The sequence below is a fragment of the Vibrio sp. R12-SW3-ISO1 genome (assembly GCF_059834005.1).
In genome coordinates, this window is the sequence record NZ_JCBDGK010000006.1 from 55,131 (window position 1) to 170,473 (window position 115,343).

Sequence of the window (115,343 nt, forward strand, 5' to 3'; positions counted from 1 at the left end):
CTACTTCTTTGCGAGTTTGCGTCACTAACTTGGCCAGAGCGCCCTCTACCTGTTCAATATCGTTCGCTTTGGCGATCACATTGGCGACGACAGTAACGGGTTGTTCAGTCATTTTGATGCCTTACAACGTGGTGATTACATCGTCTAGCGCCAAGCGCGCTTTAGGCAAGCCGTGGTTATAGTCTTCACCGTCTAGGTGGTAACCCATCGCAAGTGCGACCTCTACCACGTGACCGTCGAGCTCTTGTTTAAACTCTTCACCAATCAATGCCGGGTCCACTCCTTCCATTGGCGTAGAATCAATGCCAAGGCGAGCTAAGGTGTGAAGAATATTGCCCAGGGCTAGGTAGATTTGGGCTTTGGTCCAGTGACCATTGAAGCCGGTCTCATCGGTGTTCATGTCAGCAAACGCATAGGCACCCATAAACGCATCGTACATGTCAGCAGGTAGGTGGCCTGAGGTGACTTCAGCGTCAACACGTTTGGCGAACTTCTCCTTGGTGAACTTAGGATCGTAAGCAAACAAGATGGTGTGTGAGGCCGCGGTCGCATGCGGTTGGTTAAATTGGTGCATGTTCGCGAACGTATTATGAAAACGCTGCTTCGCTTCGTCAGACTCAACAACGATGAACTTCCAAGGTTGAGAGTTGATTGACGAGGCCGATAAACGCAATGCTTCTTTGATCACCGCCATATCTTCTGCCGAGATACGTTTGCTCGGGTCGTATTTTTTCGCGGTATAACGAGAGTTCAAATCTTGAATGATTGGGTGAGTCATGTTGGCTCCTAAATTGTCTATGTTGTACTGATGACTAGGGCTGATGTTCACAATGGTCAACCATCACTTGGCCCGCTTATCAAAAGGTTTTCTGCGCTGCGTTGAGGCAGCGAAGCGATGGCGTTACTATAAGCGCGGTCTATGAATGGAAAAAGTGTCATCCTGTCCAATCACTTTGGACGCAATCGTCCATAATCTTTCTAGGACACTGAAAAAATAAGGAAAAATGACTGATGTCTATCAAAGGGTTCCACCATGTCGCCATTATCTGCTCTGACTATTCGACGTCGAAAGCGTTCTACACACAGGTGTTAGGATTTGAAGTGATCGCGGAAAACTATCGAGCGGAAAGAGCCTCCTACAAACTGGATTTGGCTTTGCCTGGTGGTGGTCAAATTGAGCTCTTTTCCTTTCCGTCACCGCCTGAAAGACCAACCCGACCTGAAGCGCGTGGATTGCGTCATTTAGCCTTTGTCGTGGATGACGTTGAGGCGTATGGGCAATATTTAACAGAGCAAGGGGTAGAGGTGGAACCCATCCGAGTGGATGAGTTCACAGGTAAAGCCTTCACATTCTTTCAAGATCCCGATGGTTTACCGCTGGAAATCTATCAAGCTTAGTGGTGCTCATCGAGGAGCAGGGCATCAAAGCGTGGGTTGCCATGTAGCCCCTCCAAATCCGGCTCCGTATTGATCAATTCTCGAATCGAAGGACTTGATTCAATCGCCAATTCCAGATCCAGAATTGCCTGCTCTTCAATCCCCAAACGAGAGTAGGCACAAGCACGCTGATAGAGTGCAGGGCCATTATTGTTGTCGAGGTTAAGGACACGATTACACAGACTCAACGCCCAGTGGTACTCGCGAATTTCCATCGCTGCATCTGCCTTGTAGGTCAGCGCTTCAAGATCGCCCGGTCGCATGGTCAAGATCTCATCATACACATCAATTCGCTGCTCGGCGGTCGGCATACTTTGCGCCCTTAGCCATAAGTTGTGGATTTCATTAATCTTTTCAATCTCTTTGTTGTTTTCACTGATCACGCGCGTCTTACGTTTTAGATCGCGTTCCAATGCACTGAATTTCTTCTCGTACTCTTTGGCAATCGCATCGAGTCGTTTATCGGCCATGTCTTTGGTGTTGTGCTTGAACTCTCGCAGAGATTGCCAACCAACAAAGGCAATCAACGACGCGACACCGGCGATGATGTAGAAAAAGTAGGTCACGGTGACGTTGGCGTAGTTGAGGGATTTGTCGGCCACTTCGAGTTCTCGGTCGGTAATTTGAACCACCAAGCGGCGCTCTAAATCTTGTTGATCTTGGCGCAGAGCTTTGAGCTCATCGAGGATATAGCGCTCCATTAGCGGGCGATCGAGCATCTCGGAGTCGGAGTATTTTTCTTGCTCCGCGAGGGTAGGGAAACTCAGTGAGAGGAGCATGAGAAAACTAATTAGGGTTCGAATCATCGGGGGTTCCAATCGAGTCACTTAGGATAAATATAAGCATAGTTAATCATAGACGCGCGCGACATGATACTCTGAATGAAATAATTTAGTGCACTAACCATTGTTAAACTTTATGTGCAATTGTTAATTGTGTGACCTTTATCACAAAAATGCGGTTGATTCGGCGTCAGATTTGATTTTTGGTGGCGGATTTTGCTCATAATGATGGCGAATTTAATTAGAGTTCAAAGGAAATGTATCTGCACATGATTACGTCAGCGCCCTGGGTTATGTATCCGGAAATTACACAACCCCAACGCCCAACGTGGCGGTTTAGAGAGCCGAGTGATACCGATGGCGACCAGATTTTCCAACTCATCAAAGATTGTCCGCCACTGGATGTTAACTCTTCGTACTGTAACTTTCTTCAGTCTACCCACTTTGCGGACACCTGCATTTTGGTTGAGATTGATGATGAGGTGGCTGGATTTATCTCTGCCTACCGCAAGCCACAACAGCCAGATGTGCTGTTTGTTTGGCAAGTGGCGGTATCGAGCGATCACCGAGGTAAAGGCATCGCTTCGAAAATGTTAGACCGCCTGCTCGCTCGTGACACCTTGTCCGACATCAACGCGATAGAAACGACGATAACAAAGAACAATACGGCGTCGTGGATGTTGTTCGAAAAGCTGGACAAACGTCATGGCAAGCGCGGTGAGGTTTCGGTTTTCTTGGACCAAAACACCCATTTTAAAGGGGAGCACGATACTGAGTATTTGTATCGCATCCCACTTTCTCGTGCTCACGCACACTCGTCCCAATAAATAATTGAGGAACCCAAACGGTCTTATTATGGATATTTTTAATAAGCAAGAATCAAAAGTACGTTCATATTCAAACAACTTTCCGGTGGTATTCACCAAAGCCAAAGGTTGCTGGCTAGAAACTGAAGGGGGCGAGCGCTATCTCGATTTCTTAGCCGGTGCGGGCTCATTGAACTATGGCCACAACAACCCGGTACTAAAAATGGCCTTGTTGGAGTACATCGAATCTGATGGCATCACGCATGGTTTAGACATGCACTCCACCGCCAAAGCGGCGTTTCTTGACGCGTTTAATCGCATCATCCTTGCGCCGCGTGAACTCAACTATAAGCTGCAGTTTACTGGCCCAACGGGCACAAACGCGGTAGAAGCCGCGCTTAAATTGGCGCGTAAAGTGACAGGACGTAGCTCGATTGTCGCCTTTACCAATGGTTTTCATGGCTGTACTGCTGGCGCACTAGCTGCAACGGGTAACCAGCATCACCGCCAAGAAATGGGCCAAATGCAGAGCCAAGTGACGCGTATTCCGTTTGATGGTTATGCCGATATTGATGGCTTAAAACTGTTTGAAACCATGCTGCAAGATAACTCAAGCGGTATGGACAAACCTGCCGCTGTACTGCTTGAAACCGTACAGGGTGAAGGGGGGTTGAATGTGGCCTCTAACGCTTGGCTACAAAAACTCGACGCACTGTGTAAAGCCAACGGCATTCTCTTGATTGTTGATGATATTCAAGCGGGCTGTGGCCGTACGGGCACCTTCTTTAGTTTCGAACCTGCGGGGATCACCCCAGATATCGTGACGCTCTCGAAGTCGATTGGTGGTTACGGCTTACCGATGGCCGTCGTGTTGCTGCGTCCGGAACTGGATATTTGGAAGCCTGGTGAGCACAACGGTACGTTTAGAGGTAACAACCATGCCTTCGTCACCGCAGCGAAAGCGCTTGAGACCTACTGGGCCGATCCACAGTTTGAAGCCCACGTGAAAAACTGCGCCGACAAAGTGACGCAAGTGACTACTCGCAGCTTGAAGCGTCACCCTAACTTGTTTGAGCAAGTGAAAGGTCGCGGCATGATGCAGGGTATTGAGTGTGTCAACGGCGACATTGCCAGCGACATTGCGAAGCACTGTTTTGAGCTTGGCATGGTGATCGAGACAGCAGGGCCTGACGATGAAGTGGTGAAGTTTTTCTGCCCGCTGACCATCACAGAAGAAGAACTAGAACAAGGTCTACGCATCTTTGAAGAGGCGGTTCAACGAGTCGCGGTCAAGCAGTTTAAGCAAGCGTCTTAAGCTCAAAACAACGTCGTACCGACCCCATTCGGTTGGCAGAAAAAGAAAATGAAAAGGAACAGAGAATGATAGTCAGAACCTTAGACGAATGTCGTGATAGTGAACGTCGTATCGCGACGGATAATTGGGAAAGCGTGCGTATGTTGCTCAAAGACGACAACATGGGCTTTTCTTTCCACATCACGACGATTTACGAAGACAGCGAAACGCACATCCACTACAAAAATCATCTAGAGTCTGTCTACTGCATGAGCGGTAAAGGTGAAATTGAAGTCGTCGGTGGTAAGACATACCACATTGAGCCGGGTACATTGTACATCCTCGATAAGCACGATGAGCATTACCTGCGCGCCTACAAAGGGGCCGACATGGTGATGGCCTGTGTCTTCAACCCGCCACTGACAGGCGCAGAAGTGCACGATGAAAAAGGGGTCTATCCCATCGCAGATTAGGGGCAATGAGCAGGAACAACGCACCTAATCCTAACCATTAAATCGAACGAAAGGCGATATTATGACTTATACCGTAGAGAAAATCGGCGGTACCTCAATGACGGCATTTGATGCCGTGCTAGAAAACATTATCCTGCGTCCCAACCGGGACAACCTCTATAATCGAGTGTTTGTGGTGTCCGCGTATGGCGGCATCACGGATGCGCTGCTGGAGTGTAAAAAGACCAGCAAACCTGGGGTGTATCAGCTGATCGCGAAACGCGATGACAGCTGGAGCGATGCACTGGCAGAGGTTGAGCAGCGCATGCTGCTGACCAACGAGCATATGTTTGCCGACCCAATGAACCGAATGCGCGCGGACAAGTTCATCCGCTCGCGTATTTCTGAGGCGCGCAACTGCATCTCAAATATTCTGGAAACGTGCCAATACGGCCAGTTCACTTTGCGCCACTACTTGCCTCAAGTACGTGAATTTTTGGCGTCAATAGGTGAAGCGCACAGTGCATTTAACACGGCGTTAAAACTGAAAAATATGGGCATTGAAGCGCGTTTTGTTGACCTCTCAGGCTGGAGCTCTGACAAAGTCGAGAGCTTGGATGAGAATATCCTCAACGCCTTTAAAGAGATTGATGTCAGCCAAGAGCTCCCCATCGTAACGGGTTATGCGTCATGTAAAGACGGCCTGATGTCGACCTTTGATCGTGGCTACAGCGAGATGACGTTTAGCCGCATCGCCACACTGACCAATGCGGATCTCGCCATTATCCACAAAGAGTATCACCTTAGCTCGGCGGACCCTCGCGTCGTTGGTCCTGAGAAAGTGTTGCCCATTGGGCACACTAACTATGACGTGGCGGATCAGTTGGCAAGTCTCGGGATGGAAGCCATTCACCCGAACGCTGCGGCAGGGCTGCGTGAAAGTGGTATCGAGCTGCAAATAAAGAACACGTTTGAGCCCGAGCATCGTGGCACTCTGATTTCTAACCAGTTCCAGCCAACGGCGGACAAAGTGGAAATTATCGCCGGTAAGCAGAAGGTCTTTGCGCTGCATCTCTTTGACCAATCCATGGTCGGCGAAGCGGACAACTTCAGCTACGAGCTGATGGAGATCATTTCGGATGCCCATGTCAGCTTGATTGGTAAAGAGATGAACGCCAACTCTATTACCTATTATTTGGGCGGCAACAGCGACAGCCTGAACAAGGTGTTGTACAAAGCGGAAAAACGCTATCCGAATTCAGAAATCAAAGGCCGCATGGTGGCGCTGATTTCGGTGATTGGTTCGCAAATCGATACCAACAAAGCGTTAGCGAAAGGGGTGAGCGCCCTCATGAACGCTGACATTACGCCTTATGCTTTGCACTCATCGATGCGCAACGTAAACGTGCAGTTTGTCGTCAGTGACAAGGAGTACAAAGCGGCGATTTGTGCCTTGCACGAAGAGTTTTTCGACAACCAGCTACAAGGTATGGCTCCCCGCGACACGAAAGTGGCGTAATCTAAGTCTCACCTTCCCCTATCGAGCAGGCATCGCCTGCTCTTTTTGTATCTTAACCCTCTCTTAACCCCACCTTGTTTACTCTTACCGTTATCAGATGGGAGAGATGTAAGCATGACCTTTCGAGCAACCTTAATCAGCCTTGTCGTGGTGAGCCTTCTGGGCTGCAGCTCAGGCAATCGCACCGATTACGTAGACCAAGCGCAAATCAGCAATGAGCTGGCCATTGAACAGCTAGTCAGCAAGTTGGTGGATGAACAGTCACCAAGTGATGAGCCTTTGCAGGCGATCACCGATTTGGTGAACATTCCAGCGCTAGCGCCCTATTTAGCGGCGGCGATGGAGAATAATCCCAGCCTTCAACAAAGTATTGTCGCCCTGAAAATGGCGTATGCGCAGCACGGTATCACCGCGGCGGACCAATGGCCGACACTGAGTGCTGGGTTGTCTGGTGAGCAAACAGAAGGCAGTGATGAGAGCTACACGGGTGAGCTTAATGTCAGTTGGGAGCTGGATATCTGGCGTCAATTGGCGGATAGCAGCGCCGCCGCGCAGAAAGACATCGCCGCCACACAGGCGAGCTTGCAGGCGGCAAAAGATCTGCTTGCGGCCAACGTGATGCGGGGCTGGCTTGAAATCAGCGTCAATAAACAACTGTTGGATATAGAGCAGCGACGCTTGGACATTCTCGAAAACAACGAAGTGCTGGTGCTAGAGCGCTACAAAGTTGGGCTAGGCAGTCTAGAAGAGCTCGACAGTGCAAAAACCAACTCCTCTTCCACGCGCGCGACCGTGGCGGAATATCGAGAGAACCTGGCCCAAAGTCAGCGCAACTTAGCACTGCTCACTGGGCTGCGTGCCCCTCAATTGAGCGGGGACGAAGTGCCGGCGGTATTTGCGACGGTGCTCAATCCGCTCGACAGTCTGGGTGTACAAAACATGGCTGGTCGACCTGATTTACAGCAAGCCTTTTACAACATTGAAGCGGAAGCACTGCGCACCGATGCCGCTTACAAAGCGATGTTGCCCTCATTTAGTCTTTCAGCCAGTTTGACCGACCTAGCGCAAACCCCGAGTGAGGCGCTACTCACCAACCCTGTGTGGAGCGTGTTGGGGCAGATTTCAGCGCCGCTTTTTCAAGGTGGTAAGTTGAAGTCTCAAGCGGAGTTGGCCGAGCTGACCACCGAGCAAACCTACTGGGTTTACCAACAGACACTCCTTGATGCCGTAAGTGAAGTAGAAACCGCTGTCGGCCAAGAACATGCTTTGGAGAAGCAGCAGCAACATCTCGAGAGCGCGTTACAGAGCGCGCGCCGCAGCGTTGAAAGTTATGAACAAAAGTATCGAGAGGGGCTGGTGGATATTTTTGACCTTCTCACTGTTCAGCAGCAAGCCTACGACATCGAAGCGCAACTCACGAGCGCCACTTACCAGCGATTGTTAAACCGAATTGATTTGGGCCTCGCGCTAGGCCTAGGAGTATCTTGATGAAAAAAAATGCACTGACCCTAGCCGTGACGTTGGTTGCCGCGGGTTCGATTTTTGCCGCTGTTGCCTACAATGGAAGCCAACTGGCGCCGCCCAAAGGCCCTGGAGAGAACCCCGCGCAGGAAGCGCAAAGGGTACAACCAGAGCAAAGCGCATCGGCCAGTCGCGTGCTGTCACAAGTTGCGGTACAGACCACTCAAGCCCACCGCTATCAGGCGCAAATCACCAGCTATGCAGAGGCGCAGCCGAGATACAACCTCAGTTTCACCAGTGAGGTCAATGGCCGCGTGGTGAGCTTGGCTGATGATTTTGAAACGGGGAAAGTGGTGAAAAAAGGTCAGGTCCTTGCCACGCTGGATAATACGCAATACCAGCAAGCGGTCGCGAGCGCAGAAGCGGACGTCGCGGCGGCAAAGCTTGCCTACCTAGAAGAGCAGCGTGAAGGTGAACAAGCCAAGTCAGAGTGGCAACGTTCTGGATTATCCGGTGAACCAAGTTCCACCTTGGTGCTACGTGAACCCCAACTCGAGAGTGCTAAAGCGGCATTGGATAACGCAGAAAAAGCCCTCACGGCTGCGAAAAAAGATCTCGAGGACACCCGCATTCGAGCCCCATTTGATGCGCTGATTGTGGCCCGCTCTATTCAGCCGGGCAGCTATGTCTCGACTGGCGATAGCATTGCGACGCTCTACAGCGTGGATCGTGTTGAAGTCGAGTTAGCCTTGTCGGAGCAACAGTGGTTGACCTTACAAGCAGACCGCCAGAGTGATGTCACACAGTGGCACGTTACGTTGACGGACAGTCAAAGCCAACACCAATGGCAAGCGCGCGTGGATCGCGCTAACCAACATATCACAGAGACCACGCGCCAGCGTTCAGTGATTGCGGTCGTGGAACGTCCTCTTGAGCAGGCGTCTCCTCTGTACCCGGGTACATTTGTCAAAGCTACTTTAACTGGGCCTGAGGTCGATAACCTTTGGCAAATTCCTGCATCTGCGTATTCGCAGCAAGGGGAAGTCTGGATGGTCAACCAACAAGGCAGCTTGGTCAAAGCCGCCGCAACTAAGCGATTTGAGCGCAACAATTTCGTCTATATTGATCCGCTGAGCGAAGAAGCGGCTCAAGTGGTGATGCGTCCGTTGAGCAGTTTTCAAGTCGGCATGAAAGTGTTGGCCAATGAGGAGGGCAAATCATGAGTCAGTCGAATCACTCTACGGGTGTGATTGCGTGGTTTGCTCGCAACCCAGTGGCGGCAAACTTATTGATGATGGGTGTCATCATCGTGGGATTGTTTTCCGTCAGTTCGTTGCGTAAAGAGGCATTCCCTACTCTTGAACCTGATGTGGTCAGTGTTGCTGTCAGCTATGACAGTGGCGATCCGGTTCAGGCGGAAGAAGGGATCGCGATAAAAATTGAAGAAGCGCTGGAAACCGTGCCGGGCATCAAACGCATTACCTCTACGTCGGATTCGACTGGCAGCTATGTGTCGATTGAAAAAGAGAGCAGTTACGATCTGGATACCTTGCTGACGGATGTCAAAAACGAAGTGGATGCCATCAACAACTGGCCAGCGGAAGCGGACAATCCGGTCATCGAAAAAGCACGTCGTCAGGATCATGCTATTTGGGTGCAACTGTATGGCGATGCGGACCGATCGACATTGCAGACCTTGGCTCAAGATCTGAAATCCGATTTGTTGAGTGAGAGTGCGATCAGCGATCTCTCTATCAATGCAGAGCTAGAGCGGATGATTTCGGTGGAGGTGGATGAGCAGGCTTTGCAGGCCTATGGCTTATCACTTACGGATGTCTCGGATGCCATCAACGCAGAAAGCGCGACGGCCATTTCGACCAGCCTGCGCAACAGCGAAAAAACCGTGCGCCTCAAAGCGTCAGAGCAAGCGTATCAAGTGGAAGATTTTCGCCAAATTCCCATCATTACAACTCAGTCAGGCGCACAGATTCTACTTGGTGATATTGCCACGGTCAGCGACACGTTCGAAGAAGATAGCTACTCGTTGTCCCGTTATAACCAGCAAAATGCCATCGGCATCCAGATTTTGATGGATGACAGCAGTGATGTGGTCAACATTGTTGAGCAGGCCAAACAGGTGGTTGAGCAGTGGCGAGCAAGTAACGTATTGCCTGACAATGTCGACATGGAAACTTGGTATGACAAAAGTACCATGATCAAAGAGCGTCTATCACTGCTTGCCACCAACGCGCTCACCGGTATTGCGATGGTGTTTATTGTGTTGGCGCTGTTTCTTAACCTGCGCGTGGCATTTTGGGTCGCAGCTTGTTTGCCCTTTGTCTTCTTTGGCACCTTGTTTTTTATGACCGACTCCTTCGTTGGGCTGACCATCAACGAGATGACCACCTTTGGTTTCATCATGGCGCTCGGCATCGTTGTGGATGATGCGGTGGTCGTGGGCGAGAGCATTTACGCGACCCGCCGAGCTGAGGGGGACACCATAGAGAGCACCATTAAAGGCACGCTCAAAGTGGCGGCGCCGACCGTCTTTGGGGTTTTGACCACCGTGGCTGCCTTTTTGTCGATTGCCGCCATTGATGGCAACATGGGCAAAATTTATGCGCAATTTGCCATCGTGGTGACCATCTGTTTATTGCTCTCATTGGTGGAGTCTAAGTTCATTCTACCGGCGCACCTAGCGCATATTGACACTCACCGGAAAGACAACAAAGGGATTTGGAACCGCATTCAGAGCGGCGCGGAGAAAGGGTTAAACGGCTTCAACCAACGTGTGTATAAGCCGCTGATTAAAATCGCACTGCAATTTCGCTATGCCGTCGTACTCAGCTTTTTGGCGTTATTCATTTTAGTGATTGGTATGCCGCTCACCGGCGCCGTGCGCGTTGCGTTTTTTCCAGACATCGCTGGCGACACCGTCTCGGCTCAAATGTCGATGTACAACGATGTCAGTTTTGGTCAAACCGAAACCAATTTACTGACCCTCGAGCGCCATGCGCTTACGGTGGATGCCCAATTGCGGGGCGAGAGCGACACGTCGGCGATTGCCAGTCTACAGGTGTCGGCCACGGCCGACCGCTCAGGCTCTATCCAAGTGGAACTAGCGCCAGAGGCGCCGTATAACATTGATGAGTTTGCTGATGCATGGCTGGCGATGTCGGGTAACATGGAAGGGGTTAAAAAGCTCAGCATTCGCTCTCACCAGGAGATGGTGGACAACTTTAAAGTCGAACTCAAAGCGAGTAGCGACGAGATTGTGACTGATGCCGGGAACCGAATGAAAGCTGCACTTCAATCGATTGACGGGGTGAGTGGTATTGATGACAACCTCGATTTAGGTGAGCCGCAGTATCGATTCGAACTGACAGAGCAAGGCCGTGCAATGGGCATGGATACCGCCAGCCTGTCTCAGCAAGTCTTACAATCGTTTGGTGGCGACATTGTACAGCGTTTTCAGCGGGGCAAAGACGAAGTCAAAGTCCGGGTCCGTTACCCCGAGGGTGAGCGTCAAACGCTAGCGGACATCGCGCAATCAAGCGTGCGAACCAGCGATGGTACTGTGGTGCCCTTGTCGGCGGTGGCGAAGGTGTACTCGGATTATCAGCCGTCAGAGATCACCCGTATCGACAACTTACGTGCGGTGTATGTCAGTGCCTCGGTGGACAAAGATATCCTCGCCTCGAATGAGTTAGTCGCACAACTTGAAAACACCTTGGTGAAGACACTGAAAGCGGATTATCCGACGCTGAAAATCGATTTTACCGGTGAAGCTGAGCAGCAAAAGGAGTCCACCGACTCAATGGAGTCCACGTTCGTGTTGGCTCTGATCATCATTTTTGCGCTGCTTGCGATTCCACTCAAGTCGTACGTTCAGCCCTTGATCATCATGGTCGCTATTCCGTTTGGGATTGTTGGCGCTATCTTGGGTCACTGGTGGAACGATTTGACCATCAGCATCTTGTCACTGAATGGGGTGTTGGCACTGAGTGGCGTCGTGGTTAACGACAGCTTGCTCCTCGTTTCTCGTTACAATGAGCTGGTCAAAGAGGCCAAACTGTCGGTATCAGAAGCGATTGAACAGGCATGTTCAGGTCGACTGAGAGCGGTGCTGCTCACATCCGTGACCACGTTTGCCGGTCTTGCGCCGCTGTTGAGTGAGACATCGATGCAAGCGCAATTTTTGATCCCTGCTGCCGCAGCGCTGGGTTACGGCATCTTGTTTGCTACTTTGATCACTTTGATCTTAACGCCATCGCTGTTGATGATTGATCAGGATGTCAGAGCGCTCTTGTTGGCACTCAAGCAGCGCATCAGTGGAGCGGGACGTCGAGTTACTCAACAAGTGAACTAGGCTATGATTGTCTAAGCCCTTATTATGTAAAGAATGAACATCGATGGTGGGTGTGGAGGAGAGCATGAAAAGCGACCATTTACAGTGTTTACTGGTGGAAGACGATCTCGATTTGGCCACTGCGGTTATCGACTACCTCGCGCTAGAGGGCATTGAGTGTGACCACGCGGCGAATGGTGTGGCGGGGCTCAGCCTGATACAAAATCAGCGCTACGATGTGGTGATCCTCGATTTAAATTTGCCCAAAATGGATGGCCTAGAAGTGTGCGCGAAACTGCGCGCCAGTGGCCTTGATGTGCCGGTTCTCATGCTGACGGCACGAGACACCTTGGACGACAAACTGGGGGGCTTTTCCGCAGGGGCGGACGACTACCTCATTAAACCGTTTGCGATGGAGGAGTTGATCGTTCGCGCGCAAGTGCTTTCGCGTCGGCGCAGTGGGCAAGTGACGCTACTGAGTGCGGAAGGAGTCGAACTCGATCTCACCACACAAACCGCGACCTGCGATGGGCAGGAGATGAAACTGACACCGATAGGCTACAAACTGCTGGAAACGTTACTGCGCGCCAGTCCAAACAGTGTCTCGAGAGACAAACTGGTGCAGAGCGTCTGGGGGGATGAACAGCCCGACAGCAACAGCTTGAAAGTGCACATGTACCACCTTCGCAAGGCGGTGGATGGCCAAAGTGGAATCAAACGGATACAGACTCTTGTGGGGCGAGGCTTTGCGCTTAAACGTGAGGAGCGAGTATGCGATTAAGGCGCAGTCTACGGCTCTATTTTGTGTTGGCGATGGTGGCGATGGGCAGTAGCGCGATTGTCGGGATGTCAGGCGTTGCGGTGAGCTACTTTTTCTCAGGGATGGATGAGGCCATGCGCGGCTTTGTCCATTCTCAAGCGTTTCATCTCGACGTTGCGCCGGGTCAGGTCACACAGCAAGATGACCTCTTGGTTGCGAAGCGATGGCAAGACTTACCCACCCGTATCACGCAGCATTTTGATCAAGAGGATTTGGCCGATGGCCGCCTACTCAAACACATCGAAGGCATTCCCTTACTCAGTCCGCCGAAGAAAGGCTACTTTGTCATGCAGCTTGAGCACGATGGCGAGCGCCGTTTTGCCGCTATAGAGATAGGCGAGCGTGATCGCACCACGCCGATGAGCCGTGATGAGCTGCCGCCATTTTTCTATATCGTTTTTACCGCGGTTGGTGCGATAGCGCTTTTTTCCGTGGTGTTGCTGATGATTATTCGTAATGTGTCGGCACCTGTTGAACAGTTGGGCGCATGGGCGAAATCGCTGGATGAAGATAAGCTGGATGCGGCGATACCCAATTTTCACTACCGAGAGCTTAATACGCTCGCCGAGATGATTCAGTCGAGCTTGCGCTCGGTACAAGCCAGTGTCGAGCGTGAAAAGCGTTTTCTTGGCTATGCCAGCCATGAGCTACGCACGCCGATTGCGGTTACGCGAACCAATACCGAGCTGCTGGGCAAAATGATCGAGCGTCAGGTTGAGCCCGCCAAGCAGCGTGAAGTATTGGCGCGCATTGAGCGTGCTTCGCTGACCATGACCGATCTCACCGAAACCCTACTGTGGCTCAATCGTCGTGAGGAGAAAGCCTTACCGAGCACCTCGTTCGCCATCGGCCAGTTAGTGATGCAGATCCGTCAGGAGCTCAACTATTTACTGCATGGCAAAGCGGTCACCGTTGCTGAGTCGACCGACGATACTCAGATGACACTGCCCAGTGGCCTGACGCGTATCGTCATCACGAACTTAGTGCGTAATGCCTTCCAACACACGCAGAAAGGCCAAGTGGTCATCTCGCAAACGGGTGACACATTGGTGATTGAAAACCACAATGACACTGACCAGGAGAAAGACAGCGATCTAGGCTTTGGGCTAGGACTGGAACTCACCGATAGGCTGGTTAAGCAGCAAGGTTGGTCTTATTGCAATACCGTCACCGCGAACGGGCGAGTGGTGACGGTACGATTTGGTGGCTAACGCATCGCATACATCTCTTCGTGATAGTGATGCGCGGTATCGAAACGATGGCGTTTAAGATCATTTTTAAGCTGAGCAGACATCGACTCTGGCCCGCAGAAATAGACATCGTAGTGGTCTAAATGCACAAAGCGCTGCGCCAAGCCTTCGATGGTGAGGCGCGGTTGGTATCGCGTATCGACAATCTCCAACGTCACCCCACTGCGTGTCGCAAGTTGATGCAATTCTTGGAGAATGGCCGTATCCACTCCGCGACAACTGAAGAAAAAGAAGACCGGATAGCGTGGTGGCTGCTCGGCATAACCGTGTAAAGCCGCCACAAAGGGTGCCACGCCGACACCGCCAGCGATCCAAATTTGTGGGCTAGATTGATGGAGTGAAAAATGCCCATACGGCCCTTCGACGCGAACCGAATCTCCTAGGTTAACCCGCTGATTTAGCCCAGTAGTGAAATCGCCTAACTCTTTGATAAGAAATCGCACTTTATCCCCTTTGCAGCCAGACACTAGCGTAAACGGATGGGGATCTTCATGGCCAAATTGAAGATAAGCGTACTGTCCACAGCGATGACCGGGCCAAGAGGTGGGCATATGCAGTTCAAGATCTAAAATGCGGCTCAGAGGGTGATATTGAACGCGGCTAATCCGCGCATCATATTGATGGTAACGTCCGATCAACCCCAGCAAACAGTATAACGCTGCCAAGACGCCAATCACGATGAATGCCATGGTGAGAAAGTAAATTGGCGTGCCCCAATAGCTGTGTTTGAGCAGCAGGGCAGAGTGTGCGGCGACCATCAAATAGGCCACAGCCATCAATTTATGTGAGACGCGAAATGGGCGATAGCGGAGGGCGGTCCAGAGCGAGAGCGCAATCAAGGCAATCAACAGATAAAATCCCCACTCACCTAAAGCGAGACCGGTTGAACGAAGTTCAAGAATCCAGCTTGAGAGTAGGTCGTTACCAAGGTGCGCAGGCCCACGGCCAGAAAAGCGTTGCGGCGCAGTGAGAATCCCTGCACTGACCAATTGAATAGGAAGGTGATAGAAGAGCCAATGGATGATAGCCAGTACGCCACCCGCGATCCCCGTCCACTTGTGAAGTCGGTAAGATTTGTCTAACCCTTGCGTGACCTGTTCAACCCAATCTAGGCGCAGTGCCAATACCATGGTGAGAGACATCAACATGATAGCGACAATGCCTGAGTACTGAATCAGTGCCGAGCGCCATTGAAATATAAGCGATGAACCCAATAGTGACGGCTCAGCGAATAGCCATAGCCCCGTCACGAGAGCAGTCATCATTGCGATGCCGACGAGAACCCGTTTCATGACACATCCTCCCTCTATTTGGCTAATTAAAGCGTAGCAAATCGGGTGTCAAGTAAGGTCAAGTCGTGTAAATGTGGGTAAAGGAGAAGAGTAAACGTCATACTGCGCGACGCTTACTCTATCAACGCCGAGGTTAGCTGAGAAGGGTGGCCTTGATCACCTTAAACACCCCTGCCTCTTTATTGCTCGGCGCAAGAAAACGGGCGACCTCTTTCACTTTCGGATGCGCGTTATCCATGGCGTAGGAGTGGTAGCTCACTTTGAGCATTTCTAGGTCATTGAGGTAGTCGCCAAAGCTCATCGTCTGTTCGAAAGAGAAACCGAGTGTTGATTGTAGATGTTCAATCGCCGCCCCCTTAGAGGCACGCTTGTTCATGATGTCGAGCCAGATTTTTGCGCTCACTACCACTTGGTGAGAGTCGCCAAATTGCGAGGATACGCTTGGGTAAACCAGCGCCTCGCTACCACCGAAATGCAAAATGGCGACCTTGATAAAGTCATCGTCAACGTCGAGAAGATCCTCGACGTACTGACAGCGATGATAATACTTTTTGAACTCGTTGAGCGCTTCTTCTGCTTGGGTTTCGATGTATGCCGATTGAGTACCACACAGCACGATGTAGGCGCCGTCTATGCGTCTCGCCTCTCGAATAATATCGGCAATATCTTGCTTGTCGATTTCACAGCGGTAGAGCTCTTGACCTTGATGCATCACCAGCGTGCCGTTTTCGGCAATGAACATCATGCGATCTTTTATTGGGGAGAAGGTTTCCATCAGGCTGTAGTACTGTCTGCCTGAGGCCGCCGCGAAAATGATCTCTTTCGCTTCGAGTTGTGGATAGAGTTCGAAAAATTCCGGATTCAGCTGGCTGTTTTCATCGAGCAGCGTACCGTCCATGTCGGCAGCAATGAATTTGATCGGGTGTTGGGGCATAAGGTTAATCATTGACGAAGTGGATTTTCGGCCATGATAACATTGATTGATCGTCAAAACAGGCGTTAGCCAATGGATTTCTGTTCAAGCTTGGCAAACTTCATTTCGTACATATTGGCATCGGCAATAGAGATGAGTCGGCTCAGTGATGCACCATCATGCGGGTAGTGCGCAGTACCAATACTGGTTGATATGGAGACTTGGGTACCCGCGCGGATAGCAATAGTCTTTCTAAAACAGCTTTCAATCTGCTTCCAGTGATGCTGTGGATGCGTATCCCCAAGGTAGACCAAAGCAAACTCGTCGCCGCCGATTCGATAGCAGTAAGCTTCCAGTTTATTGAGGCGATGGGCAACCGTGGCGAGCACTTCATCGCCCGCTTGGTGACCATGACGATCATTCACTTCTTTAAAGCCGTTTAAGTCTAAAAGGTAGAGGTTGAATGACTGGCCTTGTTCCACCCACTCGGCCATATCGTTGAACATGGCCAAACGATTGGACACCCCGGTGAGAGAATCGGTGAGCGCCAATTGCTTATGGTAAATGGCGTCTTTGTGAATGATGTAGCCAACTATACACGCGCAGACGAACAGCAGTACCATCAAGACAAATTGCGCCTGAGTTAAACTTTGCGCTTGGCTCATTTGTGACAGGTAGAGCGGACTTTTAATTCTAAAATTGGTGTTGACGTACTGAATCATCGACATGTAGAGCGCGTCAATATCATCGCACAGCGCTTTGGCCTGATCCGGTGAGTTGAGCGCTATGAGCTCGGGTTCTAGCTGCTTAAACTGGCGGAACAAGTCACTAAAGAATGAGGCGGCACCGGGAAGGGTAATCAGGTTGTCCGCCTCTTTGCTACTGAGAAGTATGTCGAAACGGCTCCAGGTCAACTCATATTTGAGTAGGGTGCGATCGTAGTACTCTTCACTGTCCGCTGCGAACGGTGTAATCGCTCTGAGTTCAGAAAACTCTTTGTTCAACTGAAACAAAAACCATGTGGCTTGGTTTTGCTGTTCATTGTAGGAGGCCGCTAACTGGCGTGTTGAGGTAAGAAAATAGAGATTAATAATGAACAGGGTTGCCGAAAGCACGATTAACAGTACTTTCGCTTTGGCAAGAATGGCGTGTAAGTGGTCGTCTTTACTCTTTGGACTCATCATCGGCGGTATGCACTAATATCTCATCGATCTGCCACACCATTTGTGAACGAAATGCAGCATTATCTATTTCAGGGAACTGACTTAAGTTAAAGACCAGCCAATAGGGGCCTTTATTTCGCACTTTCATTTTTTCTCCATCTATTTCGTACGCCACGATAGGCTCATACTTAAGAATGTCTTCGATTCTTGAGCTCGCCGCGTAATCATTTAGGGCGACAAAAGAGACGGAGAAGGTATTGGTCGCGCGGTAGTAATCAACTAACGATGAGACTTTGAAGCCGGTGAAGGTTTTTTTGCCGTCGAACCAAGGTAGGGTCGTAGAGAAGGTGGTGGGTTCGAAATTCGCTACGATGTCTTCATGAGAGAGGGTGATAGGATCGCGATCGGTGATGCGAATCACTAAGCTAGAGGCTGAAGCACTAAAAACAGACAACGCAGCGAACAGCGCAAGCACTCTTCTCATGATCTCTCCCCAAAGAGTCGGACAATATTTTTAATATAATTATTGATTATATGATTGTTTTGCAGGTGAGCAAAACGTTTTTATCAATATTGATACTAATTTATTGAGTATAGACAAGGTACAGAAACCGCAAAGCCCCGCTATGAAATCCATAGCGGGGCTTTGCGTCAATCGTCACCAGAGGCGCACATTAGAAGATCAGATGCGCGACACCCGCAATCACAGGTAAGGTGATGAGCGTACGCAAGATAAAGATGGCGAACAGCTCAAAAATATTGACAGGAATGCGGCTCCCAAGCAGCAGTGCACCCACTTCAGACATGTAGATTAGCTGGGTCACAGACATCGCAGCGATGACGAAGCGCGTCATTTCGTTGTCGATAGAAGCTGCAAGGATGGCAGGGATAAACATGTCCGCAAAACCGACCACCATGGTTTGCGACGCCGCTGCGGCTTCTGGGATTTGTAGCAGCTCTAGGAATGGGATGAATGGCTGGCCTAAGAAGGCAAACACCGAGGTGTACTCAGCAATCACAAGTGCAATCGTACCCAGACCCATAACCACTGGCAGTACGCCAAACACCATGTCGACAGCGTTACGCACGCCTTCACCAAACACACCTTTTAATGAGGTCACTTGTGAGGCTTTCTTCAGAGCCAACTCAAGACCCCAAGTGAAGCTGTTATGTCCGGCTGGCAGAGCGTCCGCTTCGGCATCCGGTTTATTACCGTCGATGAAGGTGTCTTTCTTGTAGCTTAGGGGTGGCAGTCTTGGAATGATGATCGCGGCAACCACACCGGCTAAACAGATAGCGCCGTAAAAAGGTAGGAATAGGTGCTCAAGTTCGACTTGGGCCAATACCACCAAACTAAACGTAATGGAGACGGCAGAGAAGGTCGTACCAACGACCGCCGCTTCGCGTTGCGTGTAGAACTTGTTTTCGTACTGCTTACTGGTCAGCAGGATACCGACGGAACCATCGCCTAGCCAAGAAGCCATACAGTCAATCGCACTGCGTCCAGGTAGATTGAACACTGGGCGCATGACTTTGCTGAGCAAGGTGCCAAACAGCTCTAGTAAGCCAAAGTTGAGCAGCAAAGGAAGCAGCAAGCCAGCAAAAATGAACACAGAGAAAAGAGTTGGCAACAAACCTTCCAGCACTAGGCCGCCGGTGTTTTCTTCCCAAATTGCCTCTGGGCCGAGTTGGAAGTAGGTCATCGCAACGGCAAGACCACCGATCACACGCACAGCAAGCCAAAGTGGTGATGGGTTAAACAGGCCGTTTAAGAAGTCGCTGTTGGCAATAAAAGCCGGCGTTTTAATACGACAAAGTAGCGAGGCAACCGCCATGAAGCTAATGATGGACGTCACCATGCCGACCAGAGCGTCACCGAACAGTGCCTGAATCGATTTCGCCAATACGGCCACAGGGATAGTGATGTCACCGTCAAACGTGATCGGCGCCATAAAGACAAACAGACCCAACAAAGACGGAATAAAGAACATCCAGAAGTTCTTCTTCCCTTTTGGCTGATTGATAGATTGAGCGTTTTCTTGCATTACAAATCTCGTGTTACATCTGGTCAATAGTATTGCCGTATCCCTTGGCATACATATTCACTAAACATCCCTATTTAGTCATGGGGCGCAAGATTACTGCCTTTTGTTATGCCGTGCAATACTATTCAATAATTATCCCTAAATATTCAGATGTAAACTCGATATTAGCTTGGCAATGCAGTGGTTTGTTTTGTGAATGTTAAATTGTTTGGGATTGTGTTGCAACTAAGCGGGTTTATTTGGGTGAAATATAGAGGTAGAGCCAATAGCTGAGCGCGAGACACAGGGCAAGGGTAACGGGCGCAAGCAGTGCTGCAATGCTTAGCTGTGCATATAAACCCGCTCCGGCAGTGCCGCCGAGCAAGAACCCGGCGAAGATAAAGGAGAAGAGTTTGGCTTTGCGATAATCGAACTTTTCCCCGCGCAAGCGTGCACCGATCATAATGCCCAAATCAGTGACGATACCCGTCATGTGGGTGGTGCGCACAACCGCGCCGCTGAAGGTGGTTAACATGGCGTTTTGCAGCCCACAAGCAGCAGACGCGAGATATTGACCACTGGTGTGCCCCTCTTTAAGCAGCAGGTAGGCGAGCAAAAGTAGTCCACTTTCAAAGCAGAGTGCCACCCCGTAGCGGCGGCCCAATTTCAGCGCGGTGCTTTCGATAAAGACGCCACTGAGTATCGCGCCGAGCAGAAAGCTGAGTACCACCCATAAGAGGTGCAGCGTCTGTTGATCGAAGAGGTAGAGGCTAGTGCCCAGTAGTGTCACGGTACCCGAGATATGAGACACGGACTGGTGCTGGAAACCCAACAAGCCAATCGCATTGACGGTTCCGGCCAGTAGTGCCAATAAAAATGCGCCGTGCTCTACCCAGCGTGGTAGTTTTGAAATCACCGTGATCCCCCTTTTGTTAAGCAGGACATTATACGCGTCAGCCCAAAAGTTGCAGCTGACTTATGTGGCCTCCTTATCTGGCCTCTTAGCAGAGCGCGCATGGTGATTTCGTGGTGGCACAGAGCCGCAGGCGAAATTAATTGTGGATAGGCGTTTTGCCTCACTGACCCGCCTGTTACTATATGTTTGAAAATACGATGTGTTTGAAAATAATCCCTCTTTGAAAACCTCTGTTGTGAAGTGATCATCATGAAAAAGCGCCGACTTCCCATTCCCCTTATTTTATTGATTCCGATTGTCTTGCTGGTGGTCGTTGCCGCTGCCGGTCTTTACCGCTTCAGTTTGTCTGATGAGGAGATTCGAGCGAAGTTTCCTCAGCCTACACCGACGCAAGATGCTCTCATGCAACAGGTCTTTGGCATTGCGACGCCCAATCCCTGGACGATTAAAGTTCCAGAAACCACCGCCTACAGCTTGCTTACCCGACGTCAAGATGCAAGAGCGATAGGACAATATCAAGACGGTGAAGTACGCGGTGATATTTGGGTCGACACGCATCAATTGATCGAACTGGGAGAGAGCCGCTACGCCGCGCCGCTCATCGTATCCAATCAAGGCAGTGGTCTTTTTTACTATCTAGCCCTGTTTGAATATGACTCCGCCCGCCAGAGAATGATCTCGCGTGATGCAGTGCTGCTGGGTGATCGAATCGTGGTGGAAGCGGTAGAGCGCAATCAGGATGTGATCGCCGTTACACTGCGAACTCGTGAGGAAGATCAACCTATGAGTGAGGAACCCAAAGTAACGCGCACTATAATGATGACTGTGACCGAACAAAATAGTTGGGCAATTCGACCATAATATTAATAGGGTTTTACATTGTTTTTGATGCAAACTGTTGCGCATATTTGTAAGCTAACAAGGATGAGATGGACATTTTAACGTCGTTAACGGAGTAAACTATGATCAACAAACGTTTTTTCAAAACCAAAGATGAAGTCGAAGTCACCTTCGAGTTGGATGCAGCAAACGCTGACCAATCGGTGGCACTCGTCGCAGATTTTCTTGATTGGCAACCGGTCGAAATGAAGAAAGTGGCGAAGTCGAAAAGCTTCAAATTCAAAACCCGACTACCCAAAGACCAACACTTCGAATTTCGTTACTTGGTCGACAACAACAAGTGGGTCAATGATGCCAATGCAGACCAATACAAGCCGAATGGCTTTGGTGATGACAACGGCTTGCTATCGACCTATCAATAGAACGTTTAGGGTTTTAGCGACATCAACTGCAAAAAGGCGCGTAAGCGCCTTTTTCGATCCAATCTTTACATTAGAAAAGATGACTTTTAGTGGATAAATTCGTAATCTTACGGCTTCGTTATTTCTCTCTATAGGTAGCATTGTGCAAGCGAAAAGTCTGACATTACGCTTTAAAGAGCTCTCTAAGCGTAAAAAGATGGCCGTATTAAGTTTACCGATTTTTATCGCTGTGGCTTTGTCGTCTGCCCCGAATTCAGGTCGCTATCATCGCACTATTGAGCTTTCTCTCCCAGAATCCACACTGATGAATGACTGGCTCGCGGAACACGACGAGACGGTGGATATCCCAGATTACGAATACGTGATCCAATCAGGCGATAACCTAAGCACCATTTTTAATCAATTGGGCTTTGGTTATAGCGAGCTGATGCAGATCATGGAGACGGATTTAAACTATCTCGCTCTAGATACACTGCGCCCCGGCAATACCTTGCGTTTTTGGCGTGATGAAAATCGTAAACTGGCGAAGATGGAGCTTGAGTTTAGCTTGGTCGAGCGTGCAGTTTACACGCGGTTGGATGATGGCAACTATGAGTACAGCGACGTCAAAATTCCAGGTGAATGGAAAGCCTTTCCAATGGTGGGCGAAATCAACGGCACCTTCTCGCAATCTGGCTACGCGCTTGGCCTCGGCAGCAGCGAAGTCGACCAGATTGTCAGCTTACTGAAAGATAAGATCAATTTTGCTCGTGACTTGCGAGCGGGCGATCGTTTCGAAGTGGTACAGTCTCGTCAATACGTCGGTGAAACGTTGACGGGTAATCGCGAGATACAAGCGGTTAAGATCCACAATCGTGGTCAAACCCTCTCGGCGTATTTGCACAGTGACGGCCAATACTATGATGCGAAAGGGGACAGCCTACAGCGTGCGTTCCAACGTAAGCCAGTCGGTGGCAACTATCGCTTAAGTTCGCATTTTAACCCTACTCGCCTGCATCCTGTTACCGGACGTGTTGCACCGCACAACGGCACGGACTGGGCAACCCCAACCGGCACACCGATTGTCTCAACGGGTGATGGCGTTGTCGTCATGACACGTGACCACCCTTACGCAGGTAAATACGTGGTGATTGAACACGGCAGCCGCTACAAAACGCGTTATTTGCATCTAAGTAAAATCTTAGTTCGCAAAGGCCAAACGGTAAGTCGTGGGCAGCGAATTGGTTTATCTGGAGCGACGGGGCGGGTAACCGGCCCCCATATCCATTACGAACTCCTTGACCGCGGCCGCGCGGTGAATGCGATGAAAGCCAATATCCCGATGGCCAACTCGGTTCCAAAAGCAGAAATGGCGAGCTTCAAGGCGCGCAAAGCAGAGCTTGATGAGATGCTGCGTCAGCAAGAGATGGAGTGGGCCAGAGAAGGGGAATCTGCGCCAGCGAGTTGATGCGCTGGCGCTGGTTGTTTGTGATTAAGGAGCAGACGCGAGCAGTAATTACTTGGCGGGATAGATGCTAATTTCTACCCGTCGGTTACAGGTTCGCCCTTGTGCGGTGTCATTACTACAAATTGGCGTACTTTCGCCCATTCCAAGGGTTGATAAGCGGTTGGTCGCCACTTTCTGATACATCAAATAGGTTCTCACTGACTCCGCGCGTTTGAGTGAGAGACTTTGGTTGTAGGCTTCACTTCCTGTGCTGTCCGTGTGTCCTGCAATCATCAATACGGTATCTGGATATTCGACCAATATACGCGCGACGCCGTTGAGCGTGTTGTAGATCGATGCGTCCAACTGGTAGGAATCACTGGCGAAACCAATTCCGTTTTCCATCACAAGTTGGATTTGATCTTCTCCCACCCGTTTCACCTGAACCCCTGAATTGAGTAACTCTTCACGCAGCGCCGCTTCTTGCTGGTCAAAGTAATAACCCACTCCAGCACCCACCGCGCCGCCCGCTGCGGCCCCTGCCAGTGCACGTTGTCTGCGTTCTGTTGCGTTATCGCCTGTCGCTAGGCCGACGAGTGCGCCTGATACCGCGCCAATTAGGGCACCTTGAGTGGTTGCATTGGTTTCGGTTTCACCTGTGGTGGCGTTCTGACGCTGTGTGGCTTGGCACCCAGCGAGTAGAGTGCAGAGAGAGAGTAAAGTTAGGGATTTGTTCATCATAATAGCTCGATTCATCCTGTTTCAAGTGTGTGCTTACCTTAAAGGAACAGCGTCATTTTGTAAGTCTGACAAAACGATAACTTACTAAAAATTAACACTTAAGTGACGTATGGTGCTCGGTATCATAACAAAAAGCGCCGCCTTTGAAGGCGGCGCGAGAGGGGCTAGCTAAGTTGACTACGCAGCCAGGGCTACTGGTTTGGTTTAACCGTTCCCAGTTTTAGCCAAGTATCGATCACCGTGTCAGGATTAAGAGAGACGGAGCTGATCCCTTGCTGCATTAGCCACTCGGCAAGGTCATCATGATCTGATGGCCCTTGACCACAGATCCCCACGTACTTGCCCGCTTTGGTTGCCGCGTCGATGGCCATTTTCAGCATGGCTTTGACCGCCGGATTTCGCTCATCAAACAGATGCGCGACATCGCCAGAATCACGGTCTAACCCGAGGGTTAATTGCGTCATGTCGTTTGAGCCAATCGAGAAACCATCAAAGTATTTTAAAAACTCGTCAGCGAGCACTGCGTTTGACGGCAGTTCGCACATCATGATCACTTTCAGCCCTTGATCGCCGCGTCGTAAATCGAACTTGGCGAGAAGATCGATCACCGAAGCAGCTTCGCTTGGTGTGCGAACAAAGGGGATCATGATCTCAACGTTCTTTAATCCCATCTCGTTGCGTACGCGCTTGATGGCTAAGGTTTCCAGCTCAAAACAGTCTTCGAATACTGGAGAGATATAGCGCGAGGCGCCACGGAAACCGAGCATGGGGTTCTCTTCATGAGGCTCATAACTTTGGCCGCCGATGAGGTTGCTGTACTCGTTCGACTTAAAATCCGACATGCGCACAATGACGCGTTTGGGCCAAAACGCTGCCGCTATGGTGGCAATCCCTTCGGTCAGTTTGCTGACGTAAAAGTCGATAGGGTCGTGATAGCCGCGGATACGTTGGCGGATCTGAGTTTTGAGCGCGTCGCTTTGCTGGTCAAAAATGAGCAATGCTTTCGGGTGGATGCCAATCATTTTATTGATGATGAACTCCAATCGCGCAAGACCAACGCCCTCATTGGGGATTTGGGCAAAGTCGAAAGCGCGATCTGGGTTACCGACGTTCATCATCACTTTGGTTGGCAAAAGAGGGAGCTCATCGACCGAAGAGCGTTTGATCTCAAACGTCAGTTCGCCTTCATAGACATAACCTGATTCGCCTTCTGCGCACGAGACGGTGACCGCCTGGCCACTGCAAAGGCGCTCCGTGGCGTCGCCGCAGCCAACGATGGCTGGAATGCCAAGCTCTCTCGCAATGATGGCCGCATGGCAAGTTCGCCCACCACGGTTGGTGACGATGGCTGAGGCTTTTTTCATCACCGGCTCCCAATCGGGGTCGGTCATATCAGTAACCAGCACGTCGCCTTCTTGGACTAAGCTCATTTCATCCAGCGAGTCGACAAGACGCACAGAGCCTTGGCCGATACGTTGCCCAATTGCGCGTCCTTCGACTAGCACGTTTGCTTTGTCGTTAAGCTCATAGCGCTCAATGACGTTTTGTTCATTCTGAGAGCAGACCGTCTCTGGCCTCGCCTGAACGATATAGAGTTTGCCATCAATGCCGTCTTTGGCCCATTCAATGTCCATCGGGCGTTGATAATGACGCTCGATGATCATCGCTTGTTGGGCAAGCTGTTTGATTTCTTCATCGGTCAGAGAAAACTGTTCCCGTTCCTTCTCGTTGGTATCGACAATCTCGACTTGTTTGCCAATCGTGGTGTCATTCGCGTAGATCATCTTGATCAGTTTAGAGCCGAAGGTTTTCTTTACAATCGGTTGGTGACCGGCTTCGAGAAGCGGTTTATGGACGTAGAATTCGTCTGGGTTTACCGCCCCTTGAACCACCATTTCTCCCAGCCCCCACGCAGAGGTGATGAACACCACTTGGTCAAAGCCCGATTCTGTATCTAAGGTAAACATGACGCCGGAGGCCGCTTTGTCGGACCGCACCATGCGCTGGATCCCTGCAGAAAGGGCGATGCCGCGGTGATCAAAGCCTTGGTGCACACGATAAGAGATCGCGCGGTCATTAAAGAGCGAGGCGTAGACGTGCTTGGTCGCTTCGAGTACTCCTTCTACACCGGTGACATTGAGGAAGGTCTCTTGTTGTCCGGCAAAGGAGGCGTCGGGAAGATCTTCGGCAGTGGCAGAAGATCGCACAGCGACGGAAAGCTCGGGGTTACCGTCGACCAATTGCAGATAATGCTCACGAATATCGGCTTCGAGGTCGGCGGGGAATGGCGCATCAAGCACCCATTGTCGTATGGTGGCGCCGGTTTGGCGTAGGGCTTCAACATCGTCGACGTTCAGGTCATCGAGCAGTTGGTGAATTCGGTCATCTAGGCCTTCAAAGTCGAGGAAGCGGTTAAACGCATAAGAGGTGGTGGCAAAGCCGTTGGGGACGCTCACGCCCGCATTGGCTAGGTTGGACACCATCTCTCCGAGGGACGCATTTTTACCGCCGACTTTGTCGACATCATCCATGGATAGACCATTAAACCAGAGGGTGTTCTTTTGCATGTCTTTCTCCAGAAACATTGCAGCTTGTAGGGACTTAAAGCAAACGATTACGTATCAACTTAAAAAAGGCGAACCAATTTAAAAAGCTGTGGGGGACGTAATAGTCAGCAGGGTTTTATTATCGATATTATGAATGTCATCCTACTCAACATTATTTTAGCTATTCAACAAACCATGCAAATTGATAGTCAAAGTCGTGATGTATTCTATGTTTCTGATGGCACGGCACTCACGTGCGAGACATTAGGACATGTCGTTTTGGGGCAGTTCTCTTTTCACGCCAATGAAAAGACCTTTCCATTCGTGGAAAGTGAAGAGAAATTAGCAGCGCTGGTTAAAGAGATTGACGCCTCGTATCGTACCCACGGCGTCAAGCCGCTGGTGTTTTTCTCTATGGTGATTGGTGAACTGAGGGCCAAGCTATTGCAGGCTCCGGCGCATTGCTACGACGTATTGGAAAGCTTGGTGCAAAAAGTCCAAGACGATATTCAGATGGAGGCCAAACCCAAGTTGCAACGTTCGCGCAGTGTCAGTAAAGATTCACATCGCTATTTTGACCGCATTGCCGCCATTGAATACACCCTTGCACATGATGATGGCATTACTCTCAGAGGCTTGGATGAGGCGGACATCATTTTATTGGGCGTGTCGCGCAGCGGTAAAACACCGACCAGTCTCTACATGGCGATGCAGTTTGGTTTGCGGGTCGTGAACTACCCGTTTATCGAGCAAGATATTCAGCGTTTGAGGTTATTGCCGGAGTTTGAAGTGGTGCGACACAAATTGTTCGGCCTCACTATCGATTCTGAGCGCCTAACGCAGATTCGCCAGAACCGACTGGCTGACAGCGATTACGCCAGTAGTCAGCAGTGCCAACAAGAGCTTGAACATGTTGAAGCACTGTTTCGCCGTGAGGCGATTCCCTACATCAACACCACCTCGTTATCCGTGGAAGAAATTTGCGCGCGCGTATTGGAGCGCGCCGGCTTAAGACGGCGTCTGCTCTCCTAAGGTTTACGCAGCGGGCATTACCATGGGGAAGTCCAACGAGGGATGGCGATTGACTAATGCTCGGTAGCCGTAAACCTGCTCGATGAGACTTGGCGTTAACGCTTGCCAAGGTTTGGCGTCACAGGCAATTTTTCCCTGATGCAGAATCACAAGTCGATCGGCGTATTGCGCCGCGAGGTTGAGGTCGTGCAGCACCACGACGACGGCAGTATGGTGTTCATCGGCTAATTGGCGTGCAATTCGCAGTGTGTTGTGCTGATGGGCCAGATCCAGTGCGGAGGTCGGTTCGTCGAGCATGAGGATTTTCTTCTCAGCGGATTGATCGAGTTGGACTAACACTCGCGCGAGATGCACGCGCTGTTTCTCTCCGCCAGACAGGGAGGGGTACAAGCGTTCACTCAGGTGGCTGACATCGGCGAGCGACATGTACTTAGCCGCTACCGCTTGGGTCTGTTTGTGCGCCAAGTTGAGCGGTATCGCCCCAAGCTCCACCACTTCATGGGCAAGAAACGGAAAACTTAGGGTGCTGTGCTGAGGAAGCATGCCTAAGTGTCTGGCCAGTTCATCACTTGGCCATTGGTTTGCTGCGCGGCCAAAATAGCGAATATCGTGACGTGAAGGGATCTCCTGACACAACAATTTCAGCAAGGTACTTTTCCCCGCGCCGTTTGGCCCGAGCAGCGCGGTCACTTCTCCGGCGTGAATATCAAGGTCGATGTTATCCAGTACACAGCGCTGACCAAAGTGCATCGACAGACCTTGAGCGGAGATGGCTGGAGCGTCCATTACAAAATCTTCCCTTTTTGTTGAAACAGCAGATAGATGAAAAATGGTGCGCCAATGATTGCCGTGACGATGCCCACAGGCAGTTCAGCAGGGGCGACCGCAACACGAGAAAACATATCGGCAAAGGTGAGCAGCAGTGCGCCCATCAGTGCAGAGATGGGCAGCAGGCTGCGGTGATCTGGTCCGGTCAACATGCGTCCTAAATGGGGAATCACTAAGCCAATAAAGCCGATCATCCCTGAGACGCTCACCGTGACTCCAACGCCAACGGCGGTCAGTAGAATCAACTGACGTTTGAGACGCTGAACGGCGATGCCAAGATGCGCCGCCTCCGCTTCGCCAAGCAAGAGAGCATTGAGCGCCATCGCCCGTCGATAAAAGCAAGCGCCAAGAATCAGCAAGGTGACGCTACAAAGCGCAAGGCTCGTGAGGTTTGCGCCCGCCAGTGAGCCCATCGACCAGAGCGACAGATCGCGCAACATTTGATCGTCCGCGATGAAATTCATATAGCCAATGCCTGCCCCAGAAAGGGCACTGATCGCTACCCCTGCTAGCAGCATGATGGTGACAGACGTCCCCAGCTTACTGGTGCCCAATTTGTAGACCAGGACCGTGGTTAACGCGCCGCCCAAAAAAGCAAACATGGGCAGTGCGGCGATGTTCATCAAGGTTGGGTATTCGGCGAACACATCGGCAAACATCACAATGGCGATCGCTGCCCCCAAGGAGGCCCCAGCAGAGACACCAATGATCCCCGGTTCGGCCAGTGGGTTGCGAAACAGCCCCTGCATCACCGTGCCGCACAGGGCTAAAATCGCGCCGACTAACATACACAATAGGGTACGCGGAAAGCGAATTTCATGGATCACCAAATGCACGTGCGGTGCCAGTTGCTCCGATTTAAGCAACAAGCTCTGTACACTCTCGATAAATCCAATATTCATTGGCCCAACGGTGATTGAGCTGATCGCTGTGATAAGCAGTAAGACAGCAAAAAGACCGAGCGTAATGGGTAGCGGGATTCTTTTCAAAATCATAGGTTTAATATCATAGCGTTAAAGTCACAATCCAGTCTTGTATGTTGCCAGTCTGGGGCTTGTCGCTTGCGTGGCGGGTTACAGCAGCAACGCGCTGATGCGCTCCGCTTCAGCCAAACTTTTCAGCCCCAATCCACCGACTAAAGCATGACCATCAATTTGGATGAAGGCTTTGTTTTGACCCGCAGGTGTGGCCGCGAGCATCGGCAATTTTTTTAATATCTCATCCGCACCGCCCAAGCTTTGGTAGCTGCGGCCACTGACGAGGATGATGTCGGGTTGCATCTCGACCATCGCCTCACTCGATAGCGGTTTGTAGGAAGAAAGTGTCGAAGCTGCAGGGTTAATGCCGCCCGCAAGTTCAATAATCGCGTTAGGCGTGGTATCTGCCCCAGCGACGTTGGCGGGGCGACCTTCATGTATCAACAAAAACAGCACTTTTTTCGGCGTCGCGATCTGCTGACGGCGCTGTTCTAAATTGGCCAGTTGATGCTCGATATTCTGCTTGAGTTGCGCAGCATGCTCGCTAGAGTCCGTCAGCGCGGCAATCTCATCAATTCGCTCAAGTAGCCCTTCGGCGGTCGGTTTGGTGTTGACAATATCCACCGCGACGCCCGCTGATTTAAGCTGAGCGAGCGCAGACGCGGGGCCCATTTCATCGGAACCAATGAGTCGATTCGGGCCTAAAGCCAATAGCCCTTCTGATGATAGTTGGCGATGATAGCCAATTTTGGGCAGTGTGAGCCCCTCTGGCAGTTCACTGGTGACATCCACCGCAACGAGACTTTGCTGCTGGTCTAGCGCAATCAATAGCTCAGTAACGGCGCTGCCGGCGCTTATGATGCGCTCGCTTGCCATCGCATGGTGAGAGAAGGCGGTGAGCGAGAGCGCACACAGTGACACCGCCGCAGTGAGGCGGCCGATCGTGCGTCCCCATCTTGCTTTTGAGAAAGTTCGTGTAGCACGCGCTGTCTGGCTAGGGTGCTGAGATAACTTAGTACGTTCAGAGAATATAATACGTTGAGTCATAAACAAGGTTTGCCTTAAATTAATTGGGCTGCTCAGTCAGCAGCTGCGTGGCTTGAATGCCGTTTTCTTGTAAGTAGGCCAGCAGTTTGACCAAATGCTGAACGTCGGCGGTTTTCTCTGCGCCGATAACGATCGGTTGCGGGTTCGATTGGTGTTGCTCGAGCAAAGCGAGCGTAAAGTTGTGCCAATCGAGATAGGTTTGGCCGTCTATCGCCCAATGCGGCGCCGCATCGAGAATGTTGATGGTCAGAGAGCGCTTATCCACCGTAGACACCTGATTCGAGTCGGTGGTGGGCAGATCCACTTCCAATGAATCAAGTTTTACCGCCGCGGTCAGCATCAAAAACACCATCACGATGAAGATGATGTCGAGCAGTGGTGTGAGATCCGGTGTCAGCCCAAATCGTGATTCATTGTGGGGTAACTTGATCATGCGTTCACTCGCTTTTCTCGGATGGGGTGAACATGCTCATCAGAGTTTTTGGTCACGGTCATCGGCGGTGTATTGGCTTGCACGCTGACCCCTTCCAACCATAAATTGACGTAATTTAATGTGTGCTCGAGCTTGGCGGTAACGCGGTCGGCCCACAACCCCAGCAACTGCGCGCCAGCGATGGCGGGAAGCGCGATCAAAAGCCCTGCAGCGGTGGTACGCATGGCGAGGCCAAGGCCGTCAGCCAGATCATTGGGCGTGATGTTACCCGAAGAGGCCGCCACGCCTTTAAACATCTCAATCAGCCCAAGCACGGTGCCGAGCAATCCGATCAACGGGCTGATGACGCCAATCAAGGTCAATAGGCGCAACCCAGAATTGAGCTGGTGGCGTTTTTCTTGTAACCACATCCCGGCCACATCTTCTCGAAGTGACTTCGCAAAGGAGTGATGGGCTAACACCATGGCCACACCCTTAAAAAGCAGCGTGCGACGTGGTGACCAACGTTTCGCAAGTTGTTCAATGGCTTGATTGTCCGTCGGGCTCAGTTGGTTGAGTTCTCGTGATACGGCGCGCTTGCCAACACCGGTGCTGACCAGAACTTGGAACAAGCGTTCGAGGATGATCATGACCGTCAGTGCAGAGCAGAAAATCAGGGGCCAAGCCATAAGGCCCAGTTGTTGCTGTATTTGTTCAATGTGTTCCATTATCGATCCAACTTAAAACGAACGGGAATATGCACGCGGTGGGCCATGGAGTGGCCATTCACCGTGTGAGGAGAAAACTGCCACTGCTTAATCGCATCCAACGCGGATTTATCGAGCAAGGTGGCTCCGGATGAGCTGATAAGCACTTGTTTGACTTGATTTCCTTCATCGTCGAGCCAGATTTCATACAAAGCGACGCCTTCCAACCCCCGTTTTCTCGCCAGTCTTGGGTAGTGAGGCGCGGTTGGGCGACTCAAGAAAGAGGGCTTCTCGACCAAGATGGGCTGCGCGCTGGCGCCTTGATTGGCTTTTTGTGGGACCTTTGCGGTGTCCGTTGGGACAGGCTCCGCCGGAGTTGTTTCTGTTGGCTTGGCGTCGGCAGGCGCTGCCTGAGTATTGGTCACCTTGGCGTTTTTTTTCGGCGTAGGCGCCGCCTTTTTTGGGGGCGTTTTCGCCACGACTGGTTTCGTCGTTTCTTGTTTGGCGACCACCTTTTTGATTGGGTCTTTGCTGACCGGCTTTTTCACTGTTGTTTTTTCTGGTCTAACTACAGCTGTGTCCGGTTTCACAATAGCTTTGTCTGCCTTCACCGCAGGTTTATCTGGCGTGGGCATCGGTGTCGGGATCGGCTCGGCAATAGCTGCCGCTTTGATCGGTGCAGGTTCCGGTTTCACGGGCAGGTCGGCCTCTGGCGAGACACTAGGCGCTGGAACTGCCGCTGCTTTAAAGTTAATTGAGACACTTTGAGACTGCGTTCCCGCGGGCATCGCAAATACTTTCGCTTCATGAGCGACGAGTAATATGGCCCCGTGAACCGCTAGTGAGAGCGTTCCTGCGATAGTGTAGCGTTTTACATTCACGGTGATTTCTCTTGTCCGACATCAACAAATTGCCAAGATTATTACTCACAATGCAAATAAGATCAATTATCAATTGCATTATCATTAGCGCGGAATTATGATCTTGTCCAGTTTTTAAGATTTTGGCGCGAAGCAAGAGCTGACAAGCGCTAAGCGAGTAAATAGCATGTTGGATATCCATCAATTTGATGAATCAGTACTCGGTAAAGAAACCTCTGATCCGTTGCATTTTGCCTTCGCGGAGAAAACCTCAAGACTTGGCACAAGCGGCGATCAAGGTTCTACAATTTTATTACCAACCCGCCTCAATGAGCCCTCATCATGTCGGTTCAATCGCTTAGAAATGGAACGTTTATGGATTCAGTAATGACAAAGACCCAACAGCCAGACACGCTTGTTCAGCAAGTCGCAGCGCTATTAGACAGTGACCCAACATTGTTGCCTGCTGCCATCGCAGAGCAGTTAGGAGTCAGTGAGTATGACGTGGTGGCCGCTTTGCCGACGGAGATGGTGACCTTGGTCTCGGGCGACCATGCGCAAGCTATGCTGGAAGCGTTGGTTGACTTTGGGCCAGTAACGACAATCGTGCACTCATTTGGCTCTATTTTTGAAGTCAAAGCTCCGTTTCCAAAAGGGAAAGTGGCCCGCGGCTACTACAACCTAATGGGACGCGAAGGTCAGATGCATGGGCATCTCAAACTCGACAACGTACGTGCGATTGCCTTGGTCAGTAAGCCTTTTATGGGACGTGAGAGCCACTATTTTGGTTTCTTTAGTCAAGAGGGCAACAACATCTTCAAGATCTACTTGGGGCGCGATGAAAAACGTGAACTCATTGCGAGTCAGGTTGAACAGTTTCACCAGTGGCATGCATATTATAAAGGTTTATCAAAGTAACCGCGCACGGCCAGGACTTAACAACAATCATAAAATTGAGAAAGACAATCAGGAGCTCAACATGGAACAACAGGTCAAGCAGGAACGCTTGCAAGGTCGCTTAGGTCCAGAAATCAAAGAATTTCGTCAAGCGCGTAAGACATTGCAGTTGGCGACAGTTGACGAACATGGCAAACCCAACGTCAGTTACGCGCCGTTTGTACAAAATCAAGAGGGATACTTTGTGCTGATTTCTGAGATTGCCCGTCACGCGCGCAATTTGCAGGCGAATCCGACGGTGTCCATCATGTTGATCGAAGATGAAGACAGCTCCAAGCAACTCTTTGCTCGCAAGCGCTTAACCTTTGATGCCACTGCACACGTTGTGGAGCGAGAAACCGAACAATGGCGACAAGTGATCGCGCAGATGCAAGAGCGCTTTGGTGAGATCATTGATGGCTTGAGTCAGTTGCAAGACTTTGTGCTGTTTAATCTCAAAGCAGAGCAGGGCTTGTTCGTTAAGGGATTTGGTCAGGCGTATCAGGTATCTGGTGACGATTTGGTGGATTTTGTCCACCTGCAAGAAGGGCATCGCAAAGCCTCTAACGCGTAATATAGTCAGGTGCTTAAAGTAATCATCTGCTTAAAGCCATCATCCGCTTAAAGAAAGCTGCCGCCTAAATCAATCAGCGATAAACGACAAAAGGGAGTCTGTTAGGGTAATCACAGGCTCCCTTTTAATTGTCTAAGAAGACTCAGTGAGAGGATTGGGCGATGAGGCTTGCCAAATCCTCAATACCTTGCTTCCAATCCGCGGTGGTGGTTAAGTTGGCGCAGCTAAAGCGCATCGAGTGTTGGAATTGCGTGCCGGTGGCAAAGAGTGAGCCGGGGAGAAGGCTTATTCCACGTGGCTTCGCGTGTTGATAGATGGTTTGACTGTCGCAGTGGTCGGGCAAGGTTAGCCAGACTAAAAAAGAGCCTTGCGGTTGGTGTAGTGAATAGCGACCTGAAAGGGTGGGATAGCGCTGCAAGGCGAGATCCAACTGGGTGATAAACAGTTTAGTGTTGTGCTGATAGAGCCGGCGCATTTTCTGCACGTGCGAGCGGTATTTACCGGTGGTGAGAAACTCTGCCACGGCAGACTGCATCAGGTTAAGGCTGCCCATGTTATCGCTCATCAGGTAACGCTCAATCTGCGCTTGGTATTGACCCGCCATAATCCAGCCGATCCGCAACCGTGAATCGAGCATCTTCGAGAGCGAATTGACATAGATGACCCGGTTGTCCTTATCGAGTGTTTTCAGTGGCGTGATGCTTTGGTCGTAGGCCAATGCACCAAACACATCATCTTCAATAATGGGCACCGCGCCTGACACCTCAAGTAATCGACTACGGGCTGCGAGTGGCATGCAGGCTCCCGTTGGGTTGGTAAAGTTGGGTGTGACTAAAATCGCCTCAATATCCCAGCGTTCAAGTGCTTGCTCAAGTGCGTTGGGATCTATGCCATCTCGAGGACAACTCGGCACTTCCACCACTTTAAGGCCCAGCGATTCCATCAGTAGCAGATTGCCAAAGTAACAAGGTGATTCGACCGCGACGATGTCGCCTGGCTGTGTCAGTGCACGCAGGGCGAGGCTGATCGCTTGTTGGGCACCATGGGTGACAGACAAAGACTCGCCGCGCGCATCCACCCCCAAATCATGGCTTATTTTTGCCAGCTGCCGGATCAGCAAATCGTTCCCCGGTGGCAGTTGGTAGTGGCTAGGAATGTGGGCTTGGCGTCGGCTGTGGCGGCCAATTTCGGCGTACAGGCTTTTGATCGCCGGTGTGTCGATAAAAGGGTGTGCAGAGCCGGTTATGAGCCGTTCTTGGCTTGGGGTGTAGGTGAGAATCTCTTTGCAAGCGCTCAGCAAATCGACTTGCGTGGGCCTTTGAGTGGGGACCTGTGGTGTCGTTTTAGCGCTGACTCGGTAGCCCGATCTCTGCTGCGTATAAATCACGCCTTGCGCTTCGAGTTCTTGATAGGCGCGAATGACGGTGTTTTTGCCCACGTCTAACTCCGTGGATAAAGTGCGAATAGAGGGCAATTTGTCATCACTGGCATATCGACCCTCCTCGATACCTTGGCGAATGATCTGCTCTACTTGGCGATACTTGCTGCGACTGTCCATCTTTCTGTACCCATAAAACTAACCTGATCTGTGCCTTTAAAATCAACCTGTACCCACTACAGTAACGTTAAAACAGAATAAAAAGCGAGGAGAATGTGTATGTGGGTGCGATTGATCCCTTTTGTGTTTGTGGTGCTGTGGGCATCGGGGTTTGTTGGAGCAAGGTTTGGTCTTCAGTACGCCGAGCCAGCGACCTTGTTGTCACTGCGAATGATCGCCAACGTCGCGTTATTCCTGCTGTTGATTGTGCTACTTCGTCGTCGCTTGCCGAGAGGTAAAGCGTTACTTCATAGTGGCGTGGTAGGGCTGTTCATTCACGGCTTTTATCTCGGCGGTACGTACTTTGCAATCCATCTTGGTATGCCTGCGGGTCTCAGCTCTCTGTTGGTTGGTCTGCAACCCATTCTTACTGCGTTTTTGTTGGTGGTCTTCACTCAGCACTCGTTTAAACCCTCACAGTGGTTAGGGCTGGTGATTGGGTTTGCGGGTATTAGCCTTGTGCTTATGGGTAAAATGGACTGGCAATCTGAGCAACACAAAACCTTAGCGGTTGCCGTCTGTTTGGTGTCGCTCATCGGCATTACATTGGGCACCCTGTACCAAAAGCGTTTTTGCCAAGGCGTGGATATGGTTGGAGGGGCCACCGTGCAGTATTTTGCCGCGGGACTTCTGTTTGTACCCGTCGCGCTGACCTTTGAAACCAATGTGATTGTTTGGTCTCCTGCCTTTATCATGACCTTGGTGTGGCTGGTGGTCGTGCTCTCTTGCGTTGCGATTCTATTGCTGCTCTATATGGTGGAAAATGGCGTGGCGTCGAGTGTGGCGTCGGTGTTTTATCTTGTTCCACCTGTCACCGCCATCCAAGCGTGGTTGATGTTTGGTGAATCGTTCGATGCGATGGGCGTGATGGGCTTTGTTTTAGCCGCTTTGGCGGTATTCTTGGTCACCAAAGCGCCGACTGTGCCGCGAATCAGAAAGTGGGCACGCGTCTAAAAACATCGCCAATTTGCAGCGCGGCATTGAACGGCTTAAGTCGATGTCGGGTGAGCAAGGACAAAGCCGTTATCAAGAGACTTTAGCCAAATACGAGTGACGGACTACGATGATAGCGGTCTCTAACGTCAGACTGATATCGTCAAGGCGGCGTAATCTCAGCGCGGTCTAGACGGTGTGCTTTTTCACGAAGTAGGGGTTATCAAATTTCTTCGCTTGGCCGAGCTCTGACACCACCAATTTGTTCCACAGTGTTACGTCAAACTTCTCTTTTGGTATCGAGGGATAGAGTGTCTCTAGCTCTTCTAATGCGAAGCGCAAGAACTGTTTTTTCTTAATTTGATTGTATTTTTTCGCCACACGATTGTGCTTAGCGATGAACTCTTGTTTGAACGCCACCAAGGCTGGCGTCGCTTGCTCAAGCGGCACACGAGAGAGGTAAATGCGTTTATACGACACCTTACGGTCCATCATGGTACGCATCGCGGTTTGAATATACTTACCATGCTCGGTGATGGAGATGTCCTGATTATCAAACAGGTTGACGCACCACCCCGCCGGGAAAAAATCAGGTTTACGGTACTGTTTATTACGCGCTTCAATAGCACGGTGAAGCACAATGTCTGATGTCCCGTTGAAGGTCTGCTGCCATTTGCCAATGCGAATTTGAATCGCCGTGGGTAAGCGATAAATATTGGTAAACTTATCTTGGTCCATAAACAATCACACTTTTCTACAGTCAGCCACCTGGGCTGCAACATGCATGGTTTTTGGTTATTACGTCGCTCATTATCACCCAAGCCAACGCGACGTTAAGCGGCGTTTAATGGGTATATTAACGCGATAATGAAAGAAATTTGTTTGATCGGTCGCATTTTAGTGAAAACAGTGCCGAGGTGCTAGTCGTTTTATTGATACGACCAATAATAGCGAATAAAGCGGCTTAGGTGGACGTTGGGTAGGGGGAGGGCATAATTGGGTGATGGGTGATGGGTGATGGGTGATAGGGCAGCGCGTGTGACGGGGCGTCAAACGCGCTGCATCTATCGATAAGATTAATCGTAGATGGTCGGGATAGGCTGACGCTTGTGCTGCGTGATGGTGTAGATGTGCACAAGACGCTGCGAGACTTCCTCTGATACCGGTTTCCCTTCTAAGAAATCATCGATCTGATCATAGGTGAGGTTCAACGCGTCTTCATCGGCTTTTTGTGGTGCCAGTTCTTCAAGATCCGCGGTTGGCGTCTTTTTCACTAATAGCTCTGGGGCGCCGAGGTGAGCGGCCACTTCACGAACTTGACGTTTGCTCAAACCAAATAGCGGTGCAAGGTCACAGGCGCCGTCGCCAAACTTGGTGTAAAAGCCAGTGATGTTTTCCGCTGAGTGATCGGTGCCGAGTACGAGCCCGCCCACATAGCCTGCGATCTCGTACTGCGCAACCATGCGCGCGCGCGCTTTCACGTTGCCTTTAACAAAATCCAATTTTGCTGCGTCAGTCGGTAGCAAGTCGGTGCCTTCAAGGGCGGTTTGTGTGGCGGCGTGAATACCATCCACACCCGCTTTAATATTGACGGAGACAGAATGTGTCGGCTCAATAAATTTCAATGCAATTTGGGCTTCATCTTCGTCTTTCTGTTCACCATAGGGCAAGCGGACGGCAATGAACTGGTAACCGCCATCGGTTTCCTCATTGAGTTGGTTAACGGCTAGCTGAGCCAAGCGGCCACAAGTGGTGGAGTCCACCCCTCCACTGATCCCCAGTACCAAAGACTTGCAGCCTGCTTCTCGCAGTTTGCGTTTAATAAAATCGACTCGACGTGTCACTTCAAATTCAGGGTCAATTGAAGGTAAGACACGCATCTCATCGCGAATCAACTGTTCCATTGTGTTTCCTTCCTGCAAGCAATGTATTTTCAAATTTGCGGATATTCTTGATACCCTTAAAGCGTCTAGCCGATATCATACCAATTTGAACAGATTAGAAAACTGCTACGACCGTTTAGCAGCAGAAAGGAAGAAAATGAGCCATATTGCGGTGTTTGGAAGCGCGTTTAATCCACCCAGTTTAGGGCATAAAAGCGTCATAGAGTCGTTGACTCATTTTGATAAGGTGCTGCTCGTGCCAAGTATTGCGCATGCATGGGGCAAAGTGATGCTCGATTATGCGCTGCGTTGTGAACTGGTGGATGCGTTTATTGATGATCTCTCGCTGCCTAATGTCGAGCGATCGCCAATCGAAGAAAGATTGCTTAGCCAAGATGGTGGCGTTACGACGTTTGCTGTCCTGCAAGCGTTAGAGGCGCAATACCCTAATGCCCATTTAACTTTTGTGATGGGGCCAGACAACTTATTAAACTTTGCCAAGTTTTATAACGCCGAGGAGATCCTAACTCGTTGGTCTGTATTGAGTTGTCCAGAAAAGGTGGCGATTCGCAGTACGGACATAAGAAATGCCCTACAGGACAAGTCGCCTATTTCCCACCTGACAACAGAAAAAGTGAATCGCATATTGAGTAAAAAAGCGTATTATTGAGGGTGTATTTAGTGGTTATATAAGAGATATGAATGCGTTTTTCTCAATATATAGGGTTTTGTTTTGGTGCAATGGCATTAGCATCACAAGCATGCGATTTATACGATTATTCGTATGAAGAGAAAAACAAGCCGTCCAACTCTCTGATGTTTCACTCAGCCCAAGGCCTCTGCTTTTCGATGCTAGATGGTATCGAGTACACGGTTAAAGCGCTCGACGATCTTGAGTTCTATCTCGATGATGACAGTCGAGACTACGCCTCTTACTGGGATGATTGGGTATTGAAAAGTGCCAGCAACCCAATTTTGTCCCGCCACTTATCATCCAACTATTTTGGTGTCGGCGTGTGGATGCCTTCTGAGCTCGAAGAAAAGATGGCCACGATGAGCATGGATGAGTGGTTACGCAATCATGGTTTGCAGTTCAGTGTCGGTTTTGGTGACAAAAAAGCCGGCGAGCCAAGAATGAGGCTCGACTACCGCTGGCATGATGACTACGAAGGCGATGTGATGATGACCATCGAAGTCCCTTTGTAATCTCGCCAATGATTGTGCGCCGTACCTTTGTTCAATTACATCTCTGATTTAATTTAGCCGAGCGATCGCCGCGACTGTGTGTGATCGTCAGCGATCTCTTGCGCTTTAACTATGGACAGGTTGCTCAATTGATCAACTTCGCAGTGCGGGTGAGAACATCCTCTACAGAGGGACGCGCTCTTCGGAGAGTCTGGCCTTCAAATAATCGAGAAACAGTTGGGTTCGAGTGTGCTGATAATCGAGTTTTGGGTAGTACGCATACACCGTTGCTTCGTCGGCAGTGATGTCGGGCATGATCCGTTTTAATGCACCGGACTTGAGATCCTCTTTAATCATCACATCGTAAGTGAGCAAAATGCCCATGCCACTTTTGGCCGCATAAAACAGCGCCTCTGGATTGGTGGTGGCGAAATTGCCGGATAAACTCAAGCGCTGTCCTTGACTGAGCCTCACTTCACGCTGTGGGCGTTCTCCCCACATCAGAACGTTGTGATTGAGCAGATCATCCGCTGAGGTAGGTTCACCATACTGCGCGATGTAGGACGGTGACGCATAGAAGGCGCCTTTGTGTTCAAACAAGGCGGAGGCTTTGAAACTCAGTGAGTTAAGCTGCTCGATTTCTCGGCTAATAAAAAGATCCAAACTCAATTCTGGCAGTTGGCCGGGGGTCGTCGTCAGCAACTGAATACGAATATCGGGATACATCTGCAAGAAATCATTGAGGTATTGGACAAGAAATTTCGACCCTATTGCCAAGGTCGCGCCAATTTTGAGTAGCCCAGCAGGGCTTTGATTGACCGAGCGCGTTTCATCGACGATCGATTGCCACTCATCCAATTGGACTTTAGCCCGTTGATAAAAAAGCGCGCCCGCTTCGGTTTGGGTGACGGAGCGCGTGGTGCGCTTTAACAGCTGGACACCGAGGCGCTCTTCAAGCCAGTGAATGCGCTTGCTGACCGCGGAGTTGGTGGTGTTGAGTTTACGTGCAGCGGCGCTAAAACTGCCTTCGTCTACGACACGAAGGTAACTGTGTACACTTTGAATCCAATCCATACTGGCTCATTGTTTCGCTTTAGGAAGTAATGAGATCACATCTTAATAGATTACGGCGAAAACGCACGGGGTTTCGTCTGGAGTACCACTCAGTAGAGGATGTAGGTACAATGGCGCGGTTTGAATGCGATGAGAGATCGACAATGGAATACCAAGAGTTTGAAAGTTTAGTGAAAGCACTGTGCGAACAAGACAGTCTGCCACAAGCATTGGAGATGCTGAAAGCCAGTAGCGATGAAGAAGTGGCGCAGGCGGCCGAGGCATTGACGGGTCAGTTTGCTCTAGCGGAAGTCGAAGGGGAATCGCGTATTTACCATGTGACTCTGCAAGAAAACGAGCAAGGCGAAGAGCAGGAGTTCATTGAGCATGTGATGAACGAAGGGGATGAGGTGATTCGTTTTGTGGCTTGGTTCTTCGATACGCAGTTTGACGTTAAGCGTAAAGATACCTACCAAATGGCGGGTAAAACCTACCAACAACCCAAGCGCAGTTAACGACACGCAGCCATGAAGGTGACCGTTTGAGAGCAGGGTTATTTGCACCAAAATGATCTATCGCGCACTAAAATGAAACAAGAGTGCAATTAAATATAATAAATGTGATATATCTCTTGCTTTTGTTGTTTTTGTGATTAAAATCACACTCATATTCTTTGAGGAGAAAATCATGAACAACGATCTAGCAGGTGCATACCTAGGCCAAATGATTGCAAAGCACGCCATGAACGAAATGTTTTACGGCAAGCCAAAAGCGAAAAAAGCGTCTTTCTTTAAGCGCGTACTGAACAAAATCGCTAAGTAATCTGGCACTGGCGAATCTAACGCCAAACGAACGAATAGATAATATTAAGCCCCATTTTCGATGGGGCTTAATTGTTTGTTCAAAACGTCAATGTGATAGCCAGTGCTAGCCGTTAGAGGACTGATTTTGCATAATGACGACATTGTCAGGCACCTTGCCTAATCCTTTGTTGACAAGCCACGCCTCTACGTTGTCAGCCCCGCCAATGTAGTGACCATCCAGCCATATTTGTGGCACGGTAACGGGCGTTTTTTCACCGATGATCGCTTTTACTTCCGGGATCATTCGATACAAAGCCGCACTCTCTTTGACCACGTCGTGATAACGATATTCGATGCCAGCCTCATCGAGCAATGCCTTCGCTTTTACACAATAAGGGCATGTTGCTTTACCAAAGACGATATTACCGCCCAGTGTATCGTGCTCGGTCCATGCTTTTATGATCGACTGCACCAATACACCGCGGTTGAGCGCTTCCCCTTGACTGATCACTTTACCCTCGACCATCACAATTGGCGCATGCCACGCTCCGGCTTTGAGCGGCTCCCACCAATGAGAGAGCCAATCTTTCACCTCAAGTTCGACCGGCACATCGGCCAGTTCGTTGGCAAAGGTATCAGTGAGAATGTCTTTGGTCAGCGTGCACTCACCACAGGGAATGTTCACTTTGAATGGTCCCCAACTGCCCGCCCAGCGATAGAGGGTTACTTTGATTGGCGCTGCCATATGTCTCTCCTAGGTACGTCGTTTTGTCTGCTTTGTATTAAGAACGGCGAAAGCCACCTTTCATTTCAACTTATTTTATTTGGCCGATTCAATCGAGCGTAACGTACGCTGATACAGTACCCAAGCGCAGGCACCCGCGAGGAGATTACCGATGCTCGCTCCCCAAAAGAGCCCTTGAATCCCGCCGAGATAAGCGCCGACCCACAAACAGGGTAGGAAGAAGGCAAACAGTCGCAAGGCAGAGATGGTTAACGCTGTGTAGGCTTTACCCAGAGCGTTGGAAATAGAGACCATCAACATGCACACCCCCAGCGGACCTAAGCTAAATGGTACTAGCACCAAGTGCATCGAGAGGATCGATTCGACTTGATTTTCCCCCGTCATGAGATCGGCTAACAGACCCGAGCTAAGACCGGTCACCAGTGCAATCGCGAGCTGGAACAGCAAAATAAACTTAACCGCAATCGTGACGAGTTGACGGATATCCTTAATATTGCCGGCGCCGAGTAAGCGACCGACCATAGGGGGCATCGACATTGTCAATGCCAGCACTGAGACGATGGCAAAAAATTCATAGCGCGACCCCAATGCCCATGCGGCCACGGCGGCGGTGCCGTAACCGGCGACAAGCTTGGTCGCAATCATTGAAGAGAGAGGCGGAAGGAGCTGACTGACCATCGCCGGGCCCATAATGTTGCCAATAGAACGCACGCTGCTGAAAACGTTCAAGTCACTCCAATCAAAGCTCATCCACTCCTTGCGCAGCACTTTAGGGGCGACGACCAGAATACCGCAGCCAAAAGCAACAATGGTGGCTATTGCGGCGCCGTTAATCCCTAGGTCGAGAGTAAAAATAAACACAGGATCAAGCGCTAAGTTTATTGCGCTGGTGACCATCATCATGGTGCCGGGTAGTAGAGTATTGCCGTTGGCGCGACATATGCTGTAGAGAAAGTACAACACCGCGCCGACCCATGCGCTCGCCGCCCAAACGATCCAGTAGGTATCGATGATCGGTAAGACAGAGTCTGGTGCACTGAGTAGGCTCAGTATTGGCTTGCGCAGTAGATAAAGCACGACGGCGAAGGCCGCAACCCCTACGCTACCAATGGTAAGGACTAGTCCACCCAGTTGTTTGGCGTAGCGAGTGTCGTTGGCGCCCAGTGCTTTGGCGATGACTGCTGTCGTGGCGATACCTAAGCCAACTTGGATGCCAATAATGATCATTTGGATAGGCAAGGTAAATCCTTGCACCGCGAGCGGAAGCACACCGAGTTGCCCGATGAATGCACTGTCCACTAATTGAAAACTCATTAGCGAAAGCACGCCAAACAGCATAGGCCAAGTCATGGTGAACAGTTGCTGGCCTAATGAGGCTGTCTGTGAGCTTGTCTGTGCGTTGGTCGCGCTGTTGGATTTTCTCTTCATGGTCACTTCATTGCTGGTAAAACAGGGTGACCGAGCTAGGCTCGGTCTTGGGTATCGTTGTCATCAAGTTTGTCCGCGTATCCTTTGGGCGGTGGTGTCCATCCTCGTTCTCCGGGTTCATGTTGATCCTGTCTATCGGTGGACATCGACAATTTGATTTGCTGTTCTAACTCGATAAAGAGCTTGCGATAGTTGTTGTCAAAACGTTCGCCGTGGGAATCATCCTCCCAAGCGCGATAGAGCATATCGGATTTGCGCTCTTCCACCTCTTTGTAGGCGGTTTTATGTTGCTCGACATAAAACGGATGAAAGTCTAGGGCCCTCATGGCCTGCGCGCCCATCTCTAGGGCTGAGTGGTACGTCTCTAGCTCAATCACATCGGCCCCCGCTTGACGAAGACGATAGCCGTGTCCTCTATCGAACGCACGAGCAAGAATCTTGACATGAGGGTAGGTGTGTTTCACGTACTTAGTTAGCTCTACGCTGCTTTCGCGATTATCCATGGCGAGTATGATCATCGCCGCCTCTTCAATGCCTGCGGTATGGAGTAAATCAGGACGAGTCGCATCACCAAAATAGGCTTTGGTCTCAATTTGCCTCATCATATCTACCTGATCCGCTTGGTGATCCAGTACAACGGTGTGTACGCCGTTAGCGACCAGTAGGCGATTGACCACTTGGCCAAATCGACCAATCCCTGCGATGATCACTGAGCCTTTTTCATCAATCACATCGGCGTCCTGATCGTTGGCCTTCGTCTGAAAACGCGGCAAGATAAACTTATCGTAAAAGATGAATAAGCCAGGGGTGAGGAACATCGATAGCGCGACGACTAAAGAGAGCCTCTGAGCGATATCAAACGGCAATACGTGATTTTGCATACTGAAACTGAGCAGCACAAAACCAAATTCCCCTGCCTGCGCCAAGCTGAGCGTGAACAACCAACGGTTGTTGTTTTTAATTCGAAAAGCCCAAGCAAGGAGATAAAGGATGCCACCTTTCAGTGCCATCACGCCCAGTGTTAGGCCAATAATCAGGAAGAAATCGTTAAAGAGAATCGAGAAGTCGATGCCAGCGCCTACTGTGATAAAAAAGAGCCCCAGTAACAAGCCCTTAAAGGGGTCAATGTTGGATTCGAGCTCATGACGAAACTCACTGTTTGCCAGAACAACCCCCGCCAAAAAGGTGCCCAGTGCGGGGGACAGGCCAACTAAGCTCATCAACGCGGCGATACCCACAACCAGCATCAGAGCAGTTGCGGTGAATATTTCACGCAGGCCGGAGCTGGCGACAAAGCGAAGCAGTGGCCGACTCAGGTAGTGCCCGCCAATGACCAGCCCTGCAATTGAGGCGACAATCACCATCGCATACGCCCAGCCTGGCAGATGCGCGACCAAGCTGAGCTCTTCATGATGCTCGGCGGCATTAGCTGCCAAGTTTTGTGCTTGCTCGACCAACTCAGGTAACGCTAACAGCGGGATAAAGGCCAGCATGGGGATGACGGCGATATCTTGAAAGAGCAACACAGAGAAGGCGTTTTGCCCACCCTCTGTTTTGGATAGCCCTTTTTCGTTGAAGGTCTGCAGGACAATCGCTGTCGAAGAGAGGGCAAAAATCAGCCCTATCGCTAACGCTATCGTCCATGTGATCCCAAACCACATCGCGATGTACATGGTGGCCAGTGTCGTGAGCGTGACTTGCAATCCGCCCAGCCCTAACAGACGATTTCGCATTGACCAGAGCATTTTAGGTTCAAGCTCTAAGCCGACTAAAAACAGCATCATTACCACACCAAACTCAGCGAAATGCTGGATAGTGGTGGTCTCTTCACCGACTAAACCGATAATGGGCCCGATCACCACGCCCGCAATCAAATAGCCCAGCACAGAGCCGAGGCCAAATCGCTTGGCTAAGGGCACGGCAATCACGGCCGCGACTAAATAGATAAAGGCTTGGAGAAAATAGAGGGTCATGCATGACCTCCTTGACTCAGATATTCATTGAGTGTGGCGGCCTCTGAGGCGGTATTGATCTCCACACGGTCTGCGACCAGATCATTCAGGAGTTGGGTCCACTGTGATAAGTGAGCCGCAATCCGACCATCTTCCTTAGCAGTTCGAGCGCCAAAAAGAGCAAACGGTGGTAGGTAGGTCATGCCAGTCAGTGTCGCCATTTGTTCAATGGGATGCAGTAGCGCACGAATGGGGAAGTGATTGTAACCGTCGGTTTGGTAGGCATCTTGTTTACCTCCGGCCGATAAAGCGCAAAAAAACACCTTACCGTATAGCGCATCGGCATCTTGCCCGTAAGCAAAGCCGTACTCAAGTACCAAGTCCTGCCACTCTTTTAAAATGGCGGGCGTGGAATACCAATAAAGCGGAAACTGGAAAATCACCACGTCGTGCTCGCGCAAACGTTGTTGCTCTCTATCTATGTTGATGTTGTAGGTCGGGTATTCCCAGTAGAGGTCGACCGCCGTGACACCTTGGCATTGCTTGGCTGCATCAAACAGTCGCTGATTGACTTCTGAACGCGCAGAAGAGGGGTGTGCGTAAAGCACCAACACTTTCTTTTCAGGCATACACAATCTCGTGTTTTTTCAGGTAAGTACCCATTTTTACAATGGTGAGCATCCATTGTGGCACAGGACCGAAAGGATAACTATGAGTGACCTATAAGTCACAGATATTAGCTTAGTGTATTTGAAGAGAATGTGTTGAAAAGGGCGAGACAACAATGGGTGTGTCGCCCGAATAGAGGATCAGTGCTGATGCTGAAGTGTCGTGACTGCGACTTCAAATGAACCCTGTTCACAATCGATAAAGAGACTATCGCCGGTGATCATCACCGACAAATCCATCGTGCGAGCGACCACATTGGCAAGCGCTTCGACGGCGTCTGCATCTAATCGGTAAATCGACGCAGGGTATTGATGGGCCTTGTTTTTACTTTGCTCCCACCATATATCGGATTTGCTATTGAACGAGTAGACGAGCACTTGCTGAGCGATTCGCGTTGACTTTTTGATTCGGTCAAGAGAGGGCTCACCCACATCGACCCAAAGCAGTGTTTGATCGTCGAGTGATTTGACCCAAAGGTCAGGTTCTTCGGTGGTAGAGAGACCTTTAGTAAAGGCTAAATCCGGTTGCCATTGTAGGCAGTACGCTAAGACGCGGGCCATCATACGAGCGGTCGTTTCTGACGGGTGCTGGGCAAGCGTCAGTTGAGTGGCATCGTACAAGTCACGATTGGTATCAGACAAGTTGATGCGAAATTTATAAATAGTGGGTTTGAGTGCCATAATGCTTCAATAAAAAAATAGCCAGCGAATGCTGGCTATTGTAATTCTTTAGTACTTGAAAATTAAAGTACTTTGATGTTCTCAGCTTGTGGGCCTTTTTGACCTTGAGAAACAACGAACTCAACTTTTTGACCTTCAACTAGAGTACGGAAACCGTCGCCAGTGATTGCAGAGAAGTGAGCGAAAACGTCAGGACCGTTTTCTTGTTGGATGAAACCGAAACCTTTAGTTTCGTTGAACCATTTAACTGTACCAGTAACAGTGTTAGACATAATGTATATCCTTGATAAATCTTATAAAGCCATGACGGCACCTATAGCGTGGAAAAGGAGATTGCTATTGCGCACGACGTTAAGGCAGATATACAAGAAATCTAACGATAACGGCGAAAGTAAACAAGAACCGTTTTCTAGCTGCCTGACAGTCTAATGCTAAGTGCAACTAAGTCAATAAAAATCGGTGTAAATTATTTAGAAAAACAAATGTTTTCATTAGAATTTTGCGCTAGGTTTACTTTCGAAAATATTATCGTAGCTCGTATAACTAGTGTAACATTCGATTGCTTGGTTGAATGTGTGGCTAAGTGACTGGTGAAATCCTGCTATTGAGTGTTTTGTCAGTCAAATAACCCGTTTTATGAACCGAACAAATCAATGAGAAAAAGGAAAAGTGATGAAAAAAAGTAAGGGCGATCTCACGCTTAGTGTGACGTTGGAGCATGATATGGGCAGAGGGGTGGTGAAAGATAACGCCTTAAAAGCACTTGTGACGAGTTCGATGTATCGAACACAAGTAGAGAAAGCGAAGAAAGGCAAAGGCAGTTTCAGTCGTAAAATGAAACACAAAGGCAAAGAGCCCTACTCCATAGCTGCCTAAAGGTGACTATCGAATAGGGCTCTTCATGTCAGAGGCCAAAGTGTTTGGCGTTAGCGTTCAATCTTTGGCGAATAGAGGGAGTACGCGGTAATCTGCCCTGCCACGATCGCTGAGAACATGAACAACGCAGAAAGCCCGATACTCGGAATGGGCAAAATCGATTGTTCAAAGACTGATTGGCCCGCACTGACTAGTACGCGGCTACCCGGAACCAAAATGATGATGCCCTGAACAATGTAGATGCTACCCGTCAATTCCATCTTTTTCGCCAACCACGTGCCATATAAAGTGATCAGCACTGTCGTGACCCAAGTTCCGACGACCCAGCCGCTCTCAAAGCCTAAATAAAATGGCCCCCACATGCCGAGCATCGCCACCGGCAGCCCCAGCAAAATGTCCTTTGGTCTTGCGTTAAAGATAATGCCGAGTGAAATCGAAATCAGAAACAGGCCACTGACGTGCAACCAAAGCGGAACTTGATTGATGTAAGTGCTAGCGGCAGCTTGCCCCCATATTGCTTCACCAATGTTGAGCCCCATGACGATACCGACAAACAGCTTAATCAACGAGAGCGCACTTTGTCCGAGTAAGCTCGTGCCAGACACCAAATCATTGAAGGCGAGACACTCTAGGGAGTTGGCAATCGACAACCCCGGTACGAACAGCACGATTGAGGCAATACAAAGCGCCCAGACCGGTATCTGCGCCGATGTGCTGGCAAAATAGGCCACCAGAATGCCAGTCAATAACGCCGAGACAAATTCCACCGCGATCGCACGGCGAGCTTTGCACACTTGTTGTGTCATCCACACCACAAAACCAAGTAGCACAGAGAGTAAAATCGCATCGATGGTACTGCCGACCAGCATCAAATAGGCCGGTGGAATCCCCATGTTCGCCAGAGCAATCACCCATTTCGGGTAACCGACAGGCTCTGGAACAGGTTCGGAGCTGGGTTGGTTAATACGAATGATGGTATTGGCCAATAAACTCAGATTGATTGACGCGAGAGGATGGCGGCGCATCACGACGGCATTATTGTCATCCGGAAACTGATAGTTCACCGTAGTAGGTGTGGCTTGAACCATCACATCGACGCCGTGTTTACGGGCGTAAAACTTAGTGTATTTTTCTAGCTTATAAGGCGCACAGCCGCTGCGATGGAGCGTGTCTCCGATTTCGACGATTTTTTTGATTCGGTATTCTGAAGGCATGAGTGAATGACATCCGTTGGAATGCACAAAGTTGAGTGCGCGAAAGGTATCAGAGCGTGACTAGCGTGTAAATATCGAACAGCGCATTGTTATAGAGGTGAGGAAACTGATGTTTTAAGACTGATGACGCATGCGCTTATGCCAATCTATGGATCAAAAATGAAAACTAGGGTTTTGCTGTATATAAATGGCGCTACTTTTGCCTGTGTTGAAGTGATTTAGATCATAAAATAGCCACTATTTTTAGATGTAATGTTTGTTATCAACTTGTAACCTTTGTGCCGATTTGTGTGTGTGAAGGCTGCAAGTGCAGGTGGTGCAATCACTCCAGTAAATCTATCTGTAACAATTATTTAACCATTGTTAATTCTGGTCGGATGAGCCTATTTTTGGTCAAAAAACGCGCTTGCATTTGGTCGAGGAAAGGCGAAAATAAACGCAAAATGAGTTTGCGAAAATGAAAGGAAGCTTTTTTCTAGGTTTAAAAAGCGAGGCACACAATGAAACTGTTTCTAATTCTTATGATGTCTGTATCTGCTGGCGTAGCGTCTGCTGAGCACTTTCACTCTTTCTTGCTCGGTGTTTCGATTGCGACACTGGCAGTCGCAAGCTGCTACTGGTGCGCGTTTCAGCGTGTTCAATTCCCGCAATTGGCGTTGGCGATGTTGATACTTGGTTTGTTCGCGAAGTTTTTTGTCGCCGCGGCGGGCGTGCTCTTCGGTGTATCACAAGGCCTAATTACTTCTCCGTTGGTATTTGTGATGAGTTATCTCTACTTCTCTATCGTCGCGACGTACCTTTGGTATCGCTACCGCAACCGACGCATCAAAAATCCATTTTCGGTGAAACGCACGCTCTCCGGATCCGCAAATTGATAAGCGAAATCCACACTAAGCATCGATGCTGAGTGTTGTGACCTATTACTAAAGCCAGCGACCAGTCGCTGGCTTTTTCGTCCTTACTCTTTTTACCTGTTGCCGTGTGATTTTTACGTCAAATCTCGCTCAATAGTAACCATTGATTACAACAGGGCTGCAAGCAGCATCAGGTTGTTTATACTCAGGTAAGTGTGTTAACCCAACAGGACATTTACCGCGAATTATGAAAAAACACTCTTTGATAGCGTCGGTCTTCCTTTCTTCTTTGGCGACTGCTCACGTAGCAGTGGCTGCTCCAACGATTGTTCCTGATGCGCCGGTGTTGGGCGCCAATGGGTATATTTTGATGGACTACAACACAGGTCACGTGTTAGTCGAGAAAAACGCCGACACCAAACTTAACCCAGCCAGTCTGACTAAGTTGATGACGGCCTATGTCGCTGGGCAAGAAGTGAAAGCAGGCAACATCTCCTTAGACGATGATGTTCGAATTAGCCAACGCGCATGGGCGAAGAACTTCCCTGATTCATCGAAGATGTTCATTGAAGTCGGCACCGACGTGAAGTTGATGGATCTCTACCGCGGCTTGATTGTTCAATCAGGTAATGACGCTAGTGTCGCCATTGCTGAGCATGTGGCAGGTAGCGAGGATGCGTTCGTTAGCTTGATGAACTCTTGGGCGGACAAGTTGGCACTCACCAACACGTCCTACACCAACCCCCATGGTCTAGATAGCGATGGTCTGTTTTCCACACCTCGTGATATCGCTAAGCTGAGCCAAGCGATTATTCGTGATCTGCCGGACATTTATCCGCTCTACAGCGAAACCTCCTACACCTACAACGGCATTACTCAATACAACCGTAACGGTTTATTGCGTGACCGCAGCATGAATGTCGATGGTATGAAAACCGGTTACACAAGCGGCGCCGGCTACAGCTTAGCGACATCAGCAACCAGTGGCGACATGCGTTTGATATCGGTTGTGATGGGTTCAAGCAGCACCAAATCACGTGAGTCAGAAAGCAAGCAGTTACTGAGCTACGGTTTTCGCTTCTTCGATACCATCTCGCCAACCCGAGCCGGTCAATCGGTCGCCTCACCTAAAGTGTGGATGGGTAAAACCGATACCGTGGACGTGGGTGTGGAAAAAGACGTTTTCATCACTCTAGCGAAAGGAGATGTCACCAAGCTCGCCGCCGAAGTCGAATTTAGTTCCGATCTTGTTGCACCGATTGCACAAGGCGAAACCCTAGGACAAGTCATTTACAGCGTCGATGGCGAAACCGTGGCGACGGCCCCACTGATTGCCCAACAACCTGTCGAGGAAGGTGGCTTGTTTAAGAAGCTGGTGGATTGGTTTAAGCGCCTGCTAGCGAGTCTGTTCTAACTCACCCCTCATTACATCGCGGGCACTTTGTGCCCGCTAATTTTTCGTCAAAGATTCAAATTGCGCTAACTTCTCTCTGACATCGTTTTGACGCGCTGCGCGGACAATACCGCCTTATTGACTCAACTTTATTATCGCGACCATTGAACAACGAGAGCAGCATGGAATTTACCGAACAAGACAGAGAGGCGATCTACACGACTTGGATGTCACAAAAATCGAAGATGCGCCTAACGCAAATGGAGTTTGCGAAGAAACTGGGCATGAACCAACTGAGCTTCTCGCGCGTGCTGCGCGGTGAGGCGCCGATGACAATGCCTTTTGTCACCAAGTTCTGTCACTTACTTCACTTAGACCCCAAATTGGTGGTACCCAGCTTAAAAGAGCGCAGTGACCAGGGACCGAAAATTGTCTACTTGCAGAGCCGTATGAGCGTTGATGGCGAAATCCAAAACGCCTATATCGAAGGCAATCAAGTGATTGTCGAATACGCACATGTGGTGCGAGAAGGGTAGTCATGTTAGGGTATCGCGCGACCCATTTATCCAAACAGCGCACTCTGGTTACCCCACCATGCTTGAAAAAGAAAACCTCATCAAACTGGCTCGCACCCCTATGCCTTTTGGCAAATATGGGGGCCGAATGCTCATCGACCTACCTGAAGAATACCTGCTGTGGTTCGACCGCAAGGGTTTTCCAAATGGCGAGCTAGGTGATCTTCTAAAATTATGCTTAGCTTTGAAAATAGAAGGCTTGGATAATGTAGTAAAGCCCCTGAAGCGAGACTTTTAGCTTGACGTAGTATCAAGTTGAAGCTGTTAATGAAGAAGGCGGCCTGATGGCCGCCTTTGTATTGTTGGCTAAAGATTATGCTTTAAGATTATAGAACTTAAACGCTTAGAGCTTGCGATGTTATTTCTTATACATGGAAATGGTTGATTTAACTAAACCATCACTACTTAGTGTACGGCGATTAAGTGTGCCTTGATCCCAATCTTTGCCAGCAGGTGAATATTCCCAGCGATTGAATTTAACATCGTCGTCAGCACAATCGGCAGACATATCATCTTCGTCTTTATCGCACCAACGAATAGTGGTGTTTAGCTGTGCTAGTGTCGCTTTACTTTCGTTACTTGCGCCATTGGTAGTAAACCACCAGAAATCCATTTCGGCGAGTTCAGCATATGACTTTGTTTCTGAAATCTGAGCGGTCTCGCAGCCACTTTCAAACTCTGCGCCAGTTACAGTGACACCTTGTTCATCAAAAGTATAGGTTGAAGTCGCTACCACGTCACAGCCATTGCGAGTCGCGACCGCATGCCAGTTCCCTTTAAAGTCCACGTAGCGCTCCGCAGTTGGGCTATCGACTAGGTAAGCAAAGCTCAATGACTCTGACGTACGACCATTATACATACCACTAGTTACCGTGCGTTTCTTCACTTCAGTGTAAATGCCAGTTATTGAATCGTAGCTCGTTGATAGTTTGTCTTTTTGCATCGCTGAGCCATCTTGCTCATCGCTGTCATCGTATTCGGTGATACTAAATCCAGTTAATTTGGCTTCTGAGCAGTTTTGGTCTGCAAGACATTCATAGAGGACGCCAAATTCCTTCACATCCTCCCACGGTTCATCTTCATCTTCGCTAGACTCAGTATTTGGATTGAGCAGGTTGTATTGAAAATAAGTATTGTCTATGTCGAACTTGGGGCTAGGTGTAGTGATTTCGGCACCATCACAATAAGACTTACCATTGTCAGTATCATAACTGTAGTTTGCGTCGTCAGCTCCATCAATGCAGGTTAAGTATAGCTTGGCTGCATCACCACTTAGCTTGGTGTCGTTTGAGCCTTGTAATATGAGCAGTTCTGCTTCGTTTAAGCGCATGGTCATGATTGGCATGCCTTGGACTTGATCAAACAAATCTTTGTCTAGCAGTTTGTCGGCATGCACATAAAGGTGTTCATGTGTATCGCTTGGGTTTTTCGCCAACAGTGCCGAGTCAACAGTGCGAAGGTACTTGCCTGAGCCTCGTTGCCAATCGGTTAAGATCGCTTTGCTACCGCGCTCAAGGCCTTTTAAGGAGTCGTTTAAGTGCTCAAGTGCGTCTTCCTCACTGATCCAGTCACTATGATTCAGTTCCGATAGAAGATCGGTTGCAGAGGTTAGATCGTGCAGCATCACATTGTTAAGAGCAGCAATCATGCTTGCGCTCGGCGACTTGACGGTATCTGGTAGCGTAATAGAGCCGTTGCTGGCATCGTCCATGGTTTGCAGAATACGTGCTAGATTGAGGGCTTTTTGGAAATTACCCGTAGCTTCAAAGGGAGAAGTAATCGAGCGCGCAGACGTGCTGCCAATTCTTAGGCCATTTTCACCACCTAAGAAAAATGCGATTGTATCCCCTTCTTCATAGTTGTAGTTACCTTCGGCATCGGTGTAACCAGACTTGCCACTAGGTTTAGCCACGTAATATAAGCCTTCCACTGCGGCATCGATGAATTGGCCTTGAGTTGTTGGTGATTCTGTTGGAGGTGGTGGTGCAGTCGATGAGTCACTTTTACAACCTGCAAGTGCGATTGCAGCAATAACTGACGTTGCAATCGCTGAGTGTTTTAAAAACATTTTTTTCCTTATTTATTAGATATGTATCCATATTTCTTAGAGGTTAAACCTCTGTTGCATAATAGCCTGAAAGCATATCTCAGAGGGGAATTTATCACGGGGAATATGTAACAATTCGTGATATAACAATGATTTATATTTGGTTTGCATGCATTGACTCGGGCAATGGTGGGTAATCAAGGATTCTAGTTTCAACTTGCTCGAAGAAAGTGATTAACGCCAAAAATGTTTGATCGTTTGGCAGAGGTCTATATTTATCTGTAAACGTCGCTAACGACGGTAAAGTTACTCAGGGTCTTGGTTGTTTATTGAACAGTCTAGATTTTGACTCTAATACAAAGCAAAGGTGAGTTACTTCACACTTTCCAGAAGGCAACTGTATTTGCTTTGGTTCGATAAAAAAGGCTGGCCAAAAGGTGAGCTTGGCCAGTTATTGCAGCTGTGCCTCGCACTCAAAATTGAAGGGCTGGATAGCGTAGTAAAACCGCTAAAGCGCCTATAATTTGCTGCAGATACTTCCATTTTAACGACAAGAAACCGTATGAAACTTGATATCAACGCACTGAAACACCACCAACTGGTCGAAGATGGTCAATTGGAGGGGTGTTACATTCATCAGCCCGCAAAGGGCAGTCAGCAAGACGACAAAGCCGTGTTGGCCGAGCGTCAAGCACTAGAGAATATGGGATATAAGGTCGTCCAGATACAAACTAAAGGCCGTACCGCAACGTTTTCTGAAGCCATGCAACAGTTTGCGAAGAAGACAAGGTATCAGCCGAAGTAATTAATGAGAGTGTCCCGCCCCAAAGAGCGAGATGATAGGGACTTTGCACATAATAACTATCGTGGCCAGCTCGGAACAGCCCCAATATTTGCCAGAAAACTACTTGAGGAACAATGCTTTGATATCAGGCATCACCTCTTTTGTGGCGAGGTACCCGGCTTCAATAGCCTGCTCTTTTTCATCAAATGCACCGCTGTTTCTTGGCTCAAACTTTGGGGCAATGATGATGTCTGCACTATTTAGCTCTTGCTGAGATAACCGACAGCTCTGCATGCGAAAAGTAGCAAGGGTGACCTTGCTTGCCTGTGCGTCAGGAGTCGGTTGATTGTGGCAAAATATATCGACTGCAATGATCTTTTGTGCGCCTAACTCTCTTGCCGCATCGACAGGAATCACGCTAAGAACACCACCATCAACTAGAATATCTCCTTGGTGCTCAACCGGTACAAATGCCCCAGGGATTGTTGATGAGGTTTGCACCGCGTGACCGGGATTTCCGGAACGAATCATCACGACTTCTTGCGTTGTGAGATTAGTAGCGGTAACGGCGACAGGTATTGGCATATCAGTTAAGTCATCATAGTCAACTTGGCTATTTATCCATTCAGAGAGTCTTTTCCCATTAACTAGCCCTCTTGAAGACACCACAAAATCGGCCAGATCTAATATGCCAATCTCTTCAATTGCCGCTTCCATTTTCTCAACGGTCATGCCCGATGCATAGAGGACCGCCGCGATTGAACCTGCGGAAGTGCCGCTCACCACTTCTGCTTTTACCCCCTCTTCTTCGAGCGCTTTAAGAACCCCAAGATGCATAAACCCTCGGACACCACCACCGCCAAAAGCAATACCGAGCTCATGTTTATCAGGTACTGGTGTCGTTACTGCGTTAAGGTCTTCGTAAACATTAGGAGAAGAGCAAGCCACTAAGCTGGCTGCTATGACTGAAAACATTAGCCTCTTGAACATCAAATTTTCCTAAACTGTGGAATCATCATCGTCTGAACCTCTGTCATCTTGTTGAGCTAGTTACTTCGATTTGCAAGCTGCTATCGGAGCGAGTATCGTCAATAATAGTTAACTATATCTCTCAAATGGTTTGCTCAAATAGGTCAAATGCTCTTTAAAAAATGCCTATTTGTATCACCACGGCGGTTGAGGCACAAAATGAAACAGAGAATTAAACAAATAGTAGAGAGCCGGATTGTTGAAGATGGCATGGTCGAAACGGGCATCAAAGGTGTTAGTTTGTTTCGAGTGACGCACTCGATACCCTGTGCACCTGCGGTATATGAACCGACGGTGATTGTCATTTTGAGTGGTAAGAAAGAAGCGATTCTCGACGGCGATCATTACGTATATGACGACAGTCAATATATGTGCTGTACAGTCTCTCTACCCGTCGAAGCGGGGACACCTGAAGCCTCTCCAGAAGAGCCTTTGCTAGGCGTTTATATTTCTCTAGATACCAAGGTTATGACTGAACTGGTGATTGAAATGGAGAGTGCCGTCAGCGCGATAAAACGACCAAAAAGTGGCTCGCAACCACCTGGTATGTCACTGGCTAATTGGGATGATACCTTTTCTGATGCGCTACTTAGGTTACTTCAACTGGGCGACAGTAGTATCGATACCGCTATCTTGGGTGAAAGCCGTCTGCGGGAATTCTACTACGCAGTGCTGAAAGGCGATGCTGGTATTTCTGCAAGAAGAGCGTTTGGAATTGGAAACGAAATCGCGAAGTCGATCGAGTACCTGTCACTGAACCTGAGTAAGAACGTCACTATTGATGAACTCGCCTCTATCGTTTGCATGAGTCGTGCAGTTTTCCATCGTAAATTCAAACAAGCAACTCGTATGTCCCCTATCCAATTTATGAAGTCTATGCGCTTAAACAAAGCCGCTATGAAGATAGCAGGAGGTATGGGCGTTAACGAGGCTGCAATGGCGGTAGGGTATGTGAGCTCTTCTCAATTCAGCCGTGAGTTTAAACGTATGTATGGCCAATCGCCTAAGCAATGGAGTCAAGCTAAGGGCATGATTGAGAATATTGCGTAGTTAGCGAATTATTAGATAGTTTAAAATGCCTATTTGATACAAATAGGCATTTTTTAAAGAGCAATTCGCCTATTTCCTGTTCTGGGTGATAGATATAGTAATTCCACTGCGTCAATGAAAGGTGACTTGCCGTGAAAAAAATTATTCTATCTATAGGAGTCAGTATGGTACTTGCTACTACAACCTTTGCTAAGGACATCAATGAGGATCTTTACCAACTGGAAAATACGGTTCATGACATGGAAGGTAATGTCTATCGAACGGTGACCATCGGTGATCAGGTCTGGTTAGCTGAAGGGCTGAGAAGTACCAAGTTCCAAGATGGTTCGGCTGTTAGCTCTGACGTCATTCCAAAAGATGATGAAGCTAACTTGTTGAAATATGGTCGACTATACAACTGGCATGATGTCGCTGATGAGAGAAACTTATGTCCTGAGGGTTGGAGAGTTGCGACAGATGAGGACTGGAAAAAGCTTGAGCGAAGCATTGGCATGCCTGAAGACGAAGTTCACCAAGAAGGTTGGCGAGGCGGTGACCAGCAGCTTGGCTTACAGCTAAAAGAGGCACAAGCTGACGGGCCATTTAAAAAGGTGGATCAGTCTTTAGTCAACAAACATAACTTCTTTGCCAGACCTGCTGGTGTTAAATGGAATGGTTTTTACATCACAGAGGGAGCTTATACCGAGTTTTGGACTGCCGATAGCGCATCTGACGCTAAAGGTATCATTCGCACATTGGCTTACTCTTGGTGGAATGCGCACAAAGGCGAAATTCGTCGTGCGACCAGCTCAAAAGATTATATGTTCAGTGTTCGCTGCGTAAAAATTTAAATTTGATCCAGAAGTTTTCTTCACTATATCAATAGCTCTTTCATTGTAGTTCTTCTATTTCTACTCGGTACTCGATATGACATATTCTTCAATTTTAATTACCGGCGCAAACTCTGGACTTGGGTTTGAGGCTGCTAAACAGTTTGCTCAAAGAAAAGGTATTTCAAAAATTATTTTGGCATGCCGAAGTGAAGAGCGAGCGGAACAAGCGCTTCAGCAGTTGGAAAAACTCACAGGCAAGAACATTTTCGAAACATTGATTGTAGATGTAAGTGATTTAGAGTCCTGTCGAAAAGCAGCTGAAAATCTTGATACCCAAGTCGATGGCATTGTATTAAATGCTGGTGGTGCAGGCGGTTCTGAGCCTACAAAACTTACAAAAGATGGTGTTATTTTTACCTTCGCAGTTAATGTATTAGGGAATATCCATTTAGCGGAACGTTTAATGAATAACGGGAAGTTAAACACTAGGGGATCGGTCGTGTATGTCGCCAGCTTTGCAGCAAGAGGAGCGCCTGAGATTGGCGCCGCGAAACCGCCGATTACAGAAGGCTCGATAGAAGAGTGGGTATCGGTTGTAAATGGAGAAAAATTTGCCCAAAACAAGGCCTATACTGACCACTATGGTTCGGTAAAACTTATGGGTGCCCTATGGACCATGAGTATGGCACGCAAACATCCGAACTTTAGGTTTGTCACTGTTGATCCAGGAATGGCAGCGGGCACATCGGGGGCAGATGCTTTCCCTTGGTATCAAAAATGGGCAACCAATGCCACAATGAGAGTTTTGCAGTTCTTTGGTAAAGCACATTCTGTTGAAGTGGGTGCCAAACGTTATGTGGACGTGATGCTAAATACAGAGGATCTTGAGACTGGTATTTGGTGGGGCAGTGAAAAAGGGTTAACGGGAAAATTAGCCAACCAAGCAATACATTGGCCGGAAATTATTGGTCAAGAGTCAGTCCAAGATAATGCAAATACCGTTATTCATGAGTTTATAAAGTAGAAGTTTTAGTGTGAAATTATTCAGAGAACTCAAACAAATTTGAGCTATTGGATTAAAAATCAATAGCTTCAACTGACGGGTTATTGAGTCCCAAGTCCCAGAAAAACAGAGCAACCGCTAAGTCACTCATATTACCCTCGAACACTACACGCTTCGGGTGGCTAATTAAAACTAAACGCCCCCGAAGCGGCTCGATTCAATTGAGCTGTTGATGGTTTGATTGGTTAATTAGGCCAATAAATCCACAATGGCTTTGCCAACAGCGTGCGCGCTAGTTGGATTTTGCCCTGTGATAAGGCGGTCATCGACAATCACAAACTCTTGCCATGGCTGGACTTTAGAGTAGCGTGCTGCACTGCGTGCGAGAGACTCTTCAAGAAGAAAAGGAATGTCGTTGATTGTACCGAAGTCAACTTCTTCTTCGCGAGTAAAGCCTGTCACGGATTTAGAGGCGATGAGCTTCTCGCCGTTGCTGAGTGTGATTGGCAGAAGAGCACCAGGACCATGACATACTGCCGCAATAATGCCGCCGTTTTCATAGTGTGTTGCGGAGATGTTTGCGAATTCTTCATTGCTTGCTAGATCTGAAAGAAGGCCAAAGCCTCCAGGGTAGAAGATCGCATCATAGTGTTCTCCGTTCACTTGTGAAGCAGGGATCGTGTTATTGATGCGGTTCTGGAAATCATCATTCGCTAAGATTTTCGCGTTGACCACATCACCTTCTATATCGGTACCGTACAGTGGTGCCTGACCACCTTTTATTGAAGCAATATCGTACCCAAAGCCAGCTTCAAGCAGTTGGTCAAGCGCATGAGTAAGCTCTGGCGCGTAAGTTCCGTTCGCTTGGTCGGTATCACCGAGTGTCGCGTGGTTTGTCACAATAATTAGTACTTTTTTCATGCTGCTTTCCTCAAATGATTTGCGTCTCTTTGTTCAACACCCTCATACTATTTGCTATTCAAATGAGTGATAATACACTGGTTTGACAAAACATTATTGCTAAATAGCAAAGGTAACTATGGATAGCTTTGAGGGTATCAACGAATTTGTTACGGTCGCGGAGAGCTTAGGGTTTTCTTCTGCAGCAAAACAATTAGGTTGCAGTACGAGTCACGTTAGCCGCCAAGTGACGAAATTAGAGGAACGACTGGGTGTGGCGTTGTTAGCTCGTTCAACACGGATGGTGAGCTTAACTGAGGCCGGTCGAGCGTATTACCAGCAATGCAAAGAGCTAGTGATTGGGCTCCAACAAGCGAACGAACAGCTTACGACACAGCAAACTCAGTTAAGTGGTACGTTGCGTGTTAGTGCCGCTGGCGCATTTTCTGAAAACTATGTCGCTCCTGCTCTAATGGAATTCGCGAAACTGCATCCGAATCTCACCGTAGAAATTAACTTCAACACCCGTATGGTCAATTTTATTGAAGATGGTTTTGACTTTGCCATCCGTTATGGACGGTTGAGTGATTCGGGGTTGGTCGCGAGAAAACTCGTTGATCGACCCATGGCAGCAGCAGCCAGCCAGCACTATATTGATGAACATGGTCTGCCTATTCATCCAGAGCAGCTAAAGCAGCATAGCTGCATCATTGCCAATAAGGATGTCTGGTTGTTTGAAAAGGATGGAAAGCCCTTAGATGGCGTCAAAGTTCAGGGGAGATGGAAAAGCAACAATGTCCACACTGTTTTACAGGCTTGCAGCGAAGGATTAGGCATCGCGTATCTACCCAAAAGTAGTTTTAACGATGCCCTTTCATCAGGTCGATTAGTCCCTATTCTGGAGCCTTATTGGGGAAGTGGTAATAGTAGCTGGATTGTTTATCAGAATCGTCACTTCCTGCCATTGAGAGCAAGGTTAGCGATCGATTATCTTCTTGAGCGCTTTTCAAAATGGCAAGAGTGAGAAACTCGGTACAAATGTGAGCAATCCAATCATCGATTAGATAATCTCTACATTTAAATTCAAAGTGGATAGTTGGTGGGTTTGAGAAGCACGATCAAGTTTAAATCACGGTCTCATCAGTGTTCGCGTGATACCATCAACACGTTTATTTTCCACCGAGATACACACATGTCATCAGATTACTACGGAACCAGCGCAGGTTATGCGCGCAAAGAAGCGGGCTATCGTGAAAAAGCACTGAAACTTTATCCTTGGGTATGCGGCCGTTGTGCCCGAGAGTTTGTCTACTCCAATCTTCGTGAACTCACCGTACACCACAAAGATCACGACCACACTAACAACCCGGAAGATGGCAGCAATTGGGAGCTGCTTTGTCTCTACTGCCACGATCATGAGCACAGTAAATACCTAGAGCACGATCGCTATGGCAGCGAAATCCAGCCTGGTGAAGATGATCACCAAAGCGCGACCTACAATCCTTTTGCCGATCTGGCGAAGATGATGAAAAAATGACAAGGCGCTCGCCATCACAAGGCAAAATCATCGTTTTTCTTTCTATATGCGGAGGGCGTCATACCTGTGCATTGTTTGAAAATGCTGTTGAACGATGATTTTGATTTGAAACCGCAGTTAAGCGCGATATCCAATAAGGTGAATCGGCGAGTATGCGGATCTTGTAGCTGACGCTTTACTTCATCCACCCTCCATTCATTGATGAATTGAAAAAAATTCTTATTCAATCCATTGTTTAAAAGTGACGATACTTCTCGCCTCGGCATCCCAAGTGAGTGAGAAAGCTGATATATCGTCAGGTCCGGATTTAAGTAGAGCTTTTCCGTTGCCATTAGTACATTGAGCTTTTGCAGATCTTCTGGGGCGTATGTTGGGGCGTTGACATCATCACTACGAGATGAGGTTTGCCTTTCATCTTGTTGCTCCCAACCCAAAGTTTGGTGTAACGGAGGTTGTTCTACTCCAAAGACGCACAACACGATTATAAAGGTTAGATATGAGAGCAGATGAGCGTCCATCGGAGCAAGCAACGAGGTATCACCTGACTCATTGATGATATTGAGCAAGACCAAAAAAGCAAACAGTGAGGGAATGACGTAAATCCAAATCAAACTGATCGTCGACCCTTGCTGGGAGAAATAAGTGGATAAATTTCTATTATGTTTGCGAAGTATGCGAATGGTCCAAGCCGAATAGATCATAAAGATGATCAGATTGCATTGACCAAAAAACGCCAAAATCCCCTCGATGACATCCGGTTTAGCACTGATGAAGTTCAGTTTATCCAACAAGCTGGAACTTGACCCAGGTAGAACAACGGCGTCTGGCTGATAGAGCGTGAATAGTGCGTAGAAGAGCAGGAAAGGGAGCATGTGAAATGCGTACTTGTACGATGGCCAATACTCTTTGCTGATTAGCTGTTGTGTATAGATGAGCATGATTGGGCCATGCAATAAGTTTAATGCTGGATTAAGCCACGGAGCCATTAAGTGTGGACCGTGATCGTTTATCAAATCCAGCATGTGGCTAGTAAATGGAGCGAGTAAGACAAATAACCAGATCGTAATAATCACATATCCACGATGGAATTGAGGTTGCCTCAGCATCTTGAGGACGGTAAATGCCGAGAGAGTCAGTGCAATGACCCCGAGGTTCCATGTCATATTGAATTCTATCACTCTCACTTTTCCTCGTTGACAACAAAGGTTTTTGTTTCGGCAAGCTGTCCGTTATTTCTTCGCGCATATCATATTGGAAAAATATAAAAAGTTCTAAAAATAGCGTCCAAACTTATGTTTTAGGACGATCGAGTTTGGGCTTGAGGGAATACTGTGGCTTATCAACTCAATACTAATTAGGTGATTTAGATGTTAAAGGTTCTTAGTAAAGCAGTGCTTGTAGGATTGATGACTGCGACAGCATCCCCGCTTCTCGCCCAAGACGATTTCCCCAAGTTACCAGATACAGGGCAAACGGGTCATTTTGATACTAACGGAAAACCATTGGCTGCTTCGAGTGACAGTTTGTATTTAGGCCAAGATGCGTCTTATGAAGGCGTGCCCTTGCGATATCAAGACAATGGTGATGGTACAGTGACCGATTTGAATACCGGGTTAATGTGGCAACAAGATCACGACACAACGAGAAGAAACCTAGCTGACTCAGCAGCGGTCGTGGAATCAATGACCCTCGGCGGCTATGATGATTGGCGCCTTCCTACCATAAAAGAACTTTATTCTCTCGCCAACTTCGATGGTGAATTAATGAAGCCTGAGAGCGGTGCAGTTAGCCAACCTTATATCGATACCGAATACTTCGATTTTGAATACGATAAGCGTTTGCCTTTTGCCGGTGCATTTTGGTCTAGCACCGTGTATAACAAAGGGGCAGTACAAAATTTCACCACTCATGGAGGGCTGCAGGGTGGCTTCGGCTTTAATTTTGCCGATGGACATATCAAATCCTATGAAACAGGGTTGTTTTTTGATGGGTCAGAAATTCAGGACTCCGATAATATGTTTGTACCAGGTAACTACGTACGCGCAGTTCGTGGCACAACGACTCTCTATGAAATGGATTACGTTGATAATCAAGATGGTACCGTTACAGATCGCTCGACTGGCTTGATGTGGGCGAAAAGTGACAGTGGCGAAAGGATGAACTGGGTTGACGCACTGGAGTACGCCGAAAACGCCACTTTGGCAGGGTATAGTGATTGGCGTTTACCTAACGCAAAAGAGCTTCAATCTCTGGTTGACTACGAAAAGAAAGATCTACCCGCGATCAACACGACTTATTTTGATGTGACACCAACTCAGTTTGAGTCAAGCAATGATTCGTACTATTTTTGGACGAATACCACTCAAGGTGACTTTAAACACACGGCGGTCTACGTTTCTTTTGCGCAGGCATGGAGTAAGAAAAATTCTGATTCTACTCAATACTACGATTGGCATGGCGCCGGCGCACAACGTAGTGATCCCAAAAGCGGTATACCTGCCGACTATGAGCTTGCTTCTGAGATGGCCACGGATTACATCTCAATTGATAATTGGGTTCGCTTGGTGAGAGACGTGCATTAAGTTAATGTTGACGCCTAACTAAGAATTGAGGGCTGGGATCATCTTGCGTGAATGAAACAGATTGGACACGCTCTACAGCATTTTGATTTCAGTCCTTGCCCCCTAGACTCACAAGACACGCCATTTCCTCGCTGGCTCTCCCTCACGCTTAGCGAGTTATTCTCTCTGTTCACTATCACAAATGTATATCAGCCCTTTCTAAAATAAAGGCTGATATATCAGCATGATCAATTATTAACTAAAGCATCATCACGGTAATTGTTGACTATACTTTCGTTTAGATAGCGTTCTCAAAGGCGAAGTGTTTGTGACCAAATCCATTCTGATTGTTGATGATCAGCCCATTATCCGCACCATGTTAGCGTCCACGCTTAATGCGTTGGGGCGCTTTGATATTCATGAGGCAGGGAATGGGGCGCAAGCGTATGACGTAGTGGCAGGGGCGCATATCGATCTTATCTTTTGTGACATTAATATGCCCGATTCGGATGGCCTCTACTTACTGCAAAAGTTGAGTAATGAACGATTTCGCGGCGACATCGTCATCATCAGTGGTGAAGACGATGCGTTGATTCGCTCTACGCGCACGCTCACCGAAAGCTACCATCTGCGTATTTTAGGCGTATCGTCCAAGCCCATCACGGCTGCGATGATTCGCCACTACCTGCATCGTAAACCGGGCTGCGATGTGCACGATCAACCGCTCGAGAGTGAGCCGTTAACGCCGCAAGCGTTGGCAATGCATCTCGATAACAAACATGTAAAAGCGTATTTTCAGCCACAATACTCATTAGACACCATGCAGTTGATGGGCTTTGAAGCCTTGGCGCGAATCGAACCCGATGAGAACACCTTGATTCTGCCCGGCCGCTTTATTTCGACTGCGGAAAACAGCTGTTTGATGATGCGGCTCACCTTGCAAGTGATCAACGCCGCCATGCACGCTTTTTCTCAGTTAGGCAGCGCGTATGACCATCTCACCTTATCACTCAATGTCTCTAGCCAAGTGCTGGAAGATGAGCACTTTCCGCAATGGTTGTCGGACAAAGCGGCAGAGTTTCGCATCAGCAATCATCGCATCGTGTGCGAACTGACCGAAACCTTGATTTCAAACGATCCACAAAGCGTGCATGTGTCGTTACTTCGCTTGCGGATGCTCAATTTTGGCGTCTCTATTGATGATTTTGGTACCGGCTATGCAACCCTCACCCAGCTGCACTCTCTACCCTTTAACGAGCTCAAAATTGACAGGAGCTTTGTGTTTGATGTGCTAGAGAATGAAAAATCACTGGCCGTATGTCAGCGCTGTATTGGCCTCGCCCAAGACTTTGGTCTCAAAGTCGTGGCAGAGGGGATTGAAGACAATAAAACGCTGCAAGCGATACAGCGTTTGGGCTGCGATATCGGTCAAGGGTTTGGTTTAGCTCGCCCTGAACCTAGTGAGCAGGCAGTGGCGAGAGTCAATCGTGGCCAAGTGGGATTATGGACTGAGCACCGCAAACAATAACTCTAATAGCCTAAGGACAGAAAATGAAACTTTCAAAGCAATTGCCAATAGGACTGATGATTGTTGGACTTTTCATGATGTCCGCGACCTATCTAATGCTGAGTAAAAGTGATGGGCTGCTCAAGCAATACACTTCCAACGGCTTAGAGCGGGAAGCTAAGTTCCTGACCTATTTGATTGAGCAAAACTTAATGGAGCGCTATCACGACGCGTCGATTTTTCCTTTAGTGCTGGGTGAGTTGGAAAATGAAGCCGAGCTTAAATATGATGTCACAGATCCGGAATTTTTGGCCTCGCTTAATCGACTTATCAAGAACTATTCAGTCTATCGGCGCATCGGTATCATGGATCTCAATGGAGAAATGATTGCAGAAAATAGCCGCAACCATTTAGGAAAAACGATTTTCAGCAACAATATTTCCAAATCAGAGGTGGTGGAATCCAACTGGTTTAAAGCGATTTCTAGCGCCGAGCACGCCGTCGGGGATGTGTTTTTCTTCGGCCCAACCAAGCGCATCATCGACACCAATGAGCAGCAGTTTGATCTCCTGATCGGCTCGAAAATCTACGACACCCAAGGCACCCTGATTGGCTATTGGCTCAATATCTTGGATTTTACTATTGTTGAGCAGCGTTTTGAGAAAGCCTACCAACTGCTGGCGCAAAAAGGCTTACCTTATGCCGAGCTCACCCTACTGGATGAACAAGGCAACGTGATTGTTGATTACGACCCGCTTGTCCAACAAACCACCACTTATGAGCGCGACTTTTCGGTCCTGGGCCAGCTCAATTTGGTCAATGAGGGGGTCGAAGGAGCAAAACGTGCGATTGCTGGTTTGACGGGGACAGTCATTTCAACTCATGCACGCAAAGGCATCGAGCAGTTCACGGCTTTTGCGCACTTCAGTAGTGAGACCGACGTGCCGGTTCCGAATTGGTCGACCTTGATCCGGGTCGACAAAAATATCGCCTACAACGAATACGCTGAGCTGATGAAACTGGGCAAGTGGATATTCTTTGTCGCGTTGATATTGATTATCTCACTCTGGTATCTCTCCTCGCGCATATTGACGCGCCCTTTGCAAAAGGTGACTCAAGCCATACTGGAAATCGCCAATGGTAACTTGGAGCCAGAGATTGAAAAGCGCCAAGGAAAAGATGAAGTCAGCTCGATCAACAACGCGTTACTGGAACTGAAAGAAAAACTGTATGAGCGGGATGGATTGCTCAGTGAAGTGAGCGAGAAGCAGCAGCTAGTCGAGTTGCAACGCACGGCGATGAACGCGATGGCTTCTGGCATCGTGATTGCCGATGCCAGACAAACCTCGATGCCGATCATCTTCGTCAACCAAGCGATTGAATTTCTCACTGGTTACCGAGCAGACGAACTGATCGATCAACATTATCAAGTGCTCTGGGGAGCGGAAACAGAACGTTTGTCTAAGCAGCGCGTAATGGAAGCCATCGAGCACGGCAAAAGCTGTACCTGCGTGATGATCAATTACCGGAAAAATCTCACCACCTTCATTAATAACCTCAGTGTTGATCCCGTCTTTGATGATGAAGGCAAGGTGACCCACTTTATTCTGGTGCATAACGACATTACGGAAATTAAGAAAGATGACGAGATCGCCAGGCTTGAGCTTGAAAGGCGCATCGAAGAGAGTACCAGAGAGTCACGCGAAGCCGCCAAGCGTTTAAGAACCGTGTTTGATACCGCCATCGATGGCTCGATAGTCATGAATGACAAAGGGATCATTATTGACGTAAACCACTCGTTGGAATTGATGTTTGGTCGCAAGCAGCACGAAATGATAGGTCAACCTATCGCAGTGCTCCTACCGCAAACCACTCTGAAAGACAACGAAGAGCGCCAATGCTATTTTGACCAAGAGATCCGCCAATTTATCGGTCAACTGCGAACCGTCAAGGCGCAACACAAAAGCGGGGCCATCATCATTGTTGAAATCTCAGTGGGCGAAGCGAGATTGGAAAACGAGAGCTTGTTTGTCGCTGCAATACGCGATATCACCGAGCAGCAAGCGATCAAAGATGAGCAATTAAGCCTGCAAAAACAGCTAAAAGAACGAGAGACCATTTATCGTACCGCTTTCGACCAAGCCGCCGTCGGGATTGCTCGTGTTGCGCTGGATGGAAAAATGCTGGAAGTCAACCAGCGCATCTGTGCCAGTTTAGGGTACTCCGAACAGGAGTTGCTTGAACTGAATGTGGTGGATATTACCTATCATGAAGATCTCTCTTTAAGCAAAGGCTATTTAAAGGACTTGCTAGAAGGCCACTCAGACTTTTATACCCTAGATAAGCGCTATATCCGCAAAGATAGAAGCGTTTTCTGGGCAAATCTCAACATCTCTTTGGTGAGAGATGACGAAGGGCAGCCCAAATATTATATCTCCATTATTGAAGACATCACGGAACGCAAGACCTTTGAACAGGAGCTGCGTGACGCACGCGATCAACGCGAAGAGTTGATTCGCGGAATCAACATCGCGTCAGAAGCGGGTGGGATTTGTAACTGGGCGTACAACATTGAGACGGATGAATTGCGCTGGGATCCGAGTACCTATGATCTTTATGGCGTCGAAGAGGGGCTCCCACTCACCTACGTTGACTGGCGTGACCGCGTGTTGGAAGAGGACATTGATGCGATAGAGAAAGAGATTCAAGACGCGATGCAGTTTGATTTAGCGATCGAGTCGGAATTTCGTTTTCGTCGCAAAGGACAGCGCGATGTACGCTGGGCGAAGGTGGCGGCGGCTATCGTGTATGATGACGACAACAAACCGGTCAAGATGTTTGGTATCAACATCGACATTACCGAGCAGAAACGCATCCTAACCGAGTTAGAAAAAGAGACGCTCGCTGCCCAGCGGGCTAACGAGGCGAAGTCGGCATTTCTTGCGACCATGAGCCATGAAATACGCACCCCGATGAACGGCGTGATCGGCATGATTGAACTGCTGAGACAAACCCCACTCAACGCCGACCAAAAACGCATGGCGACCACAGTGCGTGATTCTTCATTTGCCCTGCTTGATATCATCAACGACATACTCGATTTCTCTAAAATTGAGTCAGGCCAAATCGAAATTGAGTGGACGCCTAATTCGCTGCTTGAAATCATGGAAAAAACCGCTGCGAATCTTTGGGTCAACGCGTCGGACAAAAACGTCGATCTGGTGTTGGAGCCAGACTTGTCTATCCCACAAAGCATTGCTATTGACTCCCTACGCATCCGACAAATTATCCTTAACCTAACGGGCAACGCGATCAAGTTTTCCCACTACGAGGACAAACGAGGATTAGTGAAGTTGGTGAGCCGCTTTGACCACACTCAATCTTTGCTGCACATCGAGGTGAGTGACAACGGCATCGGCATCAGTGATACCCAATTGCAATCGCTCTTTACTCCCTTCCAGCAAGCGGACACCTCGACCACTCGTAAATATGGCGGGACAGGGCTTGGCCTGAGCATCACCAAATCTTTTGTTGAGTTAATGGGCGGTGAAGTGGCGGTGCGCAGTGAAGTAGGGGTCGGCAGTACGTTCTCGCTCACGATTCCCATCCCAGAGGTGATTGACCGTACGCCAGAATTTAGCAACGTGATGTTGGCGAATCAGCCGATTGTGATTGGCTTAAGTAAAGCGCCGTTCCAAGATGGCTGTGAACACAGCTTAGTGCAGTTAGGCGTAACAGACATGACGGTGCTATCGAGCCCACAAGAGTGGCAACCCGTCACTCGCCGTGAGGGCGACAAAAAGCCTATTTTGATCTGCGATCCGCTCTTTGACGCTCAAATTGACAGCGATGGCGCGCTGCGTTTAATGATCGAAGAAGATCCAATCAAATCAAAAGGGTATGTGAATCCTTATCTGTTCGTGATTGCAGGGCATCCGCTTAAACCGAGTGAGTTGATTCATGGCATTGGCGTGCTTTGCGGTCTGGTGAGTCCGGATTTTCAATGGCCAGAAGAGAGTTTAGAAAGCGCGCATGGCGCGAGTGCGTCGATGCTCACCCAACTTGCCACCGAAGGGGTACGTGTGCTGGTGGCTGAAGATAACAAAACCAACCAGATGGTGATTGGCCGTCAGTTGGACAATCTCGGGATCGCCCATGATATAGCCAATGATGGGGTCGAAGGTCTAGATATGTGGGAAAGCGGTGCTTACGACTTAATTTTGACCGATTGCCATATGCCCAATATGGATGGCTACGAGCTCACGGCTCAGATCAGGCAGCGTGAAGCACAGCGATCTCAAGCACCGATCCCCATTATCGCGATCACCGCTAACGCCTTAGTGGGAGAAGCGGACACCTGCCTCAAAGCGGGCATGAGCGACTACATCTCCAAACCGGTCGAAATTGGCTTATTGAAGAGCAAACTGGCGCATTGGCTGAAACAGATCAGTGCCGCGCAAGCCAGCGCTCCTGATACGCAGGAAGGGGAAACGGAAGAGGGGATGGAAAAGGGTCTGAGACTAGAGACCTTAGTTGAGGTGATTGGGACCGATGACAAAGCGATCATCAGTGAGATCCTCACCATGTATTGGGAAAGTATTCAAACGGAAGTGGCCGATCTTGAGTCGGCCATCTCTGCTTTGAACTATAATAAGATCAAAAGCTTGGCGCACGCCGCGAAAGGCTCTTCGGCTTCAAGTGGCGCGGCTTATGTGAGTGAACTGTTTAAACAGATAGAGCTGAACAATCAAGACATTGATTTAGCAGCGCACAACATCGAGCAGATTAAGACGGAGCTGACGCAGATAGAGCAGCAATTGAACACCTTGGGCATTCTTTAGTTTCACTGATTTAAGGGCCGAGAAAAGATATGGATAAATCGATTACCGTTGTGGTGTTTTATGAGTCACATGAAATTCGTGACTTAATGGAGGAGGTTCTGCGTGGTCGGGCGAGTGAACTGGTCTTTTCCAATTTAAAAGAGGATCAAAAAGAGTTTATTGAGTTTGCGCGTGGTCAGCACACTGCCTTCATGTTCATCTACGCCTTTGAAGACCCTAAGTTTGCGAATGATTTGTACCAGTTGCTTGATTCACACAGTGCGCTGTCGAACATCATGAAATACCCTCATTTGTCGGTGTTGTTTTGTAATCGAGAGTACCGTGAGCAAGCCTACCAAGAGTGCATGTCGAAGCGCTTTTTTCTCTACGACACGATCAATCCTGTTTATGACATGAACAAGGTGCGTTTGCTGTTGGATCTCACCTCTGAGGCGCTGATGCAGCAGATCAAAGTCAGCGAATTGGAGCAAGAGATAGAGGATTCGCGCCGAGATATGTTCGACGTGTCGCTGCAACTCGATGGTATCGAAGGATCGATCAATGATGAGAAAGGCATTCAGGGTGGTCTTTTGGATGATTTGGCAAGGGATCTCAATGAATTAGGTGAGCGCCATGAAAGCCTAGAAGGCGATGAGACCAGCGGGCGTATGAAGCAGGGCTTAGATGAATTTAAGAACCTTAATGAGGTCTACTTCAGTGATCTCGGCGCTCAGGTAAGAAGTGCTAAGCCGAAAACCAAAGAAACAGAGCCTTTGGTGATTGTCGCCGATGATCAGAAAATGATGCTTAAAATCATCACCACGATTTTGCAACCGAAAGGATTTCGGGTGGAAACGGCCTCGAATGGCGCTGAAGCGATTATGAAAGCCAAAGTGTTCCCACCCAGTGCCGTACTACTCGACATTGATATGCCTGTGATGAACGGTGTTGAGACACTAAAAGCGTTTAAACAGCTCGAGCCACTTAAACATGTGCCCATCATTATGCTGACCAGCAATACCGATAAACACAGCTTTGTCGAGTGCCTCAAATTGGGCGCGGTGGATTACATCGTCAAGCCGACTAATGCGGAAACCTTGCTCAAAAAGCTGTTGGCGGTGGTATAACGCCTGAGCCCAACACAGCACATTGTTGCCACAAGCCAAGTTTAGCGCCGTGCACTTTGTTTAGTGGGCTAATCAACAATATTTCGTGCACGTGATTTTTATTTTGTGCTGCTCATGTGTGTAAACCTTACTCGTTGTTCTCCTCTCACTGTTAAGTCGCGCACTTTACGCTGGTGTTACGCCATATCTATAACTTTCAGTTATTTGAAGGCATTTGTTGTCGCTAAAATGTAGCAATTTTGTGTCGTTTTTGCGGCTTTCTTCTCACCCGTTTTCGCCTCTCAATCAGGATTGATTCTTTACGTTAATGAAAAATCATTTGAGTTCGAACTAATTTTCAGGCATTTTATATTTAACTGAACGTTCAATAAAAAATAAATGGAGCCGTTTGATGCCGAAAGTTGGGATGCCACAAATTCGAAAACCACAGTTGGTGCAGGCCACCATGACGGTGATCGATCGCGTAGGATTACACGCGGCCAGTATCTCTCTGATCAGCAAAGAAGCGGGTGTGTCGACGGGCATCATCAACCACTATTTCGGCGGTAAACATGGTCTGTTAGAGGAGACGATGCGTGAGATTTTGCGTCAGCTCTCAACCACCATCACCGAGAAACTCAAGGTGTTGCCAAAAGACGCCCACGTTGAACGCATCAACGCCATCATTGATGGCAACTTTGTCGGTTATCAAGCAGAGAATAAGGTGGCCAAAACCTGGCTGGCTTTCTGGTCATACTCAATGCACGACGCTCAGCTCAAACGTCTTCAGCAAGTCAATGAGAAGCGCTTGCTCTCTCATCTGAAGATCGAACTCAAGGCGCTGTTCTCTGCCGAACAGGTGGAGGTGGTCGCGCACGGTATCGCTGCGTTGATCGATGGGATTTGGATTCGCGGGACGCTCAACCCGCAAGGTATAGACGCCGATATGGCGCGCCAAATCATCAACGATTATCTCGATAAACAACTCACGTTTTACTCACAAAAATAATTTAAGTCAGACTTTACATGGATATGAAATCACTATTTATCGACGGTAAAGCCCACCAGGCAACGTCTGGTGAAACATTTACCACCTACAACCCGGCAACGGGTGAACCTTTGGCGACCATAGGTCAAGCCAGCGAAGCCGATCTCGCGCTTGCGATTGAATCGGCGAAAAAAGGCTTTGCTGTTTGGTCAGCGATGAGTGCCACTGAGCGCAGCCGCATTTTGCTCAAAGCGGTGGCGCTGCTGCGTGAGCGCAACGATGAACTCGCCGCACTCGAAGTGGCGGACACAGGTAAACCTTTGCAAGAAGCGTTGGAAGTGGACATCGTCACCGGCGCAGACGTGATCGAATACTTTGCCGGGCTTGCTCCTGCGCTTCAAGGTGAGCAGCAGCCGCTGAGTGAATCACAGTTCTTCTACACACGTCGCGAGCCGCTGGGCATTTGCGCAGGGATTGGCGCGTGGAACTACCCGATTCAGATCGCGATGTGGAAATCCGCTCCAGCACTCGCCGCAGGGAATGCGATGATTTTCAAACCGTCGGAAGAGACACCACTGACCGCGCTGAAACTGGCTGAGATATTCACTGAAGCAGGGCTGCCTGATGGCGTCTTTAACGTCTTGCAAGGGGATCATCGCGTTGGTCAAATGCTGACCGCACATCCTGATATCGCCAAGGTGTCGTTTACTGGTGAGTCAGGTACGGGCAAGAAAGTGATGGCAGACAGTGCGCGCACGCTAAAACACGTCACCATGGAACTTGGTGGTAAGTCACCGCTGATCATTTTTGATGATGCCAAGCTTGACGATGCGGTGTCGGCAGCGATGGTGGCGAACTTTTATACCCAAGGCGAAGTGTGTACCCACGGTACTCGTGTGTTTGTGCATGAGTCATTATACCCCTCATTTATAGAACAACTTAAAGCGCGAACCGAGAAACTGGTGGTTGGCGATCCTATGGATAAGGCGACCCAGATTGGTGCGCTTATTTCCAAAGAGCATCAACAAAAAGTGCTCGCAGCGATTGAAAGCGCCAAGCAGAGCGGCGCGACCTTATTGACTGGCGGTGAGGCGGTGAAAGATAGCGCGCTAGCAAACGGTAATTTTGTTCAGCCAACGGTGTTTATTGATTGCGATGACGATATGCCTCACGTGCAGCAGGAAATCTTTGGGCCTGTCATGTCTGTGCTCACCTTTAGCGATGAAGACGAGGTGATCGCACGGGCGAACAATACCGACTACGGCTTGGCAGCGGGTGTCTTTACTCAAAACCTGTCTCGAGCGCATCGAGTGATTCATCAGATGCAAGCAGGTATTTGCTGGGTCAACACTTGGGGCGATTCCCCGGCAGAAATGCCAGTGGGCGGCTACAAGCACTCTGGTCTTGGTCGTGAAAATGGCCCAGAAACCCTGCGCCACTATACCCAAACCAAAAGTATTTTGGTGGAACTTGGCGGCTACGAAAGCCCATACGCATAACGGGAGGCAGGCAATGACAACTCGTTACGACTACATCATTGTGGGCGCCGGTTCAGCGGGCTGTGTACTGGCGGACAGATTGACCGAAAGCGGCGAGCACCAAGTGCTGCTGCTTGAGGCCGGGGGCAGCGATAAGAGCATTTTTATCCAAATGCCAACGGCGCTCTCTTACCCTATGAACAGTGAAAAATACGCATGGCAATTTGAAACGACGCCTGAGCAAGGCTTAGATGGCCGACAACTGCACTGCCCAAGGGGCAAAGTGTTGGGTGGTAGCTCATCCATCAATGGCATGGTGTATGTGCGCGGACACGCCTGTGACTTTGACCAGTGGCAGGAACACGGCGCCGAGGGTTGGAACTACCAAGCCTGCCTGCCCTATTTTCGCCGTGCGGAATCTTGGCAGGGTGGCGCAGATGCCTACCGAGGCGGTAATGGGCCGCTTGGCACCTGTGGTGGCAACAATATGGAACTCAATCCGCTTTACCGCGCCTTTATTGATGCTGGCGTGGAAGCGGGCTATCCCGAAACCGACGATTACAATGGCTATCAGCAAGAAGGTTTTGGTGCGATGGACATGACGGTAGACAAAGGGGTTCGCGCTTCTACGTCTAACGCCTACCTAAAGCGTGCCCGTAAGCGTTCAAACTTGACTCTGATTAAAGGCGTCGTTGCGCGCAAAGTGCTGCTCGACAACGGCCGTGCCATTGGCGTGGAGTATGAAAAGTCGGGTCAGATAACACACGCAATGGCTAGCGTCGAAGTGATCGCCAGTGCCGGTTCCATTGGTTCGGTGCAACTGCTGCAACTGTCCGGCATTGGGCCTAAAGCGGTGCTTGAGGCGGCGGGTGTCGAGGTCAAACATGATCTACCGGGCGTGGGTGAAAACCTGCAAGATCACTTAGAGGTCTACTTCCAATATCACTGCACCCAGCCGATTACGCTTAACAGCAAACTTGGCTTAGTCAGTAAGGGCATGATCGGCGCTGAGTGGATCCTGACGCGCAAAGGTTTAGGGGCTACCAACCATTTTGAGTCGTGCGCCTTTATTCGTTCACGTGAAGGGGTGAAGTGGCCCAATATTCAATATCACTTTTTGCCTGCAGCGATGCGCTACGACGGACGCGCGGCGTTTGATGGCCACGGTTTCCAAGTGCATGTTGGCCCCAATAAGCCTGAAAGTCGTGGCCGCGTGGCGATCACGTCGGCGAATCCGCACGATAAGCCGAAGATTGAGTTCAACTACATCTCGACTGAGCAAGACAAGCAGGACTGGCGAGATTGCATTCGCCTGACACGAGAAATTCTCAACCAGCCAGCGATGGATGCGTTTCGCGGTGAAGAGATTCAACCCGGCAGCGACGTCACCAGTGATGAGGCGATTGATGAGTGGGTGAAACAGAACGTAGAGAGTGCGTACCACCCGTCGTGCAGCTGCAAAATGGGCGCAGACGATGACCCGATGGCGGTATTGGATGAAAGCTGTCGAGTTCGTGGCGTGGAGAGTTTGCGTGTTGTGGACTCATCCATCTTCCCGACCATTCCTAATGGCAACCTCAACGCGCCCACCATCATGGTGGCTGAGCGTGCAGCGGATATGATTCTGGGCAAGCCTCTGCTTGAGCCAGATAACCAACCTGTGTGGGTTGCACCGAAATGGCAAGAAAAACAGCGAATTCATGCGCCCAAACGTGCGCACATCATTAAGTAAAGCGAAGGAAAGACTCGCAAAAAGCGAGCACGGACCGGCACGTTGCGGCCGGTCAACATAATAAGCAGTTAGTAAAAACAGAAAGTTAGTAAAAACAGAAAGTTAGTAAAAACAGAAAGTTAGTAAAAACAGAAAGTTAGTAAAAAGGAAATCAACATGTCTATGATGACGAAAACCTTCTCAACACTCGCTCTGTCGAGTTTCGCGATCAATGCGTATGCCAACCAGTGTGAAACCGTGCGTTTCGCCGATGTCGGTTGGACGGACATTACCGCGACCACCGCAGTCACGTCTGAAGTACTGAAAGGTCTGGGTTACCAAACTAAGACGGATCTGCTCTCCGTGCCCGTCACTTACTCTTCGATGGCAAACGGTGATATCGATATCTTCCTTGGCAACTGGATGCCAACGATGGAGGGAGATATCGCTAAATACCGTGAGGCTGGCACAGTGGAAACCGTACGTGCCAATCTAGAGGGTGCGAAGTACACGCTAGCAGTACCGAAATACGTCTATGAAGCGGGGGTGAAAGACTTCGCTGATATCGCGAAAAACGCCGACAAATTCCGCGACCGCATTTATGGCATTGAGCCAGGAAATGACGGCAACCGCCTAATCCAATCCATGATAGATAGCGATGCATTTGGCCTGAAATCGTTCAGCCTGGTTGAATCCAGCGAGGCCGGCATGGTGTCTCAAGTGGCACGCGCTGTACGCCGCAATCAGTGGATTGTCTACCTTGGTTGGGCACCGCACCCAATGAACAGCAATATTGAGATGGAATACCTCGCGGGCGGCGATGACTTCTTTGGCCCGAACTACGGCGGTGCGAACGTGTACACCAACGTGCGAGCGAACTACTTGTCTGAATGTGGCAACGTTGGCCAACTACTGAAAAACCTTGAGTTTAGCCTTGAGATGGAAAACCAGTTGATGGAAGCCATCTTGAATCAAAATGTTAAACCTTCAATTGCGGCTCAGCAGTGGTTGAAAGCCAACCCAGAGCAGGTTGAAAAGTGGTTAGAAGGCGTGAAGACCATCGACGGTAAAGACGCGGCTTCAGCGGTTAAAAACTACATTGATTCAAAAGCGTAAGTCAAATGGGTGGGCACTGCCCACCCGCAACATCAAGGTTATATTGTGAATTTTATTACTGACAACAAAATCCCATTGGGTGAGTGGATGGAAGCAGGGGTTGATTGGCTAACATTTAACGCTGCTGGGCTGTTTGATGCGATTTCTCTCTTTCTTGAAACCATTATTCTATTTGTTGTAGACATTTTTAAATGGATGCCACCTGCGATGCCGATCTTGATGACGGCGGCCATTGCTTGGTATCTGCATCGTAGTCTTCCGCTGGTGTTATTCATTATTGGCGCGTTGCTGACGATTCTCAATCTTGGCTACTGGCAAGAGATGCTAGAAACCTTTGTTTTAGTCTTTGCTGCGACAACGATTTCTGTATTAATTGGCGTGCCTCTGGGCATTATGGCGGCGCACCGTCGTTGGCTCTACACTCTGCTCAGACCGATTCTCGACTTAATGCAAACCGTACCCACGTTTGTTTATCTGATCCCCACACTGGTTCTGTTTGGTTTGGGTATTGTCCCGGGGCTGATTTCAACCATCATCTTCGCCATTGCCGCACCGATTCGCTTGACTTACCTCGGCATCACTAAAGTACCGGAAGAGCTGGTCGAAGCCGGTAAAGCGTTTGGTGCCACGCGCATGAAACTGCTGTTTAAAGTGGAACTGCCTGCGGCCATGCCAAGTATTATGGCGGGCGTGACTCAGTGCATTATGTTGTCACTATCTATGGTGGTGATTGCCGCGCTGGTGGGGGCGGACGGCCTAGGAAAACCTGTGGTGCGTGCGCTTAATACGGTGAACATCTCGCAAGGTTTTGAAGCCGGTCTTGCCATCGTGTTGGTTGCTATCATCCTTGACCGACTGTGTAAATCACCGAACCAGAAGGAAGCCTAATCATGAAAGCCATTACAATTAATCAACTTGATGTGGTGTTTGGTGACAAACCACAACTGGCCCTCGATTTACTCGACAAAGGATTATCACGCCAAGAGATCATTGACCAAACCTCGCAAGTGGTGGGGGTCGATAATGTCTCTTTGTCGGTCGATGAAGGCGAAATTTGTGTCTTGATGGGCCTCTCTGGCTCGGGCAAATCCAGCCTGCTTCGCGCGGTCAATGGGCTTAATACGATCTCTCGTGGCTCATTAACCATCAAAGATGGTGATTCACAAGTGGATCTCGCCAACTGTGATGAACAGACACTGCGCCATTTGCGCACGCATCGTGTCTCTATGGTGTTTCAAAAGTTCGCCCTTATGCCTTGGCTTACCGTATTGGACAACGTCGCCTTTGGTCTCGAGTTACAAGGGCAAGGAAAAGCTGAGCGAAGAGCCAAAGCGCGTGAACAGCTCGAGATGGTGGGCTTAGCCGAGTGGGAAGATAAGTTCCCGCATGAGCTCTCAGGGGGGATGCAGCAACGTGTCGGTCTTGCGCGCGCCTTTGCGATGGACAGTGATATTTTGCTGATGGATGAGCCGTTTTCCGCGCTCGATCCACTGATCCGTGCTCAGTTGCAAGATGAACTGATTTTGTTGCAGAAGAAACTGAATAAAACCATCTTGTTTGTCAGCCACGATCTTGATGAAGCACTTAAAATCGGCAACAACATTGCGATTATGGAGTCAGGCAAGCTGATCCAACACGGCAAACCAGAAGCGATCATCCTGACGCCAGAGAACGACTACGTACGAGATTTTGTTGCGCACACCAATCCTCTCAATGTGTTGAAAGGACGCTCCTTGATGCAGCCGGTGGAAGCGTTAAAGCACAACGCCAACCAATGGCAAGTGTGCGGCAGTGACGCACTGTGGGTGAGTCAACAAGGAGAGCGCCTTGAACTTGCGCCTGACTCCTCGCTCTCTTTGCTGTATTGGGATGCAAGCAAGGGTGATTTCGACGCCGTGAATGCCTCGACCGTGGTGGTCACGAGCCCTGACATTGGGATGCGTGAAGCGATTGAACTGAAACAGCGCAGCGGGCAGCCTATCTTATTGATGGAAGAAGGGCGCTTAGTGGGCGTGTTGAACGACAGTGAGTTTTATGACGCGTTGCTAGGTAATTACAACGCGCCGAAAGCGGCGTAGTTAACCTCTTGCATCGTTAGCGTTCATCTCGCTCTGAACGCCAGCAAAAAGGGCTGACGCATTGTCAGCCCTTTTCGGTTTAGTGTTTACGGCCAGTGCCGCTTCTGACTAACTCTTGACCATTTTGGAACACATCTTCTGTGACCCAGCGGCCAAGAATCAATTGATGGTTGTCATCAAGCACTGCGACAAATCGGCGACCGTCTGCGTTGCTGGTCGCAAGGGCGATACCGGCGACACCCTGTAGGCCAAGCGTGCCGTTTTCAACGGCGATCAAAAAGGCTTCAAGTTCTTCTAGGCTGGCGATAATTGTGTCGTCATTAATCATATTGGTTATCTCTTGGTCTATCTTGTTGACATCTGTGCGGCATTACGCGCATAGCCGCCACTCTATCACTGCCGCTTAGGCTGTGACAAACAAATCACCCTCTTGGTCAACACACAGGATACCTTTTAGGCATTCATCACTGAGGCTGATACACTGAAGGTGAATATGGATTTCAGGAACCTTCAGATGCAAAGCGCGCCCATTCTCTATTATGTTTACGATCCGATGTGCTCATGGTGTTGGGGCTATCAACCCGTATGGCAGCAAGTCAAACAGGAACTCTCAGGTACGGTTAGCGTGCAGTACGTGGTTGGCGGTTTAGCACCAGACAGTGATGAGCCGATGCCCATGGCGATGCGAGAGCAAATTGCGTCCTACTGGCGCAAAATTGAAAACTTGCTCGACACGTCATTTAACTACGATTTTTGGACCAGCAACACGCCAAGGCGCTCAACGTACCCCGCATGTCGCGCTGCGTTGGCGGCGCGCAAGCAAGACGCCGAATGGGTGATGATCAACGCGATTCAACGCGCCTATTATCTTGAGGCGAAAAATCCCAGTGATGATGAGGTATTGCTTGGACTTGCCAACCAAGTAGGGTTGGATATGACGCGCTTTGAAGAGGACTATCGCAGTGCGCAGCTCAACCAGTCTTTGCTGGATGAGATTCGTTTTTCTCGCCAGATTGGCGCCAACGGGTTCCCTTCTTTGGTACTACGCATTGAGGATCACGTCTATCCCATCGCCGTGGATTATCGTGATGCGCACAATACCGTCACGCTCGTGCGCTCCGTGTTGGAGGGGCAATCATGATTCGTATTGAGCCGCTCAGCAAACAGACCATTGAGGGCGTAAGAGGGGTCATGCTGCCCCAAGCGCAAGTGAAGTTTGCGGGGACCGCCGAGGAGTTTCTCTCCGATCACTGCCCAACCACGCATCGGCATGTAATTTTGGCCGGTGATAACGTGGTTGGCTTTTTCAAACTCGATATCGCCTATCGTCGCCGCTACGACTTTTGTCCCGATCACGCAATGGGACTCCGAGCGTTTGCCATCGACGCCGCTCATCAAGGCAAAGGGTATGGTAAAGCAGCGATTCGCGCATTGATGCCGTATCTCGTCGCCAACTATCCGCAGTTTGAGACGATTTACCTCACGGTGAACTGCAAAAATCCCGGCGCGCAAGCTTGCTATCTCAAAAGCGGCTTTGTCGATACTGGCAAGATCTATTTAGGTGGTTCTGCCGGCCCTCAACACATCATGAGAGCGACCATTCATGCTTAAGTCGTTGGTCTAAAAAGGGATAAGTACCAGAAAAAACGGCTCGACCGTGCCTAAATTTCTCTAGACAGGGTCGAGCCGTTTGAGTGGCGGCGCAGGGCTTAGACGAGTTTGGTCTTCGTCACTTCTTTAATCGCCGACAGAATCAAGGTAGGCAGAGAGGCGGCCATGATGACGCCAAATAGGTGAGCACCTTGCAAGGCTTCAGTGCTGAAGATCAGCTGACCAATACCGGTATAGATGACGCTAAGCGACAGCGTGGCTGAGATAGCAACGGCACCAAGCAGCGACTTGTTGGTCAGTGGGTTCTTGCGGAACAAGGTGGTGAATGAGCGCGAGTCAAATAGGTGCCACAGCTGAGCAAACACCAGCATCGCAAAGGCCATAGTTTGTGCGTAGTTTGCACTAAAACCATTGTCTAGCGCCCAGTTAAACGCTAAGTAGCTCATTGCGCCAAGGGCCAAGCCACGGGTGACAATGCGAGTGCCTAAGTGGTCGCTGAAGAAGCTCTCGTTACGCTTGCGAGGTTTGCGTTCCATCAAATCTTTTTCTTCTGGATCAACACCCAGAGCCAGTGCCGGTAGGCCATCTGAAACCAAGTTAATCCACAAGATCATCAATGGCGTGAGCGGCAAAATCGCCTCTGGTCCCATCATCAAGAAAGCAAATAGGATCACCGATACTTCACCGACGTTCGCCGTTAGCGCCTGGCGAATGAACTTGCGTAGGTTATCGAAGATTTGGCGACCTTGACGCACCGCTTTCACTATGGTGCTGAAGTTGTCATCCAGCAGAATCAAATCACCGGAATCTTTGGCGACCGAGGTACCTGTGATTCCCATCGCAACACCGATGTCAGCACGGCGCAAGGCTGGAGCGTCATTGACGCCATCACCTGTCATCGCAGCAACTTCATTGTTGAACTGCTGAGCTTGAACGATGCGCAGTTTGTGCTCAGGCGTCACGCGAGCAAACACGGCCACTTGTGGGCAGATACGGCGCAATTCGTCATCGTCCATCGCATCGAGCTCGGCACCGGTGACGACGCGGTCTTTCTCGCTGCGAATAATGCCGATCTCACGTGCAATCGCGGCGGCGGTCAATGCGTGGTCGCCGGTGATCATCACAGTGCGAACGCCTGCATCGAAACAGCTGTCTACTGCCGCGCGCACTTCAGGGCGCGGTGGATCCATGATGCCGTAAAGACCTAGCAGAATGACCTCTTGCTCAAGCTCGCTGTGATCGCGTTTGAGATCGTCATCGCTTAACTCTTTGTAACCGACCGCCAACGTGCGCAGTGCTTGGTGGGCAAAATCTTGAATCGCCGCTTCGTAATCACTCACGATGCGATCCGCAATATCGTTGTTAAGGGCAACGTTACCGACTGTCTGGCTGACTGGTAACTTAGACACATATTGACCATCCACCATAAAACCAGCGGAGTGGTTCAATACCACATCGGGTGCGCCTTTAATGGCGAGGAAGTGCTTACCTTCAGGGCTTCGAACAATCACCGACGCCATTTTGCGCGCTGAATCGAACGGGAACTTTTCAACAATAGAGTAACCGCCCGTGCTGAGCATTTCAGATTGCTCTAGGCCTGCTTTGGCGGCTGCGACGATCAAGGCGCCTTCGGTTGGGTTACCGCGTACTTTGGATTGGTCGCCATCTTTGAGGTATTCCGCGTCGTTACACAGAGTCGCGACGACTAAGCCTTTCATCATTTCTGGGCTTTGCTTGGCATCAATGTGGTGACCGAGCGGTTTGAATTCACCTTCTGGGCTGAAGCCTTTACCACTCACTTCCCAGTAGCGGCCGCTCACATCGTAAGCTTTCATCACCTGCATTTGGTTTTGAGTCAGCGTGCCGGTTTTGTCTGAACAGATCACGGTAGTCGAGCCCAGCGTCTCAATCGCAGAGAGCTGTTTAGCCAGTGCGTTGTTCTTCACCATTTGCGTGGAGCCCATGGTCAATACAATCGAGATAACCGTTGGCAGACCTTCTGGAATCGCTGCGACTGAAAGTGAAATACCCGTGTTAAGGATTTCAAGCCACGGCATACCGTGATAGAGACCAATACCACACACCACAGCCACGACGGCGAGCGCGGCGACCATCAAGATTTTTGCGATGGTATCCATGCGCTCTTGCATTGGAGTTTTGGTCTCTTCGGTGTTCGCCATCATATCGGCAATGTGGCCCACTTCGGTTTTCATACCCGTGTTGACCACAATACCTAAGCCAGTACCTGAAGTGACGATGGTGGTCATAAAGCCCATATTGCGCTGATCGCCAAGACCAACGGTGGCATCATCGATCACCTCGACTTTCTTATCTACAGGTTCCGATTCACCGGTGAGCGCCGCTTCATCAATCGACAAGCGGTTGGCTTCGATAATGCGTACATCGGCGGCAAGAATGTCACCGGTGCTGATTTTTAGGATATCTCCCGGCACGATCTCTTTGGCCGGAATATCCATCCACTGGCCGTCACGTTTCACTTGTGCGGTAGGCGCCGCCATCTCGCGCAGGGCTTCCATCCCTTTTTGCGCTTTGAACTCTTGCCAAAACGCGATGATGGCATTGATGAAGATGATCACCGTGATCGCAATGGCATCGACGAGGTGTCCGGTAAAAAAGGACACGATCGCGCCAATACCGAGGATAAAGATTAGAGGGTTTTTGAACTGATGAAGGAAAAGTTCTAGCGCGGATTTGCCGGCTTGCTCTTGCAGTTCATTTTTACCGTATTGTGATTGTCGGTTCGCGACGTCTTGCGCTGTTAAGCCTTGCTCAATGGAGGTTTCAAGCACCTCTTTTGTAGCGTCAACCGACTCAGTAAACCACTTTTTAGTCATCGTTTGCTCCGTTTGGATTCAGTCGATATCAGTAAAATCACCAACTGATAGAAAAAATCGCTGAATCTGAAAATCAAGATCTCTGCAAAAGCGTGTTCCTGGGGGAAAGTAAAGTCATATTGAATGACAATTAACTCGTGCAGAGATAAATAACCTACTAAAAAGTGGATGGGCTTGTAATTATCTTTCAAAAGGCAAAAAGGTGGAGTAGAGCACTTCTATGATACAGGTCAGGTCAAGTGAGATTGGCTGAGGGAATGGCGCAGTTTAGTGTAAGCAAGTGTAAATAAGACATGAGTTTAACGGAAATTTGGCTTCCAAATTTCCGAATTGTGAAAGTAACTTTCACAATGGCACGGCTTCTAATGCGTGCAGTTGCGTCGAAACCATGCTCAAGATTGAGCATGGTTTAACGCGTAGGAGCAACGACTAATGATAGAAAAGTCGGTTTGAGCGGCATTTTAGTAGATAAGGATCGTAGATTTGGAATATGGCTTATTCCAAATCCGTGTTTGATTGCTCAATCAAGGTACGCGAGTAGTCATCCAACAGCAGAGCAAAGGTGTTGGCGCTGTGGTCGCGGTAAATGCCTGCTTTAAAATAGGGGCCGAGACAATCGACATAACTGGTTGGCCCGCGGTGGTTCACCACGGGTTGGTCATCGATAGTAATGGCAAGGTAGCCGTCAGAGTTAGGCGTCCACTTCACCTTGACATCAAACTGATACCAGCGATTCTTCTCGATAGGCGCGCTGAGGTAGTGCTGAGTTCTCGTCATGCCGTGTTTGTTGTCGCTATTGACCGCTAGCTGACTGGTTTGGGAGCGAATCAAAAAGCGGTCATTGCGCAGTTCAATCCCAAGGTTTGGGCTACGGCTGATTTCATTCAAATGACGATCTGGCGTGGCATGCCACTGCGCAATTAACGCGCGCACATCGTCGTATTGCCATTGGTCAGTGATCAGCACTTTAAATCGATAGTGTATTGGCTGATTGAACGGTGCTTTATAGCGCTCGTACACTTCCGCGCGATAGGCGTACCCAGAGCGCGTACGAAATTGATCGCCGTCTCGCAATTCTAATCGCAGTACATTATTGCTTGAGTCCATCGGATCTTGGACTATCATCGCAGAGTGCGGGTAGCCAAAATGACTTCCCCAACCCTGCAAATCATCAAACGGACTGTGCCATTGATGCGCGGTATCATCGGGTTTGATATCAGGGCAGCTCATGTGAGCGACCGATTGCTCAGCACACGCCACCAACAGTGGCGCCAAAATAATGGGTAAAAGTAACTTCATGATAAACGCAGACCTGCCACCACTGAAAAAGAGGCCAATAAACCGATGAGATGGTTCGAGAAGTATATCGCTGAAATCGCCTACGCGTCTGTGCCCTGTGCCATTGTTGGGACACTGGCGTTTAATTTGCTGTAGGGCGATGGATGGGTAGGATGAGGAGCTGATGGGCTCCTCGTTTTTGTTGGGTGGTTGCGATTGTTGGTTAACGCATGTTTTGTGTTATTAGCTCGGATTTGCCCCATTATTCTCTAGTTAAATTTATCAATAGCGAGGTCGTAGTGACGTGATGACCTACTTAATCTAATCAAAACGCTATGTTCTCTTCAGTTTAAAATAATCAGCAACTAGAAGGAACATAGCGTTTTTGATAGGTGCTTTAGTAGCATTTGTTGGCATCTAGAAGAGTTGGGTATTCTCTTGTTTGATCATTCCACTGATAACGAGCGGTATAGCAAATCGAGTTCCCTTTGTCTTCTACTTTGCCATCGGAGATGTAATCTGCTCCTACCTTGCCAATGATTACGGAAGTAACAGTAAACTGGCCTCGGTTGATGGCTCTTAGCTGGTCGGTTTGTTCAATCCATTTTTGATTGTGCGCCAAGTAACTGAGAGCCATATCCGAGTTTACCATTTTCAGTTTTTCACTACTGATATAACTCGAGTAGGTGAAGTAGCTGGCAGCAAAGGTGATACATATAAAACCGATGGTTACTTTGCTCATGATTAGCCAAAGATGTAAGCGACTGTTAGAGCCGATTGGTTGTTTTGATTAATTAAGTAAACAAGAGTTGGGTTTAGAACTTCTTCATCACCGGCTTGCTCGAGCTTCCATTCTTCAATCGTTACTGGAACAGCAACTTCTTTAATCCAGCGGAACATACTCAGTGGTCCACCCTTAATTGCATAGCCTGCCGATTTCTCTACGAAGGTACTCCACAGTGTTAACAGCTTCGAACCTTCCAAAGCGTTGTCATACATGTAGTAGTAGGTATTTGAAACCTCTTCATTATATTGATAGCCGGATGGTGGAGTGAACACTGTACAGTTATTACCGTAGATGTTGCGATTTCCGACTACACGGAATCGAGCCACGAGCTCCAAGAACGACTCTTCGATTTCGACAGGAGTAGGTTCTTCTGAGCGGCCAAGTTCATTGTATTTGTTTGCAACCAACTTAAAAATTTCTCCTTCACCGCAGCTCATCACCTATTCAATTGTGAGATTCGTTAAACCAAATGCTTTTGTCATATGGTCAAAGGATTGTTGTTTAAGTTTGGCTTCCATAGCTTCAAAAATTTCCGGAGTAACCAGAGCTTTATCACGAATATGTACGATATTCATAAATCACCTTTGTATCATGTATTAAGTCAGTAGTTACTTTGTGATTATAAGTACGATTGACAAAAAACTAGATGATATGCATCAATGATTGAAACCAAGCCGATCTGTTATTTATCGAAATTGTATTCTTAATCGTTGGCGCTTTCTTTTTTTACTGCGACAAAACCGCTTGTGTCCTTGCCTCAAGTATGGATATAGCTTACAACCCAAGCGCTGGTCTGTACGAGTGAAGTTGAACACTTCATTAAGTGACTTTCCCATACCAAAAGTTATCCGTAACTTTCTAATTTAAGTTATTGATCTAAGAAGGTTTTGTCCAATTGTTTGCTCCCAAGCAAATCACAATTTCACGTAAATTTACGGACTTTGAACCAATAAAAAAGCGAACCTTACTCGGTTCGCTTTTGATTTACATTAAACAACTTACCAAAAGTCGGATTGTTCGACCTACCTCACTTACCCTTCATAACTCTCAATACTCGGGCAAGAGCAGATCAAGTTGCGGTCACCGTAGACGTTGTCGACACGGTTGACGGTTGGCCAGTACTTCCATTGCTTAGTCGCGCTGGATGGGAAGCAACCCACTTCGCGTGAGTATGGGCGATCCCAGTGTTCGCTCGCCAAATCCACCTGTGTGTGCGGTGCGTTGACCAGTGGGTTGTTGTCGAGTGGCCAAGCGCCTTCTTTAACGGCGTTCATCTCTTCGCGGATGGCGATCATCGCATCGCAGAAACGATCCAACTCAGCCAGATCTTCAGACTCCGTTGGTTCAACCATCAAGGTGCCGGCAACGGGGAATGACATGGTAGGCGCGTGGAAACCGTAGTCCATCAAACGCTTCGCGATGTCTTCTTCACTGATGCCGATCTCTTCTTTTAGCGGGCGGATGTCGATGATGCACTCATGCGCTACTCGGCCGTTCTTACCGCGATAAAGCACAGGGTAGTGAGGGCGCAGGCGCTCCATCACATAGTTGGCGTTCAAAATCGCCACCTTGGTCGCTTCAGTGAGGCCAGCTTCGCCCATCATTGCGATGTACGCCCAAGAGATAGGTAGGATAGATGCACTGCCAAGATCCGCCGCAGAGACGGCAAACTCTTTACCTTCAACACCGTTTTCAATGTGTCCCGGCAAGAAAGGCGCGAGATGTGATTTCACACCAATTGGTCCCATACCCGGGCCACCGCCACCATGTGGGATACAGAAGGTTTTGTGTAGGTTGAGGTGAGAAACGTCAGAGCCAATCAAGCCCGGTGAGGTCAAACCTACCTGCGCGTTCATGTTGGCACCGTCTAGGTAGACTTGGCCACCCGCCGCATGCACGATTTCACACACCTGCTTCACTTGCTCTTCGTACACGCCGTGTGTGGAAGGGTAGGTGATCATGATGCTAGAGAGGTTGTCAGCGTGCTTTTCAATTTTTTCGGTAAGATCGGTTAAATCGATGTTGCCGTCTTCATCACACTTCACCACCACGACTTTCATCGACACCATTGAGGCTGTCGCCGGGTTGGTGCCGTGCGCTGAGCTTGGGATGAGACACACATTGCGGTGACCTTCGCCACGGCTCTCATGGTAACGCTGGATAGCAATCAGACCCGCATACTCACCCGATGCACCAGAGTTAGGCTGCAATGAAAAATCATCATAACCCGTGATTTCACACAGCTTCTCTTTCAGATCTTTCGCCAATGCCACGTAGCCTGCGGCTTGCTCTAGTGGCGCGAACGGGTGAAGAGCGCCGAACTCAGGCCAAGTGACAGGAATCATCTCGGCTGCGGCGTTGAGCTTCATGGTACAGCTGCCGAGCGGGATCATGCCGTGTGTCAATGAGAAGTCTTTGTTCTCAAGTTGCTTGAGGTAACGCATCATCTGCGTTTCACTGTGATGCGTGTTGAAGACTGGGTGCGTTAGATACGCTGACGTGCGGCGTAGCGTTTCAGGAATCGCGGCGAACTCATTGCCACTGATTTCTGATGACAGTCCGTTGATCTCTTCTTTCACACCAAACACGTCAAATAGTGCGGCGATGTCATCAGTGGTGGTGGTTTCATCAAAACTCACGCCCAGTTGCGCTTTATCTGCGATCAGGCGTAGGTTGATGTCTGCCGCTTGTGCTTTAGCATACAGCGCCTCTGTTTGGCTGCCTGAGTTGATGGTGATGGTATCGAAGAAGCTGTTGTGCGCCAGTTCGAAGCCAGATTTGGTCAGGCCAGCGGCTAAAATCGCTGTCATGTGATGCGTGCGGCGTGCGATGGTACGTAGACCTTCCGCACCGTGGTAAACCGCGTAGAACGACGCCATATTGGCCAGCAGTGCTTGCGCGGTACAGATGTTCGATGTCGCTTTTTCGCGGCGGATATGTTGCTCACGGGTTTGCATCGCCATACGCAGGGCTTGGTTGCCGTTGGCATCAATCGATACGCCAATCACGCGTCCTGGCATGGTGCGCTTGTGTTTGTCACGCGTCGCCATAAACGCTGCGTGTGGGCCGCCGTAACCCATAGGTACGCCAAAACGTTGCGCTGAACCAATCACCACGTCTGCGCCCATTTCGCCCGCGGGCTTAAGCAGTGCGCACGCGAGTAGGTCGGTCGCAACCGCAACCAGTGTTTTGTTGGCTTGCGCTTTGGCGATCACGTCGCTCAAATCGCGCACTTCGCCTGTGGTACCAGGGTATTGAACCAAGGCACCGAATACGTCTTGTTCTGGGAGAGAGTCCAATGACCCTATGGTGACATCAAAGCCGATGTATTTTGCACGCGTTTTGACGACTTCAATCGTTTGAGGGTGCACATCATCGGCAACAAAAAAGACGTTGCTCTTGCTCTTGCCGGCGCGTTTACACAGCGTCATCGCTTCTGCTGCTGCAGTTGCTTCATCCAGAAGGGAGGCGTTCGCGATGTCCATTGCGGTTAGATCCATCACCATCTGTTGGAAGTTGAGCAGAGATTCCAAACGGCCTTGTGAGATTTCCGGCTGATAGGGCGTGTAGGCCGTGTACCAACCTGGGTTTTCCATCACGTTACGCAGAATCACGTTGGGCGTGAAGGTGTTGTAGTAGCCTTGACCAATGAAGGTGCGTTTGACTTGGTTTTGATCGGCGAACTGGCGCATAGCGCTCAGCATATCCGCTTCGCTCTTGGCTGGGGCCAAGCTTAGTGGCTGCTCAAGACGAATCTGCGGCGGCACCGTTTCCTCAATCAGAGCATCTAAACTGGTGGCATTGATGGCCGCCAACATGGCTTGTTGGTCTTGTGTGTTTGGGCCGTTGTGGCGAGCAACGAACTCATTTTGTGTGCTGAGGCTTTGAAGTAATTCAGTCATTGTCCTTTACCTGCTCCAAAGTTCGCTGAGCGAACCGTGAAAAAAAGCTGCCTCCCAAATTGGGGGCAGCTTTGCTGTTGTGCTTATTACTCGTCTTCGATTGAGTTTAGGTATTCTTCGGCGTCTTTTAGGTCATTTAGCTCAGAAGGATCAGACATCTTCACTTTGACGATCCAGCCGCCTTCATACGGTTCTTCGTTGATTAGCTCTGGGCTGTCTTCGAGCTCTTCGTTGATTTCGATGATTTCACCGGTGATCGGCGCGTAAATATCAGAAGCGGCCTTAACCGATTCAACCAACGAGAAACTGTCGCCGGCTTCAATCTCGTCTTCTACTTCCGGTAGGTCGACGAAGACCACGTCGCCAAGCATTTCTTGAGCGTGCTCAGAAATACCGATAGTTACAGTGCCATCACCGTTGTCACGTACCCACTCATGGCTATCTGCAAACTTCAGTGTTTTGTCCATTGCTTAATCTCCAAAATAACTAAGATAAAATTGATTATTGGTACAGTGGGAAGCGATGACACAAGGCTTTCACTTCTTTGCGAACGCGTTGCTCTACTTCTGTGTTTCCTTCAGGGTTATCGACTAACCCGTCCAGAACATCACCAATCCATTGTCCGATAAGTTTGAATTCTTCAGCGCCAAAGCCGCGGCTGGTTCCCGCAGGCGTTCCCAATCGAATGCCCGATGTAATCATAGGCTTCTCAGAATCGAATGGGATGCCATTTTTGTTACATGTGATCCCGGCACGCTCAAGCGCTTCTTCTGCTTTGTTACCCTTTAACCCTTTTGGCCTTAGGTCGACGAGCATCAAATGCGTGTCCGTTCCGCCTGTCACAATGTCACACCCGCGAGTTTGCAATACCTCGGCAAGAACTTTTGCGTTGCTGATCACCGAATTGATATAAGTCTTAAACTCTGGCCCGAGTGCTTCACCAAACGCCACCGCTTTCGCTGCAATAACATGCATCAACGGTCCGCCTTGCAGCCCTGGGAACACGGCAGAGTTAATCTTTTTGATGATGGTTTCATCATTGGTCAAAATCATGCCACCACGTGGGCCGCGTAGGGTTTTGTGCGTCGTTGTGGTGACGACATCAGCATAGGGAAGAGGGCTTGGGTGCGCGCCAGTAGCGATAAGACCGGCGATGTGTGCCATGTCTACCATTAGTAAAGCGCCGACTTCGTCAGCAATCGCGCGAAACTGGGCAAAATCAATCGTACGAGGAATGGCGCTGCCACCGGCGATGATAAGCTTCGGTTGATGCGCTTTTGCCAGTGCTCGGACATCGTCGTAATTGATTTCGAGTGTGTCGCGATCCACCCCATATTGCACTGCGTTGAACCATTTACCCGATAGCGCAGGTTTTGCGCCGTGTGTGAGGTGGCCGCCTGCATCAAGAGACATGCCTAAAATGGTATCGCCCGGTTGCAGCAGTGCGAGCATGACGGCGCCGTTTGCTTGTGCGCCAGAGTGAGGTTGAACGTTTGCGTATTCACACTGAAAAAGTTTTTTAGCGCGTTCGATAGCGATGGCCTCGACCGTATCGACATGCTCACAGCCACCGTAGTAGCGGCGACCTGGGTAACCTTCTGCGTATTTGTTGGTTAGACAGGTGCCTTGAGCCTGCATCACCGCTTTTGACACAATGTTTTCTGAAGCGATCAACTCGATCTGTTCGTTTTGTCGAGACAGCTCCGCTTGGATACCGGCAAAGACGGCATCGTCGGTGGCACTGAGTTGAGTTGAGAAAAAATTCTCTAAGCGATGATTGTGATAGGTGTTGTTCATAGTCGATGACCTTCCAATTGAGTCGTCAGCGTGCTGACTAAATTTTGTGTAAATCCATGCCCCGAAAAGAGAGGGGAAAACCCAACTTGGTCGCAAAAATGGCGCGAAACACTGGGGTAAAAATGCATCTCGACAACTAACAAGTTGGTAACATAGCGGGAGTTGCATCAACAATCAACCAAAAATTTCCTATTGGAAACACGCTTGCGGTTTTTGTTAACGAGTGCACACTATATTTCCTATCCTCACCTTTCCAGTTGTACGACCTTGGGGCACAATGAAATCCAAATAGGAAGTGAAGAAAGTATGACTGAGGGAAACATGTCAGAAGATATCTACGATGAGTACCCGTCCATCACCCTAGCGAAGGAAGCGGGTGATCAAAACATCGAGCCGCTTAAGTTAGGCGAGCGCATCAAAGAGATTCGTAGCAAGTTAGGCATCACGCTTGAGGAAGCCAGTCAACGCACTGGGCTCGCGCGTTCAACGCTCAGTAAAATTGAGAACGAGCAAATATCACCAACTTTCCAAGCGATGCAAAAGTTGGCATCGGGGTTGGCGATAGATATGCCACAACTCTTTGAACCGCCTAGAAAAAAGGTCGCAACAGGGCGAAGAGATGTCACGCGAGTTGGGCACGGCAAACCGCACCCCACGCAGACGTATGAACACGAATTGCTGGCTACTCAATTGTCCAATAAAAAGATGATGCCTTTCAAAAGCCGCGTCCACGCAAGGCGTTTTGAAGAGTACAGTGACTGGGTTCGTCATGATGGTGAAGAGTTTCTATTGATCTTATCGGGCACGGTTCGGTTCTACTCAGAGTTTTATGAACCGATTGAGTTGACGGTAGGTGACAGCGTCTATTATGACGCCAATATGGGCCACATGTTGATCTCAACCAGTGAGCAAGACGCGCATATTTTGTGGGTGACTGCCAAATAACGTGAATCAAATGTAAATTTCTTATAGTGAAAGCAAACGTTTGCTTTTGTGTTGTTTATGCGTAGAATAACGCCGCTTTGATCGAATCTTGCTCAAGGCGGCGTTTTTATTGATGATGCCTTGTTGTGAATTTAATGTTAAATGTCACACTTTCACCTCTCCCGCTCTTATTTAGGGTGCATTCTCGCCATCGTCGTGTTTATTATTGGAAACAAGGTTTCCTCTCAAGGAAAACGGACCGGATCACATGGAGACAACAATGACTCAAGAATTACTGAAAACCCCTCTTCATACTCTGCATGTTGAAGCGGGCGCAAAGATGGTGCCGTTCGCTGGCTATGATATGCCTGTGCAATACAAACTCGGCGTTAAGAAAGAGCATCTTCATACCCGAGACGCTGCCGGACTTTTTGATGTGTCCCACATGGGACAATTGCGATTGCATGGTGAAGGGGCTGCGGCCTTCCTTGAGTCTTTGGTTCCTGTCGATATCATTGATTTGCCTGTAGGCAATCAGCGCTACGCGTTTTTTACCAACGACAACGGCGGCATTATGGATGACTTAATGGTGGCCAATTTAGGCGATCACTTGTTTGTCGTAGTTAATGCAGCATGCAAACAGCAAGACATCGATCACTTGCAAGCCCATCTGCCATCGGGTGTGGAGCTGGAGGTGATTGAAGATCGCGCCTTACTTGCGATTCAAGGCCCGCAAGCGGTGGACGTATTGGCAAGATTCAACCCTGATGTAGCGAATATGGTCTTTATGGATGTCAAACGCCTCAACTTATTGGGTGTGGAGTGCGTGATCAGCCGAAGCGGCTACACTGGCGAAGACGGATTTGAAATCTCGGTGCCGAACTCACACGCGCAGGAGTTGGCGACCCGTTTAACGGCGGAAGAGGAGGTAGAATGGATTGGCCTAGGCGCGCGCGATTCTTTGCGCTTAGAGTGTGGTCTATGCCTATACGGCCATGATCTTGACCCGACCACGACACCGGTTGAGGCTAGTTTGCTTTGGGGCATCCAGAAAGTGCGACGCATCGGCGGCGAGCGAGAAGGGGGCTTCCCAGGAGCCGACATTATTCTTGGTCAAATTGAATCGAAAGATGTCTCGCGCAAGCGCGTCGGTCTTGTGGGTCAAACCAAAGCGCCGGTTCGTGAAGGCACTGAGTTATTTGATGAATCAGACAACAAAATCGGCATCGTCACCAGCGGAACCGCAGGCCCGAATGCCGGCAAGCCCGTCTCTATGGCGTATGTCCGCGCCGATCTAGCCAGCATCGGCACCACTCTGTTTGCCGAGGTTCGTGGTAAAAAACTGCCCATGACAGTAGAAAAAATGCCGTTTGTACCGCAGAGATACTATCGCGGTTGATCATGGTTAAATGATAGACATTGTGAATAAACCTCTCTGCGGAGAGGTTTTTTTGTATCAATAATTGGGTAGAATCAAGGCTGCTGTTTCAAGGATGTATTGAATGAAAAACGTATTTCTCTTATTGGGTGTCACGCTCGCGACCCCGCTCTATGCCGCCGATGTGTCTACTTATATAGTGAATGGTGATGATGTTTCAGTAAGCAGCTATCCCTCATTTTCGAGTTTATATTTTGATGATGACGCCTACTATGGTTATCGCTGCGGCGCGACGGTCATCAACGCTGAGTACGTGCTGACAGCGGCGCATTGTGTGTACGGTGCCGAGAGTGAGATGCTTCACTACTGGGTGGTTCCCCAACTCCAAGATACGGCCGACTATTTGAGCACGTCCAATAAATACCGAGTGAAAGAGTACTATTATCCGGACACTTATGTTGATTCCGCCCCTTGGCCAGACGACATCGCGATCTTAAAACTTGAATCAACGATCAGTGGTAATCCAGACTACAGTGCTTCGCTCAACAGCATAGCCAACAATACGTATGTTGAATCGAAATCGAGCGATAATTTTATCGCTATCGGTCATGGTTTAATTGAGGGGAATCAATCCAGCAGTGGCTACCTCCAAGCTACCTCTCTCGATATCATCTCACCAAGTTCGACCTGCGATTCGAGCATTTCCGACAAACAGCTCTGTTTTGATGGGGAAGTGTCCGGTAACTACAAAAACTCCACATGCGAAGGGGACTCTGGTGGACCAGTGTTTTGGTACAATGGTGCCGCCTACGTGCAAATTGGGATCACCAGTTGGGGATTCAAAACGTGTGGAGCGAAGGCTTATGACTACTCTTCCGTATTTACTGAGGTGTATGACTACGATAGTTGGATTCAGTCGGTGATCAGTGGCGGTGAGACCGCCAAGTACTATGTGACCACGTCAAATGGTACACGGACTTTATACCAAACGAGCAGCGGTACGGTGATTGATAGCGCAGATGTCGTGTCAGATACAACAACCACCTCTTCCTCTGGTAGCGGCGGTAGCCTTGGCTTCTTCTCCTTATTGACACTTATTCTGTTTGGTAAACATCGTCACGCATAAACGGCGTCGATCTTCTCACAAGCGACACTCGTAAACTAAACTTATTGAGTAGAGTGTCGTGAGGGATGAGCATGATGGGTCGATGGAGAGTGGCAGGGTGGGCGCTGATGGTGTCCACCGCCTGTGTAAATGCAGCAGAAATCTCGCCGTATATTGTCAATGGCACGACGACCGATCTAACGGATTACCCCACCTTTGCCAGCTTGTTTTATAAAACGGACAGCGTCTATCAACCTTCCTCTTTTTGCGGCGCGACACTCATCAACAGCCGTTACGTATTAACGGCGGCGCACTGCATTTATGGTGATGATGATTTAATGCTCTACACCGTTGTCGCGCCGAGGCTTGATGATGAGGATGATTTTCTCAACGCAGAACAAGCGCGCGCAAGCGAGTTCTATTACCCCGATAATTACCAAAACAGTGAAGCGGCGCTTTGGCCAAATGACATTGCTATCATCAAGCTGGAAACGGCGGTCAGTGCAAGCGACTACACCTACCTTATCAATTCAACAGTCAACAATAGCTTTGGTGAAAGCGATACCTTTAAAGCCGTCGGGCATGGCTTGATCGAAGGCGGTGCAGATGGCGGCACGCAAGCGCGAGATACGACGCTGGACTCCGTCTCCACCGCCACTTGCCGTAGCGAGTTTGGCAGTAATATTACCAGCAAACAACTCTGTTTCAGTGGTGAGATCTCAGCCGGTTACCGAAACTCGACGTGCAGTGGCGATTCCGGAGGCCCTGTCTATTGGGACAACGGCGTAGAGTTTGTTCAGGTGGGGATCACCAGTTTTGGTCCTTCTCAGTGTGGTGATCAATCGGTGAGTGTGACTTCGGTTTTTACCGATGTGTACGATTATCAGGATTGGATCGAGCGGGTCATTAACGGGCAAGAAACGCCAAAAACCTATGTGGTGACAAGCAATGGCCAGCGTCGTTTGGTCTACAGCACTGAAACGACGTCCTCTCCATCAAGTGGCGGTGGTGGAGGGAGCTCAGGTCTACTCTTTTTGGTTTTATTGCTACTTTCTGGCACGCTGAAATGGCACTTGAGAGAAAGATCACAAGGTTAAAACCGATCTGTTTCGATTCTTAAAAATGAGATAATCAATATAAACATCTGAATATTAGAGTAATTGCGTATAAAACTTGAGGGATGTCTCAATCAACCACGTTGACTAATCTGAGCTAAACGATAGTTTTAAATTGTGAATGGGTTGAGCTAGGACTATTGCTATGACAAATGGACATCACTACCAAATTACGCTTTTATCAGACGTAAGTATGCAATCAAAACTGTTTCGAGATTCTCTTGAGCAGGGATTACACCTCAAAGTGAACATTGTCACCATGGAAGATTTGCAGTCGGGACACTTCGATAGCAGCTTGTTAGGTGATTTTGTACTCTTCGATTTTCAGTACATCGACGAAGAAAAGTTTGAACTGTACAGCCAAGCAAAAACGAACAATGACCATGTTTCGCGTGAGATCGTGATTAACTGCCCACAAGAGGTGCCTTCTACGCAACTCTTCAAGTGGCGCAACTTGGTGGGCGTGTTTTATAACGATGACGATTTATCGCTGCTTCTCAAAGGCATGGAAAAGATCATGCAAGATGAGATGTGGCTGTCTCGTAAACTGGCCCAGGATTACATCGAACACTTTCGCTGTGCTAACACCGTGACCACGTCGCAATCCTACGCCAGTTTGACCAAGCGAGAAAAAGAGATCATGCGTCTGCTTGGGCATGGGGCGTCTAACTTACAGATCGCCGATGAACTGTTCGTCAGTGAGAACACAGTGAAGACCCACTTGCACAATATCTTCAAGAAAATCAACGCAAAAAACCGTTTGCAAGCGTTACTTTGGGCAAACAACAACATTGCACTTGAGGAGCGCGTTTAAACGCATTCCCCTCTCATTAGGGCGCGGCCAGTCATTGATGTGAGTCAACGATGGGTCGCGCCTTTTCTCTTTTATTCTGGGTTACTTTTTATACTTATCTATTCACCGCATCGATAAAACGTGTCTGAGCCGACCGTCTTGAAAGTGAATGCGATCACTTTTTTGTTGGCGTGTTGCTTGTTTCTATCGATCATTCTCACACTCTCAACGCAGAGGTATCGCATTCATCACTGAGCGTTCTATTATCTCATCGAAACGTTTCGATGGCGTTTACAAGGTTGATTGAAGCAAGGTGTTTTAAACAATGCTTCAATCAGCGTCAGGGGTATTAACGCGATGTGATCGCGCTGTTTCCGGTAAGAGAAGCCCACGGCCAGTGAAACGATGAACGAGAAAAAGGTTCCCTACATGAAAAAAAGTTCCCTACTGAATGCGGAGTTGTCCCACCTAGCGGCGACACTCGGCCATACCGATGAAATCACCGTGTGTGATGCCGGTTTACCTATTCCAGAGTCGGTGCAGCGCATCGATTTGGCGCTGACTTATGGCGTGCCCAGCTTTTTAGATACGGTGCGTGTCTGGCTAAGTGAAGCGCAGATTGAAGGAGTGATCGTGGCGCAAGAGTTTGCCGAAGTCAGCCCTGAGCATCATCAAGCATTGATGGCGTTGATCGATGAGGAGCGTCGCACGTCAGGTAAGACAATCGAAGTGCACACCCTCTCTCATGAAGCGTTTAAACAGCGTAGCGAGCGCAGTCGTGCGATTGTGCGTACGGGTGAATGTACACCGTATGCCAATGTTATCTTCCAATCGGGCGTCGTGTTTTAACCATCATGACGTTGGCGACATCGTGTGACGCGGTGACGCTGCACAAAGACAGGAACAATTATGTCTCAAGCTATCTTACAACTGAGTGACATCGACAAAGCGTTTCCTGGGGTCAAAGCCCTAGATCGCGCCAGTCTCAATGTGTACCCAGGCCGAGTGATGGCGCTGATGGGGGAGAATGGAGCAGGCAAATCAACCTTGATGAAAGTCCTGACCGGCATCTACACCAAAGATAGCGGAACCATCCACTATCAGGGCCAACCCGCGGCTTTTAAAGGACCAAGGGACTCACAACAAGCAGGCATCAGCATTATTCACCAAGAGCTGAACCTGATCCCTGAGTTGACGATTGCGGAAAACATCTTCTTAGGTCGCGAATTTACCTCTGCGTTGGGGCGGATTCAGTGGGACACCATGTACGCGGAAGCGGATAAATTGTTGCGCCGCTTGAACGTGAAACACAGCTCGAAGCAGTTGTTGGGTGAGTTGAGTTTGGGTGAGCAGCAAATGGTGGAAATCGCCAAGGCGCTCTCATTCGAATCCAAAGTCATCATTATGGATGAACCGACCGATGCCTTAACAGATACCGAAACGGAATCGCTGTTTGCGGTGATCAATGAACTGCGCGATCAGGGTTGCGGCATTGTCTATATCTCCCATCGCCTCAAGGAAATTTTCCAGATTTGTGATGACATTACCGTGCTGCGTGATGGCAAGTTCATTGGTGAATGTCCGGTGTCTGATACCGATGAAGATGGCCTGATTGAGATGATGGTCGGACGCAAATTGGACGAGCAGTACCCACGCATCGCGGTCACGCATGGCAAGGTCTGTTTGGAAGTGATTGGTCTGACCGGTTCGGGCGTTTCAGATGTCAGTTTTACCTTAAACCAAGGTGAAATCTTGGGCGTTTCTGGCCTGATGGGCGCTGGACGTACCGAGCTGATGAAAGTGATCTACGGTGCGCTGCCAAGTGAGCGCGGTGTGATCAATCTCAATGGCAAAACGGTCAATCCAGAAAACCCACAAGATGCGCTGGCGAATGGTATTGCCTATATCTCTGAAGATCGTAAAGGCGATGGACTGGTGCTTGGGCTTTCTGTCAAAGAGAACATGTCGCTCTGTTCATTGGATAAGCTCACCAAGGGCGGGCGTATTCAGCATGGCGATGAAGTGATTGCCGTCGATGATTTTATTCGTCTGTTTAACATCAAGACGCCAAGTCGAGAGCAGATCATTGGCAACTTATCGGGCGGCAATCAGCAAAAAGTAGCGATTGCGAAAGGCTTGATGACCAAGCCTAAAGTGCTGATTCTCGATGAGCCAACACGCGGCGTGGATGTCGGCGCCAAGAAAGAGATCTACCAACTGATTAATAAATTTAAAGCCGATGGGATGAGCATCATCTTAGTGTCGTCGGAAATGCCAGAAGTGCTCGGAATGAGTGATCGCATTTTAGTGATGCACGAGGGCCGAATTAGCGGCGAATTTGATGCCAAAGAGGCAGACCAGGAAACACTACTGGCGTGTGCCGTCGGTAAAAAGCGTATTGAGGATGCAGCATGAGCAGCAAAACCCTAACTAAAGCGAACCCAAGCCACAGCAAAAAGCTGCTGAGCAAAGAGTGGTTGATCGAACAGAAATCTTTGATTGCCCTGCTGTTTTTGATTGTCGTGGTGTCGTTCTTAAACCCGAACTTTTTCACCCTTGATAACATTTTAAATATTCTTCGCCAAACCTCGGTCAATGCGATCATTGCGGTGGGGATGACGCTGGTGATTTTAACCGCGGGCATCGATTTGAGCGTTGGCTCTGTGCTGGCCTTATGTGGTGCTTTTGCCGCGAGCATGATTGCACTGGAAGTTCCGGTCCTTGTCGCCGTGCCAACCGCACTGCTGGCGGGGGCGGCGCTGGGCGCGATCAGTGGGATCATCATTGCCAAAGGTAAGGTGCAGGCGTTTATCGCAACCTTGGTCACCATGACTCTTTTGCGTGGCGTCACTATGGTGTACACCGATGGTCGCCCTATTTCAACGGGCTTTACCGATACCGCCGATGCGTTCGCTTGGTTTGGTACGGGCTACGCCTTAGGGATCCCTGTTCCGGTCTGGTTAATGGTCGTGGTATTTGCAGCGGCGTGGTATCTACTCAATCACACTCGTTTTGGTCGTTACGTCTACGCGCTGGGCGGTAATGAGTCGGCCACTCGCTTATCGGGCATTAACGTCGACCGAGTGAAAATCGGAGTGTACGCCATCTGTGGTCTGTTGGCGGCACTGGCAGGGATCATCATCACTTCTCGCTTGTCGTCAGCACAACCGACGGCAGGTATGGGCTATGAGCTGGATGCCATCGCAGCGGTGGTATTAGGTGGTACCAGCTTAATGGGTGGTAAAGGGCGAATCATGGGCACCTTGATTGGCGCGCTGATCATTGGTTTCTTGAACAATGCGCTGAACTTGCTCGATGTCTCCTCTTACTACCAAATGATCGCTAAGGCCGTAGTGATTCTACTTGCGGTACTGGTCGATAACAAAAACAAGTAATTAGGTTAACTCTGACTCGTCGTGGTCGCACTTCGAGTCTCCCCCTACATAAAGGACTAAAACAATGAAAAAACTAGCAACTCTTATCTCTGCTACTCTGCTGTCATCCACTGTGTCTGTTGCCGCTCATGCGCAAGACACAATGGCGATTGTCCTCTCAACGTTGAATAACCCATTTTTTGTCACCATGAAAGATGGCGCGGAAGCGAAGGCAAAAGAGTTGGGTTATGAACTGATCGTTCTGGACTCGCAAAATGACCCAAGTAAAGAGCTCTCCAACGTGGAAGATCTTACGGTACGTGGCGTCAAAGCGATCTTAATCAACCCAACCGATTCTGATGCGGTATCGAACGCGATTCGTATGGCCAACCGCAGCAATATCCCTGTGCTGACGCTTGACCGCGGTGCAAGCCGTGGTGAGGTTGTCAGTCACATTGCGTCAGATAACGTTGTAGGGGGCGAGCTTGCGGGTAACTACATCGTCGAAAAAGTGGGCATGAAAGCCAAAGTGATTCAGCTTGAAGGTATCGCAGGTACTTCTGCAGCGCGCGAGCGTGGTGAGGGTTTCATGAACGCGGTGAAAGGCAGCGAAATGGAACTGTTGGCCAGTCAGCCAGCGGATTTCGACCGTACTAAAGGTTTGAACGTAATGGAAAACTTGCTGGCAGCAAACCCAGATGTGCAAGCCGTCTTCGCCCAAAACGATGAGATGGCACTGGGTGCACTGCGCGCGGTCGAAGCATCGGGTAAAGAGGTGATGATCGTTGGTTTTGATGGCACAGACGACGGTATTGCAGCGGTTAACCGTGGCAAATTGGCGGCAACCATTGCTCAGCAACCGGATCTGATTGGTGCATTGGGCATCGAGACCGCAGCGAAAGTGCTAAAAGGTGAAAGTGTTGAAGCTTACATCCCAGTACCGTTGAAAGTTGTGACTAAGTAATCACGTCATGAAATAACGCATGGTTATCGTGCGTGCCTTCCTACTTCCTTTGCCTGAAGGGGAGTAGGAGGGCGAATACCTTTGCACTCACAAGGCTTAGTCTTGATAAAACCGAGCGAGAGTCATCCTTGTGAGTGAAAAGGTATTTAGCGTAACTCGAAACAAGGTTCACTCGAACCGAGGAATTTTCTATGAATAAGTTAGTGGTATTGGGTAGTGTTAACGCTGACCATGTTCTTCAGGTGCCTTCTTTCCCGCGTCCAGGTGAGACGCTGCACGGTCGACATTATCAAGTCATTCCTGGTGGCAAGGGCGCCAACCAAGCGGTAGCGGCCGCTCGGCTCAATGCGGATGTCGGATTTATCGCATGTGTCGGCGATGATGCGTTTGGCATCAACATCCGTGAGAGTTTTAAGTTGGATAAAATCACCATCTCTGGCGTAAAAATGCAACCTAACTGTCCGACTGGGATTGCGATGATCCAAGTGGCTGACAGCGGTGAAAACAGCATTTGCATCTCAGCGGAAGCAAACGCGAAGCTGATTGCAGGCGCGATAGACAACGGAGATTGCCAAGCGATTCGTCAAGCTCACTATCTATTAATGCAATTGGAAACCCCGATGTGCGGCATTGAGAAAGCCGCCCGCATTGCCAAAGAAGCGCGCACCAATGTCATTTTAAACCCGGCCCCTGCGCAGGAGCTCAGTGATGAGTTGTTGGCGTGCGTGGATGTCATCACCCCAAATGAGACCGAAGCGCAAGTGCTGACGGGGATCACAGTGACCGATGATGCCTCAGCGCAGCAAGCCGCGAATGCCTTGCACCAGAAAGGCATTGAGATCGTGTTAATTACGCTGGGTGCTAAGGGCGTATGGCTCAGTCAAAATGGACGGGGGGAGCTTATCCCAGGCTTTCGCGTAGAGGCCGTGGATACCACAGCCGCAGGGGATACCTTTAATGGGGCCTTGGTCACTGGCTTATTGGAGGATTTGCCTCTAGAATCTTCGATTAGGTTCGCTCATGCAGCGGCGGCGCTCTCCGTGACACGGTTTGGCGCGCAAACGTCGATTCCTAGTCGTCAAGAGGTGGAGGCGTTCCTTGCTGAGCGAGTCTAGCTTGTCTAGATGGCTGCCGGGTCGGCAGCCATAATATCGCTGTAGTAAGGAGACGATGATATGGCGACCATGAAAGATATTGCCAAACTGGCAGGGGTCTCAACCTCTACGGTTAGCCATGTGATCAACCAATCGCGTTTTGTGAGTGAAGCGATCTCCGAGCGCGTCAATCAAGCCGCTTCTCAGCTCAATTACACGCCATCGGCGCTTGCGCGCAGTCTTAAAGTCAATCGCACCAACACCATCGGTATGCTGGTGACGACCTCGACGAACCCGTTTTTTGGTGAGGTGGTCAAGGGTGTAGAGCGCAGCTGCTATCATCAAGGCTATAACCTGATCTTGTGTAATACCGAAGGCGATCATGAGCGGATGCGTCAATCCATCAATACTCTGCTGCAAAAGCGTGTGGATGGGCTGATTCTGATGTGCTCTTCGCTTGAAGGTGAGCGCATTGATATCTTCGACAAATACCCAGACATCCCCGTTGTCGTTATGGATTGGGGCCCGATGCTGTTTACCAGCGACAAGATTCAAGATAACTCTTTGCGCGGCGGCTATTTAGCAGCGAAATATTTGATTGATTGTGGCCACACTCAGGTGGGGTGTATCACCGGGCCACTGGCAAAACACCAAGCGCAGATGCGCTATGAAGGGTATAAACGCGCGATGAACGAAGCGGGCAATGAGTTCAAAGCGAACTGGATCATCGAAGGGGACTTTGAGTGTGAAGGCGGTTACAACGCACTGCATAAGATGGTCGAGAAAGGGCCGCTGCCCAGTGCGATTTTTGTCTGCAATGACATGATGGCACTTGGCGTGATTAACGCTGCAGCCGAGTTAGGGATCAAAATTCCGGATCAGCTCTCAATCATCGGGTATGACGATATTCATATCGCTCGTTTTATGACACCCGCTTTAACCACCATCCACCAACCTAAGTATCGACTCGGCAAAGCAGCGGTCGAGGCACTATTGCAGCGCCTTGAAAACAGCGTCGAGGAGAGCCAAGTGGTGCAACTAGAGCCGACCTTGGTCGAGCGTCACACGGTGAAAAAGTTGTCGCTCTCATAGGGCGGACTTTTTGCTCAGGCAGATTTGGATTGATTAGCGTGATGATTTTTCAGTGATCATGCTGACAATCCTGTCTACACTAAAAGTACCGCAACGCACAGACCTCGCTATTCGTCACGGAATCGACGCAAACTTGGTTATTCCTACGTCGAACCTACGGGGTGGAAATTTACAAAAGCGTGAATAGCGGTTAAAAAGGCGTATATCTTCAAGTTGAGAGCAGGCAATAAGTCATTATGAGCGTATCTAGCAGTACGATACTCACTGAGAGCGGTACCAATGAGCTGGAAATCATTGAATTTCATTTAGAAAAACAGCTCCCAAATGGTAAAACCAAAACGTGTTATTACGGTATCAACGTCGCCAAAGTACGCGAAGTGATTCAGGTGCCGGAAACCACCGATTACCCCAACGCACAGCCGCATATGGTGGGCGTATTTTCATCACGTGATATTTTGACCCCGCTGGTCGATTTGGCTGGCTGGCTCGGTGTCCCGACCAACCCAGATCTCGCTCGAAAGTTTGTTATTGTCACTGACTTCAACAATATGACCAATGGTTTTTTGATTGACAGTATCAGTCGCATTCACCGTATTTCTTGGAATGACGTGGAGTCACCAAGCCAGTTTTTAGAAGCGGGCGAACAAGACTGCGTTGTTGCGGTGGTTCGTAAAGATGGCAACCTCATCATGATCCTCGACTTTGAAAAAATCATTGCCGACATTAACCCAGAATTGTCTATGGATAAATACGACGTGAAAGAAGATAAGAGCGTCGATATGAACCAACGGATGATCACCAAACGTAATGGCAAAACCATCATGGTGGTCGATGACTCTGCTTTTATCCGCTCTCTAATCCAAGATACCTTGAGTTCATCTGGCTATAACATCATTGCCTGTAAAGATGGTGGTGAAGCACACGACAAGCTGATGAATTTGATTGAAGTGGCGAAAGAGGAAAACTTACCGGTCAACGAGTTGATCGATGGTGTGGTGACGGATGTAGAGATGCCTCGTATGGATGGCATGCACTTAGTTAAACGCCTTCGAGAGAGCGAAGCGTATCAATCGATCCCCATCGTGATGTTCTCTTCTTTGATGAGTGAGGACAACCGAGCAAAAGCACTGGCACTTGGCGCGAATGACACCATTACGAAACCAGAAATTGGCAAAATGGTGGCCATGATGGATAAATACATTTTTGGTCGAACGGCCTGATTGCCAGGTCAAACGGTCCAATTCTAACAACAAAAGACACAAAAAAAGGTACGCAATGCGTACCTTTTTCTTATTTAACCAATGAAGATTAAGCTTCAGAGTGGCGTGCTTTACCATGGCCGCGTTCGCCACGGTAATTACCACGGTGATCACCACCACGGTTACGGTCGAAACGGCGTTCGCCATCACGGCCGCCTTCGCGATGACCACGACCACCTTCACGGTTGCCACGGTAACCACCTTCGCGGTTGCCATCACGACCACGGTGACCACCAAAGCCACCTTCGCGACGTCCGCCTTCACGGCGACCACCGTCACGACGTCCACGAGGCTCGCGGAAGTCGTCAAAATCACAGACCACTGCATCCACTTGCTTTTGACGAATACGCAGCTTGCGAAGTTTGCTTGCCGTGTCAGAAGACATCGCTTTTGGCAACTGAACGTACGTTTCGCCTTGAGCCAGCTTGATCGCACCGATAGAGCCTTTAGTTAGACCCAACTCGTTCGCCAATGCGCCAACGATGTCTTTCACTTGTACGCCTTGCTCGCGACCCACTTGCAATTGGTAAGTATCCCAATCTTGGGTGTTAAAGTTGCGCTCACGACCACCTTCGCGACGACCATCACGGCCACCTTCACGGCGCTCTTTACGACGTTGCTTGTCACGCTCAATTGCTTCAACCATTGGATCTTCACCAATGTAGAATAGCGGGCGTTTACCTTGCTGACGTTTCAGTAAGATAGCCGCTAGCGTGCTTGCGTCAATCTCTAACGTGGTTTGAAGCTGTTCAACCAGTTCCGCAAATTTGTCTAGAGACTTGTGCTCTTTCTCACCAGCAAGTTCTTCACCAAGTTTTACAAGGCGCGCTTGGGCAACTTGGTCACGCAGTGGCAGTTGAATCTCTTCCATAGAAGATTTAGTCACGCGCTCGATGGTGCGTAGCATGCGCATTTGGTTAGTGCGCACAAGCAGGATCGCTTTACCTTTACGTCCAGCACGACCAGTACGGCCGATACGGTGGATGTAGGACTCAACATCGAATGGGATGTCGTAGTTAAATACGTGTGTGATACGTGGTACATCAAGACCACGAGCGACAACGTCGGTCGCAACCAGAATATCAATCACACCCTGTTTGATGTGATCTACCGTGCGCTCACGCAATGATTGAGGGATGTCGCCGTGCAGCGCCGCCGCTTTAAAGCCACGTGCAGACAACCAGTCAGCCAAACGCTCAGTATCTTGACGAGTACGAACGAACACGATAGAGGCATCTGTCTCTTCTGTTTCAAGCATGCGAGACATTGCTTCATCTTTTTCTACGCCTTTCACTACCCAGAATTGCTGCTCTACTTTATCAACGGTGTGGTTCTTACCCGCGACGTCGATCATCACAGGCTCACGAAGGAAACGCTCAACGATGTTTTTCAACATTGGAGGCATAGTCGCAGAGAAAAGAACGCGCTGTGCAGATGAAGGCGCGTGCTCCATGATAGCCGTTACATCGTCAACAAAGCCCATGTTGAGCATTTCATCTGCTTCATCAAGGACAAAGGTGTGTACTTCATCGAGGTGAAGACGGTCGCGGTTAATCAGATCTTGAACACGACCTGGAGTACCGACGATGATGTGCGCGCCATTTTTAAGCGCTCGCATTTGGTCAACGATGGACGTACCACCGTAGATTTCCAATACCTTTAGACCTTGGATGTTTTTACCGAGGTTTTTCACTTCCGCTGCAACCTGGATAGCCAGTTCACGGGTAGGAGCAAGAACGATCGCTTGAGGCTTGCGCTGAGCAAGGTCAAGTTTGTTCAACAAAGGTAGAGAGAAAGCGGCTGTTTTACCGGTACCGGTTTGTGCTTTACCTAGTGCGTCAGAGCCTTCCATCAGGTGAGGGATTGCTGCTGCTTGGATAGGAGTTGGAGATACAAAGCCCATTCCGTCTAGAGCGGATAGGATGGCGTCGTTCAGTGACAAGTCACTAAACTTGATTACAGAATCTGTCATTGGGATCCTACTATATTAATTCAACTAAAGGTCCCATGAGCTCTACCAATTCCAATATCAATCCAGAAAGAGCTGATTCCGTTCAGATGCGGATGAGTCGTAAATCGCATCAAGCCACTAGGGACGTAAACAAGGGTGCGAATTATTCCTGAAAAACATAACAAAAGCCAGAAAAACTTGAGTTTCATCACAAAAAGTTCTCAAAACTGAACTGGGTGTTCATGAAAGCGTCATCATCGCTGCCTTTTTCAGCGCTTTGCGCGGCTTTTGCTCGCTTGTCATCGGCGTGAGGTGGTTTGGTCGATGCGGCAATGTTATAGTGTGCGCAATTTTTTTGCTTAGAAATGTATCCATGTTCCAAGACAATCCGCTACTCGCTCAGCTAAAGCAGCAAATCCAAGAAACCCTTCCGAAAAAAGAAGGCACGATTAAAGCCACCGAGAAAGGGTTCGGCTTTCTCGAAGTCGACAGCAAGACCAGCTTCTTTATTCCACCACCGTACATGAAAAAATGTATGCATGGGGATAAAGTCAAAGCCATCATTCGTACTGAAAAAGAGCGCGAAGTCGCTGAACCGGAAGAGCTATTGGAGCAGGGCTTAACGCGCTTCATCGGCCGTGTGAAATGGTTCAAAGGCAAACTGAACGTTGCGCCGGATCATCCTCAGTTGAAAAAGTTGTCTCTGAAAGCGAAAACGCGTAAAGGCATTAAAAGCGATGATTTGAAAGAGGGCGACTGGGTTGTTGCTCACTTAATCCGTCACCCGCTCAAGGGTGACAATGGCTTTTTTGTTGAAATCTCACAAAAAATCACCGATGCAGACGACAAAATTGCGCCGTGGTGGGTGACGTTAGCGCAAAATGACTTGCCCAACAGTGAGCCAGCAGGTATCGACCACTGGGAACTCAAAGACGACGCTGACCTTGAGCGTGTCGATATGACTGACGTTCCGTTTGTGACGATTGATGGCGCGTCGACCAAAGATATGGACGATGCGTTGTACGCGAAGAAAACGGAATCGGGCGATTTTGAACTGACGATCGCGATTGCCGATCCTACCGCGTACATCACTCCGGATAGTGAGATGGATAAAGTCGCGCGTGAGCGTGGTTTCACCATTTACTTGCCTGGGCGCAACATCCCAATGTTGCCGCGTGATCTTGCCGATGATCTCTGCTCTTTGATTGAAGGTGAGCAGCGCCCGGCGCTGTGCTGTCGTGTGACGGTAAGTCAAGATGGCGTCATCGGTGATGACATTCAGTTCTTTGCCGCGCACATTCAGTCTCATGCGCGTTTGGTGTATGACCAGCTATCTGATTGGTTAGAGACCGGCCACTGCGACAATTGGCAACCGGATGAGACCATTGCGCAAGTGGTTCAAGATCTCTACCAGTTCTCATTGGCACGTGCGCAATGGCGTGAGACGTACGCGGTTGTGTTCCCCGACCGTCCTGACTACCGCTTCGAGTTGAGTGAAGACAACGATGTGGTTGCCATTCATGCGGATATGCGCCGCTGCGCGAACCGTTTAGTGGAAGAAGCGATGATCACCGCCAACATTTGTGCGGGTCGAACGCTGCAAGCGAGCTTTGATTCAGGTGTATTCAACACCCACGCCGGCTTCAAGCCAGAGAAGATCGCGGACGTGGTAAACTTGGTTAACCCAGAAGGTGAGCTACCCTTTACGGCGGAGTCTATTGCGACCTTAGAAGGTTTTGCTGAGTTGCGTCGCTGGTTGGCGGCACAAGAGACCTCTTACCTAGATAACCGCATTCGTAAATACCAAGCTTACAGCGAAATTGGCAATCAACCTCTTCCGCACTATGCGATGGGCTTAAACTTATACGCCACGTGGACCTCACCGATTCGTAAGTACGGCGACATGATTAACCATCGTATGCTTAAGGCTCACATCCTTGGGAAAGCGCCGGTACAAATGGCAGACGAAACCGTGGGTGAAGAGCTTGCGCTGCACCGTAAGCATCATAAAATTGCTGAGCGTAATGTGGGTGATTGGTTGTATGCGCGCACACTGGCGTCAGAGGTGGAAAAAGCGACGCCTTTCCATGCAGAGATCTTCGATGTTTCTCGCGCTGGGCTACGCGTGAGACTGCTAGAAAATGGCGCAGCAGCGTTTATTCCAGGCTCATTGATTCTCGCCAACAAAGAGCGCCTCGCGTGCGATGGCGAACAAGGCACAGTGAGCATCGACAACGAGGTGATTTACCGATTGGGCGATGTGCTTGAAGTGGTGCTCAATGAGGTGAATCAGGAGACGCGAAGCCTGGTTGCCAAACCGACTCAAGTCTTTGCGGATGTGGTCGCTGCGCCTGAAACGCAAGAGAGCCCGGCGTCATAGACTCAAAGAGCACGATACGTGTTGTTAAGGGAGCCTCGGCTCCCTTTTTAGTCCCAAAATACGGCTTTGGGATCTTTATCGACTTCTCGCATGATGGCGGTGAGGTCGAGGCTAGGGGGAAGATAGGGGTAAGGAGTCCAACTCTCTTGGTCAGAGTCTTCCTGTGACAGCATAAAGAGTTGCCAAGCGCCGAGGTCGTCATTCCAATCCACTTTCGCTACTGGTGACATGTATTCGCAGTGGTTGGAATCGAGTAAAAAGAATTGTTTGATGAACACCACACCTTGCCCAGCCATTTCATAGCTGGCTTTGCCAAATTCAGCGGGTAAGCTTTGATTGCGATGCTTACAGATCATTTCCGCGCGCCTTTGGGCTTGTTTTTGTAGCAAACTGACTAGTCCCATTCTCACTCCATGACGTGAAGTCTCATGCATGCGCACTCTGTGTAGTAAGTACTTAAGCATAGACCGATCACGAATACAGTGCGCCTGAATCGATTTTCACAAAATTGTCATCTTATCGAAATATGATAGCGGCTGTTATCTGCCTAATTGTTTGGAGAAAGTTATGTTTCGCATTGCGTTGACCACTTTGATGTCAACAGTCGTGGCCTTTTCTGCCTTTTCTGCCTGGTCTGCTGAGGTCAATATTTCTGGCTCGACTTCTGTCGCGCGTGTCATGGATGTTTTGGCAGAGGATTACAACAAAGCCCACCCCGAGACTTACATTGCGGTGCAAGGTGTCGGTTCGACCGCTGGGATCACGCTAGTGAAAAAAGGCGTGGCCGATTTGGGGATGAGTTCGCGCTATTTGACGGAAAGTGAGCTCGACGCGTCGTTGTCTGTATTAACCATCGCCTATGACGGCTTAGCGGTTGTGGTCAACCAAGCGAACCCAGTGAAAAACGTCACGCGCGATCAGTTGTTTGATATCTACAAAGGCAAGATCACCAACTGGAAAGAAGTCGGTGGCCCGGATCAACGCATTGCAGTGGTGACCCGAGAAGATTCGTCAGGTTCGCGTTACAGTTTTGAAAGTCTCCTTGGCCTTACCAAAGTGATCAAAGGCCGCTTGGTGTCTGATATCAGCCCGAACAACTTGGTGGTGAACAGCAACAGCATGGTGAAAACGATCGTTAACCACAATAAACAGGCGATTGGTTTTATTTCGACGGGATCGATTGATAACTCGGTCAAAGCGATTCAGTTTGAAGGCACTGAATCCAACAACGACAATATTGCCAGTGGCCAATATGAGCTGGCTCGTCCTTTCATCATTTTGTACAAGACGGAATCGATTGATGACGAGAGCCAAGCCTTTGTCGACTATCTCACCAGCAGCGCGGCGAAAAAACGCATTGAAGAGTACGGCTATGTGGCAGTGGATAAGTCTCAAGAACCGATAGAGCCGCGCGATAGCGAGTAAAACGCAGCTAGGGTATATAAGATGAAAGGCGCCACTAGGCGCCTTTCGTTTGTCATTTTGCCAGCCAACCCGCGGCATCTTCTATGTGGTAGACGCGATTTTTGCCCTCGTTTTTGGAACGGTAGAGCGCGTTGTCCGCTGCGGTAAACAGGTTTTTCGAGTTGTAATGGGTCTGCTCATCGGACGTGACAATACCGATACTCAGCGTAATGTCATGGTGCTGACTGAACTCAAGCTGGTTAAACGCGTCACGTAGTCTCTCAGCGTAGTGCTTACCGTCTGCCGGCGTTAAGTTCGGGCAAAGGACAATAAACTCATCGCCACCCCAGCGGCCTACATGGTCATAGGCGCGAGTATGATTGAGAAGAAATTGCGCGGTTTGTCTGAGGACTTGATCGCCCACCCCATGCCCCTTGTGGTCGTTGACCGCTTTGAAATTATCCAAATCAATCAGAAACACGGAGAGAGGGTCGCAAGTGCGGTGACTTCTTTGTAGCTCTTTGCGCAACATATCGTCCATCACACTGCGGTTGTAGAGTTGAGTGAGGTGATCTTTTTCGGCGCGCTGCTTGAGGTCGAGCGTTGGTTGCAAGTCTCGGACGATACACACGGCTCGGTTCTGGTTAATGTCACTGCCAGAGGCAATCGCCACTGCCAAATCCAACTGCTTGCCCGTCTTGGACATCCCCTGAATGTTTGAGCGGTGCTGCTCCATGCGGCGATGTTTCGCTTTGTTCATAAAGTCTATACGGTATTGCTGGTGTTTCTCTCTTAGCTCGGGCGAAACTAAATCTTCGACTTTACGCTGGGTGAGCTCTTCAAAACTGTATTGAAACAGCTGGCAAGCCTTCTTGTTGGCGTAGAGGATTTGGCCGTTGTCTTCAATGTAGAGCATTCCATCAGGCGACACATCAAAGATCGCATTGAGTTCATGAGCCAAACGATACGAGCGTCGAGAAGTCTTAAAGATATACAAGCTTGCGCCCAATATGATGGGGATCATCAGCATGTTGAAGGCTAACGTGTAGCGAATGGATTGATAGACATCCTTCTCTGCCTCGACAGCAGTTTTGGCTAAGTGAGGTTCCAGTGAGTCTTGCATTGATTTTAGTGCGGTCGCCGCTGCGATATCATTCACCGCGACGATCTCATCCACTTCCGCACTGGTTAGGGTGTAGGGTAGCGAGCGGGCGAGTTCAAGGTTGGCTTTGTATTCATTTAAAGTGTTGGAGAGGATCTGAATTTCGGTTGAGAAGTCATTGGTAGTTTGCATCTGCGCTAGTTCACTGAGCAATTGATGTGATTGCTCGTAACTGGCTATAGCCGCGTGATAGTAGCTGTCATCGCGTCTGAGGACGTAGTTTTTAAAGTGGTGGATGAAACCTAGGTAACCAATGCTGCTCTCTATCTCAGTGAGCTTACGGGCCATATCGAAATGCTGAGGCGTCTGCTCGACCACCAGAGTTTCAACACGTTTGAGTGCGCCGTATTGCGTGGTGACATAAGCGACCAACAATAGGTTTAGCCCCATTGCTATCGCGATGATACACAACAGAGTCCGACGGATGTCGGAAACTTGCTTTTCCATTTTATTCTTCTCACTAGCCAACTATTGAACAGTATAGTCATACAACCCAGTAAGTATAATACCCACACTAATAATATATGAAATTATTTGCAATATTGTAGATTAATGGGTTAGAAGCTGTGAGGTAGGCATAAAAAAGCCCAGCGATGAAGGCTGGGCAGAAGGACAATAAACGGTATCTCGGTTTTAAGCGCTAGGGAGCGCTACGCCCGCTTCTTGGTGAAGACGGCGACAGGCTCGGCCATCACTGTGGAACAGATGGCAGCGATGTGCAGGGATGCCAACCGCAATGGTATCACCTGGATCAACATCCAATGTGTCTGGTTGACGGTAAATCATGTCCGCATCCGCAGCGTCGATGTGCATGTAGACTTGGGTTTCGTTACCCAGTTTCTCAACGATGTTGATTTCACCTTCAATCACGGCGTCACCCTCACCGGCAGGCAACAAGTGCTCAGGGCGAACCCCTAGTGACATACGCTCACCTCGATTGACGGTTGTACCATCGACTGGAATCCAGAATGTGGTGCCGTTCGCTAGTTGAACCATCACGCGCTCTTTTTCCACTTCTTCGATAAAGACGCTCATGAAGTTCATTTTTGGTGAGCCGATAAAGCCTGCGACAAAACGGTTTTGTGGGTAGTGGTAAAGCTCAAGTGGTTGACCGACTTGCGATACATAGCCACCATCAAGGACCACAATCTTGTCGGCCATGGTCATCGCTTCGACTTGGTCGTGAGTTACATAGATCATGGTGCAGCCAAGCTTACGTTGCAGCTTGGTAATCTCAGAGCGCATCTGAACACGCAGCGCGGCATCAAGGTTAGACAGAGGTTCATCAAGCAAGAACACGTTAGGCTGAGAGACCAGCGTACGACCAATAGCCACACGTTGGCGCTGACCGCCGGAAAGCGCTTTCGGTTGTCGCTCTAATAGGTGGCTCAATTGCAGGATTTCTGCTGCGTGCTCGACGCGCTTGTCAATTTCTGCTTTGTTCGCTTTTGCCAGCTTGAGACCAAAAGACATGTTGTCGTAAAGGTTTAAGTGTGGGTAGAGCGCGTAAGACTGGAATACCATGCCCACGCCGCGCTTAGAAGGCTCAACCTCGTTCATTCGCTCATCACCGATGTACAGATCACCGGAGGTGATGTCTTCTAAACCGGCGATACAACGCAATAAGGTGGATTTACCACAACCTGATGGACCCACGAAGACAACAAACTCGCCCTCTTGGATTTCCAAATCAACGTTCTTTGAAATAAGTACGTCACCGTAAGCTTTACATACATTTTTTAACGTGACACTCGCCATCTAGCTCGTCCTCGATCAATATTTTTGTTTTACTGCTCAACATTATATGAATTATCTGGCAAGCAATAATAGTAGGAATTCAGGTAAGGTGAACTTGAGTGTAAGAAAAAATGGGTGACGGAGTCGCTCACATCACCCATCAAGCCAATTAAGGTTTGCTTCCCCCGTGTGAAACAAGCGTCTCCCCCGTATCAAATCAGTTTCCTGAACAATCACGTGCTTGCACCATCACAGCAAACCCTGCGGCATTGCAACCAGCTATTGCGTAAAAACACGTCGCTGGAAAGGGTTCTTACCATCCACTCTTGGATGTCTGTAGTTTGCGAGAAACCGATCACGCCGACATCCTCCCGACACAATTAATTGTAGGGGGAGTAGAGGGGGAGGAGGCTTAGGGGGGAGGAAAAGGCGTAGCGAGATCGAGTTCAAATTATTGCTTGCGGTAAGCATGAATCTGATCACATTACTGATTGGTTTTGTGATTTGGGTCGCCAACCTTCGTCGATGGTGATCACGAAAATAGGCCATAATACGGAGGGCGTAGGGAGCAGGAGGATGAGTTACTTGTCACGATGGCTAAAAATATATGTCGAAATACGGCGAATCCTCTGGTGACGCCCTACAACACAAATATAAAAAGGATATGAACATGAAAAACGCCCTAAGCGCAGTAGCACTCGGTACTCTTGTTGCTCTTGGCTCATTCGGTGCAAGTGCTGCTATCGAAGAAGGTCAACTTACCATCTGGATCAACGGCGATAAAGGTTATAACGGACTTGCTGAAGTTGGTAAAAAGTTTGAAGAGGATACGGGTATCAAGGTGACCGTCGCTCACCCAGATGCACTGCAAGACAAGTTCCCTCAAACGGCTTCTACTGGCGATGGCCCTGATATTGTGTTTTGGGCGCACGACCGCTTTGGTGGTTACGCAGAAGCGGGTCTTCTTGCTGAAATCAAGCCTTCTCAAGCAATCAAAGACGGCATCGTTGATTTCGCGTGGGATGCAGTGAAGTACGACGGTAAACTTATCGGTTACCCAATCGCCGTTGAGTCATTGTCTCTTATCTACAACAAAGATTTGGTTCCTAACCCACCAAAAACGTGGGAAGAAGTAGAAGCACTAGACGCTGAGCTGAAGAAAAACGGCAAGAAAGCGATCATGTGGAATCTAAAAGAACCGTACTTCACATGGCCACTTATGGCGGCTGATGGCGGTTACGCATTCAAATACGGTTCAGCGGGTTACGACGTGAAAGACGCGGGTATCGCGAACGAAGGCGTAAAAGATGCGATGAACTTTGTTAAAGGCCTAGTCGACAAAGGCGTGATCTCTTCTGATATGGATTACTCTGTGTCTGAGTCTGCGTTTAACCAAGGTAATGTTGCGATGACCATCAACGGTCCTTGGGCATGGGGTAACGTTGAGAAGTCAGGCATCAACTACGGCGTAGCCACACTACCTAAATTCCAAGGTCAATCGTCTAAGCCATTCGTGGGTGTATTGACTGCAGGTATCAGCACAGCGTCACCAAACAAAGACCTTGCGGTTGAGTTCATTGAAAACTACTTACTGACCAACGATGGTCTACGTAAAGTGAACGATGACAAGCCACTGGGCGCGGTAGCGTTGAACTCATTCCAACGTGAGCTTGATTCTGACCAACGCATTGCAGCTACAATGGACAACGCAATGAACGGCGAAATCATGCCAAACATCCCTCAGATGAACGCTTTCTGGGGCAGCGCGAAAAATGCGATCATCAACATTGTTGATGGCCGTCAAACTGTGGATGCAGCACTTGCAGACGCAGAGAAACAAATGACTAAGTAATTGTTCGACCTTTTGAGGAGGGGGTAACCCCTCCTTCATTTCTCTTTTTTGTTTATCGCTAGCAGGTTCTCATATGCAGTCAGTTCAAGGTACAGATGCCATGGCATCACCCACAACGAGCTTGCCTACAAGTAAAAACGTATTCATCAAATGGGCGTTGCTAGGCAGTGTCGGTATCGTTAACGGATACGCAACTATTCTAATGTATTCCCGAGGTGAGATGGCGTTTGCGCTGCTCACAGTTATTCTTACCGCGCTCGCTCTGTTTATCTTTGGTAGTAAAAAGACCTACGCCCACCGCTATATCTATCCGGGTATCGCGGGGATGATCCTTTTCATTCTTTTTCCTTTGGCGTACACAATCGGTCTTGCATTCACAAACTACAGTGCGAAAAACCAATTGTCCTTCGACCGTGCGCAAACGGTTCTGCTTGATCGAACCTACCAAAGTGGTCAGAGCTACTCTTTCTCTCTCTACAATACGGGAACTGGGCATAAAATCGCGATTGAAGATGGCGAACAGCTGCTCGTGACGCAAGAGTTTGATCTGGCCAATGTAACCACAACAGATATGGATCTCACGCCTGCCACCAATGTGGATGGCGAACCTGAAGCGATCAAAACCATTATTCAAAACCGCCCGGTGCTCAATGGCTTAGACTTGCATTTACCGAGCGGTGAAGACATCCGCATGAGCGGTTTACGTAAGTTTGCTGCCGTGGTTCCTCTTTACACCCTGCAAGAGGATGGCGAGGCGCTGTACAACAACCGTACTGGTGAAATGCTACGCCCGAACATGGATGTCGGCTTCTATCAGCCGGTGGATGAGCAGGGGCAGTTTATCGGTAACACTGTCTCGCCGGGCTTTATCGTCACCATAGGGACTGACAACTTTGAGCGTGTCTGGAAAGACGACGGCATCAAAGAACCGTTTATCAGTATTTTCATCTGGACGGTTGTCTTCTCAGCGGTCAGCGTGGGCTTAACCGTCATCATCGGCTTGATCCTCGCCAGCATTGTTCAGTGGGAAGCATTGCGAGGCCGCGCGATTTACCGTGTGCTGCTTATCTTGCCTTATGCGGTGCCTGCGTTTATCTCTATCCTGATTTTCAAAGGTTTGTTTAACCAAAGCTTTGGTGAAGTGAACATGGTTCTGGAAGCCTTCTTCGGCATCAGCCCATCTTGGTTCTCAGACCCGATTATGGCGAAGATGATGATTCTTATCGTCAACACCTGGCTTGGTTTCCCTTACATGATGATCTTGTGTATGGGTCTATTGAAAGCGATTCCAGACGATCTTTACGAAGCGTCTGCGATTGATGGTTCCAATTTCATCT

106 protein-coding genes and 1 pseudogene (2 of these 107 cut by a window edge) are annotated in these 115,343 nt (G+C 49.2%); 62 read left to right on the forward strand and 45 right to left on the reverse strand.

What is annotated here, in order from left to right:
- Positions 1-112, reverse strand: the start of a protein-coding gene (locus AC6R0R_RS01670; protein WP_500625465.1) for a putative quinol monooxygenase. The gene continues 185 nt to the left of window position 1, outside the view; the window shows 112 of its 297 coding nt (coding positions 1-112); the start codon lies at positions 110-112; its stop codon lies beyond the left edge, outside the window.
- A 9-nt stretch (positions 113-121) separates the two neighbouring features.
- A complete protein-coding gene (locus AC6R0R_RS01675) occupies positions 122-778 on the reverse strand; it encodes a nitroreductase family protein (RefSeq protein WP_500625466.1) in 657 nt (218 codons plus the stop codon).
- 233 nt (positions 779-1,011) lie between these two features.
- On the opposite strand from AC6R0R_RS01675, the gene gloA2 reads away from it, so the two are divergent.
- Positions 1,012-1,398: an SMU1112c/YaeR family gloxylase I-like metalloprotein gene (gloA2, locus tag AC6R0R_RS01680; RefSeq protein ID WP_500625467.1), complete on the forward strand. Its 387-nt coding sequence runs from the start codon at positions 1,012-1,014 to the stop codon at positions 1,396-1,398.
- Here gloA2 and AC6R0R_RS01685 read toward each other — a convergent pair.
- Positions 1,395-2,216: a tetratricopeptide repeat protein gene (locus tag AC6R0R_RS01685; protein ID WP_420378219.1), complete on the reverse strand. Its 822-nt coding sequence runs from the start codon at positions 2,214-2,216 to the stop codon at positions 1,395-1,397. The two genes, gloA2 and AC6R0R_RS01685, sit on opposite strands and share 4 nt — an antisense overlap.
- Positions 2,217-2,488: 272 nt before the next feature.
- Between AC6R0R_RS01685 and ectA the strand changes: the two genes are divergently transcribed.
- The 9 genes from ectA (at position 2,489) to AC6R0R_RS01730 (ending at position 14,130) form a co-directional block, all read left to right on the forward strand.
- Positions 2,489-3,046 carry a diaminobutyrate acetyltransferase gene (ectA, locus tag AC6R0R_RS01690; protein ID WP_500625468.1) on the forward strand — a complete coding sequence of 186 codons (558 nt, stop codon included), beginning with the start codon at positions 2,489-2,491 and terminating at the stop codon, positions 3,044-3,046.
- 28 nt (positions 3,047-3,074) lie between these two features.
- Entirely contained in the window at positions 3,075-4,340 is a 1,266-nt protein-coding gene (ectB, locus tag AC6R0R_RS01695; RefSeq protein ID WP_500625469.1) for a diaminobutyrate--2-oxoglutarate transaminase, read from the forward strand.
- Between the two features lie 65 nt (positions 4,341-4,405).
- Positions 4,406-4,792, forward strand: a complete 387-nt coding sequence (locus AC6R0R_RS01700) for an ectoine synthase (RefSeq protein WP_334553271.1) — start codon at positions 4,406-4,408, stop codon at positions 4,790-4,792.
- A 61-nt stretch (positions 4,793-4,853) separates the two neighbouring features.
- The gene (locus AC6R0R_RS01705) at positions 4,854-6,290 is read left to right on the forward strand and encodes an aspartate kinase (RefSeq protein WP_334553273.1); all 1,437 of its coding nucleotides are present in this window, start codon (positions 4,854-4,856) and stop codon (positions 6,288-6,290) included.
- Positions 6,291-6,404: 114 nt separating this feature from the next.
- Positions 6,405-7,778: a TolC family protein gene (locus AC6R0R_RS01710; protein WP_500625470.1), complete on the forward strand. Its 1,374-nt coding sequence runs from the start codon at positions 6,405-6,407 to the stop codon at positions 7,776-7,778.
- Positions 7,778-8,974, forward strand: a complete 1,197-nt coding sequence (locus AC6R0R_RS01715) for an efflux RND transporter periplasmic adaptor subunit (protein ID WP_500625471.1) — start codon at positions 7,778-7,780, stop codon at positions 8,972-8,974. The genes AC6R0R_RS01710 and AC6R0R_RS01715 overlap by 1 nt, the downstream gene beginning before the upstream one ends.
- Positions 8,971-12,120 (forward strand): efflux RND transporter permease subunit, encoded by a 3,150-nt coding sequence (locus tag AC6R0R_RS01720; protein ID WP_500625472.1) that lies wholly within the window; start codon positions 8,971-8,973, stop codon positions 12,118-12,120. Before AC6R0R_RS01715 ends, AC6R0R_RS01720 begins: the two co-directional genes overlap by 4 nt.
- Positions 12,121-12,184: 64 nt before the next feature.
- A complete protein-coding gene (locus AC6R0R_RS01725) occupies positions 12,185-12,880 on the forward strand; it encodes a response regulator transcription factor (RefSeq protein ID WP_500625473.1) in 696 nt (231 codons plus the stop codon).
- Complete coding sequence (locus tag AC6R0R_RS01730; protein WP_500625474.1) at positions 12,871-14,130, forward strand: sensor histidine kinase; 1,260 nt, start codon at positions 12,871-12,873, stop codon at positions 14,128-14,130. Before AC6R0R_RS01725 ends, AC6R0R_RS01730 begins: the two co-directional genes overlap by 10 nt.
- Here AC6R0R_RS01730 and AC6R0R_RS01735 read toward each other — a convergent pair.
- The 6 genes from AC6R0R_RS01735 to AC6R0R_RS01760 all read right to left on the reverse strand — a co-directional run bounded on the left by AC6R0R_RS01735 (position 14,127) and on the right by AC6R0R_RS01760 (position 20,477).
- On the reverse strand, positions 14,127-15,461 hold the full coding sequence (locus AC6R0R_RS01735) for a ferredoxin reductase family protein (RefSeq protein WP_500625475.1): 1,335 nt from the start codon (positions 15,459-15,461) through the stop codon (positions 14,127-14,129). The genes AC6R0R_RS01730 and AC6R0R_RS01735 overlap by 4 nt on opposite strands.
- 133 nt (positions 15,462-15,594) lie before the next feature.
- Positions 15,595-16,395: a Cof-type HAD-IIB family hydrolase gene (locus tag AC6R0R_RS01740; protein WP_500625476.1), complete on the reverse strand. Its 801-nt coding sequence runs from the start codon at positions 16,393-16,395 to the stop codon at positions 15,595-15,597.
- A gap of 65 nt (positions 16,396-16,460) precedes the next feature.
- On the reverse strand, positions 16,461-17,558 hold the full coding sequence (locus tag AC6R0R_RS01745) for a GGDEF domain-containing protein (protein ID WP_500625477.1): 1,098 nt from the start codon (positions 17,556-17,558) through the stop codon (positions 16,461-16,463).
- Positions 17,539-18,021 carry a putative pterin-binding protein gene (locus AC6R0R_RS01750; RefSeq protein WP_500625478.1) on the reverse strand — a complete coding sequence of 161 codons (483 nt, stop codon included), beginning with the start codon at positions 18,019-18,021 and terminating at the stop codon, positions 17,539-17,541. The genes AC6R0R_RS01745 and AC6R0R_RS01750 overlap by 20 nt, the downstream gene beginning before the upstream one ends.
- A gap of 190 nt (positions 18,022-18,211) precedes the next feature.
- A complete protein-coding gene (locus AC6R0R_RS01755; RefSeq protein ID WP_500625479.1) occupies positions 18,212-19,582 on the reverse strand; it encodes a YjiH family protein in 1,371 nt (456 codons plus the stop codon).
- A 235-nt stretch (positions 19,583-19,817) separates the two neighbouring features.
- Entirely contained in the window at positions 19,818-20,477 is a 660-nt protein-coding gene (locus AC6R0R_RS01760) for a YoaK family protein (RefSeq protein WP_500625480.1), read from the reverse strand.
- A 249-nt stretch (positions 20,478-20,726) separates the two neighbouring features.
- Between AC6R0R_RS01760 and AC6R0R_RS01765 the strand changes: the two genes are divergently transcribed.
- From AC6R0R_RS01765 to shyA, 3 genes are all read left to right on the forward strand, one after another.
- On the forward strand, positions 20,727-21,338 hold the full coding sequence (locus AC6R0R_RS01765; RefSeq protein WP_500625481.1) for a hypothetical protein: 612 nt from the start codon (positions 20,727-20,729) through the stop codon (positions 21,336-21,338).
- A 101-nt stretch (positions 21,339-21,439) separates the two neighbouring features.
- Positions 21,440-21,739, forward strand: a complete 300-nt coding sequence (locus AC6R0R_RS01770; protein ID WP_334553297.1) for an isoamylase early set domain-containing protein — start codon at positions 21,440-21,442, stop codon at positions 21,737-21,739.
- A gap of 142 nt (positions 21,740-21,881) precedes the next feature.
- Positions 21,882-23,186 (forward strand): peptidoglycan DD-endopeptidase ShyA, encoded by a 1,305-nt coding sequence (shyA, locus tag AC6R0R_RS01775; protein ID WP_487902743.1) that lies wholly within the window; start codon positions 21,882-21,884, stop codon positions 23,184-23,186.
- 48 nt (positions 23,187-23,234) lie between these two features.
- On the opposite strand, the gene AC6R0R_RS01780 is transcribed toward shyA, so the two are convergent.
- Positions 23,235-23,903, reverse strand: a complete 669-nt coding sequence (locus AC6R0R_RS01780) for a YiaD family glycine zipper/OmpA-like lipoprotein (RefSeq protein ID WP_420378220.1) — start codon at positions 23,901-23,903, stop codon at positions 23,235-23,237.
- A 194-nt stretch (positions 23,904-24,097) separates the two neighbouring features.
- Positions 24,098-26,491 carry a phosphoenolpyruvate synthase gene (ppsA, locus tag AC6R0R_RS01785; RefSeq protein WP_500625482.1) on the reverse strand — a complete coding sequence of 798 codons (2,394 nt, stop codon included), beginning with the start codon at positions 26,489-26,491 and terminating at the stop codon, positions 24,098-24,100.
- A 156-nt stretch (positions 26,492-26,647) separates the two neighbouring features.
- Here ppsA and ppsR point away from each other — a divergent pair, with 156 nt between their 5' ends.
- Positions 26,648-27,484 (forward strand): posphoenolpyruvate synthetase regulatory kinase/phosphorylase PpsR, encoded by an 837-nt coding sequence (gene ppsR, locus AC6R0R_RS01790; protein WP_500625567.1) that lies wholly within the window; start codon positions 26,648-26,650, stop codon positions 27,482-27,484.
- Between the two features lie 3 nt (positions 27,485-27,487).
- Here ppsR and AC6R0R_RS01795 read toward each other — a convergent pair whose 3' ends face one another.
- From AC6R0R_RS01795 to AC6R0R_RS01820, 6 genes are all read right to left on the reverse strand, one after another.
- On the reverse strand, positions 27,488-28,270 hold the full coding sequence (locus AC6R0R_RS01795; protein WP_500625483.1) for a heme ABC transporter ATP-binding protein: 783 nt from the start codon (positions 28,268-28,270) through the stop codon (positions 27,488-27,490).
- Entirely contained in the window at positions 28,270-29,307 is a 1,038-nt protein-coding gene (locus AC6R0R_RS01800; RefSeq protein ID WP_500625484.1) for a FecCD family ABC transporter permease, read from the reverse strand. Before AC6R0R_RS01800 ends, AC6R0R_RS01795 begins: the two co-directional genes overlap by 1 nt.
- A gap of 78 nt (positions 29,308-29,385) precedes the next feature.
- On the reverse strand, positions 29,386-30,165 hold the full coding sequence (locus AC6R0R_RS01805) for a heme/hemin ABC transporter substrate-binding protein (RefSeq protein ID WP_500625568.1): 780 nt from the start codon (positions 30,163-30,165) through the stop codon (positions 29,386-29,388).
- Positions 30,166-30,355: 190 nt separating this feature from the next.
- Positions 30,356-30,769 carry an ExbD/TolR family protein gene (locus AC6R0R_RS01810; RefSeq protein WP_500625485.1) on the reverse strand — a complete coding sequence of 138 codons (414 nt, stop codon included), beginning with the start codon at positions 30,767-30,769 and terminating at the stop codon, positions 30,356-30,358.
- On the reverse strand, positions 30,766-31,476 hold the full coding sequence (locus tag AC6R0R_RS01815) for a MotA/TolQ/ExbB proton channel family protein (RefSeq protein WP_500625486.1): 711 nt from the start codon (positions 31,474-31,476) through the stop codon (positions 30,766-30,768). Before AC6R0R_RS01815 ends, AC6R0R_RS01810 begins: the two co-directional genes overlap by 4 nt.
- On the reverse strand, positions 31,476-32,336 hold the full coding sequence (locus AC6R0R_RS01820) for an energy transducer TonB (protein WP_500625487.1): 861 nt from the start codon (positions 32,334-32,336) through the stop codon (positions 31,476-31,478). Before AC6R0R_RS01820 ends, AC6R0R_RS01815 begins: the two co-directional genes overlap by 1 nt.
- Before the next feature lie 166 nt (positions 32,337-32,502).
- On the opposite strand from AC6R0R_RS01820, the gene AC6R0R_RS01825 reads away from it, so the two are divergent.
- The 3 genes from AC6R0R_RS01825 to hutZ all read left to right on the forward strand — a co-directional run bounded on the left by AC6R0R_RS01825 (position 32,503) and on the right by hutZ (position 33,825).
- Positions 32,503-32,703: a hypothetical protein gene (locus AC6R0R_RS01825; RefSeq protein ID WP_500625488.1), complete on the forward strand. Its 201-nt coding sequence runs from the start codon at positions 32,503-32,505 to the stop codon at positions 32,701-32,703.
- On the forward strand, positions 32,703-33,233 hold the full coding sequence (gene hutX, locus AC6R0R_RS01830; protein ID WP_500625489.1) for a heme utilization cystosolic carrier protein HutX: 531 nt from the start codon (positions 32,703-32,705) through the stop codon (positions 33,231-33,233). Before AC6R0R_RS01825 ends, hutX begins: the two co-directional genes overlap by 1 nt.
- A gap of 61 nt (positions 33,234-33,294) precedes the next feature.
- Positions 33,295-33,825 (forward strand): heme utilization protein HutZ, encoded by a 531-nt coding sequence (gene hutZ / locus AC6R0R_RS01835; protein ID WP_500625490.1) that lies wholly within the window; start codon positions 33,295-33,297, stop codon positions 33,823-33,825.
- 142 nt (positions 33,826-33,967) lie between these two features.
- Here the strand turns inward: hutZ and AC6R0R_RS01840 are convergent, their stop codons facing one another.
- Positions 33,968-35,383, reverse strand: a complete 1,416-nt coding sequence (locus tag AC6R0R_RS01840) for an aminotransferase-like domain-containing protein (RefSeq protein WP_500625491.1) — start codon at positions 35,381-35,383, stop codon at positions 33,968-33,970.
- Positions 35,384-35,482: 99 nt separating this feature from the next.
- On the opposite strand from AC6R0R_RS01840, the gene AC6R0R_RS01845 reads away from it, so the two are divergent.
- The gene (locus tag AC6R0R_RS01845) at positions 35,483-36,376 is read left to right on the forward strand and encodes a DMT family transporter (RefSeq protein WP_334553321.1); all 894 of its coding nucleotides are present in this window, start codon (positions 35,483-35,485) and stop codon (positions 36,374-36,376) included.
- Between the two features lie 168 nt (positions 36,377-36,544).
- On the opposite strand, the gene AC6R0R_RS01850 is transcribed toward AC6R0R_RS01845, so the two are convergent.
- Together AC6R0R_RS01850 and nadE are read right to left on the reverse strand one after the other, a co-directional pair.
- Positions 36,545-37,093: an MSHA operon transcriptional regulator gene (locus tag AC6R0R_RS01850; RefSeq protein WP_334553325.1), complete on the reverse strand. Its 549-nt coding sequence runs from the start codon at positions 37,091-37,093 to the stop codon at positions 36,545-36,547.
- 338 nt (positions 37,094-37,431) lie between these two features.
- A complete protein-coding gene (gene nadE / locus AC6R0R_RS01855; RefSeq protein ID WP_500625492.1) occupies positions 37,432-38,259 on the reverse strand; it encodes an NAD(+) synthase in 828 nt (275 codons plus the stop codon).
- A 136-nt stretch (positions 38,260-38,395) separates the two neighbouring features.
- Here nadE and AC6R0R_RS01860 point away from each other — a divergent pair, with 136 nt between their 5' ends.
- Together AC6R0R_RS01860 and AC6R0R_RS01865 are read left to right on the forward strand one after the other, a co-directional pair.
- The gene (locus AC6R0R_RS01860) at positions 38,396-38,908 is read left to right on the forward strand and encodes a nicotinate-nicotinamide nucleotide adenylyltransferase (RefSeq protein WP_500625493.1); all 513 of its coding nucleotides are present in this window, start codon (positions 38,396-38,398) and stop codon (positions 38,906-38,908) included.
- A gap of 32 nt (positions 38,909-38,940) precedes the next feature.
- Positions 38,941-39,444: a hypothetical protein gene (locus tag AC6R0R_RS01865; protein ID WP_500625494.1), complete on the forward strand. Its 504-nt coding sequence runs from the start codon at positions 38,941-38,943 to the stop codon at positions 39,442-39,444.
- 162 nt (positions 39,445-39,606) lie between these two features.
- Here the strand turns inward: AC6R0R_RS01865 and AC6R0R_RS01870 are convergent, their stop codons facing one another.
- A complete protein-coding gene (locus AC6R0R_RS01870) occupies positions 39,607-40,497 on the reverse strand; it encodes a LysR family transcriptional regulator (RefSeq protein ID WP_334568190.1) in 891 nt (296 codons plus the stop codon).
- Between the two features lie 143 nt (positions 40,498-40,640).
- On the opposite strand from AC6R0R_RS01870, the gene AC6R0R_RS01875 reads away from it, so the two are divergent.
- Both AC6R0R_RS01875 and AC6R0R_RS01880 read left to right on the forward strand, forming a co-directional pair.
- Positions 40,641-40,991: a hypothetical protein gene (locus tag AC6R0R_RS01875; RefSeq protein WP_500625495.1), complete on the forward strand. Its 351-nt coding sequence runs from the start codon at positions 40,641-40,643 to the stop codon at positions 40,989-40,991.
- 172 nt (positions 40,992-41,163) lie between these two features.
- A complete protein-coding gene (locus AC6R0R_RS01880) occupies positions 41,164-41,298 on the forward strand; it encodes a hypothetical protein (RefSeq protein WP_500625496.1) in 135 nt (44 codons plus the stop codon).
- A 105-nt stretch (positions 41,299-41,403) separates the two neighbouring features.
- Here AC6R0R_RS01880 and AC6R0R_RS01885 read toward each other — a convergent pair whose 3' ends face one another.
- From AC6R0R_RS01885 to AC6R0R_RS01910, 6 genes are all read right to left on the reverse strand, one after another.
- Entirely contained in the window at positions 41,404-42,024 is a 621-nt protein-coding gene (locus AC6R0R_RS01885; protein WP_500625497.1) for a glutaredoxin, read from the reverse strand.
- Between the two features lie 75 nt (positions 42,025-42,099).
- Positions 42,100-43,452, reverse strand: a complete 1,353-nt coding sequence (locus AC6R0R_RS01890; RefSeq protein ID WP_500625498.1) for an MATE family efflux transporter — start codon at positions 43,450-43,452, stop codon at positions 42,100-42,102.
- A 35-nt stretch (positions 43,453-43,487) separates the two neighbouring features.
- Complete coding sequence (locus tag AC6R0R_RS01895; protein ID WP_500625499.1) at positions 43,488-45,425, reverse strand: monovalent cation:proton antiporter-2 (CPA2) family protein; 1,938 nt, start codon at positions 45,423-45,425, stop codon at positions 43,488-43,490.
- A complete protein-coding gene (locus AC6R0R_RS01900; protein WP_500625500.1) occupies positions 45,422-46,033 on the reverse strand; it encodes an NAD(P)H-dependent oxidoreductase in 612 nt (203 codons plus the stop codon). Before AC6R0R_RS01900 ends, AC6R0R_RS01895 begins: the two co-directional genes overlap by 4 nt.
- 180 nt (positions 46,034-46,213) lie before the next feature.
- Positions 46,214-46,753: a YaeQ family protein gene (locus AC6R0R_RS01905; protein ID WP_500625501.1), complete on the reverse strand. Its 540-nt coding sequence runs from the start codon at positions 46,751-46,753 to the stop codon at positions 46,214-46,216.
- 62 nt (positions 46,754-46,815) lie between these two features.
- Positions 46,816-47,025, reverse strand: coding sequence for a cold-shock protein (locus tag AC6R0R_RS01910; RefSeq protein WP_038204438.1), 210 nt, complete (start codon positions 47,023-47,025; stop codon positions 46,816-46,818).
- 400 nt (positions 47,026-47,425) lie between these two features.
- Between AC6R0R_RS01910 and AC6R0R_RS01915 the strand changes: the two genes are divergently transcribed.
- Entirely contained in the window at positions 47,426-47,629 is a 204-nt protein-coding gene (locus AC6R0R_RS01915; protein ID WP_334568195.1) for an alternative ribosome-rescue factor A, read from the forward strand.
- Between the two features lie 50 nt (positions 47,630-47,679).
- Here AC6R0R_RS01915 and AC6R0R_RS01920 read toward each other — a convergent pair whose 3' ends face one another.
- Positions 47,680-48,843, reverse strand: coding sequence for a threonine/serine exporter family protein (locus AC6R0R_RS01920; RefSeq protein ID WP_334553350.1), 1,164 nt, complete (start codon positions 48,841-48,843; stop codon positions 47,680-47,682).
- A gap of 500 nt (positions 48,844-49,343) precedes the next feature.
- Here AC6R0R_RS01920 and AC6R0R_RS01925 point away from each other — a divergent pair, with 500 nt between their 5' ends.
- The 4 genes from AC6R0R_RS01925 (at position 49,344) to AC6R0R_RS01940 (ending at position 51,903) form a co-directional block, all read left to right on the forward strand.
- Positions 49,344-49,718 carry an NADH:ubiquinone oxidoreductase gene (locus AC6R0R_RS01925; protein WP_500625502.1) on the forward strand — a complete coding sequence of 125 codons (375 nt, stop codon included), beginning with the start codon at positions 49,344-49,346 and terminating at the stop codon, positions 49,716-49,718.
- Between the two features lie 226 nt (positions 49,719-49,944).
- Entirely contained in the window at positions 49,945-51,111 is a 1,167-nt protein-coding gene (locus AC6R0R_RS01930; protein ID WP_500625503.1) for a serine hydrolase, read from the forward strand.
- A gap of 161 nt (positions 51,112-51,272) precedes the next feature.
- Complete coding sequence (locus AC6R0R_RS01935) at positions 51,273-51,626, forward strand: helix-turn-helix domain-containing protein (RefSeq protein ID WP_334553355.1); 354 nt, start codon at positions 51,273-51,275, stop codon at positions 51,624-51,626.
- A 58-nt stretch (positions 51,627-51,684) separates the two neighbouring features.
- Positions 51,685-51,903, forward strand: a complete 219-nt coding sequence (locus AC6R0R_RS01940; protein WP_500625504.1) for a DUF3820 family protein — start codon at positions 51,685-51,687, stop codon at positions 51,901-51,903.
- Between the two features lie 120 nt (positions 51,904-52,023).
- On the opposite strand, the gene AC6R0R_RS01945 is transcribed toward AC6R0R_RS01940, so the two are convergent.
- A complete protein-coding gene (locus tag AC6R0R_RS01945) occupies positions 52,024-53,733 on the reverse strand; it encodes a hypothetical protein (RefSeq protein WP_500625505.1) in 1,710 nt (569 codons plus the stop codon).
- 379 nt (positions 53,734-54,112) lie between these two features.
- Here AC6R0R_RS01945 and AC6R0R_RS01950 point away from each other — a divergent pair.
- Together AC6R0R_RS01950 and AC6R0R_RS01955 are read left to right on the forward strand one after the other, a co-directional pair.
- A pseudogene (locus tag AC6R0R_RS01950) lies at positions 54,113-54,235 on the forward strand (putative quorum-sensing-regulated virulence factor); the annotation flags it as partial.
- A 39-nt stretch (positions 54,236-54,274) separates the two neighbouring features.
- Positions 54,275-54,517 carry a hypothetical protein gene (locus AC6R0R_RS01955; protein ID WP_500625506.1) on the forward strand — a complete coding sequence of 81 codons (243 nt, stop codon included), beginning with the start codon at positions 54,275-54,277 and terminating at the stop codon, positions 54,515-54,517.
- A gap of 99 nt (positions 54,518-54,616) precedes the next feature.
- On the opposite strand, the gene AC6R0R_RS01960 is transcribed toward AC6R0R_RS01955, so the two are convergent.
- Complete coding sequence (locus AC6R0R_RS01960; protein ID WP_500625507.1) at positions 54,617-55,486, reverse strand: patatin-like phospholipase family protein; 870 nt, start codon at positions 55,484-55,486, stop codon at positions 54,617-54,619.
- Positions 55,487-55,684: 198 nt separating this feature from the next.
- Here AC6R0R_RS01960 and AC6R0R_RS01965 point away from each other — a divergent pair, with 198 nt between their 5' ends.
- The 3 genes from AC6R0R_RS01965 to AC6R0R_RS01975 all read left to right on the forward strand — a co-directional run bounded on the left by AC6R0R_RS01965 (position 55,685) and on the right by AC6R0R_RS01975 (position 58,411).
- The gene (locus tag AC6R0R_RS01965; protein WP_500625508.1) at positions 55,685-56,575 is read left to right on the forward strand and encodes an AraC family transcriptional regulator; all 891 of its coding nucleotides are present in this window, start codon (positions 55,685-55,687) and stop codon (positions 56,573-56,575) included.
- 131 nt (positions 56,576-56,706) lie between these two features.
- Positions 56,707-57,405 (forward strand): fibrobacter succinogenes major paralogous domain-containing protein, encoded by a 699-nt coding sequence (locus AC6R0R_RS01970; RefSeq protein WP_500625509.1) that lies wholly within the window; start codon positions 56,707-56,709, stop codon positions 57,403-57,405.
- Between the two features lie 76 nt (positions 57,406-57,481).
- Entirely contained in the window at positions 57,482-58,411 is a 930-nt protein-coding gene (locus AC6R0R_RS01975; protein WP_500625510.1) for an SDR family NAD(P)-dependent oxidoreductase, read from the forward strand.
- 228 nt (positions 58,412-58,639) lie between these two features.
- Here the strand turns inward: AC6R0R_RS01975 and AC6R0R_RS01980 are convergent, their stop codons facing one another.
- On the reverse strand, positions 58,640-59,311 hold the full coding sequence (locus tag AC6R0R_RS01980; RefSeq protein ID WP_500625511.1) for a type 1 glutamine amidotransferase domain-containing protein: 672 nt from the start codon (positions 59,309-59,311) through the stop codon (positions 58,640-58,642).
- Between the two features lie 118 nt (positions 59,312-59,429).
- On the opposite strand from AC6R0R_RS01980, the gene AC6R0R_RS01985 reads away from it, so the two are divergent.
- A complete protein-coding gene (locus tag AC6R0R_RS01985) occupies positions 59,430-60,314 on the forward strand; it encodes a LysR family transcriptional regulator (RefSeq protein ID WP_500625512.1) in 885 nt (294 codons plus the stop codon).
- A gap of 168 nt (positions 60,315-60,482) precedes the next feature.
- A complete protein-coding gene (locus tag AC6R0R_RS01990) occupies positions 60,483-60,827 on the forward strand; it encodes a YajD family HNH nuclease (RefSeq protein WP_500625513.1) in 345 nt (114 codons plus the stop codon).
- A 14-nt stretch (positions 60,828-60,841) separates the two neighbouring features.
- Here AC6R0R_RS01990 and AC6R0R_RS01995 read toward each other — a convergent pair whose 3' ends face one another.
- On the reverse strand, positions 60,842-62,005 hold the full coding sequence (locus tag AC6R0R_RS01995; protein ID WP_500625514.1) for a helix-turn-helix transcriptional regulator: 1,164 nt from the start codon (positions 62,003-62,005) through the stop codon (positions 60,842-60,844).
- A 189-nt stretch (positions 62,006-62,194) separates the two neighbouring features.
- Between AC6R0R_RS01995 and AC6R0R_RS02000 the strand changes: the two genes are divergently transcribed.
- From AC6R0R_RS02000 to choV, 10 genes are all read left to right on the forward strand, one after another.
- Positions 62,195-63,409 (forward strand): Lcl C-terminal domain-containing protein, encoded by a 1,215-nt coding sequence (locus tag AC6R0R_RS02000; protein WP_500625515.1) that lies wholly within the window; start codon positions 62,195-62,197, stop codon positions 63,407-63,409.
- A gap of 307 nt (positions 63,410-63,716) precedes the next feature.
- Positions 63,717-64,916: an EAL domain-containing response regulator gene (locus AC6R0R_RS02005; protein ID WP_500625516.1), complete on the forward strand. Its 1,200-nt coding sequence runs from the start codon at positions 63,717-63,719 to the stop codon at positions 64,914-64,916.
- 23 nt (positions 64,917-64,939) lie between these two features.
- On the forward strand, positions 64,940-69,736 hold the full coding sequence (locus tag AC6R0R_RS02010) for a PAS domain S-box protein (RefSeq protein WP_500625517.1): 4,797 nt from the start codon (positions 64,940-64,942) through the stop codon (positions 69,734-69,736).
- Positions 69,737-69,765: 29 nt separating this feature from the next.
- Positions 69,766-70,842 carry a response regulator gene (locus AC6R0R_RS02015; protein ID WP_500625518.1) on the forward strand — a complete coding sequence of 359 codons (1,077 nt, stop codon included), beginning with the start codon at positions 69,766-69,768 and terminating at the stop codon, positions 70,840-70,842.
- 391 nt (positions 70,843-71,233) lie between these two features.
- Positions 71,234-71,830: a transcriptional regulator BetI gene (gene betI, locus AC6R0R_RS02020; protein WP_487903301.1), complete on the forward strand. Its 597-nt coding sequence runs from the start codon at positions 71,234-71,236 to the stop codon at positions 71,828-71,830.
- Between the two features lie 17 nt (positions 71,831-71,847).
- Positions 71,848-73,308 (forward strand): betaine-aldehyde dehydrogenase, encoded by a 1,461-nt coding sequence (betB, locus tag AC6R0R_RS02025; RefSeq protein ID WP_500625519.1) that lies wholly within the window; start codon positions 71,848-71,850, stop codon positions 73,306-73,308.
- Between the two features lie 13 nt (positions 73,309-73,321).
- Entirely contained in the window at positions 73,322-75,019 is a 1,698-nt protein-coding gene (betA, locus tag AC6R0R_RS02030; RefSeq protein WP_500625520.1) for a choline dehydrogenase, read from the forward strand.
- Between the two features lie 156 nt (positions 75,020-75,175).
- Positions 75,176-76,114, forward strand: a complete 939-nt coding sequence (locus AC6R0R_RS02035) for a choline ABC transporter substrate-binding protein (protein ID WP_500625521.1) — start codon at positions 75,176-75,178, stop codon at positions 76,112-76,114.
- Between the two features lie 45 nt (positions 76,115-76,159).
- Positions 76,160-77,002, forward strand: coding sequence for a choline ABC transporter permease subunit (gene choW / locus AC6R0R_RS02040; protein WP_334553378.1), 843 nt, complete (start codon positions 76,160-76,162; stop codon positions 77,000-77,002).
- A gap of 2 nt (positions 77,003-77,004) precedes the next feature.
- Positions 77,005-78,192: a choline ABC transporter ATP-binding protein gene (gene choV / locus AC6R0R_RS02045; RefSeq protein WP_500625522.1), complete on the forward strand. Its 1,188-nt coding sequence runs from the start codon at positions 77,005-77,007 to the stop codon at positions 78,190-78,192.
- Between the two features lie 79 nt (positions 78,193-78,271).
- On the opposite strand, the gene AC6R0R_RS02050 is transcribed toward choV, so the two are convergent.
- Positions 78,272-78,520: a hypothetical protein gene (locus tag AC6R0R_RS02050; protein WP_334553381.1), complete on the reverse strand. Its 249-nt coding sequence runs from the start codon at positions 78,518-78,520 to the stop codon at positions 78,272-78,274.
- A gap of 186 nt (positions 78,521-78,706) precedes the next feature.
- On the opposite strand from AC6R0R_RS02050, the gene AC6R0R_RS02055 reads away from it, so the two are divergent.
- Both AC6R0R_RS02055 and AC6R0R_RS02060 read left to right on the forward strand, forming a co-directional pair.
- Positions 78,707-79,333 carry a DsbA family protein gene (locus AC6R0R_RS02055; protein WP_500625523.1) on the forward strand — a complete coding sequence of 209 codons (627 nt, stop codon included), beginning with the start codon at positions 78,707-78,709 and terminating at the stop codon, positions 79,331-79,333.
- Entirely contained in the window at positions 79,330-79,803 is a 474-nt protein-coding gene (locus AC6R0R_RS02060) for a GNAT family N-acetyltransferase (protein WP_500625524.1), read from the forward strand. The genes AC6R0R_RS02055 and AC6R0R_RS02060 overlap by 4 nt, the downstream gene beginning before the upstream one ends.
- A 98-nt stretch (positions 79,804-79,901) precedes the next feature.
- Here AC6R0R_RS02060 and AC6R0R_RS02065 read toward each other — a convergent pair whose 3' ends face one another.
- From AC6R0R_RS02065 to AC6R0R_RS02100, 8 genes are all read right to left on the reverse strand, one after another.
- Positions 79,902-82,658, reverse strand: a complete 2,757-nt coding sequence (locus AC6R0R_RS02065; protein ID WP_500625525.1) for a cation-translocating P-type ATPase — start codon at positions 82,656-82,658, stop codon at positions 79,902-79,904.
- A 495-nt stretch (positions 82,659-83,153) separates the two neighbouring features.
- Positions 83,154-83,957 (reverse strand): polysaccharide lyase family 20 protein, encoded by an 804-nt coding sequence (locus AC6R0R_RS02070; protein ID WP_500625526.1) that lies wholly within the window; start codon positions 83,955-83,957, stop codon positions 83,154-83,156.
- Positions 83,958-84,333: 376 nt separating this feature from the next.
- A complete protein-coding gene (locus AC6R0R_RS02075; protein WP_500625527.1) occupies positions 84,334-84,678 on the reverse strand; it encodes a hypothetical protein in 345 nt (114 codons plus the stop codon).
- A gap of 2 nt (positions 84,679-84,680) precedes the next feature.
- Positions 84,681-85,160 (reverse strand): hypothetical protein, encoded by a 480-nt coding sequence (locus AC6R0R_RS02080; RefSeq protein WP_500625528.1) that lies wholly within the window; start codon positions 85,158-85,160, stop codon positions 84,681-84,683.
- A 3-nt stretch (positions 85,161-85,163) separates the two neighbouring features.
- Positions 85,164-85,298, reverse strand: a complete 135-nt coding sequence (locus tag AC6R0R_RS02085; RefSeq protein WP_500625529.1) for a hypothetical protein — start codon at positions 85,296-85,298, stop codon at positions 85,164-85,166.
- Between the two features lie 456 nt (positions 85,299-85,754).
- Complete coding sequence (gene gcvP, locus AC6R0R_RS02090; protein ID WP_500625531.1) at positions 85,755-88,625, reverse strand: aminomethyl-transferring glycine dehydrogenase; 2,871 nt, start codon at positions 88,623-88,625, stop codon at positions 85,755-85,757.
- Positions 88,626-88,711: 86 nt separating this feature from the next.
- Positions 88,712-89,092: a glycine cleavage system protein GcvH gene (gene gcvH, locus AC6R0R_RS02095; RefSeq protein ID WP_334551500.1), complete on the reverse strand. Its 381-nt coding sequence runs from the start codon at positions 89,090-89,092 to the stop codon at positions 88,712-88,714.
- A gap of 34 nt (positions 89,093-89,126) precedes the next feature.
- A complete protein-coding gene (locus AC6R0R_RS02100) occupies positions 89,127-90,422 on the reverse strand; it encodes a serine hydroxymethyltransferase (protein ID WP_500625532.1) in 1,296 nt (431 codons plus the stop codon).
- Between the two features lie 321 nt (positions 90,423-90,743).
- On the opposite strand from AC6R0R_RS02100, the gene AC6R0R_RS02105 reads away from it, so the two are divergent.
- The 12 genes from AC6R0R_RS02105 (at position 90,744) to AC6R0R_RS02160 (ending at position 103,481) form a co-directional block, all read left to right on the forward strand.
- Positions 90,744-91,367, forward strand: a complete 624-nt coding sequence (locus AC6R0R_RS02105; protein ID WP_334551502.1) for a helix-turn-helix domain-containing protein — start codon at positions 90,744-90,746, stop codon at positions 91,365-91,367.
- Positions 91,368-91,626: 259 nt separating this feature from the next.
- A complete protein-coding gene (gene gcvT / locus AC6R0R_RS02110) occupies positions 91,627-92,745 on the forward strand; it encodes a glycine cleavage system aminomethyltransferase GcvT (protein ID WP_500625533.1) in 1,119 nt (372 codons plus the stop codon).
- A gap of 103 nt (positions 92,746-92,848) precedes the next feature.
- The gene (locus tag AC6R0R_RS02115; RefSeq protein ID WP_500625534.1) at positions 92,849-93,850 is read left to right on the forward strand and encodes a S1 family peptidase; all 1,002 of its coding nucleotides are present in this window, start codon (positions 92,849-92,851) and stop codon (positions 93,848-93,850) included.
- 71 nt (positions 93,851-93,921) lie between these two features.
- A complete protein-coding gene (locus AC6R0R_RS02120) occupies positions 93,922-94,926 on the forward strand; it encodes a S1 family peptidase (protein WP_500625535.1) in 1,005 nt (334 codons plus the stop codon).
- Between the two features lie 163 nt (positions 94,927-95,089).
- Entirely contained in the window at positions 95,090-95,758 is a 669-nt protein-coding gene (locus AC6R0R_RS02125; RefSeq protein WP_500625536.1) for a LuxR C-terminal-related transcriptional regulator, read from the forward strand.
- A gap of 408 nt (positions 95,759-96,166) precedes the next feature.
- A complete protein-coding gene (gene rbsD, locus AC6R0R_RS02130; RefSeq protein WP_334551508.1) occupies positions 96,167-96,586 on the forward strand; it encodes a D-ribose pyranase in 420 nt (139 codons plus the stop codon).
- Between the two features lie 60 nt (positions 96,587-96,646).
- Positions 96,647-98,152, forward strand: coding sequence for a ribose ABC transporter ATP-binding protein RbsA (rbsA, locus tag AC6R0R_RS02135; protein WP_500625537.1), 1,506 nt, complete (start codon positions 96,647-96,649; stop codon positions 98,150-98,152).
- Entirely contained in the window at positions 98,149-99,132 is a 984-nt protein-coding gene (rbsC, locus tag AC6R0R_RS02140; protein ID WP_500625538.1) for a ribose ABC transporter permease, read from the forward strand. The genes rbsA and rbsC overlap by 4 nt, the downstream gene beginning before the upstream one ends.
- 64 nt (positions 99,133-99,196) lie before the next feature.
- Positions 99,197-100,075 carry a ribose ABC transporter substrate-binding protein RbsB gene (gene rbsB / locus AC6R0R_RS02145; RefSeq protein ID WP_500625539.1) on the forward strand — a complete coding sequence of 293 codons (879 nt, stop codon included), beginning with the start codon at positions 99,197-99,199 and terminating at the stop codon, positions 100,073-100,075.
- 191 nt (positions 100,076-100,266) lie between these two features.
- Positions 100,267-101,190 carry a ribokinase gene (rbsK, locus tag AC6R0R_RS02150; protein ID WP_500625540.1) on the forward strand — a complete coding sequence of 308 codons (924 nt, stop codon included), beginning with the start codon at positions 100,267-100,269 and terminating at the stop codon, positions 101,188-101,190.
- A gap of 60 nt (positions 101,191-101,250) precedes the next feature.
- Positions 101,251-102,261 (forward strand): substrate-binding domain-containing protein, encoded by a 1,011-nt coding sequence (locus tag AC6R0R_RS02155; RefSeq protein ID WP_334551515.1) that lies wholly within the window; start codon positions 101,251-101,253, stop codon positions 102,259-102,261.
- Positions 102,262-102,497: 236 nt separating this feature from the next.
- Positions 102,498-103,481, forward strand: coding sequence for a chemotaxis protein (locus tag AC6R0R_RS02160; RefSeq protein ID WP_500625541.1), 984 nt, complete (start codon positions 102,498-102,500; stop codon positions 103,479-103,481).
- An 88-nt stretch (positions 103,482-103,569) separates the two neighbouring features.
- Here AC6R0R_RS02160 and AC6R0R_RS02165 read toward each other — a convergent pair whose 3' ends face one another.
- The gene (locus AC6R0R_RS02165; protein WP_487901641.1) at positions 103,570-105,492 is read right to left on the reverse strand and encodes a DEAD/DEAH box helicase; all 1,923 of its coding nucleotides are present in this window, start codon (positions 105,490-105,492) and stop codon (positions 103,570-103,572) included.
- Positions 105,493-105,844: 352 nt separating this feature from the next.
- Between AC6R0R_RS02165 and rnb the strand changes: the two genes are divergently transcribed.
- A complete protein-coding gene (gene rnb / locus AC6R0R_RS02170) occupies positions 105,845-107,851 on the forward strand; it encodes an exoribonuclease II (protein WP_500625542.1) in 2,007 nt (668 codons plus the stop codon).
- A 47-nt stretch (positions 107,852-107,898) separates the two neighbouring features.
- Here rnb and AC6R0R_RS02175 read toward each other — a convergent pair whose 3' ends face one another.
- Positions 107,899-108,255 (reverse strand): DUF3024 domain-containing protein, encoded by a 357-nt coding sequence (locus AC6R0R_RS02175; RefSeq protein ID WP_500625543.1) that lies wholly within the window; start codon positions 108,253-108,255, stop codon positions 107,899-107,901.
- A gap of 163 nt (positions 108,256-108,418) precedes the next feature.
- Between AC6R0R_RS02175 and AC6R0R_RS02180 the strand changes: the two genes are divergently transcribed.
- Positions 108,419-109,276, forward strand: coding sequence for a phosphate ABC transporter substrate-binding protein (locus AC6R0R_RS02180; protein ID WP_500625544.1), 858 nt, complete (start codon positions 108,419-108,421; stop codon positions 109,274-109,276).
- 52 nt (positions 109,277-109,328) lie between these two features.
- On the opposite strand, the gene AC6R0R_RS02185 is transcribed toward AC6R0R_RS02180, so the two are convergent.
- A complete protein-coding gene (locus AC6R0R_RS02185; protein ID WP_500625545.1) occupies positions 109,329-110,864 on the reverse strand; it encodes a GGDEF domain-containing protein in 1,536 nt (511 codons plus the stop codon).
- 186 nt (positions 110,865-111,050) lie between these two features.
- Positions 111,051-112,175, reverse strand: a complete 1,125-nt coding sequence (gene malK / locus AC6R0R_RS02190) for a maltose/maltodextrin ABC transporter ATP-binding protein MalK (RefSeq protein WP_500625546.1) — start codon at positions 112,173-112,175, stop codon at positions 111,051-111,053.
- Between the two features lie 649 nt (positions 112,176-112,824).
- Between malK and malE the strand changes: the two genes are divergently transcribed.
- The gene (gene malE / locus AC6R0R_RS02195; RefSeq protein WP_334551527.1) at positions 112,825-114,006 is read left to right on the forward strand and encodes a maltose/maltodextrin ABC transporter substrate-binding protein MalE; all 1,182 of its coding nucleotides are present in this window, start codon (positions 112,825-112,827) and stop codon (positions 114,004-114,006) included.
- Positions 114,007-114,079: 73 nt separating this feature from the next.
- Positions 114,080-115,343 carry the 5' portion of a maltose ABC transporter permease MalF gene (gene malF, locus AC6R0R_RS02200; protein WP_500625547.1) on the forward strand. 311 nt of this gene lie beyond the right edge of the window, so 1,264 of the gene's 1,575 nt are visible here — the first part of the coding sequence; it begins with the start codon at positions 114,080-114,082; its stop codon lies off the right edge, out of view.

Coding starts and splice junctions, on each gene's coding strand:
- AC6R0R_RS01675 (WP_500625466.1), bottom strand. CDS start 778: ATGACTCACCCAATCATTCAAGATTTGAACTCTCGTTATACCGCGAAA.
- gloA2 (WP_500625467.1), top strand. CDS start 1,012: ATGTCTATCAAAGGGTTCCACCATGTCGCCATTATCTGCTCTGACTAT.
- AC6R0R_RS01685 (WP_420378219.1), bottom strand. CDS start 2,216: ATGCTCCTCTCACTGAGTTTCCCTACCCTCGCGGAGCAAGAAAAATAC.
- ectA (WP_500625468.1), top strand. CDS start 2,489: ATGATTACGTCAGCGCCCTGGGTTATGTATCCGGAAATTACACAACCC.
- ectB (WP_500625469.1), top strand. CDS start 3,075: ATGGATATTTTTAATAAGCAAGAATCAAAAGTACGTTCATATTCAAAC.
- AC6R0R_RS01700 (WP_334553271.1), top strand. CDS start 4,406: ATGATAGTCAGAACCTTAGACGAATGTCGTGATAGTGAACGTCGTATC.
- AC6R0R_RS01705 (WP_334553273.1), top strand. CDS start 4,854: ATGACTTATACCGTAGAGAAAATCGGCGGTACCTCAATGACGGCATTT.
- AC6R0R_RS01710 (WP_500625470.1), top strand. CDS start 6,405: ATGACCTTTCGAGCAACCTTAATCAGCCTTGTCGTGGTGAGCCTTCTG.
- AC6R0R_RS01715 (WP_500625471.1), top strand. CDS start 7,778: ATGAAAAAAAATGCACTGACCCTAGCCGTGACGTTGGTTGCCGCGGGT.
- AC6R0R_RS01720 (WP_500625472.1), top strand. CDS start 8,971: ATGAGTCAGTCGAATCACTCTACGGGTGTGATTGCGTGGTTTGCTCGC.
- AC6R0R_RS01725 (WP_500625473.1), top strand. CDS start 12,185: ATGAAAAGCGACCATTTACAGTGTTTACTGGTGGAAGACGATCTCGAT.
- AC6R0R_RS01730 (WP_500625474.1), top strand. CDS start 12,871: ATGCGATTAAGGCGCAGTCTACGGCTCTATTTTGTGTTGGCGATGGTG.
- AC6R0R_RS01735 (WP_500625475.1), bottom strand. CDS start 15,461: ATGAAACGGGTTCTCGTCGGCATCGCAATGATGACTGCTCTCGTGACG.
- AC6R0R_RS01740 (WP_500625476.1), bottom strand. CDS start 16,395: ATGCCCCAACACCCGATCAAATTCATTGCTGCCGACATGGACGGTACG.
- AC6R0R_RS01745 (WP_500625477.1), bottom strand. CDS start 17,558: ATGATGAGTCCAAAGAGTAAAGACGACCACTTACACGCCATTCTTGCC.
- AC6R0R_RS01750 (WP_500625478.1), bottom strand. CDS start 18,021: ATGAGAAGAGTGCTTGCGCTGTTCGCTGCGTTGTCTGTTTTTAGTGCT.
- AC6R0R_RS01755 (WP_500625479.1), bottom strand. CDS start 19,582: ATGCAAGAAAACGCTCAATCTATCAATCAGCCAAAAGGGAAGAAGAAC.
- AC6R0R_RS01765 (WP_500625481.1), top strand. CDS start 20,727: ATGAAAAAGCGCCGACTTCCCATTCCCCTTATTTTATTGATTCCGATT.
- AC6R0R_RS01770 (WP_334553297.1), top strand. CDS start 21,440: ATGATCAACAAACGTTTTTTCAAAACCAAAGATGAAGTCGAAGTCACC.
- AC6R0R_RS01780 (WP_420378220.1), bottom strand. CDS start 23,903: ATGAACAAATCCCTAACTTTACTCTCTCTCTGCACTCTACTCGCTGGG.
- ppsA (WP_500625482.1), bottom strand. CDS start 26,491: ATGTTTCTGGAGAAAGACATGCAAAAGAACACCCTCTGGTTTAATGGT.
- ppsR (WP_500625567.1), top strand. CDS start 26,648: ATGCAAATTGATAGTCAAAGTCGTGATGTATTCTATGTTTCTGATGGC.
- AC6R0R_RS01795 (WP_500625483.1), bottom strand. CDS start 28,270: ATGGACGCTCCAGCCATCTCCGCTCAAGGTCTGTCGATGCACTTTGGT.
- AC6R0R_RS01800 (WP_500625484.1), bottom strand. CDS start 29,307: ATGATTTTGAAAAGAATCCCGCTACCCATTACGCTCGGTCTTTTTGCT.
- AC6R0R_RS01805 (WP_500625568.1), bottom strand. CDS start 30,165: ATGGCAAGCGAGCGCATCATAAGCGCCGGCAGCGCCGTTACTGAGCTA.
- AC6R0R_RS01810 (WP_500625485.1), bottom strand. CDS start 30,769: ATGATCAAGTTACCCCACAATGAATCACGATTTGGGCTGACACCGGAT.
- AC6R0R_RS01815 (WP_500625486.1), bottom strand. CDS start 31,476: ATGGAACACATTGAACAAATACAGCAACAACTGGGCCTTATGGCTTGG.
- AC6R0R_RS01825 (WP_500625488.1), top strand. CDS start 32,503: ATGTTGGATATCCATCAATTTGATGAATCAGTACTCGGTAAAGAAACC.
- hutX (WP_500625489.1), top strand. CDS start 32,703: ATGACAAAGACCCAACAGCCAGACACGCTTGTTCAGCAAGTCGCAGCG.
- hutZ (WP_500625490.1), top strand. CDS start 33,295: ATGGAACAACAGGTCAAGCAGGAACGCTTGCAAGGTCGCTTAGGTCCA.
- AC6R0R_RS01840 (WP_500625491.1), bottom strand. CDS start 35,383: ATGGACAGTCGCAGCAAGTATCGCCAAGTAGAGCAGATCATTCGCCAA.
- AC6R0R_RS01845 (WP_334553321.1), top strand. CDS start 35,483: ATGTGGGTGCGATTGATCCCTTTTGTGTTTGTGGTGCTGTGGGCATCG.
- AC6R0R_RS01850 (WP_334553325.1), bottom strand. CDS start 37,093: ATGGACCAAGATAAGTTTACCAATATTTATCGCTTACCCACGGCGATT.
- nadE (WP_500625492.1), bottom strand. CDS start 38,259: ATGGAACAGTTGATTCGCGATGAGATGCGTGTCTTACCTTCAATTGAC.
- AC6R0R_RS01860 (WP_500625493.1), top strand. CDS start 38,396: ATGAGCCATATTGCGGTGTTTGGAAGCGCGTTTAATCCACCCAGTTTA.
- AC6R0R_RS01865 (WP_500625494.1), top strand. CDS start 38,941: ATGCGTTTTTCTCAATATATAGGGTTTTGTTTTGGTGCAATGGCATTA.
- AC6R0R_RS01870 (WP_334568190.1), bottom strand. CDS start 40,497: ATGGATTGGATTCAAAGTGTACACAGTTACCTTCGTGTCGTAGACGAA.
- AC6R0R_RS01875 (WP_500625495.1), top strand. CDS start 40,641: ATGGAATACCAAGAGTTTGAAAGTTTAGTGAAAGCACTGTGCGAACAA.
- AC6R0R_RS01880 (WP_500625496.1), top strand. CDS start 41,164: ATGAACAACGATCTAGCAGGTGCATACCTAGGCCAAATGATTGCAAAG.
- AC6R0R_RS01885 (WP_500625497.1), bottom strand. CDS start 42,024: ATGGCAGCGCCAATCAAAGTAACCCTCTATCGCTGGGCGGGCAGTTGG.
- AC6R0R_RS01890 (WP_500625498.1), bottom strand. CDS start 43,452: ATGAAGAGAAAATCCAACAGCGCGACCAACGCACAGACAAGCTCACAG.
- AC6R0R_RS01895 (WP_500625499.1), bottom strand. CDS start 45,425: ATGACCCTCTATTTTCTCCAAGCCTTTATCTATTTAGTCGCGGCCGTG.
- AC6R0R_RS01900 (WP_500625500.1), bottom strand. CDS start 46,033: ATGCCTGAAAAGAAAGTGTTGGTGCTTTACGCACACCCCTCTTCTGCG.
- AC6R0R_RS01905 (WP_500625501.1), bottom strand. CDS start 46,753: ATGGCACTCAAACCCACTATTTATAAATTTCGCATCAACTTGTCTGAT.
- AC6R0R_RS01910 (WP_038204438.1), bottom strand. CDS start 47,025: ATGTCTAACACTGTTACTGGTACAGTTAAATGGTTCAACGAAACTAAA.
- AC6R0R_RS01915 (WP_334568195.1), top strand. CDS start 47,426: ATGAAAAAAAGTAAGGGCGATCTCACGCTTAGTGTGACGTTGGAGCAT.
- AC6R0R_RS01920 (WP_334553350.1), bottom strand. CDS start 48,843: ATGCCTTCAGAATACCGAATCAAAAAAATCGTCGAAATCGGAGACACG.
- AC6R0R_RS01925 (WP_500625502.1), top strand. CDS start 49,344: ATGAAACTGTTTCTAATTCTTATGATGTCTGTATCTGCTGGCGTAGCG.
- AC6R0R_RS01930 (WP_500625503.1), top strand. CDS start 49,945: ATGAAAAAACACTCTTTGATAGCGTCGGTCTTCCTTTCTTCTTTGGCG.
- AC6R0R_RS01935 (WP_334553355.1), top strand. CDS start 51,273: ATGGAATTTACCGAACAAGACAGAGAGGCGATCTACACGACTTGGATG.
- AC6R0R_RS01940 (WP_500625504.1), top strand. CDS start 51,685: ATGCTTGAAAAAGAAAACCTCATCAAACTGGCTCGCACCCCTATGCCT.
- AC6R0R_RS01945 (WP_500625505.1), bottom strand. CDS start 53,733: ATGTTTTTAAAACACTCAGCGATTGCAACGTCAGTTATTGCTGCAATC.
- AC6R0R_RS01955 (WP_500625506.1), top strand. CDS start 54,275: ATGAAACTTGATATCAACGCACTGAAACACCACCAACTGGTCGAAGAT.
- AC6R0R_RS01960 (WP_500625507.1), bottom strand. CDS start 55,486: ATGTTCAAGAGGCTAATGTTTTCAGTCATAGCAGCCAGCTTAGTGGCT.
- AC6R0R_RS01965 (WP_500625508.1), top strand. CDS start 55,685: ATGAAACAGAGAATTAAACAAATAGTAGAGAGCCGGATTGTTGAAGAT.
- AC6R0R_RS01975 (WP_500625510.1), top strand. CDS start 57,482: ATGACATATTCTTCAATTTTAATTACCGGCGCAAACTCTGGACTTGGG.
- AC6R0R_RS01980 (WP_500625511.1), bottom strand. CDS start 59,311: ATGAAAAAAGTACTAATTATTGTGACAAACCACGCGACACTCGGTGAT.
- AC6R0R_RS01985 (WP_500625512.1), top strand. CDS start 59,430: ATGGATAGCTTTGAGGGTATCAACGAATTTGTTACGGTCGCGGAGAGC.
- AC6R0R_RS01990 (WP_500625513.1), top strand. CDS start 60,483: ATGTCATCAGATTACTACGGAACCAGCGCAGGTTATGCGCGCAAAGAA.
- AC6R0R_RS02000 (WP_500625515.1), top strand. CDS start 62,195: ATGTTAAAGGTTCTTAGTAAAGCAGTGCTTGTAGGATTGATGACTGCG.
- AC6R0R_RS02010 (WP_500625517.1), top strand. CDS start 64,940: ATGAAACTTTCAAAGCAATTGCCAATAGGACTGATGATTGTTGGACTT.
- AC6R0R_RS02015 (WP_500625518.1), top strand. CDS start 69,766: ATGGATAAATCGATTACCGTTGTGGTGTTTTATGAGTCACATGAAATT.
- betI (WP_487903301.1), top strand. CDS start 71,234: ATGCCGAAAGTTGGGATGCCACAAATTCGAAAACCACAGTTGGTGCAG.
- betB (WP_500625519.1), top strand. CDS start 71,848: ATGGATATGAAATCACTATTTATCGACGGTAAAGCCCACCAGGCAACG.
- betA (WP_500625520.1), top strand. CDS start 73,322: ATGACAACTCGTTACGACTACATCATTGTGGGCGCCGGTTCAGCGGGC.
- AC6R0R_RS02035 (WP_500625521.1), top strand. CDS start 75,176: ATGTCTATGATGACGAAAACCTTCTCAACACTCGCTCTGTCGAGTTTC.
- choV (WP_500625522.1), top strand. CDS start 77,005: ATGAAAGCCATTACAATTAATCAACTTGATGTGGTGTTTGGTGACAAA.
- AC6R0R_RS02050 (WP_334553381.1), bottom strand. CDS start 78,520: ATGATTAATGACGACACAATTATCGCCAGCCTAGAAGAACTTGAAGCC.
- AC6R0R_RS02055 (WP_500625523.1), top strand. CDS start 78,707: ATGCAAAGCGCGCCCATTCTCTATTATGTTTACGATCCGATGTGCTCA.
- AC6R0R_RS02060 (WP_500625524.1), top strand. CDS start 79,330: ATGATTCGTATTGAGCCGCTCAGCAAACAGACCATTGAGGGCGTAAGA.
- AC6R0R_RS02065 (WP_500625525.1), bottom strand. CDS start 82,658: ATGACTAAAAAGTGGTTTACTGAGTCGGTTGACGCTACAAAAGAGGTG.
- AC6R0R_RS02070 (WP_500625526.1), bottom strand. CDS start 83,957: ATGAAGTTACTTTTACCCATTATTTTGGCGCCACTGTTGGTGGCGTGT.
- AC6R0R_RS02075 (WP_500625527.1), bottom strand. CDS start 84,678: ATGAGCAAAGTAACCATCGGTTTTATATGTATCACCTTTGCTGCCAGC.
- AC6R0R_RS02080 (WP_500625528.1), bottom strand. CDS start 85,160: ATGAGCTGCGGTGAAGGAGAAATTTTTAAGTTGGTTGCAAACAAATAC.
- AC6R0R_RS02085 (WP_500625529.1), bottom strand. CDS start 85,298: ATGAATATCGTACATATTCGTGATAAAGCTCTGGTTACTCCGGAAATT.
- gcvP (WP_500625531.1), bottom strand. CDS start 88,625: ATGACTGAATTACTTCAAAGCCTCAGCACACAAAATGAGTTCGTTGCT.
- gcvH (WP_334551500.1), bottom strand. CDS start 89,092: ATGGACAAAACACTGAAGTTTGCAGATAGCCATGAGTGGGTACGTGAC.
- AC6R0R_RS02100 (WP_500625532.1), bottom strand. CDS start 90,422: ATGAACAACACCTATCACAATCATCGCTTAGAGAATTTTTTCTCAACT.
- AC6R0R_RS02105 (WP_334551502.1), top strand. CDS start 90,744: ATGTCAGAAGATATCTACGATGAGTACCCGTCCATCACCCTAGCGAAG.
- gcvT (WP_500625533.1), top strand. CDS start 91,627: ATGACTCAAGAATTACTGAAAACCCCTCTTCATACTCTGCATGTTGAA.
- AC6R0R_RS02115 (WP_500625534.1), top strand. CDS start 92,849: ATGAAAAACGTATTTCTCTTATTGGGTGTCACGCTCGCGACCCCGCTC.
- AC6R0R_RS02120 (WP_500625535.1), top strand. CDS start 93,922: ATGATGGGTCGATGGAGAGTGGCAGGGTGGGCGCTGATGGTGTCCACC.
- AC6R0R_RS02125 (WP_500625536.1), top strand. CDS start 95,090: ATGACAAATGGACATCACTACCAAATTACGCTTTTATCAGACGTAAGT.
- rbsD (WP_334551508.1), top strand. CDS start 96,167: ATGAAAAAAAGTTCCCTACTGAATGCGGAGTTGTCCCACCTAGCGGCG.
- rbsA (WP_500625537.1), top strand. CDS start 96,647: ATGTCTCAAGCTATCTTACAACTGAGTGACATCGACAAAGCGTTTCCT.
- rbsC (WP_500625538.1), top strand. CDS start 98,149: ATGAGCAGCAAAACCCTAACTAAAGCGAACCCAAGCCACAGCAAAAAG.
- rbsB (WP_500625539.1), top strand. CDS start 99,197: ATGAAAAAACTAGCAACTCTTATCTCTGCTACTCTGCTGTCATCCACT.
- rbsK (WP_500625540.1), top strand. CDS start 100,267: ATGAATAAGTTAGTGGTATTGGGTAGTGTTAACGCTGACCATGTTCTT.
- AC6R0R_RS02155 (WP_334551515.1), top strand. CDS start 101,251: ATGGCGACCATGAAAGATATTGCCAAACTGGCAGGGGTCTCAACCTCT.
- AC6R0R_RS02160 (WP_500625541.1), top strand. CDS start 102,498: ATGAGCGTATCTAGCAGTACGATACTCACTGAGAGCGGTACCAATGAG.
- AC6R0R_RS02165 (WP_487901641.1), bottom strand. CDS start 105,492: ATGACAGATTCTGTAATCAAGTTTAGTGACTTGTCACTGAACGACGCC.
- rnb (WP_500625542.1), top strand. CDS start 105,845: ATGTTCCAAGACAATCCGCTACTCGCTCAGCTAAAGCAGCAAATCCAA.
- AC6R0R_RS02175 (WP_500625543.1), bottom strand. CDS start 108,255: ATGGGACTAGTCAGTTTGCTACAAAAACAAGCCCAAAGGCGCGCGGAA.
- AC6R0R_RS02180 (WP_500625544.1), top strand. CDS start 108,419: ATGTTTCGCATTGCGTTGACCACTTTGATGTCAACAGTCGTGGCCTTT.
- AC6R0R_RS02185 (WP_500625545.1), bottom strand. CDS start 110,864: ATGGAAAAGCAAGTTTCCGACATCCGTCGGACTCTGTTGTGTATCATC.
- malK (WP_500625546.1), bottom strand. CDS start 112,175: ATGGCGAGTGTCACGTTAAAAAATGTATGTAAAGCTTACGGTGACGTA.
- malE (WP_334551527.1), top strand. CDS start 112,825: ATGAAAAACGCCCTAAGCGCAGTAGCACTCGGTACTCTTGTTGCTCTT.